At 61.9% G+C, this 115,343-nt stretch carries 89 protein-coding genes and 1 pseudogene (2 of these 90 running past the window's edge); 49 read left to right on the forward strand and 41 right to left on the reverse strand.

Annotated features, from left to right (window positions below):
* From BFP99_RS22140 to BFP99_RS22150, 3 genes are all read right to left on the reverse strand, one after another.
* Positions 1-74, reverse strand: the 5' portion of a protein-coding gene (locus BFP99_RS22140; RefSeq protein WP_065948199.1) for an extracellular solute-binding protein. Its footprint begins 1,786 nt before the window's first position; 74 of the gene's 1,860 nt are visible here — the first part of the coding sequence; its start codon is at positions 72-74; the stop codon falls past the left edge of the window.
* Between the two features lie 130 nt (positions 75-204).
* The gene (locus tag BFP99_RS22145) at positions 205-486 is read right to left on the reverse strand and encodes a peptidylprolyl isomerase (RefSeq protein ID WP_044274278.1); all 282 of its coding nucleotides are present in this window, start codon (positions 484-486) and stop codon (positions 205-207) included.
* A 584-nt stretch (positions 487-1,070) separates the two neighbouring features.
* Complete coding sequence (locus BFP99_RS22150) at positions 1,071-1,565, reverse strand: DUF1543 domain-containing protein (RefSeq protein WP_065948200.1); 495 nt, start codon at positions 1,563-1,565, stop codon at positions 1,071-1,073.
* A 106-nt stretch (positions 1,566-1,671) separates the two neighbouring features.
* On the opposite strand from BFP99_RS22150, the gene BFP99_RS22155 reads away from it, so the two are divergent.
* Positions 1,672-2,493: an aldo/keto reductase gene (locus BFP99_RS22155; protein ID WP_065948201.1), complete on the forward strand. Its 822-nt coding sequence runs from the start codon at positions 1,672-1,674 to the stop codon at positions 2,491-2,493.
* Positions 2,494-2,546: 53 nt separating this feature from the next.
* Here the strand turns inward: BFP99_RS22155 and BFP99_RS22160 are convergent, their stop codons facing one another.
* Positions 2,547-3,062, reverse strand: coding sequence for an Hcp family type VI secretion system effector (locus BFP99_RS22160; protein WP_065927152.1), 516 nt, complete (start codon positions 3,060-3,062; stop codon positions 2,547-2,549).
* 477 nt (positions 3,063-3,539) lie between these two features.
* Between BFP99_RS22160 and tssA the strand changes: the two genes are divergently transcribed.
* The 16 genes from tssA to BFP99_RS22235 are packed head-to-tail and all read left to right on the forward strand — an operon-like array spanning position 3,540 to position 23,285.
* Positions 3,540-5,087, forward strand: coding sequence for a type VI secretion system protein TssA (gene tssA, locus BFP99_RS22165; RefSeq protein ID WP_083221238.1), 1,548 nt, complete (start codon positions 3,540-3,542; stop codon positions 5,085-5,087).
* Between the two features lie 31 nt (positions 5,088-5,118).
* Entirely contained in the window at positions 5,119-5,616 is a 498-nt protein-coding gene (gene tssB, locus BFP99_RS22170; RefSeq protein WP_065927150.1) for a type VI secretion system contractile sheath small subunit, read from the forward strand.
* Positions 5,617-5,644: 28 nt separating this feature from the next.
* Positions 5,645-7,120, forward strand: a complete 1,476-nt coding sequence (gene tssC, locus BFP99_RS22175; RefSeq protein WP_065948203.1) for a type VI secretion system contractile sheath large subunit — start codon at positions 5,645-5,647, stop codon at positions 7,118-7,120.
* A gap of 14 nt (positions 7,121-7,134) precedes the next feature.
* Positions 7,135-7,536, forward strand: a complete 402-nt coding sequence (gene tssE / locus BFP99_RS22180; protein WP_065927190.1) for a type VI secretion system baseplate subunit TssE — start codon at positions 7,135-7,137, stop codon at positions 7,534-7,536.
* Positions 7,526-9,313 carry a type VI secretion system baseplate subunit TssF gene (gene tssF, locus BFP99_RS22185; protein WP_065948204.1) on the forward strand — a complete coding sequence of 596 codons (1,788 nt, stop codon included), beginning with the start codon at positions 7,526-7,528 and terminating at the stop codon, positions 9,311-9,313. Before tssE ends, tssF begins: the two co-directional genes overlap by 11 nt.
* The gene (gene tssG, locus BFP99_RS22190) at positions 9,277-10,284 is read left to right on the forward strand and encodes a type VI secretion system baseplate subunit TssG (RefSeq protein ID WP_065948205.1); all 1,008 of its coding nucleotides are present in this window, start codon (positions 9,277-9,279) and stop codon (positions 10,282-10,284) included. Before tssF ends, tssG begins: the two co-directional genes overlap by 37 nt.
* 12 nt (positions 10,285-10,296) lie before the next feature.
* Positions 10,297-12,723 (forward strand): AAA family ATPase, encoded by a 2,427-nt coding sequence (locus BFP99_RS22195; RefSeq protein WP_065948206.1) that lies wholly within the window; start codon positions 10,297-10,299, stop codon positions 12,721-12,723.
* Positions 12,720-14,252, forward strand: a complete 1,533-nt coding sequence (locus BFP99_RS22200; RefSeq protein WP_065948207.1) for a sigma-54 interaction domain-containing protein — start codon at positions 12,720-12,722, stop codon at positions 14,250-14,252. The genes BFP99_RS22195 and BFP99_RS22200 overlap by 4 nt, the downstream gene beginning before the upstream one ends.
* A 59-nt stretch (positions 14,253-14,311) precedes the next feature.
* Positions 14,312-14,443, forward strand: coding sequence for a type VI secretion protein (locus tag BFP99_RS33745; protein ID WP_074846997.1), 132 nt, complete (start codon positions 14,312-14,314; stop codon positions 14,441-14,443).
* Positions 14,444-14,459: 16 nt separating this feature from the next.
* Positions 14,460-15,644: a type VI secretion system-associated FHA domain protein TagH gene (tagH, locus tag BFP99_RS22205; protein ID WP_065927189.1), complete on the forward strand. Its 1,185-nt coding sequence runs from the start codon at positions 14,460-14,462 to the stop codon at positions 15,642-15,644.
* Positions 15,645-15,649: 5 nt separating this feature from the next.
* Entirely contained in the window at positions 15,650-16,150 is a 501-nt protein-coding gene (tssJ, locus tag BFP99_RS32380; protein ID WP_083221242.1) for a type VI secretion system lipoprotein TssJ, read from the forward strand.
* Positions 16,137-17,465, forward strand: a complete 1,329-nt coding sequence (tssK, locus tag BFP99_RS22215) for a type VI secretion system baseplate subunit TssK (RefSeq protein ID WP_065948209.1) — start codon at positions 16,137-16,139, stop codon at positions 17,463-17,465. The genes tssJ and tssK overlap by 14 nt, the downstream gene beginning before the upstream one ends.
* A 5-nt stretch (positions 17,466-17,470) precedes the next feature.
* Positions 17,471-18,334 (forward strand): type IVB secretion system protein IcmH/DotU, encoded by an 864-nt coding sequence (gene icmH / locus BFP99_RS22220; RefSeq protein WP_065927142.1) that lies wholly within the window; start codon positions 17,471-17,473, stop codon positions 18,332-18,334.
* A 15-nt stretch (positions 18,335-18,349) separates the two neighbouring features.
* Positions 18,350-21,724 (forward strand): type VI secretion system membrane subunit TssM, encoded by a 3,375-nt coding sequence (gene tssM, locus BFP99_RS22225; protein ID WP_065948210.1) that lies wholly within the window; start codon positions 18,350-18,352, stop codon positions 21,722-21,724.
* 5 nt (positions 21,725-21,729) lie between these two features.
* Positions 21,730-22,446, forward strand: a complete 717-nt coding sequence (locus BFP99_RS22230; protein WP_074848182.1) for a PP2C family protein-serine/threonine phosphatase — start codon at positions 21,730-21,732, stop codon at positions 22,444-22,446.
* On the forward strand, positions 22,443-23,285 hold the full coding sequence (locus BFP99_RS22235) for a serine/threonine-protein kinase (protein ID WP_065927139.1): 843 nt from the start codon (positions 22,443-22,445) through the stop codon (positions 23,283-23,285). The genes BFP99_RS22230 and BFP99_RS22235 overlap by 4 nt, the downstream gene beginning before the upstream one ends.
* Before the next feature lie 8 nt (positions 23,286-23,293).
* Here BFP99_RS22235 and BFP99_RS22240 read toward each other — a convergent pair whose 3' ends face one another.
* Positions 23,294-23,623 carry a DUF6388 family protein gene (locus tag BFP99_RS22240; RefSeq protein WP_065927138.1) on the reverse strand — a complete coding sequence of 110 codons (330 nt, stop codon included), beginning with the start codon at positions 23,621-23,623 and terminating at the stop codon, positions 23,294-23,296.
* Between the two features lie 287 nt (positions 23,624-23,910).
* On the opposite strand from BFP99_RS22240, the gene BFP99_RS22245 reads away from it, so the two are divergent.
* Positions 23,911-25,986 (forward strand): PTS sugar transporter subunit IIC/EAL domain-containing protein, encoded by a 2,076-nt coding sequence (locus tag BFP99_RS22245; protein WP_065948211.1) that lies wholly within the window; start codon positions 23,911-23,913, stop codon positions 25,984-25,986.
* Here the strand turns inward: BFP99_RS22245 and BFP99_RS22250 are convergent.
* From BFP99_RS22250 to BFP99_RS22260, 3 genes are read right to left on the reverse strand one after another with little or no spacing between them, the layout of a single operon-like run.
* Positions 25,983-26,816 (reverse strand): metal-dependent hydrolase, encoded by an 834-nt coding sequence (locus BFP99_RS22250; protein ID WP_065927136.1) that lies wholly within the window; start codon positions 26,814-26,816, stop codon positions 25,983-25,985. The two genes, BFP99_RS22245 and BFP99_RS22250, sit on opposite strands and share 4 nt — an antisense overlap.
* Before the next feature lie 15 nt (positions 26,817-26,831).
* On the reverse strand, positions 26,832-27,722 hold the full coding sequence (locus BFP99_RS22255; RefSeq protein ID WP_065948212.1) for an SDR family NAD(P)-dependent oxidoreductase: 891 nt from the start codon (positions 27,720-27,722) through the stop codon (positions 26,832-26,834).
* The gene (locus BFP99_RS22260; protein WP_065948213.1) at positions 27,719-29,257 is read right to left on the reverse strand and encodes a flavin-containing monooxygenase; all 1,539 of its coding nucleotides are present in this window, start codon (positions 29,255-29,257) and stop codon (positions 27,719-27,721) included. The genes BFP99_RS22255 and BFP99_RS22260 overlap by 4 nt, the downstream gene beginning before the upstream one ends.
* 275 nt (positions 29,258-29,532) lie before the next feature.
* Here BFP99_RS22260 and BFP99_RS22265 point away from each other — a divergent pair, with 275 nt between their 5' ends.
* The 11 genes from BFP99_RS22265 to BFP99_RS22315 all read left to right on the forward strand — a co-directional run bounded on the left by BFP99_RS22265 (position 29,533) and on the right by BFP99_RS22315 (position 44,155).
* Positions 29,533-30,531, forward strand: a complete 999-nt coding sequence (locus BFP99_RS22265) for an alpha/beta fold hydrolase (protein WP_065948214.1) — start codon at positions 29,533-29,535, stop codon at positions 30,529-30,531.
* Positions 30,532-30,825: 294 nt separating this feature from the next.
* A complete protein-coding gene (locus tag BFP99_RS22270) occupies positions 30,826-32,106 on the forward strand; it encodes an alkane 1-monooxygenase (RefSeq protein WP_065948215.1) in 1,281 nt (426 codons plus the stop codon).
* Positions 32,107-32,223: 117 nt separating this feature from the next.
* Complete coding sequence (gene praA / locus BFP99_RS22275) at positions 32,224-32,718, forward strand: alkane oxidation protein activator PraA (RefSeq protein ID WP_065948216.1); 495 nt, start codon at positions 32,224-32,226, stop codon at positions 32,716-32,718.
* Positions 32,719-32,841: 123 nt separating this feature from the next.
* Entirely contained in the window at positions 32,842-33,336 is a 495-nt protein-coding gene (gene praB, locus BFP99_RS22280; protein ID WP_027608591.1) for an alkane oxidation protein activator PraB, read from the forward strand.
* Between the two features lie 131 nt (positions 33,337-33,467).
* On the forward strand, positions 33,468-34,922 hold the full coding sequence (locus tag BFP99_RS22285; RefSeq protein WP_065927130.1) for an outer membrane protein transport protein: 1,455 nt from the start codon (positions 33,468-33,470) through the stop codon (positions 34,920-34,922).
* 254 nt (positions 34,923-35,176) lie between these two features.
* Positions 35,177-37,702 (forward strand): acyl-CoA dehydrogenase, encoded by a 2,526-nt coding sequence (locus BFP99_RS22290; protein ID WP_065948217.1) that lies wholly within the window; start codon positions 35,177-35,179, stop codon positions 37,700-37,702.
* Positions 37,703-37,925: 223 nt separating this feature from the next.
* On the forward strand, positions 37,926-39,269 hold the full coding sequence (locus BFP99_RS22295) for a 3-oxoacyl-ACP reductase (RefSeq protein WP_065948218.1): 1,344 nt from the start codon (positions 37,926-37,928) through the stop codon (positions 39,267-39,269).
* Positions 39,270-39,273: 4 nt separating this feature from the next.
* Entirely contained in the window at positions 39,274-40,164 is an 891-nt protein-coding gene (locus BFP99_RS22300; RefSeq protein WP_065948219.1) for a MaoC/PaaZ C-terminal domain-containing protein, read from the forward strand.
* On the forward strand, positions 40,161-41,459 hold the full coding sequence (locus BFP99_RS22305) for an acetyl-CoA C-acetyltransferase (RefSeq protein WP_065948220.1): 1,299 nt from the start codon (positions 40,161-40,163) through the stop codon (positions 41,457-41,459). The genes BFP99_RS22300 and BFP99_RS22305 overlap by 4 nt, the downstream gene beginning before the upstream one ends.
* A 31-nt stretch (positions 41,460-41,490) precedes the next feature.
* Positions 41,491-43,194: an AMP-binding protein gene (locus tag BFP99_RS22310; RefSeq protein WP_065927125.1), complete on the forward strand. Its 1,704-nt coding sequence runs from the start codon at positions 41,491-41,493 to the stop codon at positions 43,192-43,194.
* Positions 43,195-43,306: 112 nt separating this feature from the next.
* Positions 43,307-44,155, forward strand: coding sequence for a hypothetical protein (locus BFP99_RS22315; protein ID WP_141690807.1), 849 nt, complete (start codon positions 43,307-43,309; stop codon positions 44,153-44,155).
* 72 nt (positions 44,156-44,227) lie between these two features.
* Here the strand turns inward: BFP99_RS22315 and BFP99_RS22320 are convergent, their stop codons facing one another.
* Positions 44,228-45,343, reverse strand: a complete 1,116-nt coding sequence (locus BFP99_RS22320; protein WP_065948222.1) for a Gfo/Idh/MocA family protein — start codon at positions 45,341-45,343, stop codon at positions 44,228-44,230.
* 298 nt (positions 45,344-45,641) lie between these two features.
* On the opposite strand from BFP99_RS22320, the gene BFP99_RS22325 reads away from it, so the two are divergent.
* Positions 45,642-46,670, forward strand: a complete 1,029-nt coding sequence (locus BFP99_RS22325; RefSeq protein ID WP_141690812.1) for a WD40/YVTN/BNR-like repeat-containing protein — start codon at positions 45,642-45,644, stop codon at positions 46,668-46,670.
* A gap of 15 nt (positions 46,671-46,685) precedes the next feature.
* Positions 46,686-49,061: an efflux RND transporter permease subunit gene (locus tag BFP99_RS22330; protein ID WP_065948224.1), complete on the forward strand. Its 2,376-nt coding sequence runs from the start codon at positions 46,686-46,688 to the stop codon at positions 49,059-49,061.
* A gap of 54 nt (positions 49,062-49,115) precedes the next feature.
* Here BFP99_RS22330 and BFP99_RS22335 read toward each other — a convergent pair whose 3' ends face one another.
* Both BFP99_RS22335 and BFP99_RS22340 read right to left on the reverse strand, forming a co-directional pair.
* Positions 49,116-53,786, reverse strand: a complete 4,671-nt coding sequence (locus BFP99_RS22335) for a dermonecrotic toxin domain-containing protein (protein WP_083221239.1) — start codon at positions 53,784-53,786, stop codon at positions 49,116-49,118.
* A gap of 44 nt (positions 53,787-53,830) precedes the next feature.
* The gene (locus BFP99_RS22340; protein WP_065948226.1) at positions 53,831-58,708 is read right to left on the reverse strand and encodes a dermonecrotic toxin domain-containing protein; all 4,878 of its coding nucleotides are present in this window, start codon (positions 58,706-58,708) and stop codon (positions 53,831-53,833) included.
* Between the two features lie 153 nt (positions 58,709-58,861).
* Between BFP99_RS22340 and BFP99_RS22345 the strand changes: the two genes are divergently transcribed.
* From BFP99_RS22345 to BFP99_RS33750, 4 genes are all read left to right on the forward strand, one after another.
* A complete protein-coding gene (locus tag BFP99_RS22345; RefSeq protein WP_065928081.1) occupies positions 58,862-59,152 on the forward strand; it encodes a DUF5629 family protein in 291 nt (96 codons plus the stop codon).
* Positions 59,139-60,314 (forward strand): lactonase family protein, encoded by a 1,176-nt coding sequence (locus BFP99_RS22350; RefSeq protein ID WP_065927981.1) that lies wholly within the window; start codon positions 59,139-59,141, stop codon positions 60,312-60,314. The genes BFP99_RS22345 and BFP99_RS22350 overlap by 14 nt, the downstream gene beginning before the upstream one ends.
* A gap of 156 nt (positions 60,315-60,470) precedes the next feature.
* A complete protein-coding gene (locus BFP99_RS22355; RefSeq protein ID WP_027608577.1) occupies positions 60,471-60,650 on the forward strand; it encodes a hypothetical protein in 180 nt (59 codons plus the stop codon).
* 171 nt (positions 60,651-60,821) lie between these two features.
* A complete protein-coding gene (locus BFP99_RS33750) occupies positions 60,822-60,947 on the forward strand; it encodes a hypothetical protein (RefSeq protein ID WP_256097795.1) in 126 nt (41 codons plus the stop codon).
* On the opposite strand, the gene BFP99_RS22360 is transcribed toward BFP99_RS33750, so the two are convergent.
* From BFP99_RS22360 to BFP99_RS22370, 3 genes are read right to left on the reverse strand one after another with little or no spacing between them, the layout of a single operon-like run.
* The gene (locus BFP99_RS22360; RefSeq protein WP_065927982.1) at positions 60,944-61,537 is read right to left on the reverse strand and encodes a glutathione S-transferase; all 594 of its coding nucleotides are present in this window, start codon (positions 61,535-61,537) and stop codon (positions 60,944-60,946) included. The two genes, BFP99_RS33750 and BFP99_RS22360, sit on opposite strands and share 4 nt — an antisense overlap.
* Positions 61,534-65,172, reverse strand: a complete 3,639-nt coding sequence (locus tag BFP99_RS22365; protein ID WP_065927983.1) for an AAA family ATPase — start codon at positions 65,170-65,172, stop codon at positions 61,534-61,536. Before BFP99_RS22365 ends, BFP99_RS22360 begins: the two co-directional genes overlap by 4 nt.
* Positions 65,169-66,410 carry an exonuclease SbcCD subunit D C-terminal domain-containing protein gene (locus tag BFP99_RS22370; protein ID WP_065948227.1) on the reverse strand — a complete coding sequence of 414 codons (1,242 nt, stop codon included), beginning with the start codon at positions 66,408-66,410 and terminating at the stop codon, positions 65,169-65,171. The genes BFP99_RS22365 and BFP99_RS22370 overlap by 4 nt, the downstream gene beginning before the upstream one ends.
* 189 nt (positions 66,411-66,599) lie before the next feature.
* On the opposite strand from BFP99_RS22370, the gene BFP99_RS32985 reads away from it, so the two are divergent.
* On the forward strand, positions 66,600-66,827 hold the full coding sequence (locus tag BFP99_RS32985) for a hypothetical protein (protein WP_141690808.1): 228 nt from the start codon (positions 66,600-66,602) through the stop codon (positions 66,825-66,827).
* A gap of 275 nt (positions 66,828-67,102) precedes the next feature.
* Here BFP99_RS32985 and BFP99_RS22375 read toward each other — a convergent pair whose 3' ends face one another.
* From BFP99_RS22375 to BFP99_RS22410, 8 genes are all read right to left on the reverse strand, one after another.
* Positions 67,103-68,743, reverse strand: coding sequence for a BatD family protein (locus BFP99_RS22375; protein ID WP_065948228.1), 1,641 nt, complete (start codon positions 68,741-68,743; stop codon positions 67,103-67,105).
* Entirely contained in the window at positions 68,740-70,479 is a 1,740-nt protein-coding gene (locus BFP99_RS22380; protein WP_065927986.1) for a tetratricopeptide repeat protein, read from the reverse strand. The genes BFP99_RS22375 and BFP99_RS22380 overlap by 4 nt, the downstream gene beginning before the upstream one ends.
* Complete coding sequence (locus BFP99_RS22385; RefSeq protein WP_065948229.1) at positions 70,476-71,564, reverse strand: vWA domain-containing protein; 1,089 nt, start codon at positions 71,562-71,564, stop codon at positions 70,476-70,478. The genes BFP99_RS22380 and BFP99_RS22385 overlap by 4 nt, the downstream gene beginning before the upstream one ends.
* Positions 71,557-72,051, reverse strand: coding sequence for a DUF4381 domain-containing protein (locus BFP99_RS22390; protein WP_065927988.1), 495 nt, complete (start codon positions 72,049-72,051; stop codon positions 71,557-71,559). The genes BFP99_RS22385 and BFP99_RS22390 overlap by 8 nt, the downstream gene beginning before the upstream one ends.
* Positions 72,048-72,980, reverse strand: coding sequence for a DUF58 domain-containing protein (locus BFP99_RS22395; RefSeq protein ID WP_027608569.1), 933 nt, complete (start codon positions 72,978-72,980; stop codon positions 72,048-72,050). The genes BFP99_RS22390 and BFP99_RS22395 overlap by 4 nt, the downstream gene beginning before the upstream one ends.
* A gap of 5 nt (positions 72,981-72,985) precedes the next feature.
* Positions 72,986-73,945, reverse strand: a complete 960-nt coding sequence (locus BFP99_RS22400; RefSeq protein ID WP_003174327.1) for an AAA family ATPase — start codon at positions 73,943-73,945, stop codon at positions 72,986-72,988.
* A 187-nt stretch (positions 73,946-74,132) separates the two neighbouring features.
* Complete coding sequence (locus tag BFP99_RS22405; protein WP_065948230.1) at positions 74,133-76,703, reverse strand: S8 family peptidase; 2,571 nt, start codon at positions 76,701-76,703, stop codon at positions 74,133-74,135.
* A gap of 125 nt (positions 76,704-76,828) precedes the next feature.
* Positions 76,829-77,182: a hypothetical protein gene (locus tag BFP99_RS22410; RefSeq protein ID WP_065927991.1), complete on the reverse strand. Its 354-nt coding sequence runs from the start codon at positions 77,180-77,182 to the stop codon at positions 76,829-76,831.
* A gap of 491 nt (positions 77,183-77,673) precedes the next feature.
* On the opposite strand from BFP99_RS22410, the gene BFP99_RS22415 reads away from it, so the two are divergent.
* On the forward strand, positions 77,674-82,533 hold the full coding sequence (locus tag BFP99_RS22415) for an NAD-glutamate dehydrogenase (RefSeq protein ID WP_065948231.1): 4,860 nt from the start codon (positions 77,674-77,676) through the stop codon (positions 82,531-82,533).
* Between the two features lie 90 nt (positions 82,534-82,623).
* On the opposite strand, the gene BFP99_RS22420 is transcribed toward BFP99_RS22415, so the two are convergent.
* The 5 genes and pseudogenes from BFP99_RS22420 to BFP99_RS22435 all read right to left on the reverse strand — a co-directional run bounded on the left by BFP99_RS22420 (position 82,624) and on the right by BFP99_RS22435 (position 86,639).
* Positions 82,624-83,673, reverse strand: a complete 1,050-nt coding sequence (locus BFP99_RS22420; protein WP_137212534.1) for a hypothetical protein — start codon at positions 83,671-83,673, stop codon at positions 82,624-82,626.
* Between the two features lie 77 nt (positions 83,674-83,750).
* Entirely contained in the window at positions 83,751-84,440 is a 690-nt protein-coding gene (locus BFP99_RS22425; protein WP_065927994.1) for a GntR family transcriptional regulator, read from the reverse strand.
* Between the two features lie 17 nt (positions 84,441-84,457).
* The gene (locus BFP99_RS22430) at positions 84,458-85,159 is read right to left on the reverse strand and encodes a FadR/GntR family transcriptional regulator (protein ID WP_065927995.1); all 702 of its coding nucleotides are present in this window, start codon (positions 85,157-85,159) and stop codon (positions 84,458-84,460) included.
* 32 nt (positions 85,160-85,191) lie between these two features.
* A pseudogene (locus BFP99_RS33755) lies at positions 85,192-85,281 on the reverse strand (outer membrane lipoprotein carrier protein LolA); the annotation flags it as partial.
* A gap of 32 nt (positions 85,282-85,313) precedes the next feature.
* Positions 85,314-86,639, reverse strand: a complete 1,326-nt coding sequence (locus BFP99_RS22435) for a C4-dicarboxylate transporter DctA (RefSeq protein ID WP_176718771.1) — start codon at positions 86,637-86,639, stop codon at positions 85,314-85,316.
* A gap of 217 nt (positions 86,640-86,856) precedes the next feature.
* Here BFP99_RS22435 and BFP99_RS22440 point away from each other — a divergent pair, with 217 nt between their 5' ends.
* On the forward strand, positions 86,857-87,486 hold the full coding sequence (locus BFP99_RS22440) for a DNA-3-methyladenine glycosylase I (RefSeq protein ID WP_065948233.1): 630 nt from the start codon (positions 86,857-86,859) through the stop codon (positions 87,484-87,486).
* Positions 87,487-87,541: 55 nt separating this feature from the next.
* Here the strand turns inward: BFP99_RS22440 and BFP99_RS22445 are convergent, their stop codons facing one another.
* The 8 genes from BFP99_RS22445 to BFP99_RS22480 form a co-directional block, all read right to left on the reverse strand.
* The gene (locus tag BFP99_RS22445; protein WP_065927998.1) at positions 87,542-87,943 is read right to left on the reverse strand and encodes a cupin domain-containing protein; all 402 of its coding nucleotides are present in this window, start codon (positions 87,941-87,943) and stop codon (positions 87,542-87,544) included.
* 84 nt (positions 87,944-88,027) lie between these two features.
* Complete coding sequence (locus BFP99_RS22450) at positions 88,028-89,461, reverse strand: MocR-like pyridoxine biosynthesis transcription factor PdxR (RefSeq protein WP_065948234.1); 1,434 nt, start codon at positions 89,459-89,461, stop codon at positions 88,028-88,030.
* A gap of 70 nt (positions 89,462-89,531) precedes the next feature.
* Positions 89,532-90,299 carry an SDR family oxidoreductase gene (locus tag BFP99_RS22455; RefSeq protein WP_027608558.1) on the reverse strand — a complete coding sequence of 256 codons (768 nt, stop codon included), beginning with the start codon at positions 90,297-90,299 and terminating at the stop codon, positions 89,532-89,534.
* 10 nt (positions 90,300-90,309) lie between these two features.
* A complete protein-coding gene (locus BFP99_RS22460) occupies positions 90,310-91,377 on the reverse strand; it encodes a phosphotransferase family protein (protein WP_065948235.1) in 1,068 nt (355 codons plus the stop codon).
* Positions 91,378-91,506: 129 nt separating this feature from the next.
* Entirely contained in the window at positions 91,507-92,460 is a 954-nt protein-coding gene (locus tag BFP99_RS22465; RefSeq protein ID WP_065928000.1) for a 2-hydroxyacid dehydrogenase, read from the reverse strand.
* 127 nt (positions 92,461-92,587) lie between these two features.
* Positions 92,588-93,112, reverse strand: coding sequence for a cysteine hydrolase family protein (locus tag BFP99_RS22470; RefSeq protein ID WP_065948236.1), 525 nt, complete (start codon positions 93,110-93,112; stop codon positions 92,588-92,590).
* Positions 93,113-93,388: 276 nt separating this feature from the next.
* Positions 93,389-93,820, reverse strand: a complete 432-nt coding sequence (locus BFP99_RS22475) for a hypothetical protein (RefSeq protein ID WP_370737672.1) — start codon at positions 93,818-93,820, stop codon at positions 93,389-93,391.
* A gap of 52 nt (positions 93,821-93,872) precedes the next feature.
* Positions 93,873-94,373, reverse strand: a complete 501-nt coding sequence (locus BFP99_RS22480) for a DUF4822 domain-containing protein (protein ID WP_065948237.1) — start codon at positions 94,371-94,373, stop codon at positions 93,873-93,875.
* A gap of 442 nt (positions 94,374-94,815) precedes the next feature.
* Between BFP99_RS22480 and BFP99_RS22485 the strand changes: the two genes are divergently transcribed.
* Positions 94,816-96,093 carry a serine/threonine transporter gene (locus BFP99_RS22485; protein WP_065948238.1) on the forward strand — a complete coding sequence of 426 codons (1,278 nt, stop codon included), beginning with the start codon at positions 94,816-94,818 and terminating at the stop codon, positions 96,091-96,093.
* A gap of 144 nt (positions 96,094-96,237) precedes the next feature.
* On the forward strand, positions 96,238-97,887 hold the full coding sequence (locus BFP99_RS22490) for a SulP family inorganic anion transporter (RefSeq protein WP_065948239.1): 1,650 nt from the start codon (positions 96,238-96,240) through the stop codon (positions 97,885-97,887).
* A gap of 126 nt (positions 97,888-98,013) precedes the next feature.
* Here BFP99_RS22490 and acnB read toward each other — a convergent pair whose 3' ends face one another.
* Complete coding sequence (gene acnB, locus BFP99_RS22495; RefSeq protein WP_065928005.1) at positions 98,014-100,623, reverse strand: bifunctional aconitate hydratase 2/2-methylisocitrate dehydratase; 2,610 nt, start codon at positions 100,621-100,623, stop codon at positions 98,014-98,016.
* A 396-nt stretch (positions 100,624-101,019) separates the two neighbouring features.
* Between acnB and BFP99_RS22500 the strand changes: the two genes are divergently transcribed.
* Positions 101,020-101,490, forward strand: a complete 471-nt coding sequence (locus tag BFP99_RS22500; RefSeq protein WP_065928006.1) for a DUF1289 domain-containing protein — start codon at positions 101,020-101,022, stop codon at positions 101,488-101,490.
* 34 nt (positions 101,491-101,524) lie between these two features.
* Here BFP99_RS22500 and BFP99_RS22505 read toward each other — a convergent pair whose 3' ends face one another.
* Complete coding sequence (locus BFP99_RS22505) at positions 101,525-102,388, reverse strand: universal stress protein (RefSeq protein ID WP_027608548.1); 864 nt, start codon at positions 102,386-102,388, stop codon at positions 101,525-101,527.
* A gap of 149 nt (positions 102,389-102,537) precedes the next feature.
* Here BFP99_RS22505 and BFP99_RS22510 point away from each other — a divergent pair, with 149 nt between their 5' ends.
* Complete coding sequence (locus BFP99_RS22510; RefSeq protein WP_027608547.1) at positions 102,538-103,140, forward strand: tRNA-(ms[2]io[6]A)-hydroxylase; 603 nt, start codon at positions 102,538-102,540, stop codon at positions 103,138-103,140.
* On the opposite strand, the gene BFP99_RS22515 is transcribed toward BFP99_RS22510, so the two are convergent.
* Entirely contained in the window at positions 103,096-104,295 is a 1,200-nt protein-coding gene (locus BFP99_RS22515) for an MFS transporter (protein WP_065948240.1), read from the reverse strand. The genes BFP99_RS22510 and BFP99_RS22515 overlap by 45 nt on opposite strands.
* A 157-nt stretch (positions 104,296-104,452) precedes the next feature.
* Between BFP99_RS22515 and BFP99_RS22520 the strand changes: the two genes are divergently transcribed.
* Positions 104,453-105,160: a response regulator gene (locus tag BFP99_RS22520; protein ID WP_065928008.1), complete on the forward strand. Its 708-nt coding sequence runs from the start codon at positions 104,453-104,455 to the stop codon at positions 105,158-105,160.
* Positions 105,161-106,438: an ATP-binding protein gene (locus BFP99_RS22525; protein WP_065948241.1), complete on the forward strand. Its 1,278-nt coding sequence runs from the start codon at positions 105,161-105,163 to the stop codon at positions 106,436-106,438.
* Between the two features lie 224 nt (positions 106,439-106,662).
* Here BFP99_RS22525 and BFP99_RS22530 read toward each other — a convergent pair whose 3' ends face one another.
* The 3 genes from BFP99_RS22530 to BFP99_RS22540 all read right to left on the reverse strand — a co-directional run bounded on the left by BFP99_RS22530 (position 106,663) and on the right by BFP99_RS22540 (position 109,993).
* Complete coding sequence (locus BFP99_RS22530; protein ID WP_065948242.1) at positions 106,663-108,486, reverse strand: serine hydrolase domain-containing protein; 1,824 nt, start codon at positions 108,484-108,486, stop codon at positions 106,663-106,665.
* A gap of 94 nt (positions 108,487-108,580) precedes the next feature.
* On the reverse strand, positions 108,581-109,069 hold the full coding sequence (locus BFP99_RS22535) for a GFA family protein (protein ID WP_065948243.1): 489 nt from the start codon (positions 109,067-109,069) through the stop codon (positions 108,581-108,583).
* A 33-nt stretch (positions 109,070-109,102) separates the two neighbouring features.
* Complete coding sequence (locus BFP99_RS22540) at positions 109,103-109,993, reverse strand: LysR family transcriptional regulator (protein ID WP_065948244.1); 891 nt, start codon at positions 109,991-109,993, stop codon at positions 109,103-109,105.
* A gap of 343 nt (positions 109,994-110,336) precedes the next feature.
* Here BFP99_RS22540 and BFP99_RS22545 point away from each other — a divergent pair, with 343 nt between their 5' ends.
* The 5 genes in view from BFP99_RS22545 to BFP99_RS22565 are tightly spaced (at most 29 nt apart) and all read left to right on the forward strand, a layout consistent with a single transcriptional unit that may run on beyond the window.
* Entirely contained in the window at positions 110,337-111,155 is an 819-nt protein-coding gene (locus tag BFP99_RS22545; RefSeq protein WP_065948315.1) for an FAS1-like dehydratase domain-containing protein, read from the forward strand.
* A gap of 29 nt (positions 111,156-111,184) precedes the next feature.
* A complete protein-coding gene (locus BFP99_RS22550; RefSeq protein ID WP_065928018.1) occupies positions 111,185-112,348 on the forward strand; it encodes an acyl-CoA dehydrogenase family protein in 1,164 nt (387 codons plus the stop codon).
* 10 nt (positions 112,349-112,358) lie between these two features.
* On the forward strand, positions 112,359-113,708 hold the full coding sequence (locus tag BFP99_RS22555) for an MmgE/PrpD family protein (RefSeq protein ID WP_065928019.1): 1,350 nt from the start codon (positions 112,359-112,361) through the stop codon (positions 113,706-113,708).
* Positions 113,709-113,717: 9 nt separating this feature from the next.
* A complete protein-coding gene (locus tag BFP99_RS22560) occupies positions 113,718-114,911 on the forward strand; it encodes a CaiB/BaiF CoA transferase family protein (protein ID WP_065948245.1) in 1,194 nt (397 codons plus the stop codon).
* 14 nt (positions 114,912-114,925) lie between these two features.
* Positions 114,926-115,343 carry the 5' portion of an HpcH/HpaI aldolase/citrate lyase family protein gene (locus BFP99_RS22565; RefSeq protein WP_065948246.1) on the forward strand. It continues 395 nt past the right edge of the window, so 418 of the gene's 813 nt are visible here — the first part of the coding sequence; it begins with the start codon at positions 114,926-114,928; the stop codon falls past the right edge of the window.

The following is a 115,343-nucleotide window of genomic DNA, read 5'->3' on the forward strand; positions in this document are numbered from 1 at the left end:
GCCGCGATCACGGCGCTGCTGGCCAGCAGCAGGGCCAAGGAGGTACTGAACAGTCTGGAAAAAGCCAATCGCATTGTCAGCCTTGAACGCCGGGTGGAGAAGAATAAGGATTTGTACGCTAACGGCATCAGCGTCGCCAGTCGTCACATGCACAACGGCCCACCAAGAGGCGGGCCGTTGTTTCAAGCAGCAGCGCGGACGGGATCAGTCCTGGCGGCTGGTGACTTCCAGCAGGTGGTAGCCGAACTGGGTTTTTACCGGGCCTTGCACGGTGTTGACCGGGGCGCTGAAGACGACGGTGTCGAATTCCTTGACCATCTGGCCTGGACCGAACGAACCCAAGTCACCGCCCTGGCGGCTGGATGGGCAGCTGGAGTTGGCTTTGGCGATTTCTGCGAAATCGGCGCCGCCTTCGATTTGGGCCTTGAGTTCGTTGCACTTGTCTTCGGTGGCAACGAGGATGTGACGGGCGGTGGCTTTGGCCATGGGGATTAACTCCTTGAGTAAAAACGGTGAGCGTACCGGATTCAGGCGGTTATTTCCTGGCAAAGTTCCGCTGGGGTTCAGGTTGGGGCGTTGAGCTTGGGTATTGGCGTGAGATCTAGAGCAGACTGATATCTACCTGATGTATAGAGATCACATGTGGGAGGGGCGGTGCGACGATTCGACTTGCTCCCGATGGCGGCCTGACAGCCGACCAGGATGTTGGATCAGACCGAGTACATATCCGTTGCTGCGGTAACGGCCACCTATGGTTCCGCTCTTACAGCGGCTCACTTTTGGAGGGACCCAAAAGTAAGCAAAAGGTCCTCGCCCCAACACTCGGCACCTCGCCTAGGCTCGGTGTGCCCGAACGCAGGCTTGAATCCGTGGGCCGCCGTCATGGGCCATCCCTGGCCCAGGACGGCTAACCCGGCGTCCTGCCGGGTTACCCACGGATTCAAGCCTGCGTTCGGCCAGCGTGTTTGACGGGGCGCCTGAGATCAAGAGCAAAAGCCACAGCCACAGCAAAAGCAGTGTTACGTCTGACGTTGCCGGAGTCATCTGATGTCAGGTCGAATAAGCCCCCATCAATTCAAGACGATATAGTCATTCTGCTGAATGATCGGCCGATGGGCGCCTTGCATCAGGTGCAGGTAGCGGCCGTCCACCAGGTCGATGGGCAGGCAGTCGTCGATATCCATCACGCCGTCGGTGTGGGCCTGGGACCAGTGGCGCAGCATTTGTTGCTTGCCCTTGCTGGTCGCCTCCCGTTTGTTGCGGGCGACCACCAGCAGGTAGTGGTGGGCTTCGCCAAAGCTGTTGGCTTCATAACCGCCAAGGTTGATGAAGTACAGGTGATGGGCGTCGGCAGCGGGGGCCAGGTGGCTGAGTTCGACCTTCCAGCCGTCGACGCCATCCACCGCCATCCACGAATCGATATGCACACCCTTGGGGCTGCCAAACCAGCCCTCGCGCAATTGCGGGTAGGTGCCTTCCAGCGTGTCCGCTACGGCGAACACCACATCGTGCACTTCAATTCTTGCTCGTGGGTGCTTGCCCCCGAGCATCACGACAAACAGCATTGCAGGTCCTTCCTGGCGACTTGGCAAAGGGCAACCATACTTCGATTGAACCCTTTTGTCCGGTCAATGCCACACTGTTAATCCGCGAATTCATCAGGAGGTTGTCATGCGCACCATTGATCTGGCAGGCGTTCCCGTCCCTGTCATCGGCCAGGGCACCTGGCGCATGGGCGAAGACCCGGACCGGCGTCGCGCCGAAGTCGCGGCATTGCAACTGGGGATCGACGAGGGCATGACCCTCATCGACACCGCCGAGATGTATGGCGAGGGGGGCGCCGAGGAAGTCGTCGGCGAAGCCATCAGCGGCAGGCGCGACCAGGTGTTCCTGGTGAGCAAGGTCTACCCGCACAACGCCAGCCAAAAGGGCGTGCCCCGTGCGTGTGCAGCCAGCCTCCGGCGCCTGGGCACGGACTACATTGATCTGTATCTGCTGCATTGGCGTGGCCAGTACCCCCTTGAAGAAACCGTCGAAGCGTTCGAGCGCCTGCGTGAGGCTGGCAAGATCGGCCGCTGGGGCGTCTCGAATTTCGATGTGGCCGACCTGCAGGAACTCGCATCCCCGGCCTGCGCGACTAACCAGGTGCTGTACAACATCGAAGAACGCGGGATCGAATTCGACCTGTTGCCCTGGTGGCAACAACACCATTTGCCGCTGATGGCGTACTGCCCGATTGCCCAGGGTGGGGCGTTGCTGTCCAGTCAGACCCTCAAGCAGATCGCCCGCCGCCACGAGGTCACGCCCGCCCAGGTTGCCCTGGCCTGGGTGCTGCGCCAGGACGGTGTGATCGCCATCCCCAAGGCGGTCACCCCGGAGCATGTACGGCTCAATGCGGCCGCCGCCAAGATGGTGCTCGATGAGCACGACCTGGATGCCATCGATCGGGTGTTCGGCGCACCCAAGCGCAAGCATCCCTTGGCGATGGTGTAGTTGCCTGGCAGAAACGGTGCCGTCCCTGGCACCTGTTCCTGCTCAGGTCCGACCTAACCCGCTACCGGGCTGCGCCAGTCATCGGACCCGGATGTGCCGGACACTTCGTGGGTCCACACGATCTTGCCATAGGTGAAGTGCACGTCCTCCAGGTGAGTGAAATGGGCATTGTCCGGATCCTGGCAGTGGGGCATGCGTGACTGTATGTCCACGATCTTCGCCCTCTCCAGTTCAATCGTGAAGTAGTGCTCTTGGGTGCCGGCTGGCGACGTACGGAACCACTCGAGTCGGCAGGTGACGTCTTCACCGCTGGTCAAGGCGCTGAACAGCAATGGCGATGACTTATCGAAGACCTTGCTGATCATCAGCGGCTTATGGACCCTCTGGCCCGTCGGCTGGCCGGACTGCGGGTCGCGTGGAACAATCACCTGATGGGAGAAGGCCTGGACCAGAATCTGGTCTTCATGGCCTTCCTGGTAAATATTGCCCACCGAGTCCTTGGTAAATGTGCCTGCCGTAATCAAGCCTTGCTTGGAGCCAGTGACGGAAAGATACGCGGGTGTTGGCATGACGGGTTTCCTTGTCTGATTGATGAGGTAGTTCCAACGGTTAATCGTACCGGTTGGGAATGTGGCTATTACAAGAAGCGTGCCGGAAAGTGTGGGAACCAATACGGACTTGGCATGCTGTGGATATAGGCGTTGGATTTAAACGGGTGTTATGGTTTTTTTGGCTGTTTTGCGGAAAATGTTTGCGCATAAGTGCGCATTTAGTTGCTCATGTTGAAACGTCGCTCAGTAGTTGGTTTTCCGCTGGGGTTAGGTGAAATATATCTCTGTAGCTGCGCAAAAGCCTGCATATGCCTTGGTTTACGGGTGGTGTAGGAAATGTCTTAAGTGTGAGTCTGTTGCTTGCTGGATGTTATTGTCGTGGCTAAGGTTTACGAACTTCGCGGCGATTCAAGCGAAGGTTGATGGCAATCTAGTGTGAAAGTTAAATGCACTTAGTTTGTCGCTCGTGCCTTGGATAGTCGAGTGCGCTCCTAAATGGTCCATTCAGAAAAACTCTGCGCTTATTACCTCGAGGTTGCCCGGCAGCCCTGTTTGCCAGCGAACTTTGCCGGCAGTGATATGCGCTATTCAAATGAATATGAAACCCTGGAGTCCGAACTGGAAAAGTTGCAGTCCATGCATGGCGCCGGCCAGCCGGACTGGCAAAAGCTCCTGGAAATCAGCGAATGCCTGTTGCGTGAGCAGTCCAAGGATCTGCGCGTGGCCGTCTGGCTGACCTGGGCGCTTTACCACCGCGAGTCCTTTGCCGGACTGCTGGCTGGCCTCGGGTTGCTGCGCCATCTGTGTGAGCACCATTGGTCGGCGGTATACCCTGGAAAGCTGCGCACCCGCAGCGCAGCGTTCGGCTGGCTGGTCCTGCGCCTTGAGACACTGCTTGTCCAAGACCTTTCGGTTCAAGGCCCGCAACCCTTGTTCCAATCTATGCTTGAACACCTCACGCGCCTTGATGAACTCTGGACTGCACATTTGGGAGGCGACGCGCCGCTGTTGCTGCCGATTCGCAAACAATTGGAGCAGTGGTTGGCGCTTGCTGTGCAAGGCCATCCCCCTATCGCCGGGTTGAACGCCGCCGTTGCGCAAGTGCAACCCGCTGCTACGCCATCCTCAACGGCCAAACCGACGGTAAACAACGAAAAAGATGCGCATGACTTGCTGTTTGCCTTGCAGGAACAAGCTCGTCCGTTGTGTGCCTGGTGGTTACGCCAGGACGCCGCCGACCTACGGGCCTTGCACCTGAGTCGAACGCTGGCCTGGCTGTCCATCGTCCGCTATCCGGATGCCAACGGTGAGCGAGTCACCGCGTTGTGCGGGCCTGCCCCCGACAGACTCAAGTACTACCAGCAACGTTTTGCCCAAGGCCATCACGCCGAGCTGCTGCCTGAACTTGAGGCCGGCCTCTCAGGTGCGATGTTCTGGTTCGACGGGCTGTACATGCTCTGGCAATGCCTGGAAGCCCAGCAGGCGGAACTGGCCGTGAGCGAGTTGGAAGTGAGTTTCGCCCTGCTGTTGCAACGATTGCCGGACTTGCCGGCGTTTCGCTTTCAAGGGGGCGCTCCTTTTGCCGACGACGCCACTCGCGGCTGGATCGCATTGCATGTTTCCCATCACCTGCAAACCCCTGAGGCGCCCCGCGTGGGGGGCGATGCCGAGCCCTGGGAGATCGCCTTGCAGGATGTGCTACCGCGGCTGCGCAAGGATGGGCTCAAAGCCGCGGTACATGAGCTCAATCAAGGTCTGCATGCCGCTCGCAGCGATCGCGCCCGCTTTTATTGGCGGTTGGCCCTGGCGCGCTTGTGTGCACACGCTGGCAAACATGAACTGGCGAAGATCCAGCTCGAACAACTGGACCTCGAGCTGCAGCGCTCGGGCCTGGAGCGCTGGGAGCCGGAGCTGGCGTTTCAAGTGACACGCCTCTTGCACCGCTGCTGCGACCTGCTGCCACAAAACCATGCCGTGCGCGAGCGCAAGGAAGACACCCACCGCAGGCTGTGCCTCTTCGATCTGGAAGCGGTACTTGAATAGGCTTACGAGCCGCTTGAAAAGGAGATTTACCATGGCCAAAGAATGTTCGGTAGCACCCAAGGAACGCATCAATATCACCTTCAAACCCGCCATCGGCGGTGCGCGGGAAGAAGTCGAGCTTCCGTTGAAACTCCTCGTGCTGGGGGACTTCACCCAGCGTGAGGACCTGCGCAAGCTTGAAGATCGCAAGCCCATCACCCTCAACCAGAACACCCTCGATGAGGTGTTGGCCAAACAGGCGCTGAGCCTGACGCTGAATGTCCCCAATCGCCTCCAGGACGGCGCCGAGGTCGAAGACCTGGCCATCCAGTTGCGAATCAATTCGATGAGGGATTTCAACCCGGCGAACCTGGTGGAGCAGATCCCCGAGTTGCACAAGCTGATGGCCCTGCGTGAGGCGCTGATGGCGCTCAAGGGACCACTGGGAAATACGCCGAGCTTTCGCAAAGCCATCGAACAGGCCCTGGCCGACGACGAATCCCGTGCCCGAGTATTGGCGGAGCTGGGCCTGAGCGGCCGGACCGCCTGACATTTTTCAGTAAAAGGACACTGGCGCCATGACGACTCAACACACCTCGATACCCGTACTCATCACTGACGAGCACAGCATTCTCGACAACATCATCGCCCAGACTCTGTTGAGTGCGGATGATGAGGCCTACGGCATAGCCAGGCGTGGCGTCTCGGCATTTATCGAAGAGCTGATCAAGCCGCAGAACAGCGGGGAACCGGTCAAGAAACACCTGGTTGACCGGATGATTGCGGAGATTGACGAGAAGCTCGGTCGGCAAATGGATGAGATTCTGCACCACCCGCGCTTCCAGGCCCTGGAATCCTCATGGAAAGGCCTGCAGTTGTTGGTCGAGCGCACCAACTTTAGAGAAAACATCAAGATCGAACTGCTGAATGTCTCTCGGCAAGACCTGTTGGATGACTTCGAAGACTCACCCGAGGTGATCCAGTCCGGGCTCTATAAGCACGTCTACAGTGCGGAGTACGGTCAGTTCGGCGGTCAACCTGTGGGCGCAATCATCGCTGACTTCTTTCTTTCCCCCAGCGCCCCCGATGTGAAGCTGATGCAATACGCTTCCAAGGTCGCCTGCATGGCCCATGCACCGTTTATCGCGGCCGCCGGGCCGACTTTTTTCGGCTTGGAAAGCTTCACCGATCTACCTGACTTGAAGGATCTCAGGGATCATTTCGAAGGTCCGCAGTTCGCCAAATGGCATAGCTTTCGCCAGAGCGAAGATGCCCGTTATATCGGGCTGACGGTGCCGCGATTCCTGCTGCGCACGCCTTACGATCCCCTTGAATGTCCGGTCAAGACCTTCGCCTACCGGGAAACCGTGGTGAACAGCCACGAGCACTACCTTTGGGGTAATACCGCCTACGCCTTTGCCACACGATTGACCGACAGTTTTGCGCGGTTTCGTTGGTGCCCGAACATTATCGGTCCGCAAAGCGGCGGCGCAGTGGAGGACTTGCCCTTGCATCACTTCCACAGCATGGGCGAAATCGAAACCAAGATTCCCACTGAAGTGCTGGTATCCGACCGTCGCGAATACGAACTGGCGCAAGAGGGTTTCATTGCCTTGACGATGCGCAAGGGCAGTGACAATGCCGCGTTTTTCTCCGCCAGCTCGGTGCAACAGCCCAAGCGTTTCGGCATCAGTGCCGAGGGCAAGGAGGCCGAGCTGAATTACCGCCTGGGCACTCAGTTGCCCTACATGATGGTGGTCAACCGCCTGGCCCATTACCTCAAGGTTCTGCAACGGGAGCAACTGGGCTCGTGGAAGGAGCGTACTGACCTGGAGCTGGAGCTCAACAAGTGGATTCGCCAGTACGTGGCAGACCAGGAAAACCCCAGTGCCGAAGTGCGTGGGCGGCGGCCATTGCGGGCGGCACGTATCGTTGTCAGTGATGTCGAGGGCGAGCCTGGCTGGTACCGCGTCAACCTGAGTGTGCGACCGCACTTCAAATACATGGGGGCGGATTTCACCCTGTCCCTGGTTGGCAAGCTCGACAAAGAATGAGCAGGGGCCAAGGGATGACCCGTAACCAAAGCCTCTTCGAGCGACTTGAAAGTCCGGCCGCGAAATCATCATGTGCAGTGACGTCCGTCGCAGCTCATCTGGGAAAGATGCTCAGCATCCGCGCTGGCAGTGTGCAGACACTGGAGGATTACGGTATGCCGGATCTCAATGACACGAGCCAGAGTCTGCATGAGTCATTGAGCCAGTCGCGCTTGTTGATCGAGCGGTTTATCCGGGCCTATGAGCCCCGCTTGAAGGATACGCACGTGAGGGCGTTGCCTTGTGGTGACGATCCTCTGGCGCTGGCGTTTGCCATTGACGCCACGCTCTGCGTTGACGGTGTGACGCAGCCCGTGGTGTTCACCGCGCGCCTGCAGGATGCTGGACAGGTTGAGGTCTTGCCTGATGTCCTTTAACCACTATTACCAGAGCGAACTCAGTGCGTTGCGACAGCTCGGGCGGCGCTTTTCCGAGCGCAATCCTGCTCTCGCGCCCTTTTTAGGGGAGGCCGGTCAGGATCCGGATGTGGAAAGACTACTGGAAGGCTTTGCTTTCCTCACCGGTCGCCTGCGCCAGAAGCTGGATGACGAGTTGCCTGAGCTGACTCATTCCTTGATGCATCTGCTGTGGCCCAACTACATGCGGCCCATACCGGCGTTCAGTATCCTGCAGTTCGATCCGTTGAAACATGCGGGGCCCGGTGTGATGGTCGCACGGGATACACCGGTCGAAAGCGCTGCGGTCAATGGTGAACGCTGTCGTTTTCGAACCTGCTACGCCACCTGCATCTTGCCGCTGCAACTGAGCGCGCTGGAGTACTGCGTCCAGGGAGAGCAGGCGTTGCTGAGCCTGCGCCTGGACATGGGCGGCGAAGGCAATTTCAGCGAATGTGCGTTCGATCAATTGCGCCTGCATTTGTCGGGAGACCGCTACATCAGTCAAGCGTTGTACCTGAGCCTGTTGCGCGAGGTTGAGGGTATCGAGTTGCTGCCATTGGGCGGTGATGGGCTTGCGGTCAGCGGGGCTGATGGCCAGCCCCTGCTGTTGCAATTGGGTGGCGATCAGGTCAGTCCGGTGGGGTTCGCGGAGGAGCATGCGCTGATGCCTTATCCGCAGAATACCTTTCGTGGATACCGCCATCTGCAGGAGTATTTCGCCTTTCCTGAAAAGTACCTGTTCGTCGATGTGCGTGGCCTGGATGCGTTGCAGCGGTTGCCCCAGGACGTACTCAAGCAAATCTGCAGCGTCAGGCTGTGCTTCAAGTTACGCACCCGGTGCCAGGCAACCGGATGCCCCACGCTGGACAACGTGAGGCTGTACTGCACGCCCATCGTCAACCTGTTCAAACATGATGCGGTGCCGATTCGCCTGGATGGCAAGCAGGACGAATACCTGTTGATTCCTGGGGAATATGCGCGCGCAAACGCCTGTGTATTTTCCGTCGACAAGGTCACGGGCTGGCGCCCTGGCGGGCTGGGGTATCAGGCGTACGTACCATTTGAATCCTTTGAGCACGACGGCGTTATCGATGCATCGGCAGCGCCCACCAGCTACAGCATTCGTCAGCGTGCTTCGGCGCATCATGCCGGGCTCGATACCTGGCTGGGGTTCGGAAACGGGCGGGGGCATACCCAGGAAACGCTGTCGATCGAACTGACATGCACCAATCACAACCTGCCTCGGCAATTGCAGGCAGGGGAGATCAATCAGCCCTGTGAGCAGACACCGGAGGGCTTGTCATTTCGCAATATCTGCGCGCCGACTGCGAGTTTTGCACCGCCCCTGGACCAGGACTTTCTCTGGCGACTTATCAGCAACATGTCGCTCAACTATTTGTCACTGAGCGACATCAATGTCTTGAAGGTGGTCCTCGAAACCTATGACGTGCCGCGTTACCACGATCTGCAAGCGAAAAAGGTCAGCCAGAGAAGGCTGGGGGCCTTGCGATCCATCAGCCATACGGCCGTCGACCGCTTGCACCGGGGCATGCCGCTTCGAGGGTTGCGGGTCGACCTGAGCATTGATTCCCAAGGTTTTCTGGGGGCGGGCGAAGCGTTTTTGTTCGCCTCGGTGCTCAACGAGTTCTTCGCGCTTTATGCCAGCCTTAATGCCTACCACGAGCTGCGTGTCATCAGCACACAAGGAGATGTGTACCTATGGCCACCTCAGATGGGGCAGCAGCCCCTGCTTTGAAGCAACTGTGCCGTGCCATCCGTGAATATTCGCTGTTCCAGGCGATTTCGCAGGTGATCAAGCGCCTGCGCGATGCCCATCCGCTACTGGATGACAACGCACTCTATGAGCGGCTGGAGTTTCAGGCCAACCCGGGTCTTGGTTTTCCCGGTCACGATATTGACCGGTTGGAGTTTTTTGTTGAACACGATCAATTGCGTGCGCGTCTTCGCCTCAATGTCCTGGGCCTCTGTGGCGCAGGTTCACCCTTGCCGGCCTTTTACGGTGAGCAGGCGTGTGCCGATGGAGCGGGCGGCCACGCGACTCGAGACTTCCTGGACCTGTTTCACCATCGTCTGCAACGGCTGATGCTGCCGATCTGGCGCAAATACCGCTACCAGGCGTGTTTCCAGGCGCAGGCGCGTGATGCTTTTTCCGAGCAGATGTTTGCGTTGATCGGGTTGAGGGGCCAGCGCATCCGTACCACTGCGCAGTTGGACTGCAAGCGACTGTTGCCCTACCTGGGGTTGCTTGGCCTGCGGGCGCACTCGGCGGCGGTGATCGAGACAGTGCTGCGCTACTACTTCGAGCATGAGCGCGTGTTTATAGAGCAATGGGTGGAACGCACGGTTGCCATTGCTCCCCCGCAGTTGAACCAGCTTGGCTGTGCCAACAGCCTGTTGGGCTTCGACCAGGTACTGGGAAGCCGGATCACCGACTGCAACGGTAAGTTCCGGGTGCATATACAGGATCTGGATTGGCAGCGCTTCCATGGTTTCTTGCCGACGGGGTCGGAGTATCCACTGCTGTGTTCGTTGGTGCGACTGGCTGCACGAGACCCGCTGGAGCATGACCTGCGGCTGGTGCTGGCCAAGGAGGCGATCAGGCCGTTGCACGTGGGTGAACACAATGTCTGCAGGCTGGGGTGGACCACTTGGCTGGCACACGAGTGCGCCGATGGTGCGGTCATCGTGGCCAGCAATGCTCACTAGGGAACAATGATCATGATGAATGTAGACCTGCAACAGCTGATCCTGACATTGACGCCCGCAGTCCGTCAGGACCTGGAGCGCTCGGCCGAACGTTGCGTGACGCGAGGTGGCAGGGAGGTCCTGGTGGAAGACCTGCTACTGACCCAGCTGGAACGTCCCAGCGGGCTTTTGATACGAGCCTTGGCCGACGCCGGGATCGAGGCGCAGACGCTGCAAGCAACGCTGCAGCCCAAGGGGCAGGCAAGTGCCACGCGTAATCCGGTGTTCGCCCCGGCCCTCGTGCAGTGGTTACAACAGGCGTTGATGGTTGCCCATCTGGAGTTGCGCCAGAGCGTCGTGGACCACGGTGCACTGTTACTGGCGTTGTTGCGCCACCCGCTGCAGCACGCAGGCACCGGCTATCACGCGTTGTTGAGCCGTTTGGATGCACAGCGTATACACGGGTTTGTGCTGGACCAGGGGCCTGACATCTGCCCGGCAGCAGGCGGCGAGTCACTGCTGGCGCGCTTTACCCATGATCTGACATGCCAGGCCCAGGAAGGGCGTATCGACCCGGTGCTGTGTCGCGAGGGTGAGATCCGCCAACTGATCGACATCCTTATGCGGCGGCGCAAGAACAATCCGATCCTTGTCGGCGAGGCCGGGGTGGGCAAGACCGCGGTTGTCGAAGGCCTTGCCCTGCGCATCGCCAGCACGCAGGTGCCGGAGCCACTCAAGGGTGTGCGTGTGCTGACCCTGGACATGGCACTGCTGCAAGCCGGTGCCAGCATCAAGGGCGAGTTCGAGCGGCGTCTCAACGGCGTGATTGACGAGGTGAATGCCGCGCCGACACCGGTGATTCTGTTTATCGATGAAGCGCATACCCTGGTGGGGGCGGGGGCCGGCGATGCCGCCAACCTGCTCAAGCCGGCCCTGGCCCGCGGTGAGTTGCGGACCGTCGCGGCTACGACTTGGGGCGAATACAAGAAATACTTTGAAAAAGACCCGGCCTTGGCGCGGCGTTTCCAGCCTGTGCTGGTTGGCGAGCCCAGCGTTGAACAGGCGACTTCGATCCTGCGCGGGCTGGTCCCGGCCTACGAATCCAGCCATGGCGTGCATATACGTGACGATGCCGTCGTCGCGGCGGCGCAGATGAGCGCCCGCTACCTGGCAGGGCGTCAGTTGCCCGATAAGGCCGTGGATGTGCTGGACACCGCCTGCGCACGTGCGCGCATCAACCAGTTGACGGTGCCCGAGGCATTGGAACGCCTGTGTACCGAACAGGCTGAAGGCTCGCGCCAGCGCGAGGCACTGAATCGAGACAGGGATGCGGGGCTGCCAGTTGATGAGCAGTCTGCGCAAGCGCTGGGCCTGCGCTTGGCGGCTGTCGAGAGCGAACGTCAACATCGGCAGCAGCGCTGGCTTGCACAGCGCGCACTGGAGGAGCCGGTGCGCGTATGCCCTCGCCTGGTGGCAGAGGTCATCAGTACCTGGACGGGCATTCCGGTTGAACAACTGTCCCTTGAGCACAGTGCATCGGTGCTGGGGGTTGCCGATGCGCTGCGGTCGCGCATTCTCGGCCAGGAACCTGCCATACAGGCGCTTGACCGCAACCTGCGCGCGGTGGCTGCCGGACTGAACAAGGCCGATGCGCCGGTCGGTGTGTTTCTGTTGGTGGGCCCAAGTGGTGTGGGCAAGACCGAAACGGCGCTGGCCCTGGGTGATTTGCTGTATGGCGGCGAACGTTTTGTCACCACCCTCAACATGTCGGAGTTTCAGGAAAAACACGCCCTGTCTCGGCTGATTGGTGCACCTCCCGGTTATGTCGGCTATGGAGAGGGCGGGGTGCTGACGGAAGCCGTGCGCCGGCGCCCCTATTCGGTGGTGCTGCTCGACGAAGTCGAAAAGGCCGACCCGGAGGTGTTGAACCTGTTCTATCAGATCTTCGACAAGGGGCTGGTCAATGATGGCGAAGGCCGGGAAATCGATTTTCGCAATACGCTGATCCTGATGACTTCCAACCTGGGCAGCGATTGCATTATCGACTTATGTGCAGGCGGCCGACGACCTGGCACCCAGGTGCTGCAGGACGCAATTCACCCTCTGCTGCGCGACTATTTCAAACCGGCACTGCTCGCCCGGATGCGAGTCGTGCCCTATTACCCGTTGATGGGCGCTGTGTTGCATGACCTGGCAAGACTCAAGCTTGACCGTCTTGGGCGAAGGTTGCAGTCACGCAAGCTGGCCTTGAGCTATACGACCGAACTGGTCACGCATATGGCTGAGCGGTGCGTCCATAGCGACAGCGGAGCGCGGTACATCGACCAATGGATCGAGATCCACCTGTTGCCGCAGATGGTCGATCGACTGCTTGGGGCGGTGGCGACGGGTGAGCCGCTGTCGCGGGCCCACGCCTGCCTGGATGGTGACGGGCTGCCGATCTGTGAGTTCAGCCAATGATGAACGATGTGCTTGCCCCTTTACCCCAGCCCCTGGCATACGCCGAGACGTTGTTGGCCTGGTTCACCCGAATGGGCATCGAGGGTGACGAGACAACGCTGCCAGGCCTGTGTGTTGCCGCGGCTGCGCAACTGAGTGAATGCGAACTCGGCCAGTTATATTGGCGGGACGAGGTCACGGGTCGGCTGGACTTGATTGCCCAGTATTTGCCTGGCGCATTGCCCCTCGGCGAGGGTGCTTGCGGCGCCGACTTTCAGCATCAGCAACTGTTGCGTCACGTGCTCGGCCATCCCAGCATCCTGAGCGTGGAGAACCTGGACGACAGTGTGTACGAAAGCGGTTTTCTACCCGCGACAGCTACGCCCTGGCACTCGTTGATATGCCTGCCGCTGTTCGGTCGCCACAAGGCCGTTGCCGGTCTATTGCTGTGCGCCAGCCAGCGGTCGAAATTGCTCCTGGACTACGGACCATCGTTAAGCCAACTGGCAAGCTTCGCCTTGAGTCAACTGGCGCTGTTGCGACGTGTGCGTCCGCCGCACAACGGCTCCCAGGCCAGGCCTTGTCTACCCTCGGCGCGTATGAAGTATGGGCTGATCGGCAACAGCGCAGCCATGGAAGAAACCTACCGGCTGATCGGCAAGGTGCTGAATGCGCCCTGCACGGTGCTGCTGCGCGGGGAGACCGGAACCGGCAAGGAGGTGGTGGCACGGGCCATCCATGCTGCCGGGGCGCGCCGTAGCAAAGCCTTTGTGGTGCAGAACTGTGCGGCCTTTCCCGAGGGTCTGCTGGAGAGTGAGCTATTCGGTTATCGCAGGGGCGCCTTTACAGGCGCCGAACGTAACCATGCGGGGCTATTTGACGCCGCCGATGGCGGCACGTTGCTCCTCGACGAAATCGGCGATATGCCGCTGTCACTCCAGGCCAAGCTGCTGCGGGTGTTGCAGGAAGGCGAGGTTCGCCCGTTGGGAGCCGATGCGGCCCATAAGGTCGATGTGCGAATTATCGCAGCGACCCATCGTGATCTGGCTGCAATGGTGGCGGAGGGTAGTTTTCGCGAGGACCTGTACTACCGACTGGCGCAGTTCCCGATCGAATTGCCGGCCTTGCGCGAACGCGACGCAGATGTGCTGCTGTTGGCGCGACAGTTCTCGCAATCGGCCTGCGCTGCGCTGGGGCTCTCGCCGGTGGAGTGGTCTGCTGCGGCCTTGGATCAACTGTCGTGCCACGCTTTTCCCGGGAATGTCCGTGAACTCAAATGTCTGGTGGAGCGCGCGGTACTGCTGTGTGACGACGCAGTGGTGCTGCCTGAACACCTGTCCCTGGCGCCCGGGTCGACCCCTGCAGCCGTCGGCGCGACGTTGCGCCAGCGCCTGGAGCGGGTTGAACGGGTATTCCTGATCGACTGCCTGCACAAGAACCGTGGCAACCGGACCCGTACGGCACGTGAGTTGGGGCTCGCACGCCGCACCCTGCTTTACCGACTTACACGCTTGAACATCCCTGGCGGCGATGTCCGAGGGGGATGCTGAATGGTGCACGTATGGCTTCCACTCTTCGCCGCCGGCCTTACTTTCATTGGAGATACCTGATGCCACTTCGTACTTGGAAAGCCTGGGGGCTTGTCCTGTGCTTGTTGAGCGGCTGCAACGCCAATTACGTTTTTGATGACGCTGACTACCGTCCGCTGGGTGACCCCCAGGCGACACGTCGCAGCGATTGAACAGCGGAGCCTTGTCATGCAACTAGTGTTAGAGGTGTGCAATACCGGAAGCGGTGAGCCTGCATCCTGTAAGACATTCGACGGCGTCGGCGGCGTGATCGGCCGCGGGATCGGCTGTGACTGGGTCATCCCCGACGCCAGTCGCTTGCTCTCCAGTCATCATGGCCTGGTCAGTTACCGGGATGGCCAGTATTTTTTTACCGACATCAGCAGCAATGGCATTGGCGTGTCGGGCAGCGCGGAGCGTTTGTGCAAGGGGCAGGCACGACTGATCAGCGAGGGTGATGTCTACCAACTGGGGCCAGTGGATATCCGTGCACGACTTGTGGCGCCCGGGAGACAAAATGGCCGGCAGATGTTTTTCGGCAACGATACGATTCCGGATGACGCGTTTTTGGTGCTTGACCCCTTGCACGCACTCGATACCGAGCAGGTGCATGGCAGCTCACCCGGGGATCCGGAGGCGCTGAAACTCTCGGCTGCGAGGGCGGCCTGCGCACTGTCCCACTGCCCCCTGGAACGGGATCACTTGATCGTGCCGAGATGGGCCGAGCCAGTAACGGAAGAGGCCTCGACTCAACCCGCCCAGGTGACTGCAGCCAGTCGTGCCCCATTCTGGTCGCAGTTCGCGGACGCGATGGGCGTGCCCCTGGATACGCTCGATACCCAGGCATGCGAAGCCCTGGCGATCAAGGTGGCTGGCCTGTTCAGGCAAACCATCGAAGGGCTGCAGCAGAGTCTGCGTACTCGCGATGAGCTGAACGGCGAGTTGAACCTCGGTTGGACCGTGCCTGCCATTAAGAGTCACAACCCCTTGAAGGATTGCACCGATACCCCGTCTGCCCTGGCCTCACTGTTGGGCCTCGCTGAGCCGGGCCCGCTGCCTGCAGAGGTAGCGGTCGCCCAGGCATTCCGGGAAATGCAAATCCACCAGCTGGCCTTGGTCGTGGCTTGCCGTGCTGCAATACGTGGCGCTGTGGAGGCATTTGCACCAAGCCATCTATTGCTGTGCTTCGAGCGCCAGGACATGCCGGCCAGGTTCTCTACCGATGGAGCCCACTGGCGGGCCTACCAGCGCCATTACCGACACCTTATCGACGAGCAACCCTTGGGCGAGCAGCTGTTGCGTAACGAATTTTCCAAAGCCTACGCGGAGCAGGTGCGCCTGGTCGCCACGCTGCATGCGGCTTATCCGGGATGACTGTCATGTATCGAGCTGCCGTTCTGTCAATGCTGTTTGTACTCGGCTTGCTGACCGGGTGTGCCAGCGTCTCACCGTATTCAACCCTGACCAAGCTGGACATGGCGTTGAGCGCCAGCGAAGGCGTCAACCGCGATCTTCACGGTCGCCCGTCTCCCATCGTGGTGCGCCTGCTGGAGCTGCGGCACCCGGTGGCTTTCGAAAACGCTGATTTCTTCACCCTCTATAGCCGCGCGGAGCGGGCGCTGCCCAAGGACTGGGTCAACAGCGAGGAGTTGGAGCTGCGCCCCGGTGAGCGGTTGGCGCTGAAGCTCAGTGTCGAACCACAGAGTCGTTATGTCGGGGTGGTGGCTGCCTACCGGGACCTGCCCCATGTGCAATGGCGGCTTGTGCTGCCCGTCGCCCGGCAGCGCCTGACGCGTGTCGAGCTGATGCTCGACGAGTCCGGGGTTCGCGTCGTTACCCCTCAAGTCCGGAGGTCGGAGGATAGACATGCAGGTTCATAAAGTCGTGTGGCAGGAGGGCATGCTGCTGCGCCCCCAACACTTGCAGCACAACGACCGTTACTACCACCAGCAACTCAACCGTACCCGTTTGCTGGGCATTGATGGTTGGGGATTCCTGACCCTTGACGTCGACGTGCAGTACCTCAACCTGGGTAAGGTAGTCGTCAACCAGGCCAGCGGTGTATTTCCCGATGGCAGCTTGTTCGAGCTGAGCAGCGTAATGGAGCCATTGGTGTTGCAGGTTCCTGCCCACACCAGTGGGCAAGCCATTTACCTGGCGTTGCCGTTGGCCATCGGCAATCAGGTTGAAGTGCGCCAGCAGGAGCACAGTGATGTGCTGGCGCGCTACGTAAGCTGCGAAGCGGAGATCACTGATTCGAATGCTGGCTTTGATTCCCTTTGCCGGATCAACTGTGCACGCCCGGACCTGCGATTGCTGTTAGGGGAGCAAACCAGTGACACGTTGCAGGTGAAACTCCAGGTTGCCCGGGTGCTGGATTCGACTCGCGAGGGCGGCGTGCGGCTGGACGCGGATTTCGTACCGGCGTTTATCCATGTGCAGGGCTCAGGCTATGTCGCGTCATGTATCAAGGAAGTGCTGAGTCTGCTGGGCACCCGAGGCGATGCGATCGCCGCGAGGATCCGGGGAGGTGGTGGATCGGAGGGGGCCCAGGTCGGCGATTTCCTGATGCTGCAGCTGATCAATCGAACCGAGTTGGTGTTGCGTCACTTCCTGAGTCAGAGCCAGGTACGTCCGGAGGTGTTGTACAGGCAGTTGTTGTCGATCCTCGGCGAGTTGTCGACGTTCGCCACCGACAACAAACGCGCGCAACTGGAGACTCGTTACCAGCATGGTGAGCAGGGGGCGAGTTTTCGTGGGTTGATGGAAGGCATTCGCACCGTGCTGTCGTTGGTGCTGGAACAACACGCCACTGAGCTCCCGTTGGAGCCGCGACAGTATGGTGTGCTGGTCTGTCCGGTGAGTGATCTCAAACTGCTGGGTAGCGCAACATTCATTCTGGCGGCAACTGCCCAGTGCGATTCGGAGGAGCTGCGCCACCGCCTTCCGGCGCACTTGAAAATCGGCTCCGTGGAGCGCATCCGCGAGCTGGTCAATCTGCATCTGGCCGGCATCAAGGTCAAGCCACTGCCGGTGGCGCCCCGACAGATCCCGTTCCATGCCGGCAAGACCTATTTCATGCTCGAACTCAGTGCCCGTGATATCACGCAGCTGGAGCAATCGGGCGGTTTTGCCTTCCACGCCAGTGGCGAGTTTGCCGAACTCAAACTCAATTTCTGGGCCATCAGGAACTGAATGCCATGACAATGGACAGCGAATACCCGCAGGACGAAAAAACTATCCTGCTTGACCTCGATGGTCGCGCGCCCGCAGGGGCGCCGGTGACGGACTTCCCATCGCCACCGCGCTTCGAACGGTTGGAAGACCGGATGATCTACACCGCCAGCCTGCAAGGGGCACAGAGTTTCAAGATCGGGCCCAACGTCCTGGTGGCCGCCGCCTGGGAACTCTTGTCGCAGGTCGTTCGACTCAAGCGCAGTTCCGGCCGGGAAAGCTTGCAGGCCCTCAATGATCGGTTGTCGTCGGGGATCACGGCGTTTGAAGCGTATGCCTTGCACCAGGGTGCAGAGGACAGGCAGGTCATGTCGGCGCGCTATGTGCTGTGCAGCGTTATTGACGAAGCCGTGGTCACTACCCCGTGGGGCAGTCGCAGTGACTGGTCGAAATCCAGCCTGTTGAGCCGCTTTCACAACGAAACCTTCGGTGGCGAAAAATTCTTCCAACTGCTGGAGCGCTTATCCCGCGACCCCGTCAAGAACCTGGCAATGCTGGAGTTGATGTACCTGTGCCTGTCACTGGGGTTTGAAGGTAAATACCGCGTCATGGAGCGGGGCGGGCCGCAGTTGGAAGCGGTACGAGATGGCTTGTATCGACAGATCCGGCATGTGCGCGGTGAGCGCCCGCCGATGTCTGTGCCCGCTGCCGCAGCACAGGCACCGGGTGCCGGGCTGCGCATCTTTTCCCCTGCCGGGGTCGTCGTCTTCACGCTCGCCTGTTTGCTGGCCATGTACCTGGGCTTTGCCTGGGCATTGGGCAATGAACGCATGGCGGTGCTGCAACCTTTTCAATCTTTGGCGTCGGATCAGACACGGTCGCCGTTGTAACGCTGGGAGCAATGAATGAACGCATTCTTCAAGGGCGTGGGCACGGCGCTGCGCAAGACTTGGGTCTGGAGCCTGTTTGTGGTGTTCGCCAGCGCGTTGCTGGTGTGGTTTTTCGGGCCATTGCTGGCGGTGGACGACCATCGTTTCTGGCAGGGCGCTCCAGCTCGTCTGTTGACCATAAGCGGGTTATTCCTGCTGTGGGGGTTAGCGATGGTCATGGTCGACTCACGCCGTACCGCACGATTGAATCGGCGCGAGCACCAGGAGCGCCACCAACGCAAGGGGTTGATTGACGAAGAGCGGAGGCAGGTGCGGGGGCGTTTCAAGGAGGCGTTGCACACACTGAAAACCTCCCGTCGTTATGGCGAGCGCAATGAGCGTTGGCGCAACGACTTGCCGTGGTATCTGTTGCTCGGCCAGCAGGGCAGCGGCAGAACCTGTCTGCTGGCCGCCTGCGGATCGCAGTTCCCACTGGATCGGGAGGAAGCGATGGCACCGGGCGCAACCCAGTATTTTGATTGGTATCTCGCCGACGAAGCTGTCCTTGTCGAGAGCGCAGGGCGCTACCTGGCCCAACCCGACAGTGCCGTGGATGGGGCCGGTTGGGCGACGTTTCTGGACCAGCTCAGATTGCGGCGCAGGGCTCGCCCGCTCAATGGCGTGGTGGTGACGCTGGCGGTGGAGACGCTGCTTGGCAGCAATGATCGCGACCTGGACCTGCATGCGCGCCACGTGCACACCCGGTTGCAGGACGTACAGCAGATGCTGCATGTGGATGTGCCGATCTATCTGGTATTGACCCAGGCTGACCGGTTGCCGGGCTTTGTCGAGTTCTTTGATGCGTCCCAGGACGACGGCGCCGAAGCCCTGCTCGGAGAACCCGTGGCAACAGGTCCGGCCGGTACCGCGATCACCCAGGTTCGCGAAGCGTTTGAGGCGTTTCTGCAACGCCTTGGAGCAGAGCTGATTGCGCGTTTGCATCAGGAACGCGATATCGAACGTCGCGGGCTGATGCTCGATTTTCCTCGGCAGGCTGCGCAAATCGGTGAACGTTTGTGCCTGTTTGTGGAGTCTGCGTTCTCCTCTCATCGCTTTCAGCGTATTAACGGATTGCGTGGCTTTTACCTGACGAGTGCGCAGACTGCCGACAGGCGTTCCTACTTCGTCCAGGGCCTGTTCAACCGGGTGATTTTTGCCGAGGCCAATCTCGCCGGGCTGCAAACTCCGGAACGACAGCGTATCCGTCGACACCAAGGGTTGCTGGCGTTGGCCGCCTCCCTGGTCATTGTCGCGGCAGGGTGGCTGTGGGCACACAGTTATTCGATCAATCACCAGCGGCTGGTGCAACTGGCGCAACTGCTCAAGCCACAGCCGCCCGCGTCACCCGGTCTGGACGATACCCTGGTGCTCCTGCGTGTGCTGGACGACCGCCTGGCTGCGACCCAAGTGTTTCCAGCGTTGGCGGATGCCCGTGCGGTGGAGCGGGGCGGCTTGTATCAAGGGGAGGCGAGTCGGCCACTGTTGGTCAGTGCCTATGAAGACTTGCTGCACCAGCAGTTGTTGCCGCTGGTATCTACGATGCTTGAAGAACAGCTACGGGCCAGCCTTGGCGACCGCGAGGGGCTTTTGGACATCCTGCGGGCTTACCTGATGCTCAGTCTTCGCGAGCGGCGCGATAAGGTTTGGCTGGCGCAACGCGTGGCCGTTCATTGGGCTGTGCGCTATGCCGGTGATGCTTCGGTGCAGAAACGATTGAATGCACATTTTGCACGGCTGCTTGAGCGCCCCTTTGCGATGCCCTTGAACGTTGAGCTGGTCGCCGAGGCCCGCCAGGAACTGCGCGGCGAATCGTTGGCGGGCGTGGTCTATCGGGCGCTGCGTGACCAGGCGCGTGACCTTGAGCCCTTGCGCCTGGCCGAGGGGAAGGGGTTCGCAGCGATCGAGCAGCCCATCCCCGGCTTCTATACCCGGCGGTATGTGCAGTATTTCGAAAGGCAGGGCTCTCGGCTGGTGAATGCCATTGCTCAGGACAACTGGGTACTTGGGGAGGACGCAGACCTCAGCAGCCTGGATTTGCGCCAATTGATGCTGGAGCTCGAGCAGCGTTATTTCAGTGAGTACGCCGACACCTGGAGCCAAGCCATCGGCCAGGTGCGCCTGCAGGAAAGTGACAGCCTGAGCCAGCATGCTGACGGGCTTGCCAGCCTGGCGTCAGCGCAGTCGCCGTTGGTGCAGCTGTTGCGACAGGTTCGGGAAAACACACGCCTGCTGTCGACCAACGACCCCCTTGAGGCCTTGAGCCCGCCCGCCGGCGAGCTCGAGACCAGCGCTTCCAGCGTGTTGTCCAGCCCGTTGCATGGGCAGGCAAAGCCTGATTCTGCCCGGCGTGCACTGCAGCGTCGGTTCGAGCACCTGCACCAATTGCTGGACGCGGATCAGAACCCTGGAGCTGAACTGACGCAGGCGTTGCGGCTGCTCGATGAATGGCATCTGCAACTGGCGGCCCTTAACCGCGAAGCTACCCCAGGGCAGGCGGCATTCATGATGGCCAGGCAACGAATGGAAGGGCAGCAGCCATTGCTGGGGAATCTGCGGGATGCTGCCGGGCGCCTGCCGTTGCCGGTCAAGGGGTGGTTTGAAGGCATTGCCGATGACAGTTGGCGGCTGCTGCTCGATGATGCCTATGTGTATATAAATCAGCGTTACCAAAGTGAGGTCTATGGCTTTTACGCCAAGGCGATCCAGCGTCGGTACCCATTCAACCCACGGTCCGAGAGTGATGTTGCCCTTGGCGATTTCCAGGACTTTTTCAAGCCGCGGGGTGGCATGGCGCGCTTTTATGAAAGCTACCTGCGGGCCTTTGTCAGTGCCGAGTCCGGTCGCTATCGTCTACGCGGCCTGGATGGCCGTAGCCTGGCGCTGTCGCGCTCATTGCTGGACCAGCTGACGAAGGCCCAGGTGATTCGCCAGGGGTTTTTTACTGAGGACCAGGGGGAGTGGGCGGTTCGCTTCACGCTGGCCCCCTATAGCCTGGACCAGGCGGTTAGCCGAGCGATCCTGAGCATTGGTGATCAACACCTTGAATACCGCCATGGCCCGATCGTGCCCATGGCTTTCCAGTGGCCAGGCGAGGCGGACGATGGCCGTAGCAGCCTGGTGCTGGAGCGGGGGGCGGAGCGGCCGCTGGGTATGGAAAAAAACGCTGGTCCCTGGTCGTTGTTCCGGTTTTTCGAGCTGATGCAAAGTGAGCCTGGGAGTGGCCGGGGTTCTCGGCTGCTCAAGGCTGAGCTCGCTGGCACGCGTGCCACCTTCCTGCTCAACAGCCATCGCAACCCTGGTCCTTTTCAGATGGCGAACTGGCGCACCTTCCGTTTGCCGGAGCAACTGTGAGGCATGTGCATGCCGATGGGTGCAGCGCCGGGCGAACGGCGCGAGGCAAGACACGCGCGCGCAATGAGGATGCGTTCCTCGACTGCCCCCGGCGCGGTTGTTGGGCGGTAGCGGACGGAATGGGTGGGCATCTGGCTGGGGATTTGGCCAGCCACTGGGTCATCAGCAGCCTGGCTTCGTTGCCCGACCAAGGCAGCTTTGACGAACGGATCGATGCCATACGACGCTGCTTGCGATGGCTCGACCGTCAAATGGGGCAAGCCACGACGGAACAAGCTGCCCACGGCATCATGGGCAGCACCGTGGTTGCGTTGCTGCTGGAGGGTAATCGCGCAGCCTGCATCTGGGTCGGGGACAGCCGTTGCTATCTTTGGCGGGGACGACGTTTGTACCAACTGTCGCGGGACCATTCCCTGTGGCAGCAACTGATGGACAAGCAGCAGTTGAGCCTGGAACAGGCCCTGGCGCATCCGGATGCCAGGGCGCTGACCCGTGCCATTGGTGGTCGGCAGCCATTGAGCCTGGCGGTGCTGGAGTTCATTACCCAACCTGGGGATGTGTTTTTATTGTGCAGCGATGGTTTGTATCAGGGGCTCAGCCATGGCGAGTTGGGCAGCGCCCTGAGTGTGGGGCCGCCCCGCCAGGTAGTGGATCGGTTGTTTTCCGACGTGCTACGGGGGGCGGCCCAGGATGACCTGACGGCCGTGGTAGTCCAGCCATGAGCGAGGTCGCCGGCCCGCCGAAACTGCTTGCGGGGCGCTATCAGCTGGATCGGCTATTGGGCAGCGGTGGCATGGGAGTGGTCTACCGAGCCCGGGATATGCTGCACGAGGCGTTCGGCGAGCCCAACGCGTGGGTGGCTCTCAAGTTGTTGGGCGATACGCTTGCCGAATCTTCCGACGGCCATGTATTGCTGTACAGCGAGTTTGCCCTGACCCGGAGCCTGCGGCACGATCACGTGGTCAGAACGTACGCTTTCGAGGTCGATACTCCGCGTCAGGTTGCGTTCTTCACCATGGAATTGCTGCAGGGCAGGACCCTTGACCGCATCCTCTCGGAGTGCCCGTATGGATTGCCGTGGCGGGAGTTGCAACCCATCGCCCTGCAACTGTTGGATGCACTGGCTTATGCCCACAGGCAGGGCGTTCTGCATGGCGATGTGAAACCGGCCAATATCATGCTGGGCGAGCAGGGAGTGCGGCTGTTCGATTTCGGCCTGGGCCATGCCGAGGCGGAGCAGGCTGCGGGGCTGCCCACCTTGAGTCGCAGTCGCTTTAAGGCTTGGACGCCCGGGTATGCGGCGCCGGAACTGGTGGCCGGGGGAAACATCTCCGCCAGGGCCGACTTGTATGGCGCCGCCTGCGTAATCTATGAGCTCGCCCAGGGACGGCGCCCCGGCGAGCATCAGTCGGATCAGCCATTGTCCAGGCCTCGGCAATTGCCTCGGCGGTGTTGGCCGGCATTGCGTTCTGCGCTGGCCCTGGACCCTGAGTGCCGAACCATTGCCGTCGAGGAGTTGTGCGAAGCGATGAATAGACGACGGCGCTACTGGTTTGTGTAGTGGGCGTGTCAATCAGCCAAATCATGCAGTTGGCAGTATTCGGTCCAACTCAAGCCGGCCATCTGGGCAACTTCCTTGTGTACTTCCAGGCGCCGCGCCTCGAAGTCAGCAGGGGACTGGCTGGTCAGCCTGAGGGTCAGCTCCCAGGCAAACAAACCCTGGCGTTCTGCTTCTGCCTCGAAGGCTTCATGCAGCCGTTCGGCGCGGTACTGTGCCAGGGTTTCACCCTTGGCCTGAGCGGCCAGTGGGTTCAGGGTGTTCAGTTCGGCAGCCACATCGGGATGTTCGTTCAGGAATCGATCCAGCGCGAGCTGGTGGTTATCGCCGGGAGGTGACAAGGGCGTGCTCCAAATCAGGTGGGACCAGGCCTCGGTTTCTGGCGCGAGGCAAGCCGTGTGTGCATAAGCAACACGGATAACGGGTATTGAAGCAGATTCCAGGACCGGTCCAGATCAGAAAATTAAATTATTGGAGATGCCCGGCTTTGACTGTCACTCATTGCTGGAAATTCACCGATACCCATGGCAAAGGACTTTCGCTCCCGGTGCCAGGACGTGTAGCGTTAGCCCCGGTGCTTCCGACCCTGCTTTCCAAGGGCAGCGGGCGATGGGCAGAGGGATGGGTCATGGCGCAAACGCTGTTCAAACTTTTCTTTACCCAGCGCCTGGCCGCTTTGGCCAGTGCCGATTCGTTGCGAGCGATCCGCGAAGGGCTGCTGTGGATCTTGCCGTGCCTGCTGGTGTCGGCGGCCTTTCTGATCCTGTCCGAATGCGCTCGGGTGTTGGGCTGCAGCCCGCAGGTGGTGAGCTTCCTGGCGGGGTTGCACAATCAGATCAGTTCGGTGATCCCGTGGCTGGTGGCCGCCTCCATTGGCTACATGCTGGCGATCCAGCACCGCCTGCCGCAATTGCCGGTGGCGTTCCTGTGCCTGGCCCATGTGGTCTTGGCGACGTTTATCCTGCGGGAATATCCCCGGGCATCGGCCACCTTCCTGCTGTTTATTGCTATTGCCTCGCCGCTGCTGAATGTACCGGCCTTGGCCTGGCTGCACCGTTTTCGCTGGACGCGCCTGGTCAACGAAGACCTGGTGGGGCACAACCTGCGAGGCACGATCAATATGGTGGTGCCAGGGGCCATTACCGCCCTGGCGCTGGTGGCAGCGCTGTCCTTGTTGTTGCAGATACCCTATGTGGCGCAGTTGCAGGGCCCCCAGGTGCTCGATGCGCTGGAATCGCCCTACGGCAGCGGTTTGTTTGTCACCCTGATGAACTCGCTGTTGTGGTTTTTCGGCGTTCACGGCGTCTATGCCATGCAACCGCTGTTTGATGTGCTGGACCAGGCCGTGGTGCTCAACGGCGCCGCGTTGGCAGCGGGCGAGCCAATCAGGTATGTGCTGAACGGCGGCCTGTTGGGCAGCTTTGCCTTTATCGGTGGTTCGGGCGGTGCGTTGTGTTTGTTGATCGCAATCCTGCTGTTTTCCAAGAGCCAGTCCATGCGCCTGGTGGCCGTGGCGAGTTTGCCGCTCTCGCTGTTCAACGTCAGTGAAGTCCTGCTGTTCGGCCTGCCGATCATCCTCAACCCGCGTCTGTTCATTCCGTTTCTACTGGTGCCTGCGCTGAACGCAACGGTGGCGCTTACCGTGGTGCAACTGGGCTGGGTATCCCCGGCGGTGGCCAGCGTCCCGTTTACCGCACCGGTGTTGCTCAATGCCTACCTGAGTACTCATGGCGACCTGGCGGCAGTCGCGCTGCAAGTGACGCTCCTGGGCCTGGGCACGCTGGTGTATGCACCCTATGTGCGCGCGATTCATCGCCAGGCTGCCGAAGGTGGCACGGTGTACCTCAAGTCCCTGGACATGACCTTCCGCGGCCTGGAAGAAAAAGGCCGGCTGCGCGAACTGGACCCGGTCCTGGCTTCCCACAAGGCCCTGGCGCGCCAGGCCAATGAACTGAATCGCATCCAGCAGATCAGCGATTATGAGTTCTATCTTGAATACCAGCCCCAGGTCTCGACCCGCACCGGGCTGTGTACTGGCTGCGAAGCGCTGATGCGCGCCCGCGATGCCCAGGGTACGGTGCATTCACCGTGGGAGTTCCTGCAATGGCTGGCCCAGGCGCGGTTGATGCCGGACGTGGATATGTGGGTGGCATCCCAGGCGATTCGCCAATACCAGAAATGGCAGAAACTCGGCTTTACCCTGCCGATGACCATCAATATTTCCAGCGCCACCCTGACCGACGCCGCCCACGGCGAGCGCCTGGTGGAGATCCTCGCCCAGGCCCATGGCCAGGTATCGGTGGAGATCACCGAAGACGCGCTGGTCAGCGATATCCCTGCCACGCGCCAGAACATCCAGAAACTGCAGAGCATCGGCGCCAAGGTCTATATCGATGATTTCGGCACCGGGTTTTCGGCCTTGAGTTACCTGCACCAGTTCCCGGTGGACTTCATCAAGATCGATCGCAGTTTTGTGGTGGCGCAGCACGATCCCAAGGGCGCCCAGGTCCTGACCGGCATGCTGCGTTTCTGCGAAGCGCTGAACCTGGGCGTGGTGGTGGAGGGCGTTGAGACCGCCGAGCAGTTGGCCTTCTTGAACACCGGCGCCGAGCTGATTATCCAGGGCTGGTATTTCAGCAAGGCACTGCCGGGGGACCAGTTGGAAAGCTTTGTGCGCCAGCGTGCGGCCATGGCGCAGGTCTAGTAGCCGCGTTGGGTTTGTTCGATCTCCTCGACCAAGCGATCGATACCCGCCAGGCGTGCACGGTTGTCGTGATCCCAGGGGTGAAAGCCGGGTTTGAAGTAGTGCAACCACGGCCGCAGCATGCGTGGGAAGACGCCCTTGGGGCCATAAAGAAATTTCAACATGCGCCAGAAGCCTTTGAGGTGCCCACCCGCCTTGCGGTCGGCAATCAACAGCCGCACATGAAAATCCAGCACCACCAGCCAGAAAAACACCGTAGTTGTCAGCATGGTTCCGGTGCGCAGCAGGTAACGCTTGGGCCCGGGTTTGATCACCGTGTTCCACACATCAAAGGCCACGGCCTTGTGTTCGGTCTCTTCCAGGGCGTGCCAATACCACATCTGCTGGTAGCCCTTGAGCGAATCGCCAAAGCGCGACGGGTCACTCAGGAGGATTTCCGCGAGCATCGCCGTGTAGTGCTCAAGGGCAATGGTGATCGCCAGGTTGAACGACGGTGCGAAGTGTTTCTTCTGCAGATCGAGAATGAATTTAAGCCGACGGTCCAGGGTGTGCGCCGGAAGCCCGGCTGCTTGCATCAGGTCGTTATAGGCCACATGTTCGCGGCTGTGCATGGCCTCCTGGCCGATAAATCCCTGGATCTGTTTCTTTAGCGCCGGATCGTCGACGCGTTGGCGGTAGTGACGCACGCTGTCCATGAAAAACAGTTCGCCCTGGGGGAACAGCAGCGACAAGGCATTGAAGAAATGCGTGATGAACGGGCCCTGTTCGTGCCAGTCGGTGATGCGTTCGGCGGGCAGGGCAAAATGGAGGTCGCGGCGGATCGGCAACATGATTCGTGCTCCTGTTCAGAGACGGGGCTCGTCGTTGGTTTCAAACACTGGCCTGCGTTGCTTGGGGGCCATGCGCTTGCTGGCCAGCACCACCAGCGCTTGATAGGCCGCCGGCAGGCAACGGGCGAGCAGGTCGAGGAAATACGCGTCGCGGCCTATCAGCACGCGACGCTTGTTTTTGCGGACGCCTTGCAGGATCACCTTGGCGGCCTGGTCGGCATCGGTGATGAAGAGTTTTTCGAAGTCGGCGCGGGCCTGCTGTTCGCTGTGGATCAGGAAGCCGGTCATGTTCGCGTCGATGCGGCTGCTGCGACAGATATCGGTGCGGATGCCGCCGGGGTGCACGCAGGTGGCCGAGACGCCGCAGCGTTGCAGGTCCAGCTCCTGGCGCAGGGCTTCGGTAAAGCCGCGCACGGCGAATTTGGTCGCGTTGTAACCGCTCATGCCGGGCTGGGCAAACAGGCCGAACACGCTGGACGTGTTGATCACATGGCCGTCGCCGCTGGCCTTGAGGTGCGGCAGGAACGCCTTGGTGCCGTGGACCACGCCCCAGAAGTTGATGCCGACGATCCATTCCAGGTCGGCGTAGTCCACGCCTTCGACCGTACTCGACAGGGCCACGCCGGCGTTGTTGAACACCAGGTTGACCTGGCCATGCTCGGCCACGCAGCGCGCCGCCCAAGCCTCCATGGCCTGGCGGTCGGACACATCCAGGACCTGGGTGGTAATCGTCACCGGCGCCAGGGTTGAGGTCTTGATCAGTGCCAGGGTCTGCTCCAGGCCTTGGGCGTTTTTGTCCGCCAGTGCCAGGTGGCAACCTTCACGCGCGAGGGCCAGGGCCAAGGCGCGGCCCATGCCGGACGCCGCGCCGGTAATCGCCGCCACGCGGCCGTTGAATGACTTCATGACAGGCTACCTTCTGCGGTGGAATGGGGCGTCGGCATCGGCCGGGTAGGGGCATTGACCGGCCCCAGGCCGGCCACGTAGTCCTTGAGCGCAAACTGCCGGGTCACCTGCTTGAAACGCCAGGTCGAGCCGGGCCACAGGGTGGTGTTCTTGCCGGTGCGTGGGTCGAGGTACCAGCTCTGGCACCCGCCGGTGTTCCAGATGGTGCGTTTGAGCTGGTCTTGCAGGTGCTGGTTGTAGGCGCTCTCCACTGCGGGTTTGACGTCCACCGTGGCGATGCGATGTCGCTGCATTTGCTTGAGCGCGTCGAGGATGTAGGTGACCTGCGCCTCGATCATCAGGATCATCGAGTTATGCCCCAGGCCGGTGTTGGGCCCGATGATCAGAAACAGGTTGGGATAGCCCGGCACCGTGGTGCCCTTATAGGCGTGTGCGCCGTCGCGCCAGATGTCCATCAGGTCCACACCGTCGCGACCGATGATGCAGTCCCGGGGCAGTGGGTCGGTGGCCTGGAAACCGGTGCCGAAGATCAGGCAATCGGCCGGGTGCTTGATCCCGTCGGCGGTGATCACACCGTCGGCTTCGATACGCAGGATGTTGTCGGTCACCACCTCGACATTGCTGCGCGACAGCGCCGGGTAGTAGTCATTGGAGATCAGCACACGCTTGCAGCCAATGGTGTAGTCCGGCGTCAGGGCCTTGCGCAGGGAAGGGCGCGGCACTTGTTTGCGAAGGTGGCGCAGGGCGACTTTCTGCACCATTTTCATCAGCTGCGGATGCAGCGCAAATCCCAGCACACGGCCTTCCAGTGCCCAGTAGAAGGCGCCACGCACCAGGCGCTGGGTAACAGGCAGGTGTCTGAACAGCCAGCGTTCGAACGCTGAAATCCCGCGGTCGGGCTTGGGCATGATCCACGGTGGAGTGCGCTGGAACAGATCCAGGTGCGCCACCTGCGGCGCAATCTGCGGCACGAACTGGATGGCACTGGCCCCTGTGCCGATCACCGCCACGCGCTTGCCCTTCAAGGCGTATGCGTGATCCCACTGCTGGGAGTGGAAGCGCTTGCCCTTGAAGGTTTCCAGCCCCGGAATCTCCGGCAGCGCCGGGCGTGCCAGGGCGCCCATGCCCGACACCAGCACCCGCGCACTGACGTGGCGGCCATCGCTGAAACTCAACTGCCAGCGTTGTAGCTGTTCATCGAACACCGCGCGCTTTAGGCCCATGCCGAAACGCAGGTAGGGCGCCAATCCGAAGCGCACCGCGCAGTCTTCCAGGTAGGCGCGGATTTCCGCTTGCGGCGCGAACTGCCGAGTCCAGTCCGGGTTGGGTGCAAAGGAAAACGAATACACGTGGGACTGCACATCGCAGGCGCAACCGGGGTAATGGTTGTCCCGCCAGGTGCCGCCGAGGGTGTCGGCCTGCTCGGCGATAAAGAAGTCGGTGAGCCCCGCTTCCTTGAGTTTGATGGCCATGCACAGGCCGGCAAAACCCGAACCGATGATGGCGATGTCGATGGAATCACTGTGGGCATTCATAGGCGGTCCTTCATGGGCATCGGATGTGCTCCTGTTTTTGTTGTGTCTTTTAGATAGAACACCATTGCAAAGAAAAATTGAATTAATTATTTTAAAAAAGATTTTAAATAATCTACCTGAAAATAGCGCCTACGCTAGGACCTTGTGCCTTATGTGCGACTTGTCCGACGGACGAGCGTGGTACGCACGCCGTTCAGGTCCAGGGTGTGGACGTTGGCCGAGGCCTTGATCAATTCCGGTCAGGTCGGCGGTCACAGGGAAGCCGAGGACGAGCTATGGCTGTGCAATGGGTGACTGCTGCAGGTGTGCTGGTGGGGGCAAGTGCGGTGCTATGGGGTTTCAGCGCCTGGATGACACGGCGCATCGAAGCCGCTGTTCCGATCAACGGGCGCTTCGTGGAGGTGAATGGCGAGCGCTTTCATTATGTGGAAGAGGGCGAGGGCCCGCCCCTGGTGATGATTCACGGGCTGATGGGCAGCAGTCGCAACCTGACCTATGCCTTGTCCCGCCAGTTGCGTGAGCACTTTCGGGTGATCACCCTCGACCGTCCCGGGTCGGGGTATTCCACGCGGCATAAAGGTACCGCTGCGGACTTGCCGGCCCAGGCGCGGCAAGTCGCGGCCTTCATCAACCAGCTTGGCCTGGACAAACCCTTGGTGCTCGGGCATTCCCTCGGCGGCGCGATTTCCCTGGCCCTGGCCCTCGATCATCCTGAGGCTATATCGGGCCTGGTGCTGGTGGCACCGTTGACCCATCCCCAACCCAGGTTGCCGCTGGTGTTCTGGTCGCTGGCGGTGCGACCGGCCTGGTTGCGACGCTTTGTGGCCAAAACCCTCACCGTGCCCATGGGCCTGTTGACTCGACGTTCGGTGGTCAAGGGCGTGTTTGCGCCGGACGCCGCTCCCGAGGATTTCGCCACCCGGGGCGGCGGCTTGCTGGGTATGCGCCCCGACAACTTTTACGCCGCCTCCAGCGAGATTGCGCTGGTCAACGACTGCCTGCCCGGGATGGTCAAGCGCTACCCCCAAATGGCCCTGCCCATCGGCCTGATCTGTGGCGCGCAGGACAAGGTGCTGGACTTCCGCCGGCATGGCCAGGCCCTCGCCGATAAAGTGCCCGGCCTCAAGCTGCAAGTGGTGGAAGGGCGCGGCCACATGCTGCCGATCACCGCCACGGCGCGGGTGGTCGAGGCCGTGCTGCACGTGGCCAAGCGCGTGCGCCCGGTGGAAACGGCCACGGTCCTGCATCCGCCCTTTGCCTTGGCGAACAAATAATCGTGGCCCTCATCGCCGGGTCGAACGTCGCAAATGCCTGCCCTAGAGACCTGACCAAACAGCTGAAAAACAGACTGTCCAGTCACGTAAAAAAGGCCTCGAAAAAGTAGTTGACGACCTAACGATTCCGCGCTATTTATTTAAAAAAATATTTCAATATTTATTTTGAAATGATTTTTGAAATGCCTAAGAGCGAATAAAAATGAAAAAAACGTCTTTTATCGCATGGTTGATTTCCCGGAGCACCCAGCGCTCCCTGAACCTGTTTTCCGCCTGCCTGCCAAGGAGGCTGCCATGAACCGGACTCTGGCAGCGCCAAGCGTTTGGACCGACGGCAAGCGCCACCTGTGGTGGTTGGGCATCCTGCCATTGGCCACCCCTCTGTTGTCCGGCGCACTCGCCATTGCCACCGGCATCCAGCAACTGTGGTGGATCGGCGTACTGGTGATCTTTGGCCTGATCCCCCTGATCGACGGGCTGCTCGGCGAAGACATCAGTAACCCGCCCGAATCCGCCGTCAACCACCTGGAATCCCAACGCTACTACCGCTGGATCGTCTACACCGGTGTGCTGTTCGTCATCTCGTCGGTGGTGATTACCGGATGGCTGGCCGCCGGCGGCATCGACTGGATCATCCGGGGCGGCCTGCTGCACGCTACCGCCAACCTTGAACCTTCCAGCTGGCTGGCCAACGCCGCCGGTTACATCACTGAGCGTGCGCAACTGCATGGCCAACCAAGCTGGTTTACCTACCTGGGCATGGCCATGTCCACGGGGGCTGCCACCGGTATCGCGATCAACACGGCCCATGAACTGGGGCACAAGCCCAATGCCCTGGAAGTGTTCCTCGCCAAGGTCACCCTGGCGCCGACCTTCTACGGGCACTTCTACACCGAGCACAATCGTGGCCACCATGTGCGCGTCGCCACGCCGGAAGATCCCGCCAGCTCGCGGCTGGGTGAAAGTTTCTGGGCCTTCCTGCCGCGCTCGGTGTGGTTCAGCGCACACTCGGCCTGGAACCTGGAGCGCGAGCGCCTGCGCAAACTCGGCCTGCCGGCCTGGCATTGGAAAAACGCTGTGCTCAGTGCCTGGATGTACAGCGTGGTGTTGTGGGGCGCGATGATTGCCTGGCTCGGGGCAGCGGTGATTCCGTTCCTGGTTATCCAGGGCATCTACGGCTTCTCGTTGCTGGAAGTGGTGAACTATGTAGAGCACTACGGCCTTAAACGCCAGAAGTTGCCCAACGGTCGTTATGAACGGTGTTCTCCTCGGCACTCCTGGAACAGTAATCGGATTGTCACCAATATCTTTCTGTTCCAACTGCAGCGGCACTCCGATCATCACGCCAACCCGACGCGCAGTTATCAGTCGTTGCGCCACTTCGATGAGTCGCCGCAACTGCCTTATGGTTACGCGAGCATGATTGTCTGGGCGTATGTACCGTACTTGTGGCGGCGGCGCATGGATCATCGAGTCCTTAATCATTATGCCGGGGATATCACCCTGACCAATCTTCAACCTTCACAGCGTTTGAAGTACCTGGAGAAGTACAGCGGCAGTGCCAAGCCGTTTTGATCTGAAGTAACACTTAGTTTTGTTGTGTGCTCGGGGCCTGATTGCCGCGCAGGATTTTATCGCCCCGAGAAAGTGCTTTGACCCGAACAAAAATAATGAAAGGGAAGGACGTACACCATGCAAACACCTGCCAAGTTCACCACCCATATCGTATTGGCCGTGCTGGGCCTGATCACCTATCACCAGGCCCAGGCCGCGCGTATCGAACCGGCGGGCAGCGCCTTTACCGCCCAGGGCCCGATCAGCTTCTCCAAAGGCGCGCTGATCAGCGCCGATTGCACCATCAAGGTGGCCGGCAAGGTCGCTGCGGACGGTTCCTCGGTCAATGTCGACAAAGTCGAATTCGACGGCGGCCTCAAGTGCAGTCGCGTCGAAGCCATCAACTTGCCGTGGATCCTGGTCGCCAAAGATACCAGAAGCGGTTCCATGTCGAAGATCAGTGTCGATGTTCACGCTTTCGGCCTGGGCGGCAAGTGCGGGCCTTCCACCGCCGATGGCACCTGGGATAACGCCACCGGCAAGTTGGAAGCCGCCAATGTACCGATTGGCGAAGACTGCAAGATCAAGCAGGTGTCGATCAAGATGCCGCCGAACTTCAAAGTTGTTGAGTAACGTGCTTCGGTAATTGAATTGAAATTTGGCTGGAAAGGGAAGTTCTGCAGTTTCACCGTGACCTCTCGTTCATGGCCATTACCCCCTGGCGAAATGACTCGCCATAACATGTGAGGAAAAACAATGAAAAGCTTGAAAACCCTCGTATCGTTGTCTGCTTTGGCTGTTTGCATGGGTGCTGCGTCGATGGCCAATGCCTATAGCATCACCCCGGTGAACTCGAGCTTCACTGCGCCAGGCACCATTTCGGTGAAGTCGCCATCGTCGTTCCAGGCCACTGTTAACTGCGGCGCAACTTTTACCGGGAACGTCGATGCCAGCGGTGTGGCAAAAATCACCGGTGTGGCGGTGACCGGCGGTGGTCTTTGTGCGCTGCCGAAAATCACCGGTCTGCCATGGACCTTGACCGCCACCGGTGCCGCTGCGGGCTCGGTCAGCAACGTTGGTTACACCATCGCCGCGTCGGTTCTGTATCCGGCGTCCAATTGCGGTCCGTCCACCATCACCGTGGGCTACAGCGGTGGTGTACTGACCGCCTCCAACCAGACCCTGAGTGGTAGCTGCACCGTGGTGAGCCTCAGCGTTACCCCAAGCCCGACATTTACCATCGTGCCTTGATGGGCAACTGACACACCGGGCTGATCACCTGTTGAAAGACTGGCGCCTCGATCGGGCGCCAGTTTGTGAACTGCCGGAAGCAAAACGAACCGGCGGGGCCGGCTCAGAGAAATAACAATAAGGAGTGCCGCATGAATAATAAGAAACAACACGTGCAGGTTTTGCTGGGGCTGGCACTGATAGGCGGGGCGATGGTGAACGCGCCTGCACAGGCCGGCGGTTTTTCAACACCGACCTACGGCGCACCCGGTTGGGGCCGGGCATTTGCCGGTGGCTCGTTGTTCAAGAACGATCCCAGTTCCGCGTACAACAACCCGGCGGCCATGGCGTTTGTCGAACACAACGTGGCGCAATTTACCGTCGACTACGCCCGCATCAAGATCAAGTACAAAGGTGACGCCTCTGATTATGCAGGCAACCCGATTTCCAATACGCCCTTGGACGCCAATGGTTTTCCCGACGTCGCATCGACCACGGTGAATAACAACGACGGCGGCCAAGGCGGGTTCACTGCCTGGTTGCCAACCGGTTTCATGGTCATGCCCCTGGGGGATCGGTTCGCTTTCGGCCTGAGCCAGGTAGTGCCGCAGGGTATGCGCTCCACTTGGGATCAGGACTCGAAACTGCGCGACTTTGCAGTGGACACCAAAATTGAAACCGTAGGATTGACCGGATCCCTGTCCTTTAAGGTGAATGATCAATTTTCTATCGGCGGTGGCGTGATCGTGCAACACAGCAAGGGCTTCGTCAGTCAAAACGTGGACTTGTTGTCTGCCGCCGCGGTGTCCGATTCCGTGCTGGGCGGGATCAATTTTCCGTCTGATGTCGGCAGTGCCTTGATGCGTGTGAAGGTCGACAACATTTCAGCGGGCTGGTTTACCGGCATTGTTTGGAAACCCACGGAGCGAGACACCCTTGGCTTGAATTACCACGCCAAGATCAAGAACAAGATGACCGGCAAATATAATATTTACGCCGATCAGTTTTCCTACAACCTGATGACCCAGCCAAGTCCGTTTGGCGGTAGCGGTACGTTGGTGAATACCGCTTATCCAGGGTTAGAGCTGGCACCGGACGGCGCCCATGCCAGTGTCCAACTGGACATTCCTGCCACGGCCGGCCTGGACTGGGTACACCAGTTCAACGATCGCTTCACGATGGGGGCCAGTGTGACCTGGACTGAGTGGTCCTCTTTCAAAGACCTGACGCTCGAGTCCGGTGGCACCACCATTGTGTCCATTCCCTACAACTACAAGAACACCTGGATGTACTCCCTCGGCGGTGACTACCGCTTGACCGATGAGTTGACCTTGCGTGCAGGTGTAGCCCTTGACCAGACACCTACACGCAATTCGACCCGCGACCCGCGAATCCCGGATGGCGACCGTACATTCCTGTCGTTGGGGGCTGGTTACGATGTGAAAGCAATCAAGGGCCTCAGTCTTGACTTGGCCTATTCCCACCAGTTCGTGCAAGAGGTCAAGCTCAAGACTCAAAACGTCGATCGTCTGGGTGGCGCAAGCCTGAATGGCAAGGCGGAGTCGTCGGGCGATGTGGTGAGCGTGTCGGCCACCTACGCGTTCTGATATTTCATAGAGGGTGATGGAAAAGGCACCAAGCGCATCTTGATGCCTTCACCCTCATTCCACGTCAACAGTTCCTTGAGTATTGGCATTCCAGGCTGATTCATTCAGCCGCTATTTTTTCGTCCAGGTATTAAATAAAAATTTCAAAACAAAATTTGAATTTGTCTTTCCAAGTTTGTAGTGTGGCTTTACGCCGCAGGTCGATCCGACCTTTCGCACGTAAACCACGCCCTGAATCGAGTAGAGGTATCCCCATGGTTATCTGGTTATTGGTGGGTGTCGCAGCCGCGATTGCCCTGGCGTATCGACAAGCTGCCGCCATCCTGTGGTTGGGCGCTGGCCTGATCTGGCTGACAGCGGGCTACCTGTTCAATGGAGTGGCGGCTTTCGGCGCCACCGTCGCGGCCGTGCTGGTGGTATTGCCGGCGTTGTTGATGAGCCTTAAACCGCTGCGCCGCGCGCTGTTGACCGGCAAGGCCCTCAATCTGTTTCGCACGATCATGCCGGCGATGTCCGACACCGAACGCGCCGCCATCGAGTCCGGCACCGTGTGGTGGGACGCCGAGCTGTTCAGCGGCAAGCCCGACTGGCAGCGCCTGCTGCAAGCGGCCCCGGCGAGCCTGAGCGCCGAGGAGCAAGCCTTCCTCGACAATGAAGTGGAAACTTTGTGCGATATCGCCAACGACTGGGAAACCACCCAGGTCTGGCAGGACATGTCCCCCGAAGGCTGGCAGTACACCAAGGACGCCGGCTTCCTTGGCATGATCATTCCCAAGCAGTACGGCGGCAAAGGCTTCTCCCACTACGCCCATTCCCAAGTGGTGATGAAGCTGTCGACGCGCTGCTCGGCGGCGGCGATTTCGGTGATGGTGCCCAACTCCCTGGGCCCGGCCGAACTGCTGCTGCATTACGGTACCGACGCCCAGCGCAATTACTACCTGCCGCGTTTGGCCCGGGGCGAAGACATCCCGTGCTTTGCCCTGACCAGCCCGTATGCCGGCTCCGATGCCGGGGCGATTCCCGATCTGGGCGTCGTCTGTAAAGGCACCCATGAAGGCCAGGAAGTACTGGGTTTCCGTGTGACCTGGGACAAGCGCTATATCACCCTGGGACCGATCGCCACGGTGCTCGGTCTGGCGTTTCGCGCGGAAGATCCGGACGGATTGCTGGGGCCGAAAGGCTCTCTCGGCATCACCTGTGCCCTGATCCCCACCTCCCATCCCGGCGTAAACAGTGGTCGCCGGCACTGGCCGCTCAATGCCGTATTCCAGAACGGCCCGACCACCGGCAAGGATGTGTTCATCCCGCTGGAGTGGGTGATCGGCGGCCGCGAACAGGTCGGCAACGGCTGGCGCATGTTGATGGAGTGCCTGGCCGCCGGCCGCGCCATTTCCCTGCCGTCGGCCAACGTCGGCCTGGGCAAGGTCGCGGTGCGTGGTACCACGGCCTACGCGGCGATGCGCAAACAGTTCGGCTTGCCCATCGGCAAGTTCGAAGGGGTGCAGGCGCCGCTGGCGCGCATGGCCGGGCACCTGTATGCCTGCGATGCGGTGCGCAAGGTCTCGGTGGCTTCATTGGATGCCGGTGAGAAACCCTCGGTGATCTCGGCCATCGCCAAGTACCACGTCACCGAACGCGCGCGGATGATCGTCAACGACGGCATGGACATCGTCGCCGGCAAGGGCATCTGCATGGGCCCCAATAACTTCCTGGCCCGTGCCTATCAGCAAAGCCCCATCGCCATCACGGTGGAAGGCGCGAACATCATGACGCGCTGCCTGATCATCTTTGGCCAGGGCCTGATTCGTTGCCATCCCTATGTGTTCCGCGAAATGGAAGCGGCGCGCAACCAGGACCGGCGCCAGGCGCTGGAAGACTTTGATAGCGCGATGTTCGGCCATGTGAGCTTTGTATTGGCCAACACCGTACGTGCGGCGGTGCATGCCCTGACCGGCGGGCGCCTGATTTCCGCACCGGCCAAGACCGACCCGGCGCTGGCAACCTACTATCGCCAGGCCAATCGTCTGTCGGTGGTGCTGGCGCTGATCTCGGATATTTCCATGGGCGTGCTGGGCGGTGCCCTCAAGCGCAAGGAAAGTATCACCGGGCGTTTGGGCGATATTCTGTCGCAGCTGTACATCCTGTCTTGCGTGCTCAAGCGCTTTGAGGACGACGGCCGACCCCAGGCAGACCTGCCGCTGGTGCATTGGGCGGCACAGGACGCATTGCTGCGTGCCCATGAAGCCCTTGCCGAAGTGCTGGATAACTACCCCTCCACAGCGGCGGCGGCGGTGCTGCGTGGTTTGACGTTCCCGTTCGGTATTCCGTTGCGCAAACCTTCGGATCAGCTGCTGGCCCAGGTGGCCGATGTGGTGCAGATCCCCGGCGAAACACGCGACCGCCTGCTGGCCAATTCCTACATTCCGCGTCCGGAAATCGACAAGCTGGCCTACGGCGAGTTGGGCTTGCGCCTGCTGCCGCAAGTCGAGCTGATCGACGCCCGGCTCAAGCCGGCCATCAGGCAAGGCCTGCTCGAACCGATGCCGATTGCCGCCACGGCCTTCACCGCCTGGCGCGTCAAGGCGCGGGCGCTGGACCTGATCAGCGACGACGAAGACGCCTTGCTGGCGCGCTATGTGGAATACGCCGACCACGCTATCCAGGTGGATGACTTCCCCCAGGACTTCGGTTTGCTGGAGGCGTTGCAGCAGCGCAGGCAGGCGTTGGAACCGGTCGCCAAGCGGCGCAGCAGCCAAAGCGAAAACGCCTCGGTCAACTAGGACAAACGCGGTCAATGTGGGAGAGGGATGGGTCCAATGCCAGTCATGTAGGAGCGAGCTTGCTCGCGAAGAACGTCTAAGCAACGCGTTCATTCTGGAGAAACGTGGTGGCCCTGAGTTTCTTCGCGAGCAAGCTCGCTCCTACATGACTGGCATTAGGGCTTGCCCCCTCCGACATGGATCGGGTTTACACGGCAAGTTTGTGTGGTGAGTGGATCTATCTATGAGTGACAGCTACCTATCGTTCGTCAATTCCCCCTGGGGCCGTCGCCTGGCCCAGGTGGTGGGCTTGCCCCAGCCCGTGCCGTTGCAGCGTCACCGCAACGGCCAGCCAGGCCTGGCCAACCCGGTGATTGTCGCCGGGGCAGGGCGCCTGGCTGCGCAGGTGCAAAAGGTGTTCAGCGCCACCGACACGGTCACCGCCACCCCGGCGACGCTCAAGGCGCCGTCCACGGTCAAGGTGCAGGGCGCAGTGTTCGATGCCAGCGGCATAACCGGCTTGCAACAACTGGGCGAGCTCTATGAGTTCTTCCACGCCAACGCCAAACGCCTGGGCCAACATGGCCGCGTTGTGGTGCTGGGCACCGCGCCGGAACACTGCACCGAGTTGCCCCAGGCCATCGCCCAGCGTGCGCTCGAAGGCTTGGTGCGTTCATTGGCCAAGGAGTTGCGCCGGGCGATCACCGTGCAGTTGTTGTACGTGGCTCCGGGAGCGGAAGTCGCACTGGACAGCAGCCTGCGTTTCTTCCTGTCGCGGCGTTCGGCCTATGTGTCGGGGCAGGTGGTGCGCCTGGAAAAACCGGTGGATGGGCAGGTCGCAGTCAATTGGGACAAACCCTTCGCCGGCCGACGCGCGCTGGTCACCGGTGCTTCCCGAGGCATTGGCCTGGCCATCGCCCAGGTCCTGGCCCGCGAGGGCGCCCATGTGGTCTGCGTGGACGTGCCCCAGGCCCGGGACTCGCTGCAACAGGCGGCCGCGAGTGTGGACGGTTCGGCGCTGCCTTTGGACATCACGGCAGCGGACGCCGCTGCCCAGTTGCATGCCCATGTCAGCCAATACGGTGCCTTCGATGTGGTGGTGCACAACGCCGGGATCACCCGCGACAAGACCATCACCAAGATGACGGAGGCGGCCTGGCGCAGCGTGCTGGCGGTCAACCTCGAAGCACCGTTGCACCTGAGCAGTGCCTTGTTGGATAGCCAGGGCCTGAATCCGGGGGGGCGTATCGTGTGCGTGTCGTCGATCTCCGGCATTGCCGGCAACCTCGGGCAAAGCAACTACGCCACCTCCAAGGCCGGCGTGATCGGCCTGGTGCAAGGCCTGGCCCCGCGTGCGGCGGCGCAACAGGTCACGGTGAACGCGGTGGCGCCGGGGTTTATCGAGACCCAGATGACCGCAAAAATTCCGCTGATGATTCGCGAAGCGGGGCGGCGCATGAACTCGATGTCCCAAGGCGGGCAGCCGATCGATGTGGCCGAAACCATTGCCTGGCTGGCGCACCCGGCGTCGGGCGGGGTCAATGGCCAGGTCGTGCGCGTGTGCGGCCAAAGCCTGCTGGGAGCCTGAGTCCATGGACTACGTGACGCAGATCATCGACCCACCGCCATCACGCACGCGCCTGTTGCTGGACGGCGTACGTGGCCTGCGCAAACCCAAACTCGACGGCGCACCGCTGTTGCCCAGGGAGCGCCTGGTGCGCTCGGCGGTGGAATTGTCCGCTGCGGGCATTGCGGCTTACGGCCGTGCCTGTGGCTTTCGCCGCGAACAAGGCGTGCCGCTGTCGTACCCCCATGTGCTGGCGTTCCCCCTGCACCTGATGCTGCTGACCCGTCCGAGTTTTCCGTACCCGGCCAGTGGCATGGTGCACCTGGCCAACCGCATCCGGCAGCACCAGCGCCTGCAGGAAGGCCAGGCGCTGCGCCTGGAAGTCTTTTGCGAACGTTGGGTGGCCCACGCCAAGGGCCAGGCGCTGAGCATCGCCACCCGTGCCTACAGCAGCGGCAGCCTGGTGTGGGAAAGCGACAGCCTGTACCTGCGCCGCGCGGTGAAAGGTCCCGTCGGCGAGCCATGGGAGGACGCGCTGGCGTTGCAGGAGGAAGGCCTGTTGCGCACCCAGCGCTGGGTGTTGCCGGCCGATCTGGGGCGGCGCTTCGCCAAGGTCTCCGGGGACTTCAACCCGATCCACACCTCACTGATCGGCGCCAGGCTCTTCGGTTTTCGCCGCGCCATCGCCCATGGCATGTGGACCCTCGGCCGCGCATTGGCCGCTCAACAACCCCCCGGGGGCGTGGGTCAGGCCGAAGCCCATTGCGACTTCAAGCTGCCGATCTTCCTGCCCGGCCAGGTCGCCCTGTGGCAACACCCCGTGAGCGGCCCGCAGCGCGAATTCGAAGTGCGCAATTTCGCCGGCGACAAACCGCATATGCGCGGGCTATTTGTCTGGAATGAGAGCCCTACATGAGTGACTACAGCTTCAATCCGGCCCCGACCCGCCGCGTGGCGATCATCGGCGGCAACCGCATCCCGTTCGCCCGTTCCAACACGGTGTATGCCCACGACAGCAACCAGGACCTGCTGGTGGCGGCGCTGCAAGGCCTGGTCGACCGTTACAACCTGCACGGCCAGCGCCTGGGCGAGTTTGCCGCCGGCGCGGTGATCAAGCATTCACGGGATTTCAACCTGGCGCGTGAATCGCTGCTGTCGACCACCTTGTCCCCGCAGACCCCGGCCTACGATGTGCAGCAAGCCTGCGGCACCGGCCTGGAAGCGGCCTTGCTGGTGGCGAATAAGATCGCCCTCGGCCAGATTGACGTGGGCATCGCCGGTGGTGCCGACACCACCTCCGACGCGCCCATCGGCATCAATGAATCCCTGCGCCACACCTTGCTCGCGGCCAACCGCGCCAAGGGCATGGGCGACAAGGTGAAGGCGCTGCTGAAGGTGCGTCCGTCGATGTTGTTCAAGCCGCTGTTGCCGCGCAATGGCGAGCCGCGTACCGGTTTGTCCATGGGCGAACATTGCGAAGCCATGGCCCAACGCTGGCAGATCAAGCGCCTGGCCCAGGACGAGTTGGCCCTCACCAGCCACCAGCGCCTGGATGCCGCGTATCAGCGCGGTTTCTTCGACGACCTGATCAGCCCCCATCGCGGCCTGGCGCGGGACAACAACCTGCGCGCCGACGCCAGCCTGGAGAAACTCGCCGGCCTGTCCCCGGCCTACGACCGCCAGCACGGTACCCTCACGGCGGGCAACTCCACGCCACTGACGGATGGCGCCTCGGTGGTGCTGCTGGCCAGCGAAGATTGGGCGGCGGCCCATGGCTGGCCGGTGTTGGCCTACCTGCGCACGGGCGAGACGGCGGCGGTGAATTTTGTCGACGGCAGCGAAGGCCTGCTGATGGCGCCGGCCTACGCCGTACCGCGCATGCTCAAGCGTGAAGGGCTGAGTTTCGCCGACTTCGATTTCTTCGAGATCCACGAAGCGTTTGCTGCCCAGGTGCTGTGCACGCTCAAGGCCTGGGAAGACGCCGATTACTGTCGTGAGCGCCTCGGCCTGGACGCGCCACTGGGGGCAATCGACCGCGCCAAAATGAACGTCAACGGTGGCTCCCTCGGCTGCGGTCACCCGTTTGCCGCCACCGGTGGCCGGCAATTGGCGGTGCTGGCCAAGGCCATTCATGAGCGGGGCGGCGGTCGCGGCCTGATTTCCATCTGCGCGGCGGGCGGGCTGGGCATTACCGCTATCGTCGAAAAGTAGCCCCATCAAAAACAACAATAAGGAGACTGCCATGAACGCTATCAGCCTGGAACACACCGAACGGGTCTGGTTGAACGCTTACCTGCCCGGCGTCCCGGCGGACATCGATGCCGGTATCGAGGACTACCCGTCGTTGCGCGAGGTGTTCCTGGAGCACCTGGAGAAATTTCGCGAGCGGGTCGCCTACGTCAGCATCGGCACCGAAATGACCTACGCCGACTGGCAGGTGCAAGGCATTGCGTTCGCCGCCTGGCTGCAGGGCCAGGGCGTACAGAAGGGCGACCGCGTGGCGCTGATGATGCCCAACTGCTTGCAGTACCCGATCTGCCTGCTGGGCACGATCCTGGCCGGCGCGGTGGTGGTCAACGTCAACCCGTTGTACACCGCCCATGAGCTCAAGCACTTGCTCAAGGACAGCGGCGCCGAAACCGTGGTGATCTTCGAAAACTTCGCCCACACCCTGGAAAAAGTCATCGCCGGCAGCAGCATCAAGCGCGTGGTGGTGGCCGCCATCGGTGATCTGCTTGGCAGCTTCAAGGGCGCGGCGATGAACTTCATCCTGCGCCGCGTGCAAAAGCAGGTGCCGGCGTTCAACCTGAGGGGCTCGGTGCGTTTCAACCAGGTGTTGAAACAGGGCCGCGCGCTCAACCACTTCCCGGTGGACATGCATCTCGACGACCTGGCCTTCCTGCAATACACCGGCGGCACCACCGGGGATGCCAAGGGCGTGATGCTCAGCCATCGCAATATCATTGCCAACCTGTTGCAGGCCAAGGCCTGGGTCGGCGACCAACTGGACCAGGACAAGCAGGAAACCAACGTCACCCTGCTGCCGCTGTACCACATCTTTTCCCTGACGGTGAACTGCCTGATGTTCATGTGCCTGGGCGGGCGCAACATCCTCATCGCCAACCCGCGGGATGTGAAGCGGGTGCAGATGATCCTGCGCAAGGAGCGCTTCAATGGCATTGCCGGGGTCAATACGCTGTTCAACGGCTTGCTGGAGAATAAGGAGTTCTGCGCCCGGGACTTCTCCGACCTGCGCATGGTGATCGCCGGCGGCATGGCCACGCACACGGCGGTGGCCAAGCGCTGGAAGGACGTCACCGGGCTGCCGATCATCGAAGGCTACGGCCTCACCGAATGCTCGCCGGTGGTGAGCATCAGCCCGATCGACATTGCGCGCATGCGCGAAATGGAATTCACCGGCAGCATCGGCGTCCCGCTGCCGTCGACCTGGGTGCGGTTTATGCGTGAAGACGGCGAGCTGGCCGATATCGGCGAGCAAGGCGAACTGCAGGTGCGCGGCCCACAGGTGATGCAGGGCTATTGGAAGCGTCCGGACGCCACCGCCGAAGTGCTCGACGCCGAGGGATGGTTGTCGACCGGTGACATCGGCGTGATGGACGAACGCGGCTATATCCGCCTGGTGGACCGCAAGAAAGACATGATCCTGGTCTCGGGCTTCAACGTGTACCCCAATGAAATCGAAGACGTGGTGGCGCTGCACCCGGGCGTCGGCGAAGTGGCGGCCATCGGCGTGGAAGACGGCGTGACGGGGGAGAAGGTCAAGATCATCGTGGTGCGCAAGGACCCGAACCTGACCCAGGAACAGCTCCTCGCCCATTGCCGCGAATACCTGACGGGCTACAAGGTGCCCAGGTATGTGGAGTTTCGCAGTACCGAGTTGCCTAAAACGACAGTGGGCAAAGTGCTGCGTCGAGCCTTGCGCTAGAAAAGCAGGAACTGATTCGGACAGGCTTGCCACATAAGGACTACTTGCAACCCAGCGTTATCGCTGTGTATCTGCGTCCTGGTGCGACGCTGGACAGGCAGGTGAACACTTTTTGGCCAAACCGGACTGGAGACATCAAACGATGTTGGCGCCTGCTCTTGATAAACCTGTTACTTCCTCACGCCTGGACTCGGAGGTGGATCAGGGCAATAGCTCTTCCCCAAAACCAACGGTGAATTCGTCCGCCACTCCGCAAAAGAGCGCCTCAATCAGCTTTCAGTCGAGTGACACCCCGCGGTCGCCGGCGTTTTACGCGAACGCGGATACCGCCGGCTTCGAGGCGCGTGACCGTGCACAGCAGATCAAAGCAGGTTATTGGCCCCTGGGGGTTATGAGCAATTTCAAGCTGTTCGTCCGCCACTGCTTTGGCGCCCAGCGCCCTCCAAGTCCCGACCCGTTCCCCTGCAGGCCCTGCTACGGTTTCGGTAGCAAGAGCAATGCGGACCTATCACGCATGCTGCTCGACAGGTTCGATGACTTCAAGGCACCCAATGGGTTCATCACCAAGGACGGCCTGAAGGATATGGCCGGCAAACCGCTGACCGGCGATTATGAAAAAGACCAGAATATCCGCCTGGCACGGGAACTGATGAGGCGTGGAGGCCTGGTCGATGATATGGACCGTCACCATATCACCGGCGGGCTGGATGGCCTGATCGATCGAAACAACCTCAACATCACGATGTTTAAAAACCAGAATGACAAAGAGTTGGCCCGAGAGCTGATGCGTGATGTCGATCTGTTCAAGGCCCCGCAGTGGCCCTTCCACCTCAGCCTCGAAAAACTGCATGAAGTTGCCAACTGGACCGTTACCAGGCATCCCTACTTCGGTCGCCAGGCCTGGCTGGCGAAGGAACTCCTCAGGCGTCCCGACATGCTCGACAGGCTTCACTTCCGCTGATTGAGAGGTGTGCAGGTGATCTGAAAGTCGGGAGGGGGGCTTGCCCCTCCCACAAGGGTTTTGCATTGCGCTTCAGAGCGAGTTTAGGTTGACCCAGCGTTCTTCACGGGCCGCCACACGAATCGCCGTCGCCAGCCGTTCCACCTCCCACGCCGCGTCAAAGTCGGTGCCATCCGCGCCCTGGCCGGCCAGCGCCATGATCAACTCCTGCACCTCCAGGGTCTTCAGCTCGTTGTAGCCCAACTGATGCCCCGCCGCCGGGCTGAACGCTGCGTAGCCGGGCAGGGCAGGGCCGGCCAGCAAACGCTGGAAACCGTCCTGGCCGACACGGCACAGGCGCAGTTCATTCAAGCGCTCCTGATCGAACGCCAACGTGCCCTTGGTGCCGCTGATCTCGAAACTCAGGTGGTTCTTGTAACCGTGCTTGAGCCAACTGCTGCTCACCGTGCCGCGCGCGCCGTTGGCGAAGCGCAGCAGGGCGTGCACCTGGTCATCCACGGCGATGGCTTTCTGCTCGGCGCTGCCTTTGACGGCCGGGCGTTGGGCGTGGACGGTCTGGGTGTCGGCACACACGGCGGTCACATCGCCCACCAGGTAACGCGCCATCGACAGCAAGTGGCTGCCCAGGTCCGCCAGGGCGCCACCGGCATGCTCCACTTCACAGCGCCACGACCACGGTGACGCCGGGCCGGCCATGAAGTCTTCGCTGAACTCGCCCTGGAAGCTGATGATGTCGCCGAGGTCACCCTCGGCAATCAATTGCCGCGCCAGGCCGATCATCGGGTTGTGCTGGTAGTTGTAGCCGACCCGCGTCACCACCCCGGCTTCGCGGGCGGCCTGGCGCATGGCATCGGCCTGCTCCAGGCTGACCGCCAGGGGTTTTTCGCAGTACACCGCCTTGCCCGCTGCAATGGCCGCCATCGCCATGGGAAAGTGCAGGTGGTTCGGCGTGGTGATGGCCACCACATCCACGGCCGGGTCGTCGATCAGCGCCTGCCAGTCACCGTGGGCCTGGGCAAAGCCCCAGGCCGTGGCACAGCGCTGGGCGCGTTCGGTGTCGGCATCGGCCAGGGCGGCCAGCTTGAGGTGTACCGGCAGTTCAAATACCGCCCGGGCATTGTTGAAGGCCAGTGCATGGGCGCGGCCCATGAAGCCTGTGCCGATCAAGCCGATTCCGAGTTCACGCATAGCCGTGGTCCTTTGGATTATTGTTTTCAGGAAGGCTATTAATGGAATAAAAATTCCCATATTTCAATAGATGGAATAAAAATTCATTAATCAGCCTGGCTGATACCCGCCTATTCAGGCATGGCCAAACGCCGTCAGTTAACAAAAGATAACGTAGCACCGATTGTCAGACGATTCGAAAGCCCGATAGGATGGCCCCTGCTTCCTCCAGGCGCTCTAGATTGCAGGTTTCAGGGCCCGGGAAGGCGAGACGACCTAACAATAATAAATGGGAGAAAGGTCTATGAGTGAGCCTGTCATGGGTTGGGTTGTTTGCCGCCCACGCGCCGCACGCAGGGTTGCGTTGCTGGCCGCAGCGCTCTCGCTGTTTGGGACTGTCGCGTTGTCGACGGTCGTCCAGGCCGCCAGCGATACCTCTTTTGCGATTGAATCCCCCAAGGCCGCCAAAGGCCTGATGATCGATGTCGTCCATGCCGGCAAGCGCCTGGTGGCGGTCGGTGATCGTGGGCACATCCTCTATTCCGATGACCAGGGCAGCACCTGGACCCAAGCCAAGGTCCCCACCCGGCAACTGCTCACGGCGGTGTATTTCGTCGATGACAAGCAGGGCTGGGCGGTGGGCCATGATGCGCAAATCCTCGCCAGCACCGACGGCGGTGCCACCTGGACCCAGCAGTATCAAGACCTCAAGCGTGAAGCGCCGTTGCTCGATGTGTGGTTCAACGATGCCCACCACGGCCTGGCCGTGGGCGCCTATGGGGCGCTGATCGAAACCACCGACGGCGGCAAGACCTGGGAAGACGTCAGCGACCGCCTCGACAATGAAGACCAGTTTCACCTCAACGCCATCGCCCGGATCAAGGACGCCGGCCTGTTTATCGTCGGCGAGCAGGGCAGCATGTTCCGCTCCAGCGACGACGGTCAGACCTGGGAAAAACTCGAAGGCCCCTACGAGGGCTCGCTGTTTGGCGTGATCAGCACCGCACAACCCCAAACCCTGCTGGCCTACGGCTTGCGCGGCAATCTTTACCGCTCCACGGATTTCGGCAGCACCTGGGAACAAGTCGAGCTCAATGCCGCACGCGGCGCCCTGGAGTTCGGCCTGTCGGGGGCCACCTTGCTCGAAGACGGTTCGCTGGTGGTGGTCGGCAACGGCGGCAGCGTGGTGGTCAGCCATGACGACGGCCAGACCTTCAGCGTGTTCAATCGCCCCGACCGTATTTCATTGTCGGCCGTCACGGCGGCAGGCAACGGCAACTTGATTCTGGTCGGGCAGGGTGGTGTTCGCGTCGCCACACCCACTGGCGCCGAACCGACAAAACAATAAGAAGGCGGGGAACGCATGAGCAGTCATCACAACGATAAAGCGACCTTTCTTGAGCGCCTGATCTTCAATAACCGCCCGGCAGTCATCGTGATCTGCCTGCTGGTGAGCATTTTCCTGTTCTGGCAGGCGACGTTGATTCGCCCGTCCACCAGCTTTGAAAAGATGATCCCCCTCAAGCACCCCTTCATCGAAAAGATGATGGAACACCGCAACGACCTGGCCAACCTGGGCAACACGGTGCGTATCTCGGTGGAGGCCAAGGACGGTGACATCTTCACCAAGGAATACATGGAGACCCTAAGGCAGATCAACGACGAGGTGTTCTACATCTCCGGCGTCGACCGCTCGGGCCTCAAGTCGCTGTGGAGCCCCAGCGTACGCTGGACCGAAGTCACCGAAGAAGGCTTCGCCGGCGGTGAAGTGATCCCGCAGAGCTACAACGGCTCGACGCAAAGCCTCGATCAACTGCGCAACAACGTGCTTAAGTCCGGCCAGGTCGGACGGCTGGTGGCCAACGATTTCAAGTCGAGTATCGTCGACATCCCGCTGCTGGAGTCCTACCCGGACCCGCAGGACCAGGGCAAGCTGCTGGCCCTGGATTACCGCAAGTTCTCCCATGAACTCGAAGACAAGATCCGCGACAAGTTCGAAGCCCAGAACCCCAACGTCAAGATCCACATCGTCGGCTTCGCCAAGAAGGTCGGCGACCTGATCGACGGCCTGGTGATGGTGGTGCTGTTCTTCGGCGTTGCCTTCGTCATCACCCTGGTTCTATTGCTGTGGTTCACCAACTGCCTGCGCAGCACCATCGCCGTGTTGAGCACCACACTGGTGGCGGTGGTCTGGCAACTCGGCCTGATGCACTTCTTCGGCTTCGGGCTGGACCCGTACTCGATGCTGGTGCCGTTCCTGATCTTCGCCATCGGGATTTCCCACGGTGTGCAGAAGATCAACGGTATCGCCCTGCAATCCAGCGAGGCGGACAACGCCTTGACGGCCGCGCGGCGCACCTTCCGGCAACTGTTCCTGCCGGGGATGATCGCGATCCTCGCGGATGCCGTGGGCTTTATCACGCTGCTGATCATCGATATCGGCGTGATCCGCGAACTGGCCATCGGCGCGTCCATCGGCGTGGCGGTGATCGTGTTCACCAACCTGATCCTGCTGCCGGTGGCGATTTCCTATGCGGGTATCAGCAAGCGTGCCATCGCCCGGAGCAAGAAAGACGCGCACCGCGAACATCCGTTCTGGCGCCTGCTGTCGAAATTCGCCAGCCCCAAAGTCGCGCCGGTCTCGGTCCTGCTCGCGCTGGTCGCCTTTGGCGGCGGCCTCTGGTACAGCCAGAACCTGAAGATCGGCGACCTCGACCAGGGCGCGCCGGAGCTGCGCCCGGATTCGCGCTACAACAAGGACAACAACTTCATCATCAGCAACTACTCCACCAGCTCCGACGTGCTGGTGGTGATGGTCAAGACCAAGGCCGAAGGCTGCTCGCGCTATGAAGCCATGGCGCCCATCGACCAGTTGATGTGGAAGATGCAGAACACCGAGGGGGTGCAGTCGGCGATCTCGTTGGTGACCGTGTCCAAGCAGATGATCAAGGGCATGAACGAGGGCAACCTGAAATGGGAAACCCTGTCGCGCAACCCGGATGTGCTGAACAACTCCATCGCTCGCGCTGACGGCCTGTATAACAACAATTGCTCCCTGGCACCGGTGCTGGTGTTCCTCAACGACCACAAGGCCGAAACCCTCGACCGCGCCGTGCATGCGGTGCAGGACTTCGCCAAGGAGAACAACAAGAACGGCCTGGAATTCATCCTCGCCGCCGGTAATGCCGGGATCGAAGCGGCCACCAACGAGGTGATCAAGGAGTCCGAGCTGACCATCCTGATCCTGGTGTACCTGTGTGTGGCGACCATGTGCATGATCACTTTCCGCTCCTGGGCCGCGACCCTGTGCATCGTGCTGCCGCTGGTGCTGACCTCGGTGCTGGGTAACGCGCTGATGGCGTTCATGGGTATCGGCGTCAAGGTCGCGACCTTGCCGGTGGTGGCGTTGGGCGTGGGGATCGGCGTGGACTACGGCATCTATATCTACAGCCGCCTGGAGAGCTTCCTGCGTGCGGGGTTGCCGTTGCAGGAAGCCTATTACCAGACGCTCAAGTCCACCGGCAAAGCGGTGCTGTTTACCGGCCTGTGCCTGGCCATCGGTGTGTGCACCTGGATTTTTTCGGCCATCAAGTTCCAGGCCGACATGGGCCTGATGCTGACCTTCATGCTGTTGTGGAACATGTTCGGTGCGCTATGGCTGTTGCCGGCGCTGGCGCGGTTCCTGATCAAGCCTGAGAAGCTGGCGGGGCAGAAGGGTAATTCGCTGTTCGCCCACTGAGCCTGCAGCCTGTGGCGAACGCGTAAGTGCCGCCGCCACAGGCTATTGCCGGTCTCACGACTCGAAGGACAGGAACCAGCGTTCAGCCAGCTGTTTGCCGATCAAGCCTCGATGCACATTGACGATGGCCTGGGGACTTTGCGCCTTGGCCAGCAGGCTGTAATAGCTCTCGCGGCGTTGCTCACGGGTTTTCAAATGGGCGGCCGTGTAATCGGCCTTGGGCGTATTCGCGCCGGGGTAGTGAAAGTGCGCGTACCACAGCGTAAAGCCTTTCGCGTCGTTGATCGCGTACTCCTGGATGAAGTCACGGCGTGGGCCACCCAACTGAATACGTTTGCCCAGCAACGCAACGTTCGCCTGTTGCTGGTCGATGAGGTATTCGAGGTTGGCATGGGTGGGCGGCAGTTGCAGGCACAGTTGCAAACGTAACGCCTGGCCTTGGCTGTTCAACCGCGAGTAGGCCTCGCGCAGTTGCACCACCAGCGCTTGGTCGGCGGCGCTCCTGCTAGCCTCGGGTTGGGCTTCGATGGCACGGTGCAGCTCTGTGGCCAAGGTGTCATAGCGCACGGCTTCATACTGCAAAATTTCCTGCACTTCCTGCGGGTGCCTGGAGATTTTTCGATAGGCCTCCCCCCGGTTCAAGTGGTCCTGAAGCATGGCCAGGAGTTTGCGTGCCTGGCCCTTTACTACGCTCAGGCTACGGGTCGGCGCCGGCGGTTGTGGGGCCGGCGCCTGGACGAATTCAACCCATTCATCACCGCTTTGTGAATACATCCCCAGCAACTGGTCGCTGCCCTCGGCGCGAACTTCGACGATATCCACGTTGCCGATGGGCTTGAGTTCACCGATGAATGTGCCTTTGCGGCGGGTCTTGATCACGCGCTTAGGCGCAGCGCCGTGGCTGCTCATCGGGCGTTTTGGCAAGCGCTTGGGCGCTTGTGCCGCCGGTTTGATTTCGCTGGCCAGGCGCTGGCTGGCGTCCTGGTAGAGCGCCTCGACCAGCGTGAACAGTTTGCTGCTGTAGGTGTGGTCGAGGACTTCGGCATCGAGGATGCCAAGGCCCTGCAAGGCGTCGAGGGCACTGCCATAGTGTTCCACCAGGCTCTCCAGTACATTCAGGCGGTCACTGCCCGGCAGTTCAAGGCTGTTGAGTTCGCTGTGGGTGCGTACATGCTCCTGCAAGGGATCGACGATGGTGTTCAAGGCATTGAACAGAGGATGTTCAACGTCTTTGACAATCAAACGCTTCAAGCAGCGAATGTGCAGGTCCTTGACTGCCAGGGCGCTGATTTCGTTCGACCGGTCGGCCGTCAATCCAGTCGCACTCTCGGCGCCGGCAGGGCTCAGCTCAAACAGTTGTTCCAGGGAGCGGTCCTTGAGCTCCAGCCAATGAATGCTGCGTTCATTGATCTCCAGCAGCCGCTGGAGAAACTGCCGGTAGCTCGCCGGCTCACCAAGCACCGCCAGGTACAACGCCGGGCCTTCGCGGGTAAAGCGTTGATTGGCGCGATAGAGGGCTTGCCGGTCATTTTCTGCCACGACCACATGCTTGCGCGTATTTTTGACGGTATTTTCCAGGATGCGCTCGAGCGGTGTAAGCGGTAATGCGATGCCCAGTTCGCCCCGTTCCTTGGCGCTGTCCAGGATCTTCTGAAATTCCGCTGTCTGGCTGTGCAGCGCGCTGTCAAATTGTTTTCGGATCCGGGCCCGTTGGGTTTCTCCGATCGTCGGGTCCTTGTCGGCTTTGTCCATGGCCGCTTGAGCTTCATCGGCGGAGCTCTGCAGCGACGCCTGGCCTTTGAGAAATTGCTCATACTCGGTTTGCAATTGGCTGATACGCATCGCTTTACGTTGGCGTTCGGCGGCAACGCGGCCCAGGGGCATGCCACCGCGCAGGCGCAGGCGGGTATCGATCGTCCACGTGCCGGGCGTCTGCGTCCTTAGGTAAGGGCCGCTGCGATCAGGGTCGGCGGGATCCACAATCACCACGCTGGCGTCGTGCCCCAGGCGGACTTGAAACAGCTCACCGTCAACCCGTGCATGCCAGGTGGTGCCGATCAAGTACAGCCCCTTGCGCGGACCGTTGAGCACCGGCTGCGGCAACGTGGCAGGTGGTGTGACCCTGAAGGTTTGCAAGCGCATGCGCTGGCTGTGGGTGAGGCGCTGGTGGGCCTGGGCAAAGCTGAAATCCAGGGCGGTGTGGTTGCCCTGCGGCAGCTCGCCGGGCAGGGCGACGGTGCCTTGGCGAATCTGGGCCGGCGCAGGCACCGGCCATTGTTCGGCGCTGCGCCGTGGCAGCGCGGTGGCGGAGGCGGGCGGTGTGACCGCCAACGGCAGCGGGCGCCGTGTGATGGGCGTTGCCGGGAAGTCCAGCAGCAACAGCGCGACGTTCAGCAACAGGTCGATGCTGCCCTGTTCACGGACCTTGGGGTTCTGGCTGCCGAGCGCCTGGATGTCTTGCGTCAGGCTGGTCGTGATGGCCAGCAACCACCCCATCAGCATTGCCGGGCCGCGCAGCACGGGTTGTATAACACTGAAGAACAGCAAACCGCTGCCTTCGCGCAAGGTCTGCCAGCGACTTTCACTGTTGGACACGGAGGCTCGGTCAGCCTGTTGTACCAAGGCGCGGGCGTTATCGCTGAACAGGTACTGCATCAGGCTGCCCGTGACCAGGCACTGCTGCAATTCTTCGTTGATACCATCGAGTGCCAGGGTCGCCGGCGGCGGCGTTTCCCTGGGGGCGAACTCATCGCCCTGGCCGAACCGCAGGTAATGGGGTTCGTGAAAACCTCCGTTGTCGTAGATCGGCCTGGTGTTGTCGGGCAGCCAGGTCAGGATGCTGGCTTGCATGTCGCCAGGTGCGGCGATCGCGGCCAGCAGGTCGGCGTGGCTGGCGTACTCGTGCAACGGTTGGGCATAGAGCGGGCGAAACAGCAGGTGCGGGCCGCTGCTGACGTCCTGGAACTCAATGATGTACATGTTGCTCACCACGTCCGGCTGGGCGGCGGGGCTGTGCAGCAGCGCCAGATGACGAATCACCACTGCACGGCCGTCGAGTTGCTGCTCGCTGCTGGTGGCCTGCATCAGGCACTCGACCATGCGTGCGCCCACGGGCGTCACACCGGCTTCGCGCTTGAGGCTCAACTCCAGCGCCAATAGCGGCAGTTGTACCGACAGGTGTTCAGCGAACAGCGTTTCCTGGGCGCGGGCCTTGGCCGTATCGCTGAGCAACTGGTCCTTGAGGTAATGGGGGTAATGCTGGCCGATATCCACTCGCTCAACCAGGGCGATGACGTAGGCCGGTGTCAGCCACGCCGGTAAGGGGGTGCCCTGGCGATGGGCGAGGGTGAACTCGCCGCTGGGACGACCACTCAGGTTTCTGATGGCCAGCTCCGTGAGGCTCATGCGCACGTGCTCGACAATCCCGGCACCACCCGGGTAACCGGCGGCAACCACGAACGTCAGCTGCACATCATCCGGGTTAAGCCCCTGTGTCGGGATCTGGTCTGGACCGTTGCCGACGGCTGTTTCACGGCCCATTTCGCGTTGTAGGGCCGCAACGGTAAAACGTTGGATGTCTTCAATGTCGGTGGCAAGGGCCGGGTCCTGTGCGCGTTGTTTCAGGCCCGCCAGGGCCAAGGTGTAATGGCGGTAGCGGGCACGGTCGGCGGGGCTGGCGCCACGCAGATTCTGCGGTAGCTGCGCACGCACGCTGGCGAGTGTTTGCGCAGGGGCTTGCAGGGCGTCGAGAAAGCACAGCCCTGGGTCGGTGATTTCCAGGTACAGCGTGTGCAGCGTCTGCTGGTCTTGGCCGAGTGGCAGTTGCAGGGCGCCCAGGCGCGTGAGTTGCTGGTTCAGAATCATCGACGCCTGGTGGTCGAAGATGGAGCCTTCGGGTTCGTAACGATTACAGGTAATCGTGCTGGCCTGGTAGTGCGCCGCCAGGCGCTCGCCCCAGGCCTGCAAGAGCGCGTCCATTGAGGCAAAGGATTCGACTTGCCCGTTTGGCGCACACAAAAGGGCTGGCGCCACGCCGTTGATGGCGCGGGTCAGCACCATGTGTTCGGTCAGTTGGCGATCGGCCTGGCCATTGCTGCTCAGCGTGGTCTCAAGCCCATAGGCGAGCACGCTGTGGTCGCCGTGTTTGGCCAGGCGTTGTGCACGGTCCGGGGTGGTGATGAGTTGGTCCAGGGTTTGCCAGGCGGCCTCGTCCAGTTCCGGCTGGCGCAGGGTGCTGGCGCGCAAGGTGCTCCTGAGCATGTCGCTGAGCCAGCGCCAGCGGCTGACTGTTGTGTCTGACGGGGCATTCCAGTACTCGGCCAATGCGTCTTGCAGGGCAATGGGCAGGGTGGGCGGCAGCGTCTTGATCAGCGCCTCAATGACTTTCATGTCCGGCCCAGGCGTCTCGGTGCCGGGTAGCTTGAGGCGCTTGGGCGGGACATCCGACAGGTAGTAGGGCAGATGGTCGACTTCGTTGAAGTCCAGTGGTCCACCTTCGGCCAGGTAGCGCTGGATAACCGTCATCAAGGGGGCCAGGGTCCAGCCACCTTTCCCGGTGGGGGTTGCCAGGCGTGTGCGCGACAGGTCGATGATCAAGTCGGGGTATGTTTGGGCAATGGCTGCGCCGAGTAAGGGTTGGATCACCGCCTCCAGGGAGGGGCGACTGGCAAATTGGGCACTGACGGCCTGGGCGGTCAGCGCATGAGTAGTGGGTGTTGCGTGCATCGACATAAAAATCCTTTTTATGGGCGGTCAGCCCGACGCGGGGTTTATTCAGGTATCAGGACGAGGAACAGTTGTTGGTCCAGCGGCCGGTTGATGGGGCTGTAGAGGTCATTGACGATCACGTGGCTGTCCGGGCCTGCCTTGGCGATCAGGTCCTTGAAGGTGGTGAACCGGTGTTCCGGGCGTTTGAGGTGGGCGGCGGTGTAGTCGCCGCGCGGGCTGTCGGCGCTGCTGTAGTGAAAATGCGCGTACCACAGCACGTCGACGCGGTTCCTTTCGCGAATGGCAAACTCCGAGACATAGTCATTCGCGCCAGTGCGCTGCGGGCCATGCACCAGGCCGATATCCACGGCGGCATGGCGACGCAGGTAATCAATGTTTTCCTGGCGCGGACGCTGGGCCTTGTAGCCTTCTATGCAGTGTTGCTCACCCTGACGGCGCAGGTCCGTTGCACGCATGCGCAGGCGCTCCAGGGCCTGGGGGACATCAGGCTTATCCAGGTGATGGGCCTGGATTTCATCGGCAATCGCCTCGATTTTCCTGGCTTGGTGGCCGAACATGTCATTCCAGTCTTGTGGGTTGACGTCGTCACGGCGCTGCGGGTCGGCCAGTTTGCGTTTCTGAAACTCGATGGATTTTTCCAGGGCGGTGATTTGATCGATCAGCCGCTGAGCTTCCGTACGCAGGGTCGCCAGGGCTCGCTGGCGTGGCACGGGTGCCGGGCGCTGCGGCGGTGCGTCGACGATTTCCACCCAGCCTTCATGGGGATGCTCCATGAACCGCGCGCTGATTTCGTCGGTCAGCGGGTTTTTGACCACAATGGTTGGAAAGGGCATCTCGGCGTCGGGGGGCAGCAGGTTGCCCACCAGTGTTCCTTTGTCCCGCGACCGGAACACGCGCTTGGTCGGGGATGGCAGTTGCGCTGGTTTGAAACGCACGAACTGGGCAGGCAGGAATTCATCCTCGCGCAGTACATCCGCCAGGTCTGTCTCGGCCGCGGCGCGCAGGGTTTCCAGGCGCTCGATCAACAGCGGCATATAGCGCGGACGCAGCAGTGTCGAGTCCAGTTCCATCAGCATGCGGTGGGCCTGGAGGCGCCGGCTGTAATGCTCGATCACGTTCACCAACACCTCTTTGCGCTCGGCAGAGGTGAAGCCTTGGGTGGTCAACAGGTCGATGTACGAGTGCTCTACGGAGACCTGAGGGAAGTGCAAGGTCTCCAGCCGCGCCATAAAGTATTCTTCCTGGGCGGTGGCTGGCTCCCTCAGCTCATCAATGCTCAACGCCGCCAGCAGGTCGAGCGGCTCGACAATGGCACAGAGGCGGTTGTAGAAGCGCCGATGGGGCATGGCATTGAGGAACTTCAGGCGCTCTGCCGGCCCGGTCTTGAGGCGGTTCGCCATCTCTTCCAACGTCATGTCGATAGCAATCAGGGACTGGGCATGGCGCTCGGAGGTGGCAAAGTGCATTTCAGTCATATCGAGCAACCGCTGATTGGCCGGCTCGTCGCGCTCCATCCGCAACAGGTCGTTCATCAGCTCGCCCCGATCAGACACAAACGTGGCGGTGTGCAGTGACGCCAGGAAGCTGACATCCACCTCCTGCGCCGCCAGCAGGGTTTGGTACTGTTCCAGGCAACTGGACTCATAATCGAACTTGCCATCGGCCGCCTTGACCTGCGCGTAGGCGTCGATTATTGCGCGGCGATTTTGCTGTAACTGCTCGGTGACCGGGGCGTACTTTTCATAGGCCACGAGAAAGTGCAAGCGAGCCCGGGTCCTGTTACGCGCCTCAACGGCGTGGGCGCTGACGGCTGACGGGTCATTAGGGGACAGGCGCAGGCGTTGCATTGCATGGGCCAACTCGCGGTCGCGCACTTCAAATTGTTTCTTGGTTGCCGTCACGGTGTCGAACAAATGGGCGGTTTGGTCAATTTGTTCAAGGATCTGGCTTTCCAGGCGAGTGACCTTCAGCCACGCCTCTGCACGTTGCTGTTCAATTTGCGCCAACTTGGCCTTGAGTCGGTTTTTCGGCCCCCCTCCACGCAGTTTGAGACCCAGGTCCAAGGCCCAGCGTCCTTGCCCGTCGTAGCTGAGCTTAAAGCCTGGGTGCAGGTTTTTTTGTGGATTGACGATGAACACTTCGCCTGCGTCGGGAACGATGCTGACCTGGAACAGCAGGCCGGCTACCGAGGCATGCCACTGCTGACCAATGCGGTACAACCCTTTGAAGGCACCCAACTCGACCGGAGAGGGAGCGGGCACCGGCCAGGCTACGTGGTGCTCGAGCAACGCGTTGAACAGACGGCGTCGGGAACCGTCACGCGCGGTGGAGTGGATGAAGTCCACCTCGGTACGATCACTCGCAGGCGGCTCGGACGGCAGGCCAACCGGGCCTTGTTCAATCTTTGGCGCAACGTGTGCAGACGGCGTGGGAGGTCGTCGCAGCAAGGTACTCAAGGCCTTGGACACGGGCGGTTTGGCTGGGGTGAAAGCGGGCTCGATTGATGGATGTTGCGCCGACGCCCTGTGTATCAGTAACAGGCCGATATTGAGCAGGACATCGACCCAGGCCAGTTCGCGTGCGACCGGGTCATCGCCGTGCAAGGCCTCCAGGTCATGTTGCAGGCTGACGGCCAGTTGTACCATCCAGCCCGCGACCATGGCGGGGCCGCGCAGCAACGGCAGCAATAGTGCGTTGAACAGCAGCCAGCCACCCTCCAGCAAAATCGCCCAGCGGCTTTCGGCGTTGGACACGGCGTCACGGTCGGCCAGGTCGACCAGCGCCCGCGCGTTGCTGCCGTACAGGTATTGGGTCAGGTTGCCAGCGGCCAACGACTGGGCGAGAGACCCCAGCACTGCATCCCCGTTGCTATCGTCCGCCAACTGCGCGGGTGCCGGTGCCGGCCATTGCACGGTGTCGTCGCCCTGGCCAAAACGGATGATATGCGGGCTGACAAAGCCGTTGTTGCTGTAGATCGGCCGGGCGTGGTCGGGTAGCCAACTGAGCACACTGTCTTGCAGGGGGCCAGGCTCAGCAATGGCGCCCAACAGCGCGTCACGGCTCGCAAACTGGCGTAGCGAGTCCGGATACAGCGGCCGGTAGAGGATATGCGGACCGACCTGACGGTCCGACGCCTCGATAATGAACATGTTGTTGACCACATCCGGCTTGGAATGCGGTGTGCGGTGGAAGGCCAGGGCGTGAATCACAATGCTCAGGTCGTCGACCACCCGGTCTGCGGCGCTGCGCTGCATCAACGCCTGCACATAACGGTAGCCTTGCCAGGTCATGCCATGCTCGCCCCGTATCTTGTGCTCCAGGGCCTGCAGTGGCAGGCGCACGCGCAATGCTTGGTCGAACAACGCTTCACGGCGTTGGGCTTCACTGTCGTTGCCCAACAACAGGGCCCTGAGGGTGGTGGGGTAGCGTTCGCCGATATTGGTGCGAGCGATCAGCCCCTGGGTGCTGGTGAACAGGCCTTTTTCTCCCAGCAGGTAGTCGGCGTTCATCCAGGCCGGTATCGTCGCGCCGGATTTGGAGCGCAGGGTCAGGCTTCCCTGGGGCGCGGCCGCCAGGTTCTTGATCGCCAATTGCGTCAGGCTCATGGACACGGGCGTGAGGTAGCCGCTGCCCAGGTCGCCGACGGGTACATGGAAGGTCAATTCAAGGTCGTCCGGATCAATCGTCGTGACCTCGGGATGATCGGCGTGGATCTGTTCGAGCAAGGTATTGCGCGTGAAGTCATGCAGGTTCTCGACGCCATCCAGAAACGAAGCCCCCGCTGTTTGCCGGTGTACGCGTGCCAATTCAGCCAGCTGTTGGCGGTAGGCAAAACGATCACCGGGTGTCGCTGTTTGCAGCCACACGGGAAGGTTCGCCTGGAGGGTGTGCTCAAAGGTCGGGCTCGGCGCCGGGGCCTGGATGAACCAGGGCGTGGGGTCTGTGGTGTCGGCAATGCGCTGTTCCAAGGCGTTCAGGCCGTCGCTGGCCGGCAGCACGACGGTGCCGAGCGCTTCCAGTTGTTGGTTAAGCAGCAAGGCCGCGAGGGTGTCGAAGCTATTGCCGTCGGGCTCATAACGTTTGATGGTCACGCTGTCGGCCAGCACCTGGCGCGACAGGTCCCGCCCCCGCGCCTGGGTGAAGGCTTCAAGGGAATCATGGAACTCCAATGTGCCGTTGCTGCGGTACAGCATGACGTTTTGTGCCTGCACCACCAGCAATTCGGGTTCCATGATGTTGGCGGTGTGGCTGCCCTGGACGATGCTCGTTTCCAGGCAATAGGCATGCACCCCGCCTTGCACGGGCGTCGGGCGCGTTCTTTGGTCCGGGTAAGCGGTCAGGTGGTGCAGCGCCGCTTGTTGTTGCTGGTACTCGGCCGGTAACAGGCTGGCGGTGCTGCTCAAGCCTGTGGCCAACAGGTCGCCCAGCCATTGCCAGCGGATAGGGCCGGTGTCGCCCGGCTGGTTCCAGTAGTCTGTCAGAGCGTCCTGGAATACCGTCATCAGGGTGGGTGTCAGGTCGAGGATTTTCGCCTTGATCAGTTGCAAATCCGGCTCTCTGACCGCTTCGGCCTCATAGGTCAGGGGATGGGGCGCTCGGTTGGTCAGGAAGCAGCGGCGCCCGTCGATGACCGTGTCCGTGTCTAACAGCGTACCGCTGCCCACGTAATCGAGCGCCACATCCAGCAAGCGCTTAAGGTCCCAGCCCCCGACCAGGTTAGGGACCGCTAGCCGGGTAAGCTGCACGTCAAGGTCCAGCGGCGGGTATTGCTCTTTGATCGCTTTTTGCAGCATTTGCCCGAACACCGCTCTCAGGCTCGGGCGCGAGGCGAACTGACGGCTGACCGCCTGGGCCGGGGCGTCGCTGTGTTGGGTAAAGGTCGGGGGTGTGGGCGGCAGCGGGGGGGGCGTAGTTGGCATAGCAGATTCCATTCCGTGGCTGAAGAAGTGTCGTATCGGCCCAAGCATGGCGACTGGTTGGCGGGGAAAGGTGGTAGTCGATTACCGCAAGAGGGGAAACGCGCGCGAGATTGGCCTATCATCAGCGTCTTTATGAACTGATGAATGATCCTGATGACTGCCGACAACCTGAAAACCGTCCTTGAAGCCAGCGATATGCTTGAAATCGACGGGCTGCACGCCTTCGACTTCCAGCTCGTTGATGAAAAGCTGCTGATCACCGCCATGGACGGCCGTGCCGAAAAACGCTGGAGCTTCAGCACGGCGCAGGTGCAGGCCGCCACCTTCGACGAGCCCTTGCAAAGTTGGACCCTGACCGGTGAGTCGGGCGAGCACCGCCTGATCTGCATGAGCGCGTTCACCGGCAACAATAACGATGAGGACCCAGCCGATGATGATGCGTAAATTCTGGCCGCTGCTGATGGCCGGCAGTGTCGGTGCGATGTCGGTACACGCCGCACCGGCTGACACCTACGAGCTGTTGGTCGGCAGCTACACCGCCGGTACCAGCGAAGGCATTTACCGCGTGCAGTTCGACAGCCGCACCGGCCAATTCCAGGGCGCGCCGGTACTGGCGGCCAAGGCAGCCAACCCATCGTGGCTGACGGTCTCGAAGGATCAGAAACACCTGTTTGTGGTCAACGAAAACGGCCCAGGGCAGAAAGACGCAGTGGGGCGTGTGAGCAGTTACAGCATTGACCCGCAGAGCCACCAGTTGACCTTGATCAACCAGGTCCAGAGCCTGGGCAACGAGCCCACCCACTCCAGCGTCGCCGCTGATGGGCGCTACCTGTTCGTCGCCAACTATTCGGTGCTGCAAGATCCGGGCGGCAGCCTGGCGATCCTGCCGGTGGACGCCACCGGCAAGCTGTCGGCGCCCGTGCAGTTGAGCGGGCACCCCGCCAGCCGCGTGAACCCCGAGCGCCAGGCGTCCAACCATGTGCACTCGGTGGTGTCGTCGCCGGATGGCAAGTACGTGTTTGTGCAGGACTTGGGTGCCGACAAGGTGTTTGCCTACCGTTATGACCCCAAGGCCAACCACGAACTGCCGTTGACCCCGGCCAACCCGGCCTCGGTGCAATTGCCTCCAGGCAGCGGCCCGCGTCACTTGCTGTTCAGCGCAGATGGCAAGCATGCCTGGCTGACCACCGAGATGAGCGCCCAGGTCGCGGTGTTCGATTACCACGACGGTACGCTCACACAGACCCAGTTGCTGGACTATGCGCCGGGGCAGCCGGTGTCGGACAAAGCCGGCGCGGCGCTGCACGCGTCAAGCGATGGCAAGTTCCTCTACGTGAGCAATCGTGGCACGGCCAATCAGATCCTGGTGTTCAGCATCGACCCGGCCACTGCGCACCTCAAGCAGGTGCAGCAGCGCTCGGTGGAAGGCGATCACCCGCGAGAGTTCAGCCTGGACCCGAGCGGCAAGTTCCTGCTGATCGCCAACCAGAAAAGCAATGAAATCGTGGTGGTCGAACGCGACCCCAAGACCGGCCTGCTGGGTAAAACCGTGCAGAAACTGCCGATCGATGCGCCCAGCGACCTCAAGTTCCTGGTGCGTCAATAAGCCACAGGCCCCGCCATGCGGGGCCTGACCCTTAGTATTAATTGTATTAATAGCGGCTACTGTTTCAAAGCATTTCTAAGGTTCAACCCTCGGGCGTAAGTTGGGTTCCAAGGCCTTCCCCGGCCACCCAACCGAACGAACACAAGGGTTACCGACATGAACTTGAATCTCTTCTCCGTCATCGCCGCCTCCGCCGTTTCCGCCACCGTGGCCCTGCCTGCCGCTGCCAGCGTGGAAGTCAGCGGCAAAAAATCCAGCACCAGCGCCTACACCCAGAAATACCTGCAACAAAGCGCCAACTTCTACGCCGCCCTGGATCACAAGACCCAGCAATGAGCGCTGATTGACCCTGCACACAAGCAGACGCCAAACCACTGGAACGTAAACGCGCGTTCGAGTGGTTTGGCGTTTGTGCAGCTGTCGAAGAAAAAAATGAGGTAATGGCGCATTGCCATGTGTTTAAATTGACGCTTAAATATTGACGCGCTCTTTCATGGAATCGACAGCATGGCACTTCGACTCGCCGCACTTATCCTCGCCCTTTATTCCACCCCGATCCTGTCATCCGTGCAGTTGACGGACGGCGAACCGGAGATCGCTCGCGAGCGGTTGTTGAGTCTGATCGAAGGCTAAGCCTTCGCCATCACGCCGATAAACAGTGGCGATTGCAGGAATTCTTCCAACCAGCGTTGCAACGCTTTGTACGGCGTACCGGCAAACCATTCGCGGTCCACGTGGGCAAACTGCCGTATAAACGGCGCAAGCGCCATGTCCGCCAGGCCAGGGTGGTCGGCCAGCAGATAGGCGCGCTGGGCCAGCAACCCCTCGAGCTTCTGCAAGAACACCTCGCCTTCGGCTCGATAGTGTTCCACCGGCTGCTCGGGATAGCGCTCGGGGTACTTGTATCGATTCAAGTGATGTTTAAAGGTTGAATCGTTCTCGGCGATCAGCTCAAGTACCGCTGGATCCCCCTGCAATAACCAGTTATCCGGATCATGCCGGGCCAAGGCCCATTGCATGATCGCCAGGCTCTCGTCGATCACCACGCCATCCACCACCAGCACCGGCACCGTGCCCTTGGGCGACAGTGCCAGCATCTCCGCCGGCTTGGCCTTGAGGCTCACCTCGACAATCCGCACCGCCACCCCCGAGTAGCGCAGCGCCAGGCGTGCGCGCATCGCATAGGGGCAGCGCCGGAACGAATACAGCAGCGCCTCGCTCACTTGACCTCCAGGGTGCTCAAGCCATTGCCCTGGCGCTTGACCTGGATCTGCACCGGAATGCGCTCGTGCATTTCCTGTACGTGGGAGATCACCGCCACCTTGCGCCCCTGGGCCTGCAAGCCGTCGAGGGCGTCCATGGCCAATTGCAGGGACTCGGGGTCGAGACTGCCAAAGCCTTCGTCGATAAACAGCGATTCGATCTTCAAGGTGCTGGACGCCATCGACGCCAGGCCCAGGGCCAAGGCCAGGGACACCAGGAACGTCTCGCCGCCGGACAACGAATGCACCGAGCGCAGTTCATCGCCCATTTCCGTGTCCATCACCAGCAGGCCCAACATGCTGCCGCCGCGCTTGAGACGGTAGCGGCGCACCAGTTGGCGCAGTTGCACGTTGGCGTGGTGCACCAGCAGGTCGAGGTTGTAGGCCTGGGCAATCTTGCGGAAGGTATCGCCGGTGGCCGAGCCGATCAGTGCGTTCAGGCGTGCCCAGCGTTGCCACTCGTCATAGGCCTTGGCGATCTGTTCGGCCAGGGCACTGTTGGCGTCCTGGCGACGCTGGTCTTCGGACTGGCGCGCGCGCAGGTCGGCGCAGTGTTTTTCGCCGTCGGCCAAGTGTTGATTGAGCGCAGCCAGGGCGCCGTCGAGTTGTTCGGCGTCCAGGTTGCCGTTGTGCAGGGCCTGGTGTTCGGCGAGGCGTTGTTCGCGTTCCTGCAGCAATACCTTGGCTTGCTCGACGGCTTTTTCGCTGCTGTGCAGATGCTCGCGCAGCGTGGCGATGTGTGTGTCATCGAACGCCAGCAGACGCGCCAGGCCCTCGTCATCCAGCTCTGGGTGCAGGGCGCGCCATTCGTGGGTGCGGGTCTGGAGGGCCTGCTGCTCGGCTTCAAGGGATTGCCGGCGCTCCTGCCGGGCCTTGAGGTCGGCGGCCAGCTGGATCAGTTGGTTGCAGATGTCCTGCAACTGCTGGTTGGCGTCCGTCTCGCTCTGGCGTGCCTGCACCACGGCCTGTTCCAGTTGTTGTTGCCAGTGTTCGGCGCTGGCGTGCTCGCCCAGCAAGGCCCCGAGTTTTTCCTGGGCGGCCTGTCGCTGCGCGGCCAACTCGGTAAATTGCTGGTTCAGGGCCTCGAGCTGCTGTTGGCGATGCTGCTGGTGCGTGTGCTCTTTCTCGATGGCCTGCTGGCGTTCCTGCTGCTCGGCCAACTCATCCTTCTGATGGCCCAGTTGTTCAAGGCGTTGGCTGACCTGCTGGTCCAACTGCATAAAGGTCGCGGCCGGGTCGCTGCGCAAGCCTTCCAGGGTGTCGGCGGGGAGCAGGTTGGCGAAGGCGTTGAGTTCTTCGTCGAGGCGCTCGCGGTCGTTGGACAGCTCGCGCTGTTGATCCAGCATTAATTGGCGGGTCTGCTGGCTACTGTCCTGAGCGGCTTGCAGGTGTTGCTGCAAGCGCCCGGCGTTTTGCTGCAGGTTGAGCAGGGCGGCCTGGCGCTGTTCGTCCTGGGTGATGCTTTGGGTCAGTTGGCTGAGTTGCTGGGCCAACCAATGGCTGCGTTTGGCTGCGTCCTGATTGAACAGCGAGGCCGCCAGTGGGTGTGCGTCCAGGCTGGGCTGGAGCGCCTGCTGTTGGGTGACCAGGTGTTCCTGTTGTTGCAGGAATTCTTTCTGCTGGGCGATCAGGCCGCCGACTTCACCGCGCAGTTCGGTGAGTTTTTCCTTGAGGGTATCGACCGCTTTCTGCGCCGTGGCCTCTTCGTTGTCGTCGTGGCGCCCGAGGCTCTGCAGCAGGGCTTCGGGCTGGTGGTACGGGTGTTCATGGCTGCCGCACACCGGGCAGGGCTGGCCGTCCTGCAATTGTTCGCGCAATTCCTCGACGCTGGCGCTGCGGGCCAGGCGCTGGCGCTCCAAGAGTTGCTTGGTCACCGTCAGGGTCTGTTCAGCCACGGCCAGCTCGGCCTTGGTTTGCAGGCCGGTCTGGTTCAGTTGGTCGCGTTGCTGGGCGGCATCGGCGAGCTTTTGCGTGAGGGCAACGGCTTGCTGCTCCAGTTGCTGCTGGCTGTCCCACAGGCGTGACAGGTCTTCGAAGGCGCGCTGCTGCTTGCGATTGTCCTGCAACAGGCTGGCCAGCAGTTGCACCTGTTCGGCCACGGCATGGGGTTCGGCGCCGGCTTCTTGATACAGCAGGTCGAGGGCTTCGCGTTGCTGGGCAAATTTTTCTGCGGCGCTGGTAGCACGCTGTTCAAGTTGTGGCAGTTCGGCCTGGCCTTTTTTCAGGCGATTTCCGATCAGCATCAACTGTTGCAAGCGATCGCGGTAGGCGTTCCAGGCATCGCTGAGCGGGGCGAGGGCGCTGCTGCGTTCAAGTTCGGCGGCCAGGCGTTGCAAGCGCTCGGCAACGTGGGCGTGTTTGTCCTGCAAACCCTTGAGCAGCGTCTGGCCTTCGGCACAGGCGGCTTCGTGTTGCTGTTTTTCCTCGTTGCGCTTGGCCAGGTCTCTGGTCAGGTGGGCAAGGGTGTTTTGTGCTTCAAAGGCCTGGCGCAGCAACGGCACCGCATCGCCCTGGGCCTTGAGCGCTTCGGCCAGTGCCGCCTGGGCGGATGCCTGCTGCTGTTGGGCCTGCGCCTGGCGGGTATGCAATTCGGCCTGTTGCTCGATGTGCGCCTGAATCTGCGTAGCCAGCGGTGTGAGCAAGGTGTCGAGTTCGGCCTGGCGCGCAAACTGATGCCGCTGCGGCGCCAATTGGTCCAGGCGGCTCAGGTCTTGGCGCTGTGCATCCTGGCTGTCCCAATCGGCCTGTACGCGCTGGAGCTGCTCGGTGGCACTGCGCTGGCGGTCCTGCCATTCGCGCAGTTCCTTGAGCCAGGTGTGCTGCAACTCCAACTGCTTGAGCTGCGCCTGCTGGGTCTTGAGCTGCTGCTGGGCCGCGTCGAATTGCTGGTCCAGTTCGGCGCGCGCTTCAGGGGCCAGGGGCACTACGCCGGTAGCCTGGTCCTGCAGGTGTTTGTGCGTATCCTTGGCCTCCTTGGCCTTGTCGAATGCGCGGCGGCCGAGCTGGGTGTACAGCGCGGTGTCGGTGAGCTTTTCCAGCAGTTCGCTGCGCTCATTGTCGTTGGCCTTGAGGAAGGCGCTGAACTCGCTTTGCGCCAGCAACACCGCGCGGGTGAACTGCTCGAAGTTCAGGCCCAGGGCCAGTTCCAGCTGGGTTTTGTATTCGGTCTTCTGGCTGGCCAGCAGTTGGTCGCTGTCCAGGTCGATCAGGCTCTGCCGACTGTTCTGCAATTTGCCGCTGGCCTTGTCGCGGGCGCGATTGGCTTCCCAGCGCGCCCGGTAGCGACGGCCGCTGACACCGACAAAGTCCACTTCGGCGTAGCCGCCACCGGTGCCACGCCGGATCAGGGTGCGTGGATCGCCGATGGAAATATCGCTGTCGGCATCCGGCATCTTGGCCTGGCCGGTATCGCCCAGGCGTGGCACGGCGCCAAACAGCGCCAGGCACAGGGCATCGAGCAGGGTGCTTTTACCGGCGCCGGTCGGCCCGGTAATCGCGAACAGCCCGGCACTGGCCAGGGGCTCGGCAGTAAAGTCGATCTCGAACGGCCCGGCCAGGGAGGCGAGGTTTTTCAGGCGGATGGCAAGAATCTTCATGGCTGTTCACCTGCCTGTTGCACTTCCTGGAGCAGCACGGCGAAATCCTTCAAGGTCTGTTCATCCACTTCACTGCCGTAGCTGTCCTGCCAGGCACGGCTGAACAGCTCTTGCGGCGAGAGTTGATCGAGTTCGATAAAGCGCTCTTCGTCATGGGCATCACTGCCACGTTTACCCGCGTACTCGGCGGCGATACGCACCAGGCGCACGGCCTTGCCTTGTAGGGCGGTTTCGATCTGCTGGCGCAGGTCGGGCTGGGGCTCGTCCAGAAGTACGCGCACTTCCAGCCAGGGATGGCGCTGGGTTTCGGCGAGCAGGTCGATATCGGGCAGCTCTGCCAGCTGTTTAAGAATATCTGCCAGCGGCGCGGCTTCCAGGCGTTGCAGGTCGACCGAGCGGGGAATCAGCAGCGGTTCGACGCTCACCAGGCATTGGCCCTGGAACGTCACATCGAGAATCTGGTGCTTGTAGCCGATTTCGGAAAACGACAGTGGAATCGGTGAGCCGCTGTAGCGAATGCGCTCTTCGCCATTGACCTTTTGCGGCTTGTGCAAATGGCCGAGGGCCACATAGCCCACACTCTTGTCGAACAGTGTGGCCGGCAGCGCCTCGGCGTTGCCGATGATCAGGCTGCGCTCGGAGTCTTCCGACACCGAACCACCGGCCATGTGCGCATGGCTGATGGCAATCAGCGCCTGGCCTTTTTTGCGTTTGGCGTTGGCGGCGGCGATCAGCCATTCATGTACCTGGCCGATACCCTGCAGGTAGTCATCACCCAGGTGTGCACCGGTGACTTCGGCCGGGCGCAGGAACGGCAGCGCCAGGCACCACGCGGCGACCTTGCCCTTGGCATCCGGCAGGGGAATCAGCAGGCGTTCGGCATCCAACTGCCCGTCATCCAGCCACAGCACGCGGCCGAGCGCATGGGTGCGCAGGCGCCGCATCAACGGCGCGGGCAGTTCGATGCGCGAGCCGGAGTCGTGGTTGCCGGCGATCATCACAATGGTCAGCTTGGGGTTTTGTTCGTGGGCGCTGATGATGAAATCGTACAGACGCTCCTGGGCCTTGAGCGGCGGGTTGACGGTGTCGAAGATATCGCCGGCGATCAACAGCACATCGGGTTGCTGGGCCGCGATCTGGCGCAGCAGCCACTCGAGGAAGCAGGCGTGTTCGAAGTCGCGTTCCTGGCCGTGGAGGTTTTGGCCCAGGTGCCAGTCGGAGGTGTGGAACAGACGCAAGGCGAACTCCGTAGAGGAAAAGAGGATGAATGGCCGCCGAAAACAAAGCAGGGCGATAAAGCTGGAGAGTTTACCTGTAAATACCCTGTTACCAGGCGCGCTTGGAACTGACCGCTGATGAACATGCACTCAAAACAGGTCCCACCTGAAGGTGGGATACCTATGAACTGTTTGAAGGATAAATTGAATATGAGTGCAATTAATCCCGGTGGTGATCACCTTCTTTACTCGTTCACCTTACCTCCCGTACATCATCAGTCGCCGGAAAAAAAAAGCGAGCCAAAGGAAGCACCAATGAATCCCAGGGATTGGCTTGAAAGTGTGACCAATGAAAAGCGCGATCCAAAACTGGCTGAGGCTGGCGCTGATCACGCGCGGTCCATGGTCATGTGGTTCGAGTCCGGAAAACCCACATAAGGAGCCGATGCAGGAGTGCTCATCGGCATTGTCTGCCAATCAGCAAGGCCTGCTTTAACGCCTTTAGACGGTGGATGTCCTTTGATTGATTGTTTCCACGCCCCACGCGGGAATATTCAAAGGAGGGCGTCCACCCTGGATGCGGCCCGCCGCTCCGTCGGCGAGGCTATTGGCGCTGCTGATCAAATGCACGTCCTGCAATTTTAACGAACTATGGATTGCTGGCCTTTAACAATACAGGTCCCCCAGGCAGCACAAGTCAAATCTGGGAGGGCTTATTTGGGATACAGCGGCGGCAAACTGGTGGTGTCCGTCGCCGGGCCCTGCTCGCGCTCGGCCATGGGGATGGCCTTGACCGCACGCCACAGTTCTTCACCCAGCCAGTATTGACCGCTCTCGCTGTACAGCGCGCCATTGAGCCCATCCAGTGCATCCGACAACGGCACAAACCGTGCCGCCATATCCGCCAGGGTTTCCGGCTGTTGCCGCGCCCAGGCATCCAGTGCCTGGCGGGTGGCCTGGGGGTCGTTGGCCTGGGTGGCACGCTTGAGGTCGTCGAGCAGGGTGCGCGGGCTCGGGCCGGTTTGCGCGGCGCGCAGTACCGCCGGTTGCCGACGGGCCCGCCACCACAGGCCGAAGCCCAGCAAGGTGGTGCAGGCCAGGAGCAGGGTGCTGAGTTGCCACAGCCACAGGCGGCTGTCGTCCGGTGCGGTGATGATGGTCGGGATGGCCGGCGTGTCCACCGCCAGGCTGGGGTTGTTGGCCACTTGCAAGGTGCGGGCCGGCAGGCTGGTGCGTTCCAGATGGTCCTCGTGGGTGTTCCACCACACCACCTCGACGGCAGGCAGTTCCAGGGCGCCGACACGGTTGGGCACCAGGGCCTCACGGTCTTCGCGACTGCCGATCAGGCCACGGTCACTGGTCTGGTTGCCGAGCACCGGCTGGTCAGGGTAGCGGCGCAGGCCGTTGATGTCGGTGCTGGGCAGGGCCGGCAGTTGGGCGCTGGACAGGCCTTCGGCCTTGACGGTCAGGCTGCGGGTCAGGGAATCGCCGACTTGTACATGTTCCGGCTCCGGGTTCCAGCTCTCGGTGAGCGTGAGGCTGCGAGCCGGCAACCAGGGCGCATCGACGGGGTACAGCGCGGGCTTGGGCTTGACCGCCAGTGGCAGCGCCGCCGAACTCACATGGATCAGCTTGCCGGGCTTGGTGCCCTGCAGTGTGTTTTCCTGGGGCGGACGCGACTCCACCAGCGTGGCGCTGAATGTCTGCGCGGGAATCTCCAGGGTGCCGCTGTGCTGCGGGTAGATCGCGTAGCGGGTTTCGATCACGCCATGGCGGATGCTGTTGATGACCTTTTCATAGGTGCGCGACTCGCCCAACTGTTCGACACGGGCATCGGGGATCTGCAACGGCGTCAAGCTGCTGTCGTCATACAGCGACACCGAGTGGTACACGCGCACGGTCAACAGTGCCTGGGCCTGGACGTACACGCTGGTCTGGTCGAGGTTGGCTTCGACAAACACCGGGGCCAGCTCGGCGTTGGTGTCCTGGCTGGTGGTTTCCAGCACTTGCAGGCTGATCGGCTGGGTCGTGTACTCACCCACTTGCAGCGGCGGAATCACCACCGTGCCGTTCTGTTTGGGCAGCAGGGTAATGATCCAGCGGGTGGTCGCATGGTTATCGCCACCCAACGTCGTGAGTTGGTTGAGCTGGCGCGTGCCACTGACTTCGAATTGCGCATCCAGGGGCGACAGGTCGGGCTTGCCGAACTGGGTGACATCGCTGGATTCCACCGTCAGTTCCACCGTTTCCCCGGAATTGAGACGGTTGCGGTCGACGCTGGCGACCAGGCTGGCCGCCTGGGCGTGGCCTGCCGACAACGCGAGCAGAAGCAGAAGGGTGGTGCGGCGGCTCATCGAGTCTTGTCCTGATGCTGTTGCTGTTCGTACCAGAATTTGCGTCGCAGCAGTTCGCCGGGATTGTCCGGGATCTCCTGCAGCCATTGTTCCAGGGCCTGGCGGTGTTCACCGTCGAGGTTGGCGTCGGCAGCAAGCAGCGGCGGGGTGGTGGTGTGCTCATCGCCCAACTCGCTGCCCGGCACGTCGTTGCCAGCGGCTGGCGGCGGGGTGCCGGCCTGGGTATCGCCGGTGCCGGCTTCGCCCTGGCCCTGGGACGACTGCTCGCCACCTGTGGCATTTTGCCCAGTGGCGCCCGGTTGCGCAGTTTGGCCGGGTTGGGTGGTTTCGTCATCCTCGTTTTTTGCCTGCGTTTGCGGCTCGGGTTCTGTCTGTTCCTGGATCAGGGCTTCTACCAGGGCCTTGTTTTTCAGTGCCGGTTGCAGGTCGGGCTGGGCTTCCAGGGCTTGTTCGTAGGCGTCGATGGCCGCTTCGAGTTCACCGGACCTGGCCAGGGCGTTGCCGCGATTGTAGTGGGAATAGGCGTCATTGCCCTCGGCAAACCGCTTGATGGCCTCGGCATAGTTGCCGGCCGCGTACAGGGCGACGCCTTGCCACTGCGGATCCTGGAAGTGCTCTGCGGCCTCGGCGGGGCGTTTCTGCTTGAGCAGGTATTGGCCTTGCTGGTCTGGCCGCAGCCACAAATCCTGGAATTCAAAGGCATAGCTGGGTTGTGGCGCGCCCAACAGCAGCAGCGGTAAAAAGAACAACCAGCCGCGCCGCCCGGCGCAGGCGGCCAGCAGCAACAGCGGCAGCAGCAGCCAGTATCCCTGGTCGGCCCAGGTGTCGAGGTGCAGTAACTGGCCGTCGTTGCGCAGGGCTTGGGGCGGGTCCAGCACGCCGAGCTGGCGCAGGTCTTTATCGTCCAGGCGTGCGGCCCGGTAGCGGCCGCCCATTTCGTTGGCGAAGGCCTTGAGTGTCGGGCTGTCGAGGCGCGGTACCAGGATCGCGCCTTGTTCGTCCTTGAGGAATTCGCCGCTTTCCTGGGTCACCGGCGTACCCTCACGGCTGCCGATGCCCAGGATCGACAGGCTCGGCGCCTGGTTGCCCTGCAGCAGCAGGCGAATGCCCTGGCGTTCCTGTTTGGACAGCGATGAGCCGACCAGCAGCAGGCGACCCTGGCCCAGGCCGCCATGCTTGAGCAGGTCCAGGGCTTTCTCCACCGCCAGGTCGGCGCGGTGGCCGGACTCCGGCATGATCGAGGGGCGCAGGGCGTCGAGCAGGTTGCGGCTGGTGGCCAGGTCGTCCGACAGCGGCACCAGGGTGTGGGCGCTGCCGGCATACACGACGATGGCGGTTTGCGCATCGCTGCGCGCCTGCAACAAGTCATAGAGCTTGCGCCGTGCCTGTTCGAGGCGGTTGGGCGGGCTGTCGGTGGCGAGCATTTCCGGGGTCAGTTCGAGCAGCACCACCAACGGGTCGGAGGGTTTCTGGCTGGTTTGTTCAACCCGTTGCCAGCTGGGACCCAGCAACGCCAGCACCGCCAACAGCCAGGCGAGGCCCAGCAACACCCACGGCGATTTGCTTTCGCGCCCGCTGCCACCGCTGAGCAGTACGGCGTGAAAGGCCGGCGGCAGGATCATCTGCCAGCGCCCGGCGCGCTTTTGCCGATGCCACAGTTGCCACAGCAACCAGCCGAGCAGCGGCAGCAGCAACAGCCACCAGGGACGGAACCAATGCGGCCACAGGGCGATCATCGACGCCTCCGTAGACGCAGGCGTTTAAGGCGCTGGCGCCATTGCGGATGCTGTTGCAGGAAGATTCCCTTGCTCGACAGTTTGTTGAACCCGCGTTGCAGGGCGTTGTTTGGCCAGCGTTCGTGGATCACCAGCAACATGCTCAGGATCAGCGCCAGGGCCAGCGGTCCGCTGTACAGCGCCTGCGCCGGGCGTGCCTGGGTCGGTTGCTGTTCGACGGGCTCGAGCTTGTCCAGTGTCTGCTTGATCGCTTCCAGCTCCTGGCCATCGCGGGCACGGAAGTATTGGCCGCCGGTGGCCTCGGCAATCGCCCTGAGTGCCGGCTCGTCGAGGTCCAGGCTCGGGTTGACGCCAAGGATGCCCAGGGAACCGGTTTGCTCAGGGTCGGCGCCGATGCCGATGGGGTAGATCTTCACCCCTTCTTCGGCCGCCAGGCGCGCGGCGATCAGGGGCGCGATCTGCCCGGCGTTGTTGGCGCCATCGGTGACCAGGATCAGCACGCGGCTTTGCGCAGGCCGCTGACGCAGGCGTTTCAGCGCCAGGCCTATGGCATCGCCAATGGCGGTGTTCTTGCCGGCGATGCCGATGCGCGCCTCATCCAGCCAGGTGCGCACGGTGCGGCGGTCAAAGGTCAGCGGTGCCTGGAGGTAGGCCTGGCTGCCGAACAGGATCAGGCCCACGCGGTCGCCTTCGCGGCCTTCAAGGAAGTCGCCGAGCAGGTGCTTGACCAGGTTCAGGCGGCTGACGTCTTCGTCCTGCCAGTGCATGTCGGGAAAGTCCATGGAGCCGGACACGTCCACCGCCACCAGCAAATCGCGGCCGCTGGCGGCAATCGGCAGTGGCTCGCCCAGCCATTCCGGGCGCGCAGCGGCACTCAGCAGCAGCAGCCACAGCACCACGAAGGGCGCCTGTTGGCGCCAGCCCGGCAGGTTCACCCGCGCACGGCGGCGGGCCAGGCTTTCGAGATCGCCGAGGTAGCTGACTTTAAGGGCGGGCTCGCCGCTGTCGGCCGCCGGCAGGATGAACCGCATCACCCAGGGCAAGGGCAACAGGACGAAGATCCACGGCCAGGCGAACTCAAACATGTTTGCGAATCCAGGTGTCGACCGCTTGGGTCAGGCCGGCGATGGCCTTGTCGTCGAGTTTGCATTCGGGTTTGTAGGCACCCTCCACCAGCACCATCCAGCGCGTGAGGCCGGCGGCCGGGCAACGGTTGTCGAGGAATGCCAGCCATTTGCGGCCGTTGAGGGTATGGCTCTGGCTATAGGGATAGTCGTTGCGGCACAGGCGCTTGAGCAGGCCATTGAGCTGTTGCAGCCAGGCACCGGCGGGCGCGCCATCGTAGGGTTTGGGCATCAGCGCCAATTCCGCCAGGGCGGCGATGCGCAGCGGGTCCAGCGGCTGTTCGGCACGGGCCAGGGGGCGTCGAGTCGGCAAGAAGCGGCGCAGCGACCACAACCCCCAACCCAGCAGTGGGATTACCAGCAGCAACAGCCACCAGCCCGGCGCGGGTGGCCAGAAGCCGATGGGCGGCGGGGCGATCAGCGGTTGCAGTTGGTCGAGGCTGCTCATTGCTTTTTAACCGGGCGTTGCGGGTTGAGGTATTCGCGCAGTTGTTCGACCATTTCGCTCTGGGTGCTCAGGGGCATCAGCAGGATCCGCAGTTTCTGCGCGAGCAGTTCCCAACGGGCGATGCGCGCTTCGGCCTGGGCCTTGTAGGCCTGGCGCAAATCGAAGTTCAGCGTATCCAGTTCCAATTGCGCCCCGCGTTGCGCAAAACGCAGCAGCCCGGCGGCGGGGAGGGCGTGGTCCAGCGGGTCGGAGATCGGCAACAGCAGCAAGTCGCAATGGCGTGACAGCAGGCTCAATTGCTGCTCGGCGCCCTCGGTGAGGGCACGTTCGTCGCAGATCACGATTACCAGGCTGCCGGGACGCAGCACTTCGCGGCCACGGCGCAGGGCCATGCCCAGGGCGTCGGCCTCCGGGCGGCTTTCGGTGTCCAGGCTCTGGTTGACGCGCACCAGGCGGTTGAGCAATTGCAGCAGGCTTTGCTTGCTGCGGCGCGGCTTGATTTCGTAGTGCTCGTTGTCGCCAAACACCAGCCCGCCGACGCGGTCGTTATGCCCCAACGCGGCCCAGCCGATCAGGCTGGCGGCTTGAGCGGCGAGCACCGACTTGAACATCTGCCCCGAGCCGAAAAACAGCCGGCAACTTTGCTCCACCATGATGAAAATCGGCCGTTCGCGTTCTTCGTGGAACAGCTTGGTGTGCGGCTCCTGGGTGCGCGCGGTGACGCGCCAGTCGATGGTGCGCACGTCGTCGCCGGCCTGGTACACGCGCACCTGGTCGAAGTCCACACCGCGCCCGCGCAGCTTGGAGTGGTGCAGGCCGATCAGCGGGCTGCGCTGGCTTGGCGTGGAAAACAGCTGCACTTCGCGCACACGGTGGCGCATCTCGATCAGCTCGCTGAGCGTGACGCGCACCCCATCGCTTGCGTTCATCGACTTCAAGCGACGGCAACGACGTCGAGAATGCGTTGCACCACACGGTCCTGGTCAATCCCGGCCGCTTCGGCTTCGAACGACAGGATGATGCGATGGCGCAGCACGTCGAACAGCACCGCCTGGATGTCTTCCGGGCTGACAAAGTCGCGACCGGCCAGCCAGGCATGGGCGCGCGCGCAGCGATCCAGGGCGATGGAGCCACGGGGGCTGGCGCCGTAGGCGATCCATTCGGCCATTTCCGGGTCGAACTTGGCCGGGGTGCGCGTGGCCATGACCAGTTGCACCAGGTATTCCTCCACCGCATCGGCCATGTACAGGCCGAGGATTTCCTTGCGCGCGGCAAAGATCGCCTGCTGGCTGACGCGGCGCTCGGGCTTGGTTTCGCCGTTGAGGGCTTCGCCACGGGCCTGTTGCAGGATGCGCCGTTCGACGGCCGCGTCGGGGAAGCCGATCTTGACGTGCATCAGGAAACGGTCGAGCTGGGCCTCGGGCAGCGGGTAGGTGCCTTCCTGCTCGATGGGGTTTTGCGTGGCCATCACCAGAAACAGCGGGGACAGGTCGTAGGTACTGCGCCCGACGCTGACCTGGCGCTCGGCCATGGCCTCCAACAGCGCCGATTGCACCTTGGCCGGGGCGCGGTTGATCTCGTCCGCCAGCACCAGGTTGTGGAAGATCGGCCCTTGCTGGAACACGAAACTGCCGGTTTCCGGGCGATAGATCTCGGTGCCGGTGATGTCGGCGGGCAACAGGTCGGGGGTGAACTGGATACGATGGAACTGCGCTTCGATGCCTTCGGCCAGCTCTTTGATCGCCTTGGTCTTGGCCAGGCCCGGCGCGCCTTCCACCAGCATATGGCCGTCGGCGAGCAGGGCGATCAGCAGGCGATCGATGAGTTTTTCCTGGCCGAGAATCTGCGTAGAAAGAAAGGTTCGCAGCGCGAGCAGCGCTTCACGATGTTCCATCGATGACGGTTCCTGGAGAGATGAGCCTGTGCGTCATGTAACAAACGACAGCCTGGGGCGCCTACTTTAATGCATGGCAGGGGGTGGCGACTAACGGCACGCGGGGTATTTTTAGCAAAACTTGTAGGAAAATTGTGTGAGAGGCACAAAGGACGGCGAGCAGGCGTGTCCGCTCACCGCCTCTGCTTCAACGGCAGGGCACCCCGGGATGCCAAGGCTGGCTATGCACGGCAGAGTTGAGATCCGGGCGTTTGTCGAGGCTGTAGAAGTTCTGTTTGTAGGCCATGCCGTTGTACGACACCGCCTCTGCGTAGGTTGAATACACCTTGGTGGGCGACCACGCCGGAATGTCGCGGCAACTGCCCGAAGGTGGCGGGGCCTTGACGGTGATCGGTTTTTCCAGTCGCAGCGTACCGCCGCGCCCGTCACTGACCACGACACTGACGATGACGCGGGTATCGCCGGTGACCGCAGGGGCGGTGAGGGTGACGCTGCGGGTATTGCCGATGGTGCCGGTGAAGCCGGTCGGGCGCGTCCACGTGTAGCTCATCGCGTCGCCGTCAGGGTCGCTGGTGTTGGCGATGAAGCTCACGGCCTTGCCCGAATCGACCGTTTCGCTGCCCTGCAGGCTGCCGACGGGTGGGCGGTTGGCGGGGGTGCCGGTGGTCACCGTGAGGGTGTGGCTGGCGGTTGCGCGGCGATCGCGTTCATCGGTGACGGTCAGGGTGATGACGCGTGTTCCCGCCGTATTCGGAGCAATAAAGCTGCTGGATGCTTGCGCCGAAAAGTCCGGGTTGAAGCCAGTGGCCGCCCAGGCGAAGCGCAAGCCTTGGCCCGTGGAGGAGGCCCCCGATAGCAGCACCGCCTTGCCGGCCTCAACACTGGAAGGGCCGGTGATCCTGGCGACCGGCAGCCCGCTGCCGCAGGTGCCCAGGCGCCGCCAGGGTTTGGCGGCGCCGGTTTCAACAAAGTTCAGATCGGGGCGAGCGTTTTGCGTCCAGTGCGCCACTTGGTAGTTGTAACCGCTGTAGGAGACTTTTTCGCCAGCGGAGGCATATACCTTGCTCGCAATCCAGGGGGCGGCGCAGTCGCCGACCGGAGGCGCGTCAGGGGCCTTGATGGTCATGTTTTCCCTCAGGTTGAGGGTGTGGGTGCCGTCGGACACCGCCACGGAAATCGAGGTCAGGGTATCGGCGGTTACGGGCGGGGCGGTCAATGCCAAGGTCGGTCCATCCCCGTCCGGAGGGGTAAACCCGTCGGCATTCCAGCGATAGGTCAGCGGTTTTTGCGTGGGCGATTGCGCATAGACATGGCCGTTGAACGTCTCTCCCGATTTGGCTTGCTCGGGGATGGCCAGCCGGCCCGTGGGCGGTTGGCCGGCGCCGTCGGCAAGCAGTTTGCGGATGGCGGCCTCCAGGTCCGGTTGCACGCCAATCTCGGTACGGTTGCCGTTGGCTTGTGGATAGCCGGTCTCCACGAGGATTCTGCGCAGTTCCTTGGGGGCGAGATTGCCCAGGCCATTGGCCCGCGCCACACCTTGCAGCGATGCCATCACCCCGGCAATGATCGGGTTGGCGGAGGAGGTGCCGCTGTAGGTGTGGGTATAGGCGCTGGTGGGGTTGGCGGTGGTCCAGGTCGTCGTGGTGACGGAGCCGCCCCAACTGAACAGGTCGACGCGTCTGCCGTATTGGGAGTAATAGGCTCTCAAACCGCTCGTGGGGGACACGGCGCCCGCGTAGATGCTGCCGGAATCGAATCTGTTGCGATCAAAGTAGCCGTTGAAGTAGGGGTGGTCCAGGTTGATATTGCCGTTTGCCGCAGCCAGTACGACATGCACACCTTTTTCCATCGTCAGGTAGGTGATGATGTCGCGTACCATGCTGTTGTATTCCAGGGGCATGTAGCAGTTCTGGGTGCAGCCGACTGCTGGAAAGGGCGTGTAATTCATATGCACGCCCAGTTGCAACACATCGCCGGGGCTCAGTTGTTCGGCGGTTTGCAGCAATCGGCCGGGGCCATATTGCGAATAGCCCAGTTGTGCATGGGGCACGATGCCGGTGGTGCCGAAGCCGTTGTCCCTGGAGCCGATGGTGCCGACGCTGGCCGTGTCGTGGTAGCCAGTAAGAGCCCCTGCATCGACTTCCAGAAAAGGTTTGGGCAGGTCCACGTGGTTGTAGGCCCAATGATCGATCTCCGAAGAGATCACCCGCATGTTGTAGCCCTTGCCACCGGGTACGGTCCAGGCCTTCACCGCGTTTACACCGCCGATGTTGTAGGGCGGCACGGCTTGTCGGCCGAGCAGGTAGTGCTGGCGTCCGGTATGGTCCGGTATGCTGCCGCTCGCACTGCCTGCGATGGGTTCGGCCTTGTCGTCGTGCATGCCCTCCACCACGGGTTCAAAGTCGACGTCTTCTATGGCCGGGTCTTGCTTGAGTTGCTGGCGCAGTGCGTCAGCCTGCCTGTGGCTAAAGTGGCGCGTGTCGACGATGTAGTAGCGGTCCAGCCGATGGCGGCGCAGGGCTTCTGCATCCGCCAGCGTGCGGGCCTTGCTCGGCGTTACCAGCGGCTTGATGTTGGGCACGCGGTGCTGGAAGGTGCTGGAGGGGTCGACGAGGTCCTGAAGATTTCGCGACCTGGATCCGTCGTCTTTGATCAGCAGAATCAAGTGTGAATAGTCAGTGTTGGCTGCGGATGCCGCCAGCGCTGATGAAACCGTAGCCAAAAGGCCAATGGCCAGAAACTTGCTGAGGGATTTCATCGAGGCACCCGTGCAGTCACCGTTGCTTTGCTCAGCTAAGGCCGGAAACACGGGGCCGGGTACTGTTAGAAATAACAGTACCGACCAACGGTCAAGGGCATCGGTGAAGGCTGCGCCAGTGCGATTCAGGCGCGGATGTAGGTGCCGGTGCCCTTGAGGATGTTTTGCAGGGTTTGTTCCACTTCTGCCATCTCCGCTGCGGCGGTGGCGTGGGTTATCTCCAATTGGTCCTTGCCGCCCAGTGCATCGGCATCGCCCGCTGCCAGCTCTACCCGCAATGTCGTGTCGCTGAGGGTGACTTTCAGCCCATCCAGGGTCGACGGCTCATAGTCCCAGGTCAGTTCCACTTCGTCTTCGTCGGGGTAGCGGGTGAGCATGAACATCTCGCCGTTCCTGCCGTGGCAGCAGAGCATGGCCATGTTGTCTTCTTCGTCGTCGCACGGGGTGGCCATCAGGGCGTCGGTTTTCAGTTGCAGCATGGGGAATCCTGTCTGGGGTAGGGCGTTGCGTAGGCAATTGTGCCATTGCGGCGAATTTTGTGCTGCTTCCTGTGTCAGACCCAGCGCATGACCTGACGGGCAATACCGGTCATTTTCGGTACTCGGGGCGGGGAAAATAGCCGGTTTTTCTACCGGGAATTCCGGGTTGCCCAAGTCGCAACCCCACGCCTGCGTACCGATGACCGAATATGTCGCAGCATCGCAAGCACCCGGCTTCCCACACTCGTTAAGCTGCGCAACGGATGTGCACGTGCCAGGCGCCTGACCTGCCCGTCGTACCGTCACCCGGCAAGGTGCGCATCTTATGGAAGTTGTATGTGACTTCATTGTCTTGTCCAGCTTCACCCACCTGTCACCCTGATTCGTTTATGGTGCTTAACTCGTTACCTGCGAACAGAGCTGACGGTCTCCCCACCAGGGGATAACACGCGACGCTTCCATCAATAACAAGCCCAAGCGGAGTACCACAGATGGCGTTCTTCACCGCAGCCAGCAAGGCCGACTTCCAGCATCAACTGCAAGCGGCACTGGCGCAGCACATCAGTGAACAGGCACTGCCACAAGTGGCGCTGTTCGCTGAACAATTCTTCGGCATCATTTCCCTGGATGAACTGACCCAGCGTCGCCTTTCCGACCTGGCCGGTTGCACCCTGTCTGCCTGGCGCCTGCTTGAGCGCTTTGATCACACCCAACCGCAAGTGCGGGTCTACAACCCCGATTACGAACGTCATGGCTGGCAATCGACCCACACTGCGGTCGAAGTGCTGCACCATGACCTGCCATTCCTGGTGGACTCGGTACGCACCGAGCTGAACCGCCGTGGCTACAGCATCCACACCCTGCAGACCACCGTGCTCAGCGTGCGCCGTGGCAGCAAGGGCGAGTTGCTGGAAATCCTGCCCAAGGGCACCCAGGGCGAAGGCATCGAGCAAGAATCGCTGATGTACCTGGAAATCGACCGCTGCGCCAACGCCGCCGAACTCAACGTGCTGAGCAAAGAGCTTGAGCAGGTACTGGGCGAAGTGCGCGTGGCCGTGGCCGATTTCGAACCGATGAAGGCCAAGGTCCAGGAGCTGCTCGACGGTATCGACGTCAGCCCGTTCGGCATCGACGGTGAAGAAAAAGCCGAGATCAAGAACTTCCTGGAATGGCTGGTGGGCAACCACTTCACCTTCCTCGGCTATGAAGAGTTCGTGGTACGTGACGAGGCGGACGGCGGTCATATCGAATATGACGCCAGCTCGTTCCTCGGTCTGACCAAGCTGCTGCGCGCCGGCCTCACCGCCGACGACCTGCGCATCGAAGACTACGCCGTGTCGTACCTGCGCGAGCCGACCGTGCTGTCGTTCGCCAAGGCCGCGCACCCAAGCCGTGTGCACCGCCCGGCTTACCCGGACTACGTGTCGATCCGCCAGATCGATGCCGACGGCAAGGTGATCAAGGAATGCCGCTTCATGGGCCTCTACACCTCGTCGGTGTATGGCGAAAGCGTGCGCGTCATCCCGTATATCCGCCGCAAGGTCGCGGAAATCGAGCGTCGCTCGGGCTTCCAGGCCAAGGCGCACCTGGGCAAGGAGCTTGCTCAAGTCGTTGAAGTGCTGCCCCGTGACGACCTGTTCCAGACCCCGGTCGACGAGCTGTTCAGCACCGTGATGTCGATCGTGCAGATCCAGGAACGCAACAAGATCCGTGTGTTCCTGCGTAAAGACCCGTACGGTCGTTTCTGCTACTGCCTGGCCTATGTGCCGCGCGACATCTATTCCACCGAAGTGCGCCAGAAGATCCAGCAGGTGCTGATGGATCGCCTGAAAGCCTCGGACTGCGAATTCTGGACCTTCTTCTCCGAATCCGTGCTGGCGCGCGTGCAGCTGATTCTGCGGGTCGACCCGAAGAACCGCCTGGACATCGACCCGCTGCAACTGGAAAAAGAAGTGGTGCAGGCCTGCCGCAGCTGGCAGGACGACTACTCCAGCCTCGTTGTGGAAAGCTTCGGCGAAGCCCACGGCACCAACGTGCTGGCGGACTTCCCGAAAGGCTTCCCGGCCGGCTACCGCGAGCGTTTCGCTGCGCACTCGGCCGTGGTCGACATGCAGCACCTGCTCAGCCTCACCGAAGCCAACCCGCTGGTGATGAGCTTCTATCAGCCGCTGGGCCAGGTCTCCGGCCAGCGCGAGCTGCATTGCAAGCTGTATCACGCCGATACCCCACTGGCACTGTCCGACGTCTTGCCGATCCTGGAAAACCTCGGCCTGCGCGTGCTGGGTGAGTTCCCGTACCGCCTGCGCCATGCCAACGGCCGCGAGTTCTGGATCCACGATTTTGCGTTCATTGCCGCCGAAGGCGTGAACCTGGACATCCAGCAGCTCAACGACACCCTGCAGGACGCGTTCGTGCACATCGTGCATGGCGATGCCGAGAACGATGCGTTCAACCGCCTGGTACTCACCGCCGGCCTGCCATGGCGCGACGTCGCGCTGCTGCGTGCCTACGCCCGTTACCTGAAGCAGATCCGCCTGGGCTTCGACCTCGGCTACATCGCCAGCACCCTGAACAACCACACCGACATCGCCCGCGAGTTGACCCGGTTGTTCAAGACCCGCTTCTACCTGGCGCGCAAGCTCACCGCCGATGACCTGGAAGACAAGCAGCAGCGCCTGGAACAAGCGATCCTCACCGCCCTGGACGACGTCCAGGTGCTCAACGAAGACCGCATCCTGCGTCGCTACCTGGACCTGATCAAGGCCACCCTGCGCACCAACTTCTACCAGACCGACGCCAACGGCCAGAACAAGTCGTACTTCAGCTTCAAGTTCGACCCGCGCGCGATCCCTGAGCTGCCCAAGCCGGTGCCGAAGTTTGAAATCTTCGTCTACTCGCCCCGCGTCGAAGGCGTGCACCTGCGCTTTGGCAACGTGGCCCGTGGCGGCCTGCGCTGGTCCGACCGTGAAGAAGACTTCCGTACCGAAGTGCTTGGCCTGGTCAAAGCCCAGCAAGTGAAGAACTCGGTGATCGTGCCGGTGGGCGCCAAGGGCGGCTTCCTGCCGCGTCGCCTGCCACTGGGCGGCAGCCGTGACGAGATCGCGGCCGAGGGCATCGCCTGCTACCGCATCTTCATTTCCGGCCTGTTGGACATCACCGACAACCTCAAGGATGGCGCCCTGGTGCCGCCGGCCAACGTCGTGCGCCATGACGACGATGACCCGTACCTGGTGGTAGCCGCGGACAAGGGCACCGCGACCTTCTCCGACATCGCCAACGGCATCGCCATCGACTACGGCTTCTGGCTGGGCGATGCGTTCGCCTCCGGTGGTTCCGCCGGTTACGACCACAAGAAAATGGGCATCACCGCCAAGGGCGCGTGGGTCGGTGTGCAGCGTCACTTCCGTGAGCGCGGCATCAATGTGCAGGAAGACAGCATCACCGTGGTGGGCGTCGGCGATATGGCCGGTGACGTGTTCGGTAACGGCCTGTTGATGTCCGACAAGCTGCAACTGGTCGCGGCCTTCAACCACCTGCATATCTTCATCGACCCGAACCCGAACCCGGCCACCAGCTTCGTCGAGCGCCAGCGCATGTTCGAGCTGCCGCGTTCGGCCTGGACCGACTACGACACCAGCATCATGTCCGAAGGCGGCGGTATCTTCTCGCGCAGCGCGAAGAGCATTGCTATCTCGCCACAGATGAAGGAACGCTTCGACATTTCGGCCGACAAGCTGACCCCGACCGAACTGCTGAACGCCTTGCTCAAGGCGCCGGTGGACCTGTTGTGGAACGGCGGTATCGGTACCTACGTCAAGGCCAGCACCGAAAGCCACGCCGATGTAGGCGACAAGGCCAACGACGCGCTGCGCGTCAACGGCAACGAGCTGCGCTGCAAGGTGGTGGGCGAGGGCGGTAACCTCGGCATGACCCAGCTGGGCCGTGTGGAGTTCGGCCTCAATGGCGGCGGCTCCAACACCGACTTCATCGACAATGCCGGTGGTGTGGACTGCTCCGACCACGAAGTGAACATCAAGATCCTGCTCAACGAAGTGGTGCAGGCCGGCGACATGACCGACAAGCAACGCAACCAGTTGCTGGCGAGCATGACCGACGAAGTCGGCAGCCTGGTGTTGGGCAACAACTACAAGCAGACCCAGGCCCTGTCCCTGGCTGCGCGCCGTGCCTACGAGCGTGCCGCCGAGTACAAGCGCCTGATGAGCGACCTGGAAAGCCGTGGCAAGCTTGACCGCGCCATCGAGTACCTGCCGACCGAAGAGCAGCTCACCGAGCGCGCTTCTACCGGCAAGGGCCTGACCCGTCCGGAACTGTCGGTGCTGATCTCCTACAGCAAGATCGACCTCAAGGAAGCGCTGCTCAAGTCGCTGGTACCGGATGATGACTACCTGACCCGCGACATGGAGACCGCGTTCCCACCGAGCCTGGTGGCCAAGTTCGGCGAAGCCATGCGTCGCCACCGTCTGAAGCGCGAGATCGTCAGCACCCAGATCGCCAACGACCTGGTCAACCACATGGGCATCACCTTTGTGCAGCGACTCAAGGAGTCGACCGGCATGAGCCCGGCGAACGTGGCCGGTGCCTACGTGATCGTGCGCGACATCTTCCACCTCCCGCACTGGTTCCGCCAGATCGAAGCCCTGGACCACCAGGTCTCCGCTGACGTGCAATTGCAGTTGATGGATGAGTTGATGCGCCTGGGCCGTCGCGCCACGCGCTGGTTCCTGCGCAGCCGTCGCAACGAGCAGGACGCCGGCCGTGACACCGCGCACTTCGGTCCGCACCTGGCCGCGTTGGGCCTCAAGCTCGACGAACTGCTGGAAGGTCCGACCCGCGAAGGCTGGCAGACCCGCTACCAGGCCTACACCGAAGCCGGCGTGCCGGAGTTGCTGGCGCGCATGGTTGCAGGCACGACCCACCTGTACACCTTGCTGCCGATCATCGAAGCCGCTGATGTGACCGGGCATGACGCCGCCGAAGTGGCCAAGGCCTACTTCGCTGTCGGCAGCGCCCTGGACCTGCCGTGGTATCTGCAGCAGATCAGCGATCTGCCCGTGGCCAACAACTGGCAGGCCCAGGCCCGCGAAGCGTTCCGCGACGATGTGGACTGGCAGCAACGTGCGATCACCATTTCCGTCCTGCAAATGGCCGACGCGCCACAGGACATGGAAGCCCGCGTGGCCCTGTGGCTTGAGCAGCACAAGGACATGGCTGATCGTTGGGTCGCAATGATGGTGGAAATCCGTGCTGCGGTCGGCACGGACTACGCCATGTACGCGGTGGCCAACCGTGAGTTGCTGGACCTGGCGTTGAGTGGTCAATCGGTGTTGTAAAACAACGACTGGTACTGGAAGAATCCCTGAATCTCACGATTCAGGGATTTTTTTTGGCCCGGTGAACCCGGGCAGCCCGCTATTGGACGATTATTTCGCAGTGCCCGGAATGATCAACTCCTCAAGGCGAGAGAAGGGTTCAATAGCCTTTTCTGCAAGTTGGGTCAGGGTCGTGTTGGCCTTTTCCCAATCCATTTGCGTCATCTGCATTTCGATTGCGTGGAGGTCGGATGCAAGCATGGGAACCTCTTCAACCTCCGCTGTTTTCTTGAGTACATACTTCAACATCGCGTAGGCCAGGCCGAGGTCCTTGGCTAGGCCGTACGTGCGCGGCGCCTGTCGCTCGCCAGGGGCATAGCGGGATGCGTCTTTTTGCGCGCGTGCAAAGTTGGCGAGTGCGTAGCCGTATTCGAGCATCCCGTATACCTGTCCCATCCACGCCAGTTGAGCAAGACGTGATTGTTTTTCGGCAAAGCTGGCATTCGACTCATCAGAAAAGACTCGTGCGTGTACCGCCAAAGGCAGTCCACCGTCTGCGGACGCTTGCAGGAGTTCTTCGATTCGGGCGTGGCGTAGGGTGTCGTTACTAAAGATCTCAGGCTTTTGTTGATACAACTGGGCGAGTTTGTATTGGGCTTGGTTCCAGCCGACGGCGGCGGACTTCTCCAACCAGTGGGTGTCATTGGTAATGAGGTACATGTAATACATGCCCTGGGGATTCTCTTGGCTCGCCGGGTTGGTCAGCAGGCCCTTGGCTTTTTCCAGGGACTGGGCGTCACCCAGTTGTATCAAGGCAGGAATATAGTTCTGAGCCGCAGCCAATCTGAGCCATTTCTTTGTATCGTCGCTTGCGTGGGAAGTGACCTCACCGTTCTTGTGATGCCAGATGCCGTCGCGGTAAGCACCGCATGTGGCCAGGGCGAACTGAGACCAAGCGTTGCCGGTCGCGGCGGCTATGTTTAGAAAGCGCTCGGCTTCTTCAAGTTTGTTGAGCTGGAATATTTTCGCTCCCGTGTAAAGCGCAGCATCGTTCAACTCGTTCAGAGCCGTCTGCATTTCCAGTGGCATTGTTGTTTTTTGCGTGTTCAGTTGCGAAAGCACGCTGAACAGTGCTGGTCGTATTTTTGAATCTGATTTCATGATTGGTACCTGTAATACGCACTCAAATTGTGCGCAAACAGGGTGTGAGATTGCCTGGGCCCTCAGGCGTTAGATAGCTATTGCGTTAGCTTGAGCAGTTTCGATTCCAGGTGATCCAAATGCTGGGTCATCAGGCTGATCGCACGGTTGACGTCGCGTTGCTCAACTGCGTCGACAATCGCCACATGCTCCTGCCACGCGCAATACGTGCAGGCTTTGGCCTCATATTGCGCAATGATCAACGACGTCAGCGGCACCAGGCTGTTCAGGAACTGCGCCAGCGGCGCATTGCCTGCTATGGCTGCCAACTGCAGGTGAAACTCCCCCGACAAGCGTATCGCCGGCCCACGCTGGTCACGTTCAATGCAATCGCGCTCGCGGGCGATCAATTCGCGTAATTGGCGGATTTGCCCGGAGCTGGCCTGGGCGCATGCCAATTGCACCACGGTCATTTCGGTCATGCGCCGCGCTTCGAGGATTTGCCGCGTCTGCTGGGCATCCGGCGCCGCCACTTGGGCGCGCTGGTTCGGACGCAGGATAATCACTTGCTGATGGGACAGTTTGGCCAATACCCGACGGATCACGCTGCGGCTCACGCCGAAGGTTTCGCCCAGGCTTTCTTCGGTGAAGCGGCTGGCCGGGGCGATGCGTTGTTCGAGGATTGCGTCGAACAACCGTGGGTAGATGTCATCCACCGAAGGCTTCTTGCCGGCCACCAGGCGCAGGGTGGGCAAGTAGGGGTCGTGTTGCAGGGCGTGGGCGGTCATGGCCGGTCTCCAATAAATCAGCTGCCCAGATGATCGTCCGGGATATTCAGGCGAATGCCCATGCGCAGGCCTTCCTGGAGGATATGCCGGCGCATCTCGGCACTGGCCAGGGCGCTGTTCTTGTTGCGGATGGCGCGTACCACCGCCTCATTTTCCTGCAGGCGTTCCGCCAGGTGCTCGGGTGAGTTGCGCAGCACCTGGGTGCTTTGCTTGAGGGCATTGCTGGTTTGCTGCACCACGTTCTGGAAGATCGGGTTGGAGGTGAGCGCGAACAGTTCCTCATGAAAGTCGAGGTAAGCGTTCATGCCGGCTTCGGCGTCACCGGCATCCAGGGCTTCGCGCATGTCCATCAGGGTCAGGCGCAATTGGCCGACTTCCTTGCTGCTGATGGACTGGGCCACCAGGCCGACGATAAAGGGTTCGAGGGTGTAGCGCAGTTGCAGGATGTCTTCGAGGCTGGCGTCGGCCACGGCGTCGCTCGATTGTGGTTCGCTGACGCTGGTTTCCAGCACGACCACACCTTTGCCGGGCATGGAGCGCACCAAGCCGAGGGTTTCCAGCACGATGACCGCTTCGCGCAGGCTGGGGCGGCTGATGCCCATCTGTTCGGCCAGTTCGCGCTGGCCGGGCAGCATTTCGCCCCGGCGCCACTGACCGCGAGCCAGGGCGGCGCGGAGTTTTTCTACGACTGAATTGACGACGGTTGAGGTGCTGATCACGTCGTGCGCTCCTTAAAAATGAATAATTCCTGCACTGTAGGAGCGAGCTTGCTCGCGAAAAACTTCAAGTCACCGCGTGCATCCAGAATGCCCGCGTTATCGTTGACGACCTTCGCGAGCAAGCTCGCTCCTACAGTGGAAAGCGTTTAGCGTTTTAAAATTCCTGGTGGGCCGGCACTACCGGCTTCCTGGCCTGGAAGGCATAACCTTGCTGGCCGTCCAGCACCTTGTTGGCGCGTTGGATATCGATGTCTTTTTCCCAGCGCGCGATGGCCACGGTGGCGACGCAGTTGCCGATCAGGTTGGTCAACGCGCGACCGATGCCCATGAACCAGTCCACCGCCAACACCAGCACCAGGCCGACCACCGGAATCGCCGGGATCGCCGTGAGCGTCGCCGCCAGGATCACCAGGGCCGAGCCGGGAATCCCGTGGGCACCCTTGGAGGTGATCAGCGACACCAGCAGGATGGTCAGCAGGTCGGTCATCGACAGCGGCGTGCCGGTGGCGTTGGCGATAAACACGATGGCCAGGGTCAGGTAGATCGAGAAACCGTCGAGGTTGAACGAGTACCCGGTTGGAATCACCAGGCCCACGGTGGAACTGCCGATGCCCAGGTGTTCGAGTTTGCGCATGACCTGCGGCAGCACCGCGTCGGAGGAGGCGGTACCCATCACGATCAACAGTTCTTCGCGCAGGTACTTGAGCAACGGCAGCATGCGCAGGCCCGACAGGCGCATCACCAGGCCGAGGATCAGCGCGACGAAGGCAAGGCAGGTCAGGTAGAACAGGCCCACCAGGCTGCCCAAGTGTTGCAGGGAGTCCAGCCCGTAGGTGCTGGTGGTGAAGGCGATTGCGCCGAACACACCGATCGGCGCCAGGCGCACGATCATGCCCATGATGCGGAAAATCACGTGGCTGAGTTCGTTGATCAGCCGGGTGATGCCCGAGGCTGCTTCGCCTACCAGGTTCAGCGCGCTGCCGAACAGTACCGAGAACAGCAGCACTTGCAGCACGTTGTTGTCGGCAAAGGCGCCGATCACCGAATTAGGGATCAGGTCCATCAGGAACTGGCTGGTGCCTTTGATGTGCTGGCCCTTGTCGGCCAGTTCATTCAGGCCGGCAGAGGAGAGCTGCTCCAGGTGGATATTGGCACCTTGGCCGATCCCGGTGCTGAAGGCCATGATCAGGCCGATCACCAGGGCGATGGTGGTGAGGATCTCAAAGTAGATCACCGACTTGAGGCCGATGCGCCCGACCTTCTTCAAGTCGCCGGCCCCGGAAATACCACTGACCACCACGCAGAACACGATCAGGCCGATCAGCATCTTGATCAGCTTGATAAAGCCGTCACCCAGGGGTTTGAGTTGCGAGGAGAATTCGGGAAGGGCCAGGCCGCACACGATGCCGAGCATCAGGCCAATCACGACTTGCAGGAAAATCGAACGCGAGCACCATCTGAGCATGGGAGGGATCTCTATTCGGTGCCCTGGTGGTTCCAGGGCTTAATTGTTGTGGTCATACCGGTAAGTCCAGTGCGTCGCCAGTCTAGGCCAGGTATTTTTGAAATCACAAGTAAAAATTCGGCGGTTGGCAGGTCCCGGTCTGACCAGTTGGTCGCGAAGGTGGATGCTTGAGCGGTTGGCGGGGCGCAAATTTTTTCGCTTATCATTCGCCGCCTGGCACATGAGGTGATGGATGGACAAACCAGGACTGACCACCGACGAAGCAGGGCTGACCCACTGCACCTGGCGCACGGCCGCGCCGGAATACCTCCGTTATCACGACCACGAGTGGGGCGTACCGGTGGCGGATGATGTTCAGCTGTACGAGAAGATCTGCCTGGAAGGCTTCCAGGCCGGCATGGCCTGGATCACCATCCTGCGCAAGCGCGAGCCGTTCAGGGCGGCATTCGACGGTTTTGATTTTCGCCGGGTGGCGCAGTACGGCGAGGCGGATGTCGAGCGGTTGATGCAGGACGCGGGCATCGTGCGTAACCGGGCGAAGATCGTTTCCACCATCAACAACGCCCGCCGGGCGTGTGAGCTGGTGGATGAGACCGGCTCGCTGGCGCAGTGGTTATGGGCGTTCGAACCCGGCCCTGAAGAGCGCCCGGCAGTGGTGGACCTGGCTTACTGGACGGGCAATCCCATCTCGCCGGCCTCGGTGCGCCTGTCCAAGGCCTTGAAGAAACGTGGCTGGACGTTCGTCGGGCCGACCACGATGTATGCGCTGATGCAGGCGATGGGGATGGTCAATGATCACCTTGATGGGTGCGTGTGCCGCCCAAAGATCGAAGAACTGCGCCGCCAGTTCAAGCGCCCGTGAGTCGCTGACGGAGGGAGGGGGCTTCATCCATATTGCTGATTGGTGATGAGGCTGATTAGTGAGGAAGAGGGGTCAACACCTCGGCCTTGTCATCCAGCACCATCACTACCAGCAGCCTGGCCGGCTGGGTCTGGCTGGCATTGCTGGATTCAAAGTGTCGCGAACCCGCGGGCTCGTAGAACGATTCGCCAACCGTGTAGGTCCTGGCTTTCTCATCATTCACCCGCGAGGTAATCGCGCCTTCGAGCACATAGGCCACGGCCGTGCCCGTGTGGCTGTGGGGTACGGTGGCCTGGCCGGGGGCGTAGTCCACGGTGAGCATGAGGGTTTTCTTGCCGGGCACCTGGGGCAGCGCGTGTTCTTGCAGGACCTTGATCGATTCCTGGTTGTACACGGGCGGGTGGGCAAAGGCGCTGAGCGAGGCGAGCATCAGGGTGGTGGCGAGCAGGCGTTTCATGGCGAAGTTTCCGAGAAGTTCGAGACCTGCCCACCGTACGCCGGGATTTTCGAGCGACCAATGACCAATCCGGCGGAAAAACCCTTAGCCAATCTGCTGGAGAATATCGCGCACCTTGTCCAGCGCCGGGTCGATGTCGAGGGTCTCGATGGCCCCAAACCCGATGATCAGGCCCGGACGCACCGGCGTGTCGTGGAAGAACACGTCCAGCGGGTATAGGCCGACTTCCACCTGGCGCGCCAATTCCATCAGCAACGGGATATTCACCGGTACTTTGCACAACGCCGCCATATGGAACCCGGCGACGGTGGGCACCGCTTCGAACCACGGCGACAGGTCGCCCGCCAGGCGCTGCAAAATGCGCTCGCGGCGCCCGGCGTATACGCTGTGGCAGCGGCGAATATGCTTGAGCAAATAGCCTTCGCTGATGAATTTGGCCAGCGCCCATTGCGGCAATGTGGAGCTGTGCTGGTCGGTCAATTGCTTGGCCTTGAGCACCGCGCCGTAGATCGCCGGCGGCAGCACCGCATAGCCCAGGCGCAGTTCGGGCAACAGGGTCTTGGAGAACGTCCCGACGTAGGTGACCACGCCACGGCTGTCCATGCTTTGCAGGGAGTCGGTGGGCCGGCCTTCGTAGCGGAACTCGCTGTCGTAGTCGTCCTCGATGATGATCGCACCCAACTCGAAGGCGCGTGCCAGCAGTGACTCCCGACGTGGCAGGCTCATGGGCATGCCGAGGGGGAACTGGTGGGAGGGCGTGACGTAGATCAGCCGGGCGCCATCGGGGATCCGGTCGACCTGAATGCCTTGTTCATCGATGGGAACCCCGATGACCAAGGCCCCCATCGCCATGAACAACTGGCGCGCGGGGCTGTAGCCGGGGTCTTCCATGGCGACGATGCTGCCCGGTTCCAGCACCACGCGGGCGATCAGGTCCAACGCCTGCTGCGCACCGTTGGTGACCACGATGTCGCTGTCGCGGCATTTGACCCCACGGGAAAACGCGATATGCCCGGCGATGGCACTGCGCAGTGCCGGCACCCCTTCGGGCTGGCTGTAGAACCCACTGTTCTGGGCGATGCGCCGCAGCGCATCCTGGGTGCAGCGCCGCCATTCATCCTGGGGGAACTGATTGCGGCTGGTGGCGCCGCCGATAAATTCGTAGCGCAACGTGCTGTCGCGGGTGGGATGGCGCATGGGCGAGGGCAGTGACTGCCACTTCGCCAGGTTGGCGGCGCAGGCCAGGTCGGTGGCGGTCTGCACGCGATTCGGCTGTGGTGCCCACGCGTTGACGAAGGTGCCACGGCCAATCTTGCCCACCAGCAGGCCTTCGTAGGTCAGGGTGGCGTAGGTATCGGATACGGTCTTGCGCGATACGCCTAATTGCTCGGCCAGCAGGCGGCTGGGTGGCAGTTGCGCGCCCGCCGAGAGACGCCCGGTGGCGATGGCTTCACGCAACTGCTGATAAAGCTGGGCCGCCAGGTCCTTACGCCCGTTGATGACGATGTGGAGTTCCATGTTTCATCCTGAGACAGATCGATCTGCGCCAAGGTTACGCGTAAATCGATCTGTAGAAACCCAGGCGTACTCAGGACAGGAAGCCGCCATCCACATTCAGCGACACACCGGTGGTGTAGCTCGACGCATCGCTGGCCAGGTACAGCACCGCACCGGCCATCTCGCTCGGGTCGGCCACGCGCTTGAGCGGGATCTGCGCCAGGGCCATTTTCAGGATCGCGTCGTTCTTCACCAGCGCCGAGGCGAACTTGGTGTCGGTCAGGCCGGGCAACAGGGCGTTGCAACGAATGCCGAATTCGGCGCATTCCTTGGCGAACACCTTGGTCATGTTGATCACGGCGGCCTTGGTCACCGAGTAGATGCCCTGGAACACGCCCGGCGAAATGCCGTTGATCGACGCCACGTTGATGATGCTGCCGCCACCGTTCTCGCGCATCAGCTTGCCGGCTTCCACCGACATGAAGAAGTAGCCGCGAATGTTCACGTCAACGGTCTTCTGGAAGGCGCCGAGGTCGGTGTCCAGCACGTTGCAGAACTGCGGGTTGGTCGCGGCATTGTTGACCAGTATGTCCAGGCGGCCGAACTGTTCGCGGATGCCGGCAAACACCTGGGTAATCTGCTCCATTTCACCGATATGGCAGGCAATCGCCGTGGCCTTGCCGCCGTCGGCGATGATTGCATCCGCCACATGCTGGCAGCCTTCGAGCTTGCGGCTCGAGACGATCACGTGGGCGCCTTGCTGGGCAAGCAGCTTGGCGATGGCTTCACCGATGCCACGGCTGGCGCCGGACACAAAGGCAATCTTGCCGTCGAGGTCGAACAGGTGGGTCTTGGACATTAGCGATTCCTTAGAGGGCTGATATACCGATGACATTCAGGCTCATCTGCTCCAGCAGCTTGTTCATGTGGATGAACTGCGCAAAGCGTTTGTCCTGGGTCTGGCCGTGGAAGAAACGGTAGTAGATCTGCTGCACGATGCCGGCCAGGCGGAACAGGCCGTAGGTGTAGTAGAAGTCGAAATTGTCGATCTGGATCCCGGCGCGCTCAGCGTAGTAATCCACGAACTGGCGGCGGGTGAGCATGCCGGGGGCATTGCTCGGCTGGCGGCGCATCAGTTGCACCGGCGCCGGGTCGTCGGCTTCGATCCAGTAGGCGAGGGTGTTGCCCAGGTCCATCAGCGGGTCGCCGAGGGTGGTCAGTTCCCAATCCAACACGCCGATGATCTGCATCGGGTTGTGCGGGTCGAGGATCACGTTATCGAAGCGGTAGTCGTTATGCACGATGCTCGAGGTTGGATGGTCGGCGGGCATCTTGTCGTTGAGCCAGGCACGTACCTTTTCCCAGTTGGGGGCGTCGGGGGTCAGGGCCTTTTCGTAGCGGTCGCTCCAGCCACCAATCTGGCGTGCCACATAACCTTCAGGCTTGCCCAGGTCGGCCAGGCCGCAGGCGCGGTAGTCGACCTGGTGCAGTTCGACGAACTTGTCGATAAAGCTTTTGCACAACGCCTCGGTCCGGGTGGCATCCAGGCCCAGTTCGGCGGGCAGGTCGGAACGCAGGATGATGCCGTTGACCCGTTCCATCACATAGAACTCGGCGCCGATCACCGACGCGTCGGTGCAGTGCACATAGGCCTTGGGGCAATACGGGAAACCATCCTTGAGCTGGTTGAGAATGCGGTATTCGCGGCCCATGTCGTGGGCGGACTTGGCCTTGTGGCCAAAGGGTGGGCGACGCAGCACGAATTCCTGGCCGGGGTATTCCAGCAGGTAGGTGAGGTTGGATGCGCCACCGGGGAACTGGCTGATCGTGGGCGTGCCGCTCAGGCCTGGGATATGGGCCTTGAGGTAGGGATCGATCAAGTTGGCATCAAGTTCTTCGCCTGGGCGAATCTGGGTCGATTGGTCGTTAAGCGCCATGCTTATCCCTTCTGCTTATTCTAAAGGCGTCGGACTATTTCCTAATCTAATGCGCACCACCGCCCAGCGACAAGGTCGGGGCGGCTTAATAGGTTAGCGTGTTGAAGGGTGATCAGCCTGCCTGATTGGTCATTTTACGGGCGGGGGCAGGACGACCGGGGTAAGCACCGGCCGGCCGGCAAAGTACTCCACCAGGTTGTCGGCCACACGCTGCACGGTGTCGTGGGCGGCCTCGGGAGACAGGCCGGCCACATGGGACGTGAGCACGGTATTGCTCAAGCGCTTGAGGGCATCCGGCACCTTGGGTTCATCGTCGAACACGTCCAGCGCCGCACCCCCGATACGGCGTTGTTCAAGGGCGGTGACCAGGTCGGCGGTGACCACCACGCTGCCACGGCCGATATTCACCAGGTAACCGTTCGGGCCGAGGGCGTCCAGGGCGTGGCGGTCGATCAAGTGGCGCGTGCCGGCGCCGCCGGGCGTGGCCAGGACCAGGAAATCCGAGCTGCGCGCCAGCTCCACGGCCGTGGCGCAGTAGGTGTAGTCCACATCATCGCGCGGCTGGCGGTTGTGATAGCTCACTTCCATGCCAAAGCCGAGGGCCGCGCGCTTGGCGATTTCCAGGCCCACCGCGCCGAGCCCGAGGATGCCCAATTGCTTGCCGCCCAGGGACGGGCGCATGACCTTGGGCCATTCGCTGCGGCGTACCGCTGCGTCCGTCTGGGGAATGCCGCGCACCAGCGACAACAGCAGCGCCATGGCGTGGTCGGCCACCGACGGTGCATTCACCCCGGCGCCATTGGTGACCACGATGCCGCGATTGCTCGCGGCCTGCAGGTCGACATGCTCATAACCGGCGCCGATCACGCAGATGATCTCCAGCATTGGCAGGGCCGCGATTTCTTCGGCATACAGGCCCAGCGGGCCCCGGGTCAGTACGGCCTTGATCTGCCCGCCATGGGTCTTGATCGCCTGGGCGCGCTCGCTGGGTGTGGGCGCCAGGATCACATGAAAGTCGTTGCTCTCGATGATTTGCAGGTATTCATTGATGGTTTCAACCAGAACCAGAACAGTGGTGGTCATCGGAAGGCTCTTCCTGAAGGGTTTGAGGGCATCAGTATGCGGGATTTGCAGGAGGGCGCGTTTTGCTCGGGTAGAAAAAATCTACGACTGCAGGCGCGAGCATGCTTGCTCCTACAGTCTGTACCGGTCAGAACCTGACGTCAGCCGCTTTCATACTCAGCCCAAACGCCCCCGCCAGCGTGGCATTGTGATGCGCGATGATCGCCTCGGCCTTCAGCGCCGGGGTGTCCATGCAGGTATGGGCGTCTTCAGGCACGATCACCGAGAAGCCCAGCTCTACCGCCACGCGGCAGGTGGTGTCGATGCAGTACTGGGTTTTCATCCCGACGATCACCAGTTGATTAACCTCCAGGACTCGCAGTCGTCGGGCCAGGTCGGTACCCAGGAAGCAACTGGGGCGGGTTTTGTCGAGCAGATGGTCGTGAGTTTCGTCTACCAGCAGCCCTTGCCACAGTTGCCAATTCGGACTGCCCGCAGCTATCGGCGAGCCCGCCGGGCCGGTATGGCGGGCGACCAGGATCGGCGCGCCGGCCTCACGGGCGCGGCCGATCAACGAGTTGATGGTGCCCAGCACACGCTCGCGTTCAAAGGGTTTGTCGGGGCCATCGTACAAGCCGGTTTGCATATCGATGATCAACAGGGCATCAGCCATGGTATTGCTCCTTGTGAGTGCCAGGCGACGGAGCAATAAAACGGCCCCGTCCATTGCTGGCGGGGCCTTGGGTTGAATCTGGGGGGTGTTTAGCTTGAGCACCCACGGCAACCGCACGACCCGCCTGGAGCGGTCGTGGTGGTGGTGCGGGTGAGGAGCTGCTGGAAAAAGGTCATGCCTCGATCATGCTGGGACAGGGGCGAGGCTGTCAAATGCATCAGGTGCCGAAAAAGTTGCGCCCCAGCTGGAACAGGGGGCGCGGATGCTAGCGGGAGATCACTGCGGGGGGCTAAGCCGTGCCTTTTCCTGCTCGGCCTGAGCGATGGCCATGAAATTGTAGGTGGGGAAGAATTCCGTGGTGTAGACCCCCCATGCGGTGTTTTCGATCGCCAGGTTGACTTCCGCCAGGCGCGACGCCGGCAGGCGCAGCACAACGACCTGCCCGATACCCATGGTGATGTTCCAGCTCACTACTTCCACTCCTGCTGGTGGGAACACCTTGTGAAATTCCTGCTTGGCCAGTTGTTGTTTCAGTTCGCTCAACGGGCGTGATTGATCGTGTTTAAGAAATACGGTCAACATGACGGCGTTGTCCGCTGTGGCAGCAGCGTTTTTTGCAGGAAGGGTTGTTGAAGTTTGCGCAGTCGCTACACCGGGTAACAGTGTCGCGGCCAGCAGTGCGGGTATTAACAGTTTGCGCATATTCATTGTCGGGTGCCTTGTTTGTTATTCGGTTTTATCATTAAACATGAATGTTTAATCAGTTCGACATGACTGTCTTCATGGGGCCGGTGTAGGGGGCGTGTACCACATAAATCCGAACGGGCGGGTTAGTGCTGACCATATCGCGCGGCACTTCGCGGGAATAAGTGAATTCGCTGCTGTCGAGTTTTTCGAGTCTTCTAACAATGGTTCTGGTCGGGCCAACGTCAGGGACCAGGATATGGGTCTTTTTATCGCCGGTGACCAGAAAGTAACCGCCGCCGCCATCGGCGTGTTTCGAGCGGCCGGTATCGGTGTAGAAGAACTCATAGCGATTGCGCTGCGGGTCCCACATCGATATGCCTACCACGCCGGGGTAGCTGGCCTTGACGTCGGTGTCCGGCTCGCCTTCGATATAAACCTTGGTGGTCAGCCATTGAGGCGAGGAAGCCAGTGCTTGAGCGTCAGGTTCGGACGCGGTTTGATTGGCGTAACTTTCAGACGAGCAGAGTAGGCCCGTGATCAACAAACCAGCAAAAACAACAGTGAGTCTTCGCATATTGGAATCCTTGTTATTTTAAATAAGCATGTTGTTCTTCGAATGGAGCGGGGCGATGTTAGGTTGGTTCTTGGCGAATGCTCAATGGCTATGTAGGGTTGTGTAACAATTGCAAGGTTGTTGTGGTTAAACTTTTATTTAGATATAAGGTGTTTCTGGTCTTGCTGTAGGCGACTTCTCTAAAAGTATGGGAAGTCCATTGGTTAGAATCCCCGATCGCGCTCGTCAATGGCGCCTGGCAGCCACTCGAGAAACCCGCGGCAGCCCCCCGAAACCACTGCCCAGGGCCGCGCTTGAGCCTCTGCACCGCATAACCGTTCCTCAGCTAAGTCTTTGCTTATTCAAGAGAATCCCGGACAATCCGGCCCCTTCTATGGTCGGGGCGCTGCCTGTCAGGTTTTTCTGACTCGTCCCGGCCGTGTAAATGCGGAGATCCGACCGGATGAATGATCAGGCCAATAGCGTCGACGAACGCTATGCAACGACACCTGCAACCCTCTCAAGCTGGAGCCGCCAGGACACCACCTGGATGCTTGGCCTGTTCGGCACCGCCATTGGCGCCGGCACCTTGTTCCTGCCGATCAACGCCGGCCTGGGCGGCTTCTGGCCCTTGGTGATCCTGGCGGTGCTGGCGTTCCCGATGACGTTCTTTGCCCACCGTGGCCTGACCCGTTTCGTACTCTCCGGTCGTGCGGGCTCCGACATCACCGATGTGGTCGAAGAGCATTTCGGCATCAAGGCCGGTGCGTTGATCACGCTGCTGTACTTCTTCGCGATCTTCCCGATCCTGCTGATCTACAGCGTGGCCCTGACCAACACGGTCAGCAGCTTCATGGAGCACCAGTTGCACATCATGCCGCCGCCACGGGCGTTGCTGGCGTTTGTGCTGATCCTGGGGCTGCTGGCGGTGGTGCGTTGCGGTGAGCAGGTGATCGTCAAGGCCATGAGCCTGATGGTGTACCCGTTTATCGTCGCCTTGCTGTTCCTCGCGGTGTACCTGATCCCCCATTGGAACGGTGGCATCCTCAGCACCGCCAGTGTGGTGCCGGCACCGTCGGCGTTGCTCAACACCCTGTGGCTGGCGATTCCGGTGATGGTGTTCTCGTTCAACCACTCGCCGATCATCTCGGCGTTTGCGGTCGACCAGAAGCGCCAGTACGGCGAACACGCCGATGAGCGCAGTTCGCAGATCCTGTCCCGCGCGCACCTGTTGATGGTGGTGATGGTGCTGTTCTTCGTGTTCAGTTGCGTGCTGACCCTGTCGCCGGTGCAGTTGGGTGAGGCGAAAGCGCAGAACCTGTCGATCCTGTCGTACCTGGCCAACCACTTCAACAACCCGACCATCGCGTTTGCCGCGCCGTTGATCGCGTTCGTGGCGATTGCCAAGTCGTTCCTGGGTCACTACATCGGCGCCAGCGAAGGCCTCAAGGGCCTGGTGCTCAAAAGCGGTCGCCGTCCGGCCGCCAAGACCCTGGACCGCATGACCGCCGCCTTCATGCTGGTGGTGTGCTGGATCGTTGCCACGCTGAACCCGAGCATCCTCGGCATGATCGAGACCCTGGGCGGGCCGATCATCGCGTCGATCCTGTTCCTGATGCCGATGTACGCGATCCGCAAGGTGCCGGCCATGGCCAGGTACCGTGGGCAGGCGTCCAACGTGTTTGTCACGGCGGTGGGCCTGGTGGCGATTACCGCATTGATTTATTCGCTGCTGTCCTGACCCCGGGGCTCACGCCCGCAAGCCGATTCGCGCACACCGCGAATCGGCTTTTTTTTGCCTGCGCAAAAGCTGACGCCGCGCAACCGTCGCCGACCAATGAGGGCTAAGCTTACCCACGCTTTTTGCCAGGATGGGTTGGGCCGATTGAAGACTGAAACCGATGCACCCGTTGCCGTAACCTCTAACCGCACCCAAGACCTGCTGGCCGGCTTATCCATTGCCGGTTTGCTGCTGCCGGAGGCCGTGGCCTATTCCAGTATTGCCGCGCTGCCGCCCCAGGCCGGGGTGATCGCCTTGTTTGCCGGGCTGGTGTGCTATGGCCTGTTCGGCAGCAGCCGCTTTGCGATTGTCTCGGCCACCTCGTCGTCGGCAGCCGTGTTGGCGGCGGCCACGGCGAGCCTGGCGGGTGACGACCCGGCATTGAGGCTGTCCCTGGCCTTCGGGCTGGTGTTGCTCACCGGGGTGTTTTTCCTGTTGGCCGGACTGTTCAAGCTCGGCGGCGTCACCTCGTTTATCGCCAAACCGGTATTGCGTGGCTTCGCCTTCGGCCTGGCGCTGACCATCATCCTCAAGCAATTGGCCGGTGTGGTGGGTGTGCACCTCACCGATAACAACCTGATCCGTTTTCTGCCGCAGTTGCTGGAGCAGCTGCCGCGCTGGAACTGGCCTGCGGCACTGGTGGCGACGCTGGCGTTGCTGGTGCTGTGGCTGTGCGCACGCCTCCCGCGCCTGCCCGGTGGCCTGGTGGTCGTGGTGCTCGGCATCGCTGCCGGGCAGTACCTGGACCTGCAGGCCTATGGGGTGGCGCAGATCGGCATGATCGACCTGCGCCTGGAGCTGGGGCATTTGCCGGTGCTGCCGTTTGCCGACTGGCTGCGCCTGGGGGAATTGGCGTTTGCGCTGGTGATGATCCTGTACGCGGAGTCCTACGGCTCTATCAGTTCGTTCGCGCTCAAGCATGGTGACCGGGTGTCATCCAACCGTGACCTGCTGGCGCTGGGCGCGGCCAACCTGGTCTCCGGGTTGTTCCACGGCATGCCGGCCGGTGCCGGGTATTCGGCGACGTCGGCCAACGAGGCGGCCGGCGCCTATTCGCGCCTGGCGGGGATTGTCGCGGCGCTGGTGATCTTGCTGATTGTGCTGACGGTGCTGCCCTATGTCGCGCTCACGCCGGAGCCGGTGCTGGCCGCCGTCGTCATCTATGCCCTGGGACGAGGCTTGAGCGTGCAGCCGCTGGGGCGTTATTTCCTGTGGCGGCGCGATCGCGTGCTGGTGATCTGTGCGGTAACGGCAGTGCTGGTGCTCGGTGTGCTGGATGGTTTGCTGGTGGCGGTCGCGATCAGCGTGATGTTGATGCTGCGCCAGATGTCCTCAGCCGACATCCAGGTGCTGGGGCGCTTGGGTGACAGTCATGACTTTGTCGATCGCCAGCACCATGCCGATGCCCTGGCCGTGCCGGGGGTCTTGATCGTCCGGCCCAGCGAGGCGCTGTTTTTTGCCAATGCCGAACGCATCCTGGGCGCGGCCTTGCGCCTGATGCGCCAGTCGCCGGTCGAGGCGGTGGTGTTGAGCCTGGAAGAATCCCCGGACCTGGACGGCACCAGCATCGAAGCGCTGGCGGCGTTTTTTGCCCAGGTGCGCGGGGAGGGCAAGCGCCTGGTGTTGGCCCGTGTGCGGCATGACGCCCGCGAGGTGTTGCAGGGGTTGCCTGAAGCATTGGCGCCCCATGTGCTGCTCAGTGGCTTGAGCGTCGATGGCGCGGTGCAGTTGGCGCTTGAAGTGGGCAAAGCGTAACGCGTGGGGCTTGCCCTCGATAGCGGTGGGTCAGTGACAGATGCATCAACTGAATGTGTTTGTATTCCAGGCATAAAAAACGCCGCGTACCTTGCGATACGCGGCGTCTTTCACATCAACACACCGTTAAGCCTGGATCACCGGGATGTTGGCGCTTGCTGCGATTTTGCGGAACTCGGCGATCTGGTCGAAGTTCAGGTAGCGGTAGACGTCACTGGCCATGGTGTCCAGTTTCGCTGCGTAGCCCATGTACTCTTCGACGGTCGGCAGGCGACCCAGGGTGGAGGCGACTGCCGCCAGCTCAGCCGAAGCCAGGTAGACGTTCGCGCCGTCACCCAGGCGGTTCGGGAAGTTACGGGTCGACGTCGATACCACGGTCGAGTTCGGCTCTACACGTGCCTGGTTACCCATGCACAGCGAGCAGCCCGGCATTTCCATGCGCGCGCCAGCCTTGCCGTAGATGCCGTAGTAGCCTTCTTCGGTCAACTGGTGAGCGTCCATCTTGGTCGGCGGCGACAGCCACAGGCGAGTTGGCAACTGACCCTTGACCTGCTCCAGCAGCTTACCGGCAGCGCGGAAGTGACCGATGTTGGTCATGCACGAACCGATGAACACTTCGTCGATCTTCTCGCCGGCAACGCTGGACAGCAGACGGGCATCGTCCGGGTCGTTCGGCGCGCAGAGGATCGGCTCGTTGATTTCGGCCAGGTCGATCTCGATGACTTCGGCGTATTCCGCGTCGGCATCGGCTTCCATCAGTTCCGGGTTGGCGACCCAGGCTTCCATCGCTTGGGCGCGACGTTCCAGGGTGCGGGCATCGCCGTAGCCTTCGCCGATCATCCAGCGCAGCAGGGTGATGTTGGAGTTCAGGTACTCGGTGACGGATTCTTTCGACAGCTTGATGGTGCAACCGGCAGCCGAACGTTCGGCCGATGCGTCGGAAAGCTCGAAAGCCTGCTCCAGCGTCAGGTCGTTCAGGCCTTCGATTTCCAGGATGCGGCCGGAGAAGGCGTTTTTCTTGCCTTTCTTCTCTACGGTCAGCAGGCCAGCCTGGATCGCGTAGTAAGGAATGGCATGAACCAGGTCACGCAGGGTGATGCCAGGTTTCATCTTGCCTTTGAAGCGCACCAGGATCGATTCCGGCATGTCCAGCGGCATGACGCCGGTGGCTGCGGCGAACGCGACCAGACCGGAACCGGCCGGGAACGAGATGCCCATCGGGAAACGGGTGTGGGAGTCACCACCGGTGCCGACGGTATCCGGCAGCAGCATGCGGTTCAGCCAGCTGTGGATGATGCCGTCGCCTGGACGCAGCGATACACCGCCACGGGTCATGATGAAGTCAGGCAGGGTGTGGTGGGTGGTCACGTCGATCGGCTTTGGATACGCCGCGGTGTGGCAGAAGGACTGCATCACCAGGTCGGTCGAGAAGCCCAGGCACGCCAGGTCTTTCAGTTCGTCACGGGTCATCGGACCGGTGGTGTCCTGGGAACCCACGGTGGTCATCTTCGGTTCGCAGTACGTACCTGGACGAACGCCTTTGCCTTCCGGCAGGCCGCAGGCCTTGCCGACCATTTTCTGGGCCAGGGTGAAACCCTTGCCCGTGTCGACCGGTGCTTCAGGCAGCTTGAACAGGTCGGTAGGGCCCAGGCCCAGCTCGGCGCGCGCCTTGTCGGTCAGGCCACGGCCGATGATCAGCGGGATACGGCCGCCGGCGCGAACTTCGTCGAGCAGGACCGGGGTCTTCATTTCGAAGGTGGTCAGGACTTCGTCGGTGCCGTGCTTGCAGACTTTGCCAGCATGAGGGTACAGGTCGATCACGTCGCCCATGTTCATGTTGGTCACGTCGAATTCGATCGGCAGTGCGCCGGCATCTTCCATGGTGTTGTAGAAGATGGGAGCGATCTTGCTGCCGAAGCAGAAGCCGCCGGCGCGCTTGTTCGGCACGTAGGGAACGTCGTCGCCGAAGAACCACAGCACCGAGTTGGTCGCGGATTTACGCGAAGATCCGGTACCGACCACGTCACCGACGTAGGCGATCGGGAAGCCTTGGCCGCGCATTTCTTCGATCTGCTTCATCGGGCCGGTCTTGCCTTGCTCGTCCGGCACGATGCCTTCACGTGCCATTTTCAACATGGCCAGGGCGTGCAGCGGGATGTCAGGGCGGGACCAGGCGTCCGGGGCGGGGGACAGGTCGTCGGTGTTGGTTTCGCCGGTGACCTTGAACACGCGCAGGCTGATCTTGTCGGCCAGGGTCGGGCGGTTACGGAACCACTCGCCGTCAGCCCAGGACTGGATCACGCCTTTGGCGTGCTCGTTGCCGTTGCGGGCTTTTTCGGCGACGTCGTGGAACGCATCGAACATCAGCAGGGTGTGCTTGAGTTGGGCAGCCGCGACAGGCGCCAGCTCGGCGTCGTCCAGCAGCTCGACCAACGTCACGATGTTGTAGCCGCCCTGCATGGTGCCGAGCAGTTCAACCGCGCGTTTCTTGTCGATCAGGGGGGAAGTGGCTTCGCCCTTGGCCAGGGCAGACAGGAAGCCGGCCTTGACGTAGGCAGCTTCGTCAACGCCCGGTGGAATACGGTTGGTGATCAGGTCAACGAGGAATTCTTCTTCGCCAGCCGGGGGATTCTTCAGCAGCTCAACCAGGCCTGCGGTTTGTTCGGCATTAAGCGGCTGGGGAACGATACCCAGTGCTGCACGCTCTTCGATATGTTTGCGGTAGGCTTCAAGCACAGTTATTACCCTCATCAGTGGTCCCACGGGACGCTCATCCAGAAATGAACGGCACGCATGCGCTCGGGGGCTTTTTGGGCCGCAAAGCCAGCGCTGCCGGCATTCCTTACAGAAGCTGCTTTCAAAGTTTTACGCCTGCAGAACGGAGCTGATGAGGGTTGGCGCTGATCATTACCTGCCGGGTAATGACCATCGCCAACACCGTTCTGAAGGAACGACTGTGCTCGTGACGCTTTGAAAACAGCTTCCAGCGGATTATTGGCGCCTTACAAGGCCGGATGATTCTACGGCAAAAAATTTCTAAAGGTAAGTTGCATCACCAAGTTTGCTGGGTGATCAACCTTAGACAAAGGGCTAACATGGCGCACTGTTTCGCTGATTTGCGTGTTGTTGCCCATGTCCAACCAAACCATCAAGACCCCCTGCGTCGGCCTGTGCTCCACGGTCTACGGCGATCTCGTGTGCCGTGGCTGCAAGCGTTTCCACCACGAAGTGATCCAGTGGAATGGCTATAACGAGGAAGAAAAACGCGCGGTCTGGCTGCGGCTGGAGCAACTGTTGGTGCAGGTGATGGCCGGCAAACTCGAGATTTTCGACCCCAAGACCCTGCGCGGCCAACTGGAGCAACGCAAGATCCGTTTCGTGCCGCACCAGTCCGAGTACTGCTGGGCGTACCAGCTGATTGCCCGCGGCGCGCGGGTGATCAATAACCTGGAGGCGTACGGCATGGTGCTGTTGCCGGAGTTTCGCGACTGGGCCTTGCCGGAACTGCGCGATGCCATCGACCGTGAGTTCTTCATTCTGTCCGAGGCCCATTACCAGCGCTATATCGCCCCGGGGTTCCTGAGAGACGCGCTCGCTGACTGACAACACACATCCAACTGTGGGAGGGGGATCGGCGTCAGGCCTTGGTCGCCAGTTCCTCCAGGTGATCCATCAACGTCTGCGGCTTGAGCACCAGTACATCACTGTCCACCGCATCCAGGATCACCTCCGCCGTATTACCGATCAACGCCCCGGAAATGCCGGTGCGCCCCACGGTGCCTATGATGGTCACGGCCGCTTTCAATGTGTGGGCCAGGTGGGGGATCAATACATCCGCCGGGCCCTCCTCGACATGCAGGTGCGCGTCATCCACATCGAATTCCGCCTGGAACGCCTTGCACTGCTCCCGATAACGCGCCTCGATGGTTTCCTTGAGCTGGAACGTCGGGTCCGCCGCCGACAACATCGGCGACGGATGGGCGCTGATCACATGCAACTGCGCCTTGGCCAGGCTGGCGATGTCGAAGCCATGGTCGATGATCGCGTGATGCAGCTCGCGGTGTTCCCCGTCGTTGTTGCCCACATCGATCGCCGCCAGAATTACCCCGCCCGCCCACGGTGTGGACGTCTTGACCAGCAACACCGGCGTCGGGCACAAGCGCAACAGCTTCCAGTCCGCCGGCGTCAGCAGGGCCTTTTTAAGCGGGCTGTCGGGAAAGTGCTGCTTGATCACCAGCCCACAGCCTTCGGCCTGCTGCACATCGATAATGGTGTCATGCAGGCTTTCATTCCACGCCTGCTCGGTGGTCACGCTGTAACCGTCCTCCTGCAAGCCGGCCTTGAGCAGGCTCAACAGCGCCGAATGCTCGTGTTTCTTGTCGCAGACCAGCAAGTGCAGGTGCGCGCCGGTAACCCCGGCGATCAGCTTGGCGCGCTTGAGGGCCAGGCTTTCCGAATGCGCGGGCTCGATGACCACCAGGATGCTGCGAATGGCTTGCATGATCGGATCTCCAAAAGGGTGGGCTTGGAACAACTATAGTTGCTGCCCGCCAGACGTCATGTTGATGCACATCAAGGCCGGTGGCTGGTGGTCTGCGGCGCGGTGGGTATAATCGGCGGCCTTTTTGTGATCCTTTGTCCGTGAGCCCGATGAACCTGCCCGAAATCCACGAATTCCTCGGTTGCCGAACCCCCGATGCCTGGGTGCAGGCCGCATTGGCCGATCAGGACACCCTGTTGATCGACCACAAGAACTGCGAATTCAAAGCGGCCAGCACCGCCCTGAGCCTGATCGCCAAGTACCACGCCCATGTTGACCTGATCAATATGATGTCGCGGCTGGCCCGGGAAGAACTGGTGCACCATGAGCAGGTCATGCGCCTGATCAAGAAGCGCAAGGTCGAGTTGCGCCAACTGCACGCCGGGCGCTATGCCTCCGGTTTGCGCAAGGTGGTGCGCAGCCACGAACCGGTCAAGCTGGTGGATACCCTGGTGGTCGGCGCCTTTATCGAAGCGCGCAGTTGCGAGCGTTTCGAAGCCCTGGTGCCGCATTTGGACGAAGAACTCGGCAAGTTCTACTTCGGCCTGCTGAAAAGCGAGGCGCGGCACTTCCAGGGTTACCTGAAGCTGGCCTACCAGTACGGCGACGCCAAGGACATCGCCCAGGTGATCGAGCGGGTGAGGGCGGCCGAGCAGGAACTGATCGAATCACCCGACATCGAGTTCCGCTTTCACAGTGGCGTGCCAGCCTGAGGCCACGGCCACGCCGATCAAGGCGCTGATCCCGGTCAGTAGCAGGATCACCGTCTGCGTGCCCAAGGGCGCCGCCAGCACTGCAATCACCAGGCCCGCCAGCGGCTGGGCCAGGTTGTTGAGCAAGGTGATCACGCCCACGGTCTTGCCGAAGTCCTGCACTGGAATGACCCGCTGACGAGTACTGCGCAGGTACACGTTGAACATCTTGTCGAAGCCGGTGACCAGCAGGAATCCCAGGGTGTACGCCCACAGGCTGGGACTGACCGCCATCACCAACGCCCCGGCGCCGATCATCGAGTAAGACAGCCCGCCCAGCACTTTTAAGGGCAACGTGGCGCGCGCCAGGTAAAACAGAATCGCGATGGTCACCCCCGCGCCGGCCGCCTGCAGCAGGGCATAGGTGTCCTTGTCGGCGGCGTACAGGCCGGTGACCATGGCGGCGGAGGTGGCCAGCGTCACGCCGATGATCAGGTTCACACCGACCGCCAGGGTAATGATCCGCTTCAGCTCCGCCAGGTTGCGGATATGCCCGAACGCGATGCGCAGCGGTTGCAGCCAGATATCCCGGTGCTGCTGATGGGTTTCCAGGCTTGCCGTGGTTTTACGCTGCCAGGCCAGCATCGCCAGGTCCGCCAGCACAAACAGCCCGGCAATCCCCAGCACCACCCAGTGCCAGGCCCACACCTCCAGCATCAGCGCGGCCACCAGCGGCCCCAGCACCACGCCGCTCTGGTCGGCGATCTGCGAGTAGGAGAGGGTCTTGGCATAGCTGTACTGCTGGAAGACATGCGGCATCAACACTTCGCGGGCCATGATGCCCTGGGTCGTCAGCACCCCGCATAACGCCGACAGCAGCACCAGCCAGTAGATACCGTCGAACACCCCATACAACGCCACCGCCATCACACAGGCCAGTGCCCGGTAAACCTGGCTGATATGCAGGATGCGCACCGGCGAATACTTGTCGCACAACGCCCCGCACACCGGAAACGCGAGATAGCGCGGCAGTGATTCGACAAAGAAGGCCAGCCCGGCCCAGGACACGCTGTGGGTGGTCTGGAACACGATCAGTGGCACGATAAACAACAGGATCTGGTCCGCCAGCCGCGACAGGAACAGCGAAACGAAGAACGCCAGGTAATCCTTGCGCATACAACTCCCTGTGGATGGCGTTAAAAAATGCAGGCTATTTGTTAAAAACTCTTAAAAGCATGAAGCTTCGTCGGCACCAACTGGCCAGTTGCTTTAGTTGACCAGCTTGCCACCTATAATGCCCGCTCTTCAATCCGTCTTTGCACACTGAGAACTTATGGAAAACCTGGGTCTGGGCAAGGTCCTGCTCGTTGAGGACGACGAGAAGCTGGCAGGGCTGATCGCGCATTTTCTGTCACAGCATGGCTTTGAGGTCCGCGTGGTGCACCGCGGCGATGAAGCCCTGGCGGCGTTCCTCGACTTCAAACCCAAGATCGTCGTGCTCGACCTGATGCTGCCGGGCCAGAGTGGCCTGCATGTGTGCCGCGAGATCCGCACGGTGTCCGACACCCCCATTGTGATCCTCACTGCCAAGGAAGACGACCTGGACCATATCCTCGGCCTGGAGTCGGGTGCCGACGACTATGTGATCAAGCCGATCAAGCCGCCGGTACTGCTCGCACGCCTGCGCGCCCTGCAACGTCGCCAGGCGCCCGAGCCGACGGTGCGCGGCGCCCTCGCGTTCGGCCGCTTGGCGATTGACCGCAGTTGCCGGGTGGTCAGCCTGGGGGACGAGCAGATCGACCTCACCACCATGGAGTTCGAGCTGCTGTGGTTGCTGGCCAGCAGCGCGGGCAAGATTCTTTCCCGCGACGACATCCTCAACCGCATGCGCGGCATTGCCTTTGACGGCCTTAACCGCAGCGTCGACGTATACATCAGCAAGCTGCGCGGCAAGCTCAATGACAACCCCCGTGAGCCGGTGTGCATCAAGACCATCTGGGGCAAGGGCTATCTGTTCAATCCGTTTGCGTGGGAGGTCTAGATGCTGCGCCTGTTTCTGCGCCTGTATGTGATTCTGGCGATCGGCCTGGCCGGGGCGATCTGGCTGGTCAACTACACCTTCGACGAACTGCTCCCCGAAGCCAACGAAACCTACAACCGCGAAGCCATGCGTGGCCCGGCATACGGCTTGGTGGAGCAATTGCGGCCGTTGCCCGTGGAGCAGCGCGCCGCACGGCTGGCCGAGTTGCAGTCCCACTACGGCCTGCGCCTGAAGCTGGTGCAGAAGGATGCCCAGGCCCTCACCGAGCGCGAACAAAAGCTTCTGGAACAGGGCTTGCTGGTGGTGCGCGGCGACTTTATGGAGTTTCTCACGGCCATCGACGGTGGCCCGCAACTGCTGGAAATCAAACTGCCGGAAGAGCCCAAGTGGTTATACCTGTGGGCCTACGGTTTTCTCGGGCTGTGCCTGGCCATCGTCCTGTATTTCTGGGTACGCCCGCACTGGCGCGACCTGGAACATATCCGCCTGGCCGCGCAGCGCTTCGGCGACAACGACCTCGGCTCGCGCATCCTGCTGCCGCGCAGCTCCACCGTGCGTGCGCTGGCCGGGCACTTCAACCAGATGGCCGAGCGCATCGAAAGCCTGATCGCCAACCAGCGCGAACTCACCAATGCGGTGTCCCACGAACTGCGTACACCGATTGCACGGTTATCGTTCGAACTCGACCAACTCAAGCAACAGGCCGACCCGCGCCAGCGGGGCGAATTGATCGCCGATATGTACGCCGACCTCGGCGAGCTGGAGGAGATGGTGTCCGAGCTGCTCACCTACGCCAGCCTGGAGCGCGGCGCCACTCAGGTCACCCGCGAGCGCATCGAGGCCCACAGCTGGCTCGACAGCGTGATCGGCAGCGTCGCGCTGGAGGCGGAGGCGGCCGGTATCCAGCTGACGTTGCGTACCTGCGAGGTCGACTTTATCCAGATCGAGCCGCGCTTCATGGCCCGCGCCGTGATCAACCTGCTGCGCAATGCCATCCGTTATGCCGAGCGCCGGGTCGAGGTGTCGCTGGTGAAGTTCGGCGAGGGCTACGAAGTGCGTGTGTGTGACGACGGCCCCGGCGTGCCCGAGGACGGCCGGGCCAGGATCTTCCAGCCCTTCATGCGCCTGGATGCCAGTCGCGACCGCCGCACCGGCGGCTTCGGCCTCGGCCTGGCGCTGGTGCAGCGGGTGTCGCAGTGGCATGGCGGGCACGTGCACGTGATGGATTCGGAGTGGGGCGGGGCGTCGTTTCGCATGACGTGGGCGTATGCCGAGTAATACATTTTGAATGCTGTGGAGATCAAATGTGGGGGGGGGCGAGCCCTCTCCCACATTTTTTGACTGGCTTACCCTGTCAAAAGGTGTATTCCAGCCCCATCACCGACGCCTGCTAACGACGCCCCACAATCGGGCTCTTGCCTGCGTCATCCGCCAGGTATTGCACATCCAGCAGGCACTGTGAAGAGAGCGACAGATGCAGGGTTTTTGAACACATAAGGGGGTTAGAAGGCCAAGGGTTTATAAGGGGAGCGGGTGCGCTTGAAGGCGTAGCCCGAAGCGCTGAGACCGTTGATCTGGCGGCTCACCGTATCGCCCAGGCCATAGCCGTTGCCGGCGAGGACGGCATGGGCGTTGTCGATGGGCAGCAGGATGTAGTCGGTCAGCGGTTCGTCGTGCAGTTGGCCGCGGATCACCAGGAAGCCGTCTTCCAGGCGCACGCTGATGCCGCTCAGGGGGGCGTCCGGCTCATGGGTGTTGAGCACTTGATAGGTGCCGATGGTGTCGGCCCAGGCCGAGGGCAAGGGCGGCGGTTCGATGCGCTCACCGATAGCCACGCGCTGGCCGTGGCTGCGGGCGGTGAGCATCTGGCGGCCTTGCACGCTGATCACGTCCAGTTGCACGCGGCCCAGTTCGCCGAGGTCCTTGAGCCAGAAGCCGAGCACTTTCTTCTGCGCGCGCAACCAGCCATCGTCGTCGCGCAATAATTCGAAGGTGTAGCCGGCCAACTCGCCCGACAGCCGCTGATCGTCATCCTTGATCCGGAACACGCCCCAGGCGGTGGCGTAGAAGCCGGCCAGGCGCCTGCGGTCGATGGCGGCCGGCACGTGGCGCAGTTTCAGGCCGTGGCTGGGCGCCTGGCAGTCGTCGGCGCAGACGGCGTGGCCGGTTTGCGCCTGGAGCAGCAGGCGCAGGGTGTCGGTGGCCAGGCCGGCCACCAGGTCTTCGGCGTTGCTGTCATTGGCCATGATGATCACGGCCAGTTGTTGGTCGGGCAGCAGGCTCAACTGCGCGGCAAAATCATCGCCGCCACCGCTGTGCTGGTAGATGCGTATACCGGGGCCGACGGGTTCGTCACCGCATGGGGCGAGGAACCAGCCCAGGCCCATCTGGCAATCGAAGTCCAGCGCATTGCCGGTGTTCTGCTGGGTGAACATCGCGTCGATCGAAGCGCTGCCCAGCACGCGGTTGCCTTTGTAGACGCCTTGGGCGAAGAGCATGTGCACGTAATGCGCGAGGTCTTTCGGGCTGGCCCACAGGCCGCTGGCGGCGATGTCGCGCACCGGGGCATCGGTACTGGCAACGCCGTCCGTGTAGCCCAGGGCGCGGAACGCCTGCTGGCTGGCGGTGCCGACAAAACTCGACTGGTTCATTTCCAGCGGCTTGAGCAGGCTGTTTTGCAACTGGGCTTCAAAGCTTTTGCCGCTGCTGCGCTCGATGGCCGCGCCCACCAGGGCATAACCGAGGTTGGAATACGCCACCTGCGAGCCTGGCGGGCTGCTCAGCCAAACCCCCGACACGCGCATCGGCATCTGCCCCATGGCGTAGGTGCTGTGCAGGTCACGCAGGTGTTCACTGGGCAGGCCGGACTGGTGGCTGAGTAAACGCCGCAGGGTCACAGCGCGGTCGGCAGCGGCCTGGTCGTCATGAAAGCGCGAGCGCACGTAAAACTCGCGCAAGGTCTGCTGGATCGGCGCATCCAGCGCCAGCCGCTGTTGTTCCACACATTGCAGCGCGGCCGTGGCGGTGAGCAGCTTGGAAATGCCACCGGCACGGAACGCGGTGTTGGGCGTGACCGGCACGCCCCGGGCCTTGTCGGCCAGGCCGAAGCCCTGGGCCCAGATCAGCTCCTGGCCATTGACCAGGGCAATCGACAGGCCGGCGATATGCTCTTGGGCGATCGCCCGGGGAATGCGGGCTTGCAGGTAGCGGATGATCGCGCCGTAGTCACCCTTCTGAATGGGCGGCGGTGCCGGCGGTTGCCCATGGCAACCGAGGCTGCCCAGCAGGCAACCCAGCAGCGGAATACCGCGCAATCTGCGAAACATGAGGAGCACCCGAATGGCTGTTTGGATGCTCGAATGCTAGGGAAGGGCCGTCCAACAATCTTTGCGAGCTTTGTCGGGAAACTGTCAAAGACTGTTAACGGCTGAGCCCATGGCGTTCATGCCACTGCGCGATGGATTCTTCGGGGTATTCATCAAACTGCAGGTCGCCTTTGCGCACGCTGACTTCGACCCACGGCGCCTTCGAGCCCAGCATCAGGTGCGTATGCGCCGGCGGTACTGGCAACGGCGTGTCGATGGCCGAGGCAAACGGGTGGATCAGCTCCGGCCACTCCGGGCTGAACAGCCATAGCGCAGTGCCGCACTGCGAACAGAAATGCCGCTCGGCGCTACTCGCATGGGCACGGCTGGCGCCCTCGGGTTTGAGCCGGGCGTGGTAGATCGAAATCTGTTTGCGCCCGCGCACGTGCAAGCTGTTGGCATCCCCGGCCAGGTTGATCGCATAACCACCGCCGCCCTGGGTCTTGCGGCAGATCGAGCAATAGCAACGCTGGTAAGGGTAGGGGTGGGCGCTGGTAAGGCTGAACGTCACGGCGCCGCAGTGGCAGGATCCTTCAAGCTGCATGGGAGGTTTCCTCTGGCAAGGTGACTTCTGAGCTTAGGTGTTTTCCGGCATCAACGTGGCAATCAATGCCCGTATGGTGCCGGGCAGTGCCTCAAGCTCCCTGACCAGAATACTGCGCTCACGAATCGCCCACGGCTCATCCAGCGTCACCGCCACCAGTTGCATGGTGCGGCTGTGCCGTACGGCGGCGGACTCGGGGATGATGCCGATGCCCACGCCCGCTTCGACCATCCGGCAAATCGCCTCGAAACTCGACACCTGGATACGCAGCGACAACTGCTTGCCCAACCGCTCGACGTGTTCACGCAGGAAGCTGAGCAAGGTGCTGCCTTCATGCAGGCCGATATGCTGATAGGCCAGGGTCTGTTCCAGGGTGACCGAGGCTTGATCGGCCAAGGCGTGGCCGACGGGCACCATCAGCACCAGTTTGTCGGTGCTGAAGTGCAGCACCTGCAAACCCGCCGCCTCCACGGGGCCGGCGATGATGCCCATGTCGCTGGTGCCATCCAGCACGCCGCGCACGATATCGCGGGACAAGCGCTCCTGCAGGTCGACGGTCACGCCAGGGCGCTGGGACAGGAAGCCGGCCAGCACCTCCGGGAGGAACTCGGTGACCGCCGTGGTGTTGGCGAAGATGCGGATATGCCCGGCGGAATCCACGCCGTATTGGGTGAACTCACTCTTGAGGTAATCCACCTGGCGCATGATCAACCGCGCATGGTGCAGCAGCCGTTCGCCCGCAGGGGTGATCTCTACGCCACGGCTGTCACGGTACAGCAGGCGCGTGTCGAGCTGGCCTTCCAGCGCCTTGATCCGCGCACTCGCGGCGGCCGGCGAGAGGAACGCGCGCCTGGCGCCCTGGGTCAGGCTGGGGGATTCGGCGATATGGATAAACAGGCGCAGGTCGGCCAGGTCGAAGTGCATGCAAAACTCCCGTATGAATGAATGAACCCGGTAGATACCGTCCTATCCAACACCGCCCAAATCCCCGTAGCAGCTGTCGAGCGCAAGCGAGGCTGCGTAGGCCGCGACTCGGTCCTGAATCGACAGCGCGCCCGACGCAGCCTCGCCGGGGCTCGACAGCTGCTACGGGGATTGCGCGGTGCGGGATAAGACGGTATCTACGGATCTGGGCCGCGCGGGTGTTATGTCGGGGAAAGAGCGTTCAGCATAGCCGAACGCTGGTTTATTGAAATGCAAATTCTCAGAACGGGCCGGCGCTTGCATGATCCGGGGCAGACACTCACTGCCCGAGGACCTGTACCTGATGAGCGCTACTGACTGGATCGGCCGAAGCGAAACCGCCCACGACCACCTGAGCCATAACCTGCTCAAACGCATTGCCGCCACCTTTGGCGAAGCCGTCCCCGAGCAGGGCGCGGTCCTGCCGCCGCTGTGGCAGTGGTGCTTCTTCCAGGACCCGCTGCCGGAAAGCGCCCTGGGCGGCGACGGCCACCCGGCCCGTGGCGGCTTCCTGCCGCCGGCGGATAACCGTAATCGCATGTGGGCGGGTGGGCGTATCGAATTCCTGCACCCGCTGCGGGCCGGCGAGGCGGCAACCCGCGTGTCGACCATCACCCAGGTCGAAGAAAAGACCGGCCGCAGCGGCTCGCTGTTGTTTGTCACCGTGCGCCATGACTATGCCCAGGACGGTCGCCTGGCGATCCGCGAAGAACAGGACATTGTCTACCGCGAGCCGACGCCGCCCAAGCCGGGCAGCGGCGAGGCCCTGGCCCAGGGCGAGTGGCAGGAAACCATCGACCCCACGCCGACCCTGCTGTTTCGCTACAGCGCCGTGACCTTCAACGGTCACCGCATTCACTACGACTACCCCTATGTCACCGGCACCGAAGGCTACGCCGGGCTGGTGGTGCATGGCCCGCTGATCGCGACCTTGAGCCTGCGCGCGTTTTGCCGCGCCCATCCCGAAGCCACCGTGCGGCGCTTTGCCTATCGCGGCGTGCGCCCGTTGATTGCGCCGCAGCCGTTCGCAGTGGGCGGTCGCATCAGTGAAACCGGGGCGGCGGCGTTGTGGGCCGGGAATACCGATGGCCTGGCGCAGACCGCTGAAGTGCATTTCGAATAAGCCAAGAACAACAGGCGGAGAGCCGTGAGATGAACCCGAATGACAACGAAGCACTCAATGCCATCCGCGACGGCGTGCGCGCCTTGTGCGCCGCATTCGACGCGGCCTACTGGCGCCGGATCGACGAAGAAAAGGGCTTCCCCGAAGCCTTCGTCAAGGCGCTGACCGACGCCGGCTGGCTGTCGGCGATGATTCCCGAGGAGTACGGCGGCTCCGGCCTGGGCCTGGCCGAAGCCTCGGTGATCCTCGAGGAGGTGAACCGCTGCGGCGGTAACTCCGGCACCGTGCACGGGCAGATGTACAACATGTTCACCCTGTTGCGTCACGGCAGCGAGGCGCAAAAACGCTTCTACCTGCCCAAGCTCGCCAGTGGCGAATTGCGCCTGCAATCCATGGCGGTCACCGAGCCCACCACCGGTACCGACACCACCAAGATCAAGACCACCGCGATCAAGCGTGGCGACAAATACGTGATCAACGGCCAGAAGGTCTGGATCTCGCGGGTGCAGCATTCCGACCTGATGATCCTCCTGGCGCGCACCACCCCGTTGGCACAGGTGAAGAAAAAGTCCGAAGGCATGTCGATCTTCCTGGTCGATCTGCGTGAGGCCATCGGCAACGGCCTGACCGTGCAGCCCATCGCGAACATGGTCAACCACGAGACCAATGAGTTGTTCTTCGACAACCTTGAACTGCCCCTCGATAGCTTGATCGGCGAAGAGGGCAAGGGCTTCAAATACATCCTCGATGGCCTCAATGCCGAACGCACCCTGATCGCCGCCGAATGCATCGGCGATGGCCGCTGGTTTATCGACAAGGCCAGCGCCTACGCCCGCGACCGCGTGGTGTTCGGCCGGCCCATCGGGCAGAACCAGGGCGTGCAGTTTCCGATTGCCGAAGCCCATATCGAAGTCGAGGCGGCCGACCTGATGCGCTGGCGCGCCTGTGCGGAATACGACAGCGGCGTGAATGCCGGCGCCAGCGCGAACATGGCCAAGTACCTGGCGGCCAAGGCGTCCTGGGAAGCGGCCAATGCCTGCCTGCAGACCCACGGCGGCTTTGGCTTTGCCTGCGAGTACGACGTCGAGCGCAAATTCCGCGAGACGCGCCTGTACCAGGTGGCGCCGATCTCCACCAACCTGATCCTGTCCTACGTGGCCGAGCACCTGCTCGAGCTGCCACGCAGCTTCTGAGGGCCTGCCCATGAGCCATACCCAAGCCCTGTGTCGGTTCCTGGCCGACCTGGCCTACGAGCAGTTGCCCGAACCCGTGCTGGCGCGCACCGAAGACCTGTTCCTGGATTGGCTGGCGTCCGCGTTGGCCAGCCAGGGCGCGCACCCGATCCCGTTGTTCGAGCGCTATGCCCAGAAGATGGGCCCGAGCAGCGGCCCGGCGCAGGTGATCGTCAATGGCACCGGCAGCAGCGCGTATTTCGCCGCACTGGTCAACGGCGCCTCGTCCCACCTGGTGGAACAGGATGACCTGCACAACAGCTCGGTGCTGCACCCGGCCACCGTGGTGTTTCCCGCTGCCTTGGCCGCCGCCCAGGACCTCGGTAAATCCGGCCGTGACGTGTTGCTGGCCTCGGTGGCCGGCTATGAGGCCGGGATCCGCATCGGCGAATTCATGGGGCGCTCCCACTACCGCATCTTCCACACCACGGCCACGGTGGGCACCCTGGCGGCGGCCGTGGCGGTGGGCAAGTTGCTGGATTTCAATCAGGACCAGTTCATCCATCTGCTCGGCAGCGCCGGCACCCAGGCCGCCGGGCTGTGGGAATTCCTGCGCGATGCCGCCGACTCCAAGCAACTGCACACGGCCAAGGCGGCCGCGGACGGTTTGCTCGCCGCGTACCTGACGGCGGATGGCCTGACCGGTGCGCGCAATATCCTCGAAGGCGACCAGGGCCTGGCGGCGGGTATGTCCACGGATGCCGAACCGAGCAAGTTATCGGCTGGCCTTGGTAGCCGTTGGGCGCTGCTGGAGACCTCGTTCAAGTTCCACGCGTCGTGCCGCCATACCCATCCGGCCGCCGATGCGTTGCTGGCGTTGATGCAACGCGAAGGCCTGGAGGCCGTCGATATCGCCCGTGTGGAAACCCGTGTGCACCAAGGCGCCATCGATGTACTGGGGCGGGTAAGCGTGCCGACCAGCGTGCATCAGGCCAAGTTCTCCATGGGCACCGTGCTGGGGTTGATCGCCGTGCATGGCAAGGCCGGGCTCACCGAGTTCCATGAATCGGCGTTGACCGATCCCGCCGTCGCCGCCTTTCGCGACAGGGTCAGCATGACCCTCGACCCCGAGGTCGATGGCGCCTACCCGCAGCGCTGGCTCGGCCGCGTCACCGTCACCACGGTTGACGGCCGCACCCTGCACGGCGCCATCGACGAGCCCAAGGGCGACCCGGGCAACACCCTGAGCCGTGCAGAACTGGCGGATAAATTCCAGCGCCTCGCCCGGTTCAGTAACGCTCGCACACCGGCCCAGGCCGCCGCATTGATCGCCAAAGTCTGGGATGTGCGCAACGCCGCGTCCATGGCCCACTGGCTCTGAGGAACTGTCATGACTGACCCACGACCGCTGGACGGCATCACCGTTGTCAGCCTGGAACACGCGATCGCCGCGCCCTTTTGCACCCGTCAACTGGCCGACCTCGGCGCCCGCGTGATCAAGATCGAACGCCCCGGTGCCGGTGATTTCGCCCGTGGCTACGATGAGCGCGTGCGTGGCCTGGCCTCGCATTTCGTGTGGACCAACCGCTCCAAGGAAAGCCTCACCCTGGACCTCAAGCAGGACGACGCCGACGCCATCCTCGACAGCCTGCTGGCGGATGCCGATGTGCTGGTGCAGAACCTTGCACCGGGCGCGGCGGCGCGCATGGGCCTGTCGTTCGAGGCGCTGCATGCACGCTTTCCACGGCTGATCGTCTGCGACATTTCCGGCTATGGCGAAGGCGGGCCCTACGAGAAAAAGAAAGCCTATGACCTGCTGATCCAGAGCGAGGGCGGCTTTTTGTCGGTGACCGGTGGCCCGGGTGACGAGCAGATGGCCAAGGCCGGTTGCTCCATCGCCGACATCTCCGCCGGCATGTACGCCTACAGCGGCATCCTTTCCGCGCTGCTGTTGCGCGGCAAGACGGGGCAGGGCAGCCGCATCGACGTGAGCATGCTCGAAAGCCTGGTGGAATGGATGGGCTACCCGATGTACTACGCCTTCGACGGTGCGCCGCCGCCGCCGCGTGCCGGCGCGGCGCATTCGACGATCTACCCCTATGGGCCGTTTCCCACCGGTGACGGCGGCACGGTGATGCTCGGTTTGCAGAATGAGCGCGAATGGGCGGCGTTCTGCGACAAGGTGCTGCTCACGCCTGGGCTGGCGACGGATGAGCGCTTCAGCGCCAACTTCAAGCGCTCGGCCAACCGCGAGGCGCTGCGCCAGATCATCGTCGACAGCTTTGCCCAACTGGATGCCGAGGCCGTGATCCAGCGCCTGGAGGACGCGCAGATCGCCAGCGCCCGCGTCAACGATATGCAAGGCGTGTGGGACCACCCGCAGCTCAAGGCCCGCGACAGTTGGCGTGAAGTCGCAAGCCCTGCCGGGCCGCTGCCGTCGCTGCTGCCGCCGGCGCGCAACGGGGCGTTTACCCCGCGCATGGACGCCGTGCCGGCGCTGGGGCAGCACAGCCAGTGCATCCTCGAGCAGCTCGGTTACTCCGGCGATGCCATCGACAGCCTGCGCGCGCGCGGCGTTATCTAATAAGGAAGTCCGTTATGCCAAATCCTCTTGTGCGCTCTGCGCTGTTTGTTCCCGGCAGCCGACCGGAACGCTTTGCCAAGGCGCTGGCCAGTGGCGCCGACGCCGTGATCGTGGATTTTGAAGACGCGGTGGAAGAGCCGCTCAAGCGCCAGGCGCGGGATAACCTCGCAGCGTTTCTGCAAGCTCATCCGCAGGCCCGGGTGTGGGTGCGCATCAACGCGCCGGAACATGCCGGGCATTTCGAAGATGTGGCGTTCTGCAAAGCCCACGTTAACGTGGCAGGTGTGCTGTTGCCGAAAGTGGAAAGCGCGGCCCAGGTGGCGGTGGTCGCCACGGCGGGCAAGCTGATCTGGCCGATTATCGAAAGCGCACGCGGCTTGCTGGCGCTGGCCGACATCGCCCAGGCGCCGCAGGTCGAACGTCTGTCATTCG

Origin of the sequence: Pseudomonas sp. 1 R 17 (assembly GCF_900067035.1) — a bacterium.
GTDB classification, from domain to species: Bacteria; Pseudomonadota; Gammaproteobacteria; order Pseudomonadales; family Pseudomonadaceae; genus Aquipseudomonas; species Aquipseudomonas marginalis.

Excerpts from the sequence above, each read along its gene's own strand:
- BFP99_RS22145 (WP_044274278.1), bottom strand. The coding sequence starts at position 486 with ATGGCCAAAGCCACCGCCCGTCACATCCTCGTTGCCACCGAAGACAAG.
- BFP99_RS22150 (WP_065948200.1), bottom strand. The coding sequence starts at position 1,565 with ATGCTGTTTGTCGTGATGCTCGGGGGCAAGCACCCACGAGCAAGAATT.
- BFP99_RS22155 (WP_065948201.1), top strand. The coding sequence starts at position 1,672 with ATGCGCACCATTGATCTGGCAGGCGTTCCCGTCCCTGTCATCGGCCAG.
- BFP99_RS22160 (WP_065927152.1), bottom strand. The coding sequence starts at position 3,062 with ATGCCAACACCCGCGTATCTTTCCGTCACTGGCTCCAAGCAAGGCTTG.
- tssA (WP_083221238.1), top strand. The coding sequence starts at position 3,540 with ATGGTCCATTCAGAAAAACTCTGCGCTTATTACCTCGAGGTTGCCCGG.
- tssB (WP_065927150.1), top strand. The coding sequence starts at position 5,119 with ATGGCCAAAGAATGTTCGGTAGCACCCAAGGAACGCATCAATATCACC.
- tssC (WP_065948203.1), top strand. The coding sequence starts at position 5,645 with ATGACGACTCAACACACCTCGATACCCGTACTCATCACTGACGAGCAC.
- tssE (WP_065927190.1), top strand. The coding sequence starts at position 7,135 with ATGACCCGTAACCAAAGCCTCTTCGAGCGACTTGAAAGTCCGGCCGCG.
- tssF (WP_065948204.1), top strand. The coding sequence starts at position 7,526 with ATGTCCTTTAACCACTATTACCAGAGCGAACTCAGTGCGTTGCGACAG.
- tssG (WP_065948205.1), top strand. The coding sequence starts at position 9,277 with ATGGCCACCTCAGATGGGGCAGCAGCCCCTGCTTTGAAGCAACTGTGC.
- BFP99_RS22195 (WP_065948206.1), top strand. The coding sequence starts at position 10,297 with ATGATGAATGTAGACCTGCAACAGCTGATCCTGACATTGACGCCCGCA.
- BFP99_RS22200 (WP_065948207.1), top strand. The coding sequence starts at position 12,720 with ATGATGAACGATGTGCTTGCCCCTTTACCCCAGCCCCTGGCATACGCC.
- BFP99_RS33745 (WP_074846997.1), top strand. The coding sequence starts at position 14,312 with ATGCCACTTCGTACTTGGAAAGCCTGGGGGCTTGTCCTGTGCTTGTTG.
- tagH (WP_065927189.1), top strand. The coding sequence starts at position 14,460 with ATGCAACTAGTGTTAGAGGTGTGCAATACCGGAAGCGGTGAGCCTGCA.
- tssJ (WP_083221242.1), top strand. The coding sequence starts at position 15,650 with ATGTATCGAGCTGCCGTTCTGTCAATGCTGTTTGTACTCGGCTTGCTG.
- tssK (WP_065948209.1), top strand. The coding sequence starts at position 16,137 with ATGCAGGTTCATAAAGTCGTGTGGCAGGAGGGCATGCTGCTGCGCCCC.
- icmH (WP_065927142.1), top strand. The coding sequence starts at position 17,471 with ATGACAATGGACAGCGAATACCCGCAGGACGAAAAAACTATCCTGCTT.
- tssM (WP_065948210.1), top strand. The coding sequence starts at position 18,350 with ATGAACGCATTCTTCAAGGGCGTGGGCACGGCGCTGCGCAAGACTTGG.
- BFP99_RS22235 (WP_065927139.1), top strand. The coding sequence starts at position 22,443 with ATGAGCGAGGTCGCCGGCCCGCCGAAACTGCTTGCGGGGCGCTATCAG.
- BFP99_RS22245 (WP_065948211.1), top strand. The coding sequence starts at position 23,911 with ATGGCGCAAACGCTGTTCAAACTTTTCTTTACCCAGCGCCTGGCCGCT.
- BFP99_RS22250 (WP_065927136.1), bottom strand. The coding sequence starts at position 26,816 with ATGTTGCCGATCCGCCGCGACCTCCATTTTGCCCTGCCCGCCGAACGC.
- BFP99_RS22255 (WP_065948212.1), bottom strand. The coding sequence starts at position 27,722 with ATGAAGTCATTCAACGGCCGCGTGGCGGCGATTACCGGCGCGGCGTCC.
- BFP99_RS22260 (WP_065948213.1), bottom strand. The coding sequence starts at position 29,257 with ATGAATGCCCACAGTGATTCCATCGACATCGCCATCATCGGTTCGGGT.
- BFP99_RS22265 (WP_065948214.1), top strand. The coding sequence starts at position 29,533 with ATGGCTGTGCAATGGGTGACTGCTGCAGGTGTGCTGGTGGGGGCAAGT.
- BFP99_RS22270 (WP_065948215.1), top strand. The coding sequence starts at position 30,826 with ATGAACCGGACTCTGGCAGCGCCAAGCGTTTGGACCGACGGCAAGCGC.
- praA (WP_065948216.1), top strand. The coding sequence starts at position 32,224 with ATGCAAACACCTGCCAAGTTCACCACCCATATCGTATTGGCCGTGCTG.
- praB (WP_027608591.1), top strand. The coding sequence starts at position 32,842 with ATGAAAAGCTTGAAAACCCTCGTATCGTTGTCTGCTTTGGCTGTTTGC.
- BFP99_RS22285 (WP_065927130.1), top strand. The coding sequence starts at position 33,468 with ATGAATAATAAGAAACAACACGTGCAGGTTTTGCTGGGGCTGGCACTG.
- BFP99_RS22290 (WP_065948217.1), top strand. The coding sequence starts at position 35,177 with ATGGTTATCTGGTTATTGGTGGGTGTCGCAGCCGCGATTGCCCTGGCG.
- BFP99_RS22295 (WP_065948218.1), top strand. The coding sequence starts at position 37,926 with ATGAGTGACAGCTACCTATCGTTCGTCAATTCCCCCTGGGGCCGTCGC.
- BFP99_RS22300 (WP_065948219.1), top strand. The coding sequence starts at position 39,274 with ATGGACTACGTGACGCAGATCATCGACCCACCGCCATCACGCACGCGC.
- BFP99_RS22305 (WP_065948220.1), top strand. The coding sequence starts at position 40,161 with ATGAGTGACTACAGCTTCAATCCGGCCCCGACCCGCCGCGTGGCGATC.
- BFP99_RS22310 (WP_065927125.1), top strand. The coding sequence starts at position 41,491 with ATGAACGCTATCAGCCTGGAACACACCGAACGGGTCTGGTTGAACGCT.
- BFP99_RS22320 (WP_065948222.1), bottom strand. The coding sequence starts at position 45,343 with ATGCGTGAACTCGGAATCGGCTTGATCGGCACAGGCTTCATGGGCCGC.
- BFP99_RS22325 (WP_141690812.1), top strand. The coding sequence starts at position 45,642 with ATGGGTTGGGTTGTTTGCCGCCCACGCGCCGCACGCAGGGTTGCGTTG.
- BFP99_RS22330 (WP_065948224.1), top strand. The coding sequence starts at position 46,686 with ATGAGCAGTCATCACAACGATAAAGCGACCTTTCTTGAGCGCCTGATC.
- BFP99_RS22335 (WP_083221239.1), bottom strand. The coding sequence starts at position 53,786 with ATGCACGCAACACCCACTACTCATGCGCTGACCGCCCAGGCCGTCAGT.
- BFP99_RS22340 (WP_065948226.1), bottom strand. The coding sequence starts at position 58,708 with ATGCCAACTACGCCCCCCCCGCTGCCGCCCACACCCCCGACCTTTACC.
- BFP99_RS22345 (WP_065928081.1), top strand. The coding sequence starts at position 58,862 with ATGACTGCCGACAACCTGAAAACCGTCCTTGAAGCCAGCGATATGCTT.
- BFP99_RS22350 (WP_065927981.1), top strand. The coding sequence starts at position 59,139 with ATGATGATGCGTAAATTCTGGCCGCTGCTGATGGCCGGCAGTGTCGGT.
- BFP99_RS22355 (WP_027608577.1), top strand. The coding sequence starts at position 60,471 with ATGAACTTGAATCTCTTCTCCGTCATCGCCGCCTCCGCCGTTTCCGCC.
- BFP99_RS33750 (WP_256097795.1), top strand. The coding sequence starts at position 60,822 with ATGGCACTTCGACTCGCCGCACTTATCCTCGCCCTTTATTCCACCCCG.
- BFP99_RS22365 (WP_065927983.1), bottom strand. The coding sequence starts at position 65,172 with ATGAAGATTCTTGCCATCCGCCTGAAAAACCTCGCCTCCCTGGCCGGG.
- BFP99_RS32985 (WP_141690808.1), top strand. The coding sequence starts at position 66,600 with ATGAGTGCAATTAATCCCGGTGGTGATCACCTTCTTTACTCGTTCACC.
- BFP99_RS22375 (WP_065948228.1), bottom strand. The coding sequence starts at position 68,743 with ATGAGCCGCCGCACCACCCTTCTGCTTCTGCTCGCGTTGTCGGCAGGC.
- BFP99_RS22380 (WP_065927986.1), bottom strand. The coding sequence starts at position 70,479 with ATGATCGCCCTGTGGCCGCATTGGTTCCGTCCCTGGTGGCTGTTGCTG.
- BFP99_RS22385 (WP_065948229.1), bottom strand. The coding sequence starts at position 71,564 with ATGTTTGAGTTCGCCTGGCCGTGGATCTTCGTCCTGTTGCCCTTGCCC.
- BFP99_RS22390 (WP_065927988.1), bottom strand. The coding sequence starts at position 72,051 with ATGAGCAGCCTCGACCAACTGCAACCGCTGATCGCCCCGCCGCCCATC.
- BFP99_RS22395 (WP_027608569.1), bottom strand. The coding sequence starts at position 72,980 with ATGAACGCAAGCGATGGGGTGCGCGTCACGCTCAGCGAGCTGATCGAG.
- BFP99_RS22400 (WP_003174327.1), bottom strand. The coding sequence starts at position 73,945 with ATGGAACATCGTGAAGCGCTGCTCGCGCTGCGAACCTTTCTTTCTACG.
- BFP99_RS22405 (WP_065948230.1), bottom strand. The coding sequence starts at position 76,703 with ATGAAATCCCTCAGCAAGTTTCTGGCCATTGGCCTTTTGGCTACGGTT.
- BFP99_RS22410 (WP_065927991.1), bottom strand. The coding sequence starts at position 77,182 with ATGCTGCAACTGAAAACCGACGCCCTGATGGCCACCCCGTGCGACGAC.
- BFP99_RS22415 (WP_065948231.1), top strand. The coding sequence starts at position 77,674 with ATGGCGTTCTTCACCGCAGCCAGCAAGGCCGACTTCCAGCATCAACTG.
- BFP99_RS22420 (WP_137212534.1), bottom strand. The coding sequence starts at position 83,673 with ATGAAATCAGATTCAAAAATACGACCAGCACTGTTCAGCGTGCTTTCG.
- BFP99_RS22425 (WP_065927994.1), bottom strand. The coding sequence starts at position 84,440 with ATGACCGCCCACGCCCTGCAACACGACCCCTACTTGCCCACCCTGCGC.
- BFP99_RS22440 (WP_065948233.1), top strand. The coding sequence starts at position 86,857 with ATGGACAAACCAGGACTGACCACCGACGAAGCAGGGCTGACCCACTGC.
- BFP99_RS22445 (WP_065927998.1), bottom strand. The coding sequence starts at position 87,943 with ATGAAACGCCTGCTCGCCACCACCCTGATGCTCGCCTCGCTCAGCGCC.
- BFP99_RS22450 (WP_065948234.1), bottom strand. The coding sequence starts at position 89,461 with ATGGAACTCCACATCGTCATCAACGGGCGTAAGGACCTGGCGGCCCAG.
- BFP99_RS22455 (WP_027608558.1), bottom strand. The coding sequence starts at position 90,299 with ATGTCCAAGACCCACCTGTTCGACCTCGACGGCAAGATTGCCTTTGTG.
- BFP99_RS22460 (WP_065948235.1), bottom strand. The coding sequence starts at position 91,377 with ATGGCGCTTAACGACCAATCGACCCAGATTCGCCCAGGCGAAGAACTT.
- BFP99_RS22465 (WP_065928000.1), bottom strand. The coding sequence starts at position 92,460 with ATGACCACCACTGTTCTGGTTCTGGTTGAAACCATCAATGAATACCTG.
- BFP99_RS22470 (WP_065948236.1), bottom strand. The coding sequence starts at position 93,112 with ATGGCTGATGCCCTGTTGATCATCGATATGCAAACCGGCTTGTACGAT.
- BFP99_RS22475 (WP_370737672.1), bottom strand. The coding sequence starts at position 93,820 with ATGAATATGCGCAAACTGTTAATACCCGCACTGCTGGCCGCGACACTG.
- BFP99_RS22480 (WP_065948237.1), bottom strand. The coding sequence starts at position 94,373 with ATGCGAAGACTCACTGTTGTTTTTGCTGGTTTGTTGATCACGGGCCTA.
- BFP99_RS22485 (WP_065948238.1), top strand. The coding sequence starts at position 94,816 with ATGAATGATCAGGCCAATAGCGTCGACGAACGCTATGCAACGACACCT.
- BFP99_RS22500 (WP_065928006.1), top strand. The coding sequence starts at position 101,020 with ATGTCCAACCAAACCATCAAGACCCCCTGCGTCGGCCTGTGCTCCACG.
- BFP99_RS22505 (WP_027608548.1), bottom strand. The coding sequence starts at position 102,388 with ATGCAAGCCATTCGCAGCATCCTGGTGGTCATCGAGCCCGCGCATTCG.
- BFP99_RS22510 (WP_027608547.1), top strand. The coding sequence starts at position 102,538 with ATGAACCTGCCCGAAATCCACGAATTCCTCGGTTGCCGAACCCCCGAT.
- BFP99_RS22515 (WP_065948240.1), bottom strand. The coding sequence starts at position 104,295 with ATGCGCAAGGATTACCTGGCGTTCTTCGTTTCGCTGTTCCTGTCGCGG.
- BFP99_RS22520 (WP_065928008.1), top strand. The coding sequence starts at position 104,453 with ATGGAAAACCTGGGTCTGGGCAAGGTCCTGCTCGTTGAGGACGACGAG.
- BFP99_RS22525 (WP_065948241.1), top strand. The coding sequence starts at position 105,161 with ATGCTGCGCCTGTTTCTGCGCCTGTATGTGATTCTGGCGATCGGCCTG.
- BFP99_RS22530 (WP_065948242.1), bottom strand. The coding sequence starts at position 108,486 with ATGTTTCGCAGATTGCGCGGTATTCCGCTGCTGGGTTGCCTGCTGGGC.
- BFP99_RS22535 (WP_065948243.1), bottom strand. The coding sequence starts at position 109,069 with ATGCAGCTTGAAGGATCCTGCCACTGCGGCGCCGTGACGTTCAGCCTT.
- BFP99_RS22540 (WP_065948244.1), bottom strand. The coding sequence starts at position 109,993 with ATGCACTTCGACCTGGCCGACCTGCGCCTGTTTATCCATATCGCCGAA.
- BFP99_RS22545 (WP_065948315.1), top strand. The coding sequence starts at position 110,337 with ATGAGCGCTACTGACTGGATCGGCCGAAGCGAAACCGCCCACGACCAC.
- BFP99_RS22550 (WP_065928018.1), top strand. The coding sequence starts at position 111,185 with ATGAACCCGAATGACAACGAAGCACTCAATGCCATCCGCGACGGCGTG.
- BFP99_RS22555 (WP_065928019.1), top strand. The coding sequence starts at position 112,359 with ATGAGCCATACCCAAGCCCTGTGTCGGTTCCTGGCCGACCTGGCCTAC.
- BFP99_RS22560 (WP_065948245.1), top strand. The coding sequence starts at position 113,718 with ATGACTGACCCACGACCGCTGGACGGCATCACCGTTGTCAGCCTGGAA.